We start from the raw sequence: 112,243 nt of genomic DNA, 5'->3' as shown, positions 1-112,243 counted from the left end.
GCCCCGGCGGCCACGGACACCGACGACGGCGCCTCCGGTCCGGAGGCCGGGCGCGCGACGGCGTCGCGCTTCATCTCCGCGCTGCAGCTGGCCTCCCACCTGGCCAACATCGGCGACGCGAAGACGCTGGTGCTGCACCCCGCCACGACGACCCATCAGCAGCTCACCGCCGAGCAGCTCGTGGCCGCGGGCATCCCGGCGGACCTGATCCGCATCTCGGTGGGCATCGAGGACGTCGAGGACATCCTCTGGGACCTGGACCAGGCCCTGACCGACGCCACCGGCCGTACCCGCGACGGCGCCGTCGTCCCCGCAGAGCAGGAGGCCTGAGCCATGAGCACCACCCACCCCGAGCGGACCTGGACCGGCCCCGGCGCCCCCGAGCGCCTGGCGATCCTGCGGCGCACCCGCTCGATCGCGATCGTCGGCGCCTCGGACAAGCCGGCCCGTGCGTCGTACTTCGTGGCCACGTACCTGCTGAGCTCGACCACGTACGACGTCTACTTCGTGAATCCCGTGCTCGCCGCGGCCGGCAAGGAGATCCTCGGCCACCGCGTGTACGCCTCGCTGGACGACCTGCCCGTCATCCCGGACCTCGTGGAGGTGTTCCGCAAGTCCTCCGACGCCCCCGAGGTGGTGGCGGACGCCGCCCGCGTGGGCGCCCGGACCGTGTGGCTGCAGCTGGGCATCTGGAACGAGGACGCCGCGCGTCAGGCCGAGGCCGCGGGCCTGGAGGTCGTGATGGACCGCTGCGTGAAGATCGAGCACGCCCGCTTCCACGGCGGGCTCAACCTCGCCGGCTTCGTCACCGGCGTGATCAGCTCGCGGCGCCAGGAACTGGACCGCTAGGCGGACGACGCCCCGTGTCGGGCGTCGTCCGGCCCTCGTTGCGCACCCGCCCGTCGATGGCGTGGGATGGTCCCATGACCTCCGAGCTCCCCTCCTCGTCCCTCTCCCCCGCCTGGACCGGCCGCACCGACGGCGACACCCCCGAGCACCTGCGCTGGCACCAGGTCGTCCGCCCCGCCGACGGGCGCGGCGAGCCCACGACGACGCAGCGCCACCCCGGTGCCGGTGCTCCGACGTCGGGCGCGCGGTCCACGGCGCTCATCGGCTTCGCCTCGGACGAGGGCGTGCGCCGGAACCACGGCCGCGTGGGCGCCGAGGACGGCCCGGAGGCGCTGCGCGGTGCGCTCGCCTCGCTCGCGTACCTCGAGGGCACGGGCGCGCTCGTGGACGCGGGCGACGTGTCCGTGGACCGCGGCGACGACGACGCCCCGGGCGAGCTCGAGGCGGGCCAGGCCGAGCTGGGCACGGTGGTCAGCGGGCTGCTGAACGCCCACGACCTGGCCGTGGTGCTCGGCGGCGGACACGAGACCGCCTACGCCTCGATCACGGGCCTGACCGGCTCCACGCGCGTGGGCGCGGGCACGCGCGTGGGCATCCTCAACCTGGACGCGCACTTCGACCTGCGCGAGGCGCCGCGGCCCAGCTCCGGCACCCCGTTCCTGCAGGCGCTGCGGGACGCCGAGGGGGCGGAGCATCAGCTCTCCTACGCGGTGGTGGGCATCAGCGAGGCCAACAACACCCGGGCCCTGTTCGACACCGCGCGCGAACGCGGGGTCACGTGGGTGACCGACGAGCAGGCCCAGACCGCCGACGTCACCGGCGTCCGCCGCTGGGTGCGCTCGTTCATCAACGCGGTGGACGTGCTCTACCTGACGATCGACCTGGATGTGCTGCCGGCCGCCGTCGCCCCGGGGGTGAGCGCACCGGCCGGCTTCGGCGTGCCGTACGAGGTGATCCACGCGTGCGCGCTGGAGGCCACCCAGTCCGGGAAGCTGGCCCTGGCCGACGTCGTGGAGCTCAACCCCGCCCTGGACGTGGACGGCCGCACGGCGAAGGCCGCGGCCCGGCTGATCCACACGATCGTCAGCCGTCACCGGACGGACGCGTCGCTGCTGGCCTGAGCGGGCCGGGGGTCCCTTCCGGCGCGGGGGGCCGCGGGCGTCAGCGTCCCTCCGCCCACGGGGCCGGGGGCTCGGCGCTGCCGTGGGCCGCGCGTCGGGCGGCGTAGTCCAGTGCCGAGCGTGCCAGGAAGTCGTGCAGGGCCAGCACCCCGGCCCGGGCTCCTGCCGAGTCCCTCCGGGTCACCGCCTCCAGCGCCGGGACGTAGAACGCCCGGCCGCGTTCGACCTCGTCGGGCAGGCCCTTCGTGGTGGCGAGCCAGAACCGGCGGCACAGCCCCTGGAGCGGGACCAGAGAATCGGCGAGATAGCGGTTGTTCGCGATCGTGCGCAGGAGTTCGTGCGAGCGCCCGACGGCGGCGACGTACGCCGGCAGGTCCTCCACCGTGCGCAGGTGCCGCACGTGGGCTGCGACGGCGGCCAGCTGCTCCTCGTCCGCCCGTGCGCAGGCCAGTCCCACGGCCAGCGCCTCGAGCGACCGCCGCACCTCCAGCCTCTCCAGCTGGTCGTCCACGGAGATCGGGGGCACCTGCAGGCCACGTCCCCCACCGGCCAGGAGCCAGTGGTCTCGGATGAGGCGTTGCACGGCCTCGCGCAGGGGCGTGCGCCCCGTCTCGGCGGCGTCGATGAGGGCCGCCTCGCTGAGGATGGCGCCCGGTGGCAGCTCCCCGGTCTCGATCTTCTGCGTCAGGCGGGCGTAGGCCTCCTCCGACTTGTTCATGGGCCCAGCCTAGGCAGTCATCTTCCCGCACCCCCTTGATATATCCGGAATATGCGGCGTAGCGTGGCCCACATCCTGTTACCGGCATCACATGGAGGACCCGTGAAGTACCGCCCGCAGCACGAGGCCAACCCCCTGCCCTTCTCCCCCTTCAAGAGCTCCACCGTGCCGCGGCCCATCGGCTGGCTGTCCTCCGTGAGCACGGACGGCCGGGAGAACATCGCCCCCTACAGCCAGTGGCAGAACCTCACCTTCGACCCGCCCATGGTGATGTTCTCCGCGAACCAGTACCCGGACGGACGCCGCAAGGACACCGTCCTCAACGCGGAGCAGACCGGCTGGTTCGTGTGGAACATGGCCACCTACGACCTGCGCGAGGCCGTCAACGTCTCCGCCATGGCCCTGGAGCCGGGCGAGAGCGAGTGGGACCGCATCGCGGAGCACGGCGTCACCAAGGTCTACGCGGACAACCACCCCATCCCGATGGTCGCCGAGTCCCCCGTGCGCTTCGAGTGCCGCTACCACTCGACGCACCGCATCAAGGGCGACTCGAACGTCGGCACCATCGACGTGGTCTTCGCCCACGTGGACACCATCCACATCGACGACGACGTCATCACCTCCGACGGCCGCCTCGACATCCCGCGCATCCAGCCGATCGCCCGCCTGGGCTACTTCGACTACACCGTGGTGCGGGAGACCTTCGAGATGCGGGTGCCCGGCGCCGACGGCGATGCCCAGGCCGGCCTCGAGGGGCGGGCATGAGCACCGCGGCCACCGGTGCGGCCCGGCCCGCTCCCGTGCCCGGGGCCCGCCCCCGGAGCCTGAAGGACATGCTGGCCGTGAACTTCGGCAACGCGCTGGAGTGGTACGACTGGAACGTCTACACGATCTTCGCCCCGGTCTTCGCGGCGCAGATCTTCCACGCGGACAACCCCACCTCCGAGCTGCTCGCCACCCTGGCCGTCTTCGCGGTGGGCTTCGTCGCCCGCCCCATCGGCGGCTACGTGTTCGGCGCCTACGCGGACCGGGTGGGCCGCAAGCGCAGCCTCTTCGCGGCGATGATGATCACCGCGCTCGGCAGCCTGATCATCGCCTTCACCCCCACCTACGGCACGGTGGGCGTCCTCGCCTCGGTGATCCTCGTCATCGCCCGTCTGCTGCAGGGCCTGGCGCACGGCGGCGAGATGGGCACCTCCGTGACCTACCTCGTGGAGCGGGCGTCGCAGGGCCGGCGCGGGCTGTTCGGGGCGACGTCGTGGGTGTCCGTGGTGGTGGGCACGATCCTGGCGACACTCGTGGGCCTGGCCGTCAACACGCTGCTCTCCCACGAGCAGGTGGCGTCCTGGGGCTGGCGCGTGGCGTTCGGCATCGGCGGCGTCCTCGGCCTCTACGCGCTGTACCTGCGACGGAGCCTGACGGAGTCGGAGCACTTCACGGCGGCGCAGCAGGTGGTGCCCACCGCCGACGACGCTCCCCGCCGGGAGCCGGGTGCGGTGTGGCGCGGCCTGCTGACGATCTTCCTGGTCTCCGCGGGCGGCTCCCTGATGTTCTACACGTGGCTGATCTACCTGCCCACGCACGCGCAGGTGGCCCATCAGATGGACAAGTCCACCACCCTCTCGGCCTCGCTCGTGGCCCAGGTGATCTTCCTGGTCGCCATCCTCGGGGCGGGCCTGCTGGGCGACCGGGTCGGCCGCCGTCCGCTGGTCATCGCCTTCGGCCTGCTCTTCGTGGTGCTGCCGTTCCCGCTGTTCGGCATGCTGGACGGCACCTTCGCCTCGTTCCTGCTCGTGCAGACCATCGCCCTGCTGGCGGTGGCGCTGCTGTTCGGCGTCAACGGCGCCGTCTGGTCCGAGGCGCTGCCCACGGCGGTGCGCGCCAAGGGCGTGGCCACCATGCTCTCACTGGCCACCGCGATCTTCGGCGGCACGGCGCCGTACCTGATCACGTGGCTGACGGCGCAGGGGTGGACCAGCGCGTTCCCGATCTACCTCATGGTGGTCGGCGGCCTCACCGGCCTGACCGGCCTGTTCATGAAGGAGACGAAGGACGTGGACCTGGCGGCCTGAGCCGGGGCCAACCGACCCGACCCGCAGGCCGCCCCCTCCACACACAGAGTGGTCACGACACGCCGTCTCGTGCAGACGCACGCGGCGTGTCGTGACCACTCTGCGGCGTCGGACCACGCTGTGGCGTCATTGCCCCTCGGCCTCGGCGCCCTCGGACTCCTCGGCCAGGTCCTGCGGCTCGGCATCGGCGGATACGCCCGCGAGCGCCTCCGCCACGGCGGCCAGCACGGACCCGTCGCGCAGGGCCTGCTCGGCGGCGGCCAGCTGCGGGGCCATGTACTGGTCCGGGCCGGGGCCGGGCACGCCGGCCTCGCGGATCACGCGGACGGCGGCACCGGTCGCGGCGGAGGGCTGCAGCGGCGCGCGCAGCTCGATCGCGCGGGCGGCGGCCACGAGCTCGACGGCGAGCACACGGCGGAAGTTCTCCACGGCCGAGCGCAGCTTGCGGGCAGCATGCCAGCCCATGGAGACGTGGTCCTCCTGCATCGCGGAGGACGGGATGGAGTCCACGGACGCGGGCACGGCCAGGCGCTTCATGTCCGAGACGAGCCCGGCCTGCGTGTACTGGGCGATCATCATGCCGGAGTCCACGCCCGGGTCGTCCACGAGGAACGCGGGCAGCCCGTGCGAGCGGGCCGGGTCCAGCATGCGGTCGGTGCGGCGCTCGGACATGCTCGCGACGTCGGCCACCGGGATGGCCAGGAAGTCCAGCACGTACGCCACGGGCGCCCCGTGGAAGTTGCCGTTCGAGCTCACCCGGCCGTCGTCGAGCACCACCGGGTTGTCCACGGTGGCGGCGAGCTCGCGCTCGGCCACGGTGCGCACGTACGCGAGGGTGTCGCGCAGGCCGCCGGCCACCTGCGGGGCGCAGCGCAGCGAGTAGGCGTCCTGCACGCGGGAGTCGCCCTCCTTGTGGCTGGCCACGATCGGCGAGCCCGCCAGGATCTTCAGCATCCGGTCGGCGGAGGTCGCCTGGCCCGGGTGGGGGCGCAGCGGCAGGTGCAGCTCCGGCACGAACACGCGGTCGGTGCCGAGCAGCGCCTCCACGGACATCGCGGCGGTGAGGTCCACGGTGTCGGCGAGCTCCTCGAGGTCGGCCAGCGCCATGATGAGCATGCCGAGCATGCCCTCGGTGCCGTTGACGAGGGCCAGGCCCTCCTTCTCCCGCAGCTCGACCGGCTCGATCCCGGCCTCGGCGAGCGCCTCGCCGGCCGGACGCAGCGCGCCGTCCTCCCCGACGACGTCGCCCTCGCCCATCAGCGCCAGGGCCACGTGGGAGAGCGGGGCGAGGTCGCCGGAGCAGCCCAGCGAGCCGAACTCGCGCACGGCGGGGGTGATGCCCGCGTTGAGCATGGCCACGAAGGTCTCGACCACCACGGGGCGCACGCCCGTGCGGCCGGAGGCCAGCGTGGTGGCCCGCAGGAACATCAGCGCGCGGACGACCTCGCGCTCCACCACGGGGCCCATGCCGGCGGCGTGGGAGCGGATCAGGGACTTCTGCAGCTGCGCGCGGGACTCGAGCGGGATGTGCTTGTCCGCGAGCGCGCCGAAGCCGGTGGACACGCCGTAGGTGGGCGTCTCGGCCTCGGCCAGCGCCTCGACGTGGCGGCGCACCGCGCCGACGGTCTCGAGCACGTCGTCGGCGAGCACCACGCGGGCGTCGTGGCGGGCCACGGCGACGACGTCGTCCAGGGTGGCCCCGGACGTGCCGAGCGTGACGGTGACGGGAGGGGTGGTCATGGTGATGCGTTCTCCTTGCTGTCGGTCGATCAGACGGCCCGGCGGCCCGCGCGCCAGACCGCATGGGTCAGCGGCATGCCGGGGCGGTAGGCCAGGTGGATGGCGGCGGGGGCGTCGAGCACGTGCAGGTCGGCGCGCTTGCCGACCTCGAGGCTGCCGACGCGGTCCTGCGCCCGCAGGCCGATGGCCCCGCCGAGGGTGGCGGCGCGCACGGCCTCGGCGAGGGTCAGGTGCATCTGCAGCACGGCGGTGCCCACGTTGAAGTTCATGGACGTGGTGTAGCTGGTGCCCGGGTTGCAGTTCGAGGCCAGGGAGACCTCGATGCCGGCGTCGAGCAGGCGACGCGCGGGCGCCAGCGGGGCGCGGGTGGACAGATCGCACGCGGGCAGGCAGCCGGCCACGGTGCCGGGAGTGCCGGTGGCCGAGGCGCGGTCCCAGCCGGTCCAGGTGCCGGCGAGGGCCTCGACGTCCGCGTCGGAGAGGTGGTTGACGTGGTCCACGGAGGCGGCGCCGAACTCCACGGCCACGCCCACGCCCGGGCCCTGCTCGATCTGGTTGCCGTGCAGGCGCACGCCCAGTCCCGCCGTCACGCCCGCGGCGAGCACGCGGCGGGTCTGCTCGGCGTCGAAGGCGCCGGTGTCGCAGAACACGTCCACCCAGCCCGCGTGCTCCCGCACGGCCTCGAGCATCGGCCCGACGACGTCGTCGAGGTAGTCCTCCGCGTCCCGGCCCGGGGGCACGAGATGGGCGCCGAGGAAGGTCACCTCGTCCACGAGGCCCTCCTCGCGCAGCCCGGCCAGCAGGCGCGCGTGGCGCGCCTCCTCCTCCACGGTGAGCCCGTAGCCGGTCTTGGTCTCGAGGTAGGTGGTGCCGCCGGCCACCGCGTCGGCCACCCGGCCGCGGACCAGCTCGGCCAGGCGGTCGTCCGAGGCGGCACGGGTGGCGGAGGTGGTCACGCCGATGCCGCCGGCCGCGTAGGACTCGCCGGCCATGCGGGCCTCGAACTCGGCGGAGCGGTCCCCGTCGAACACGAGATGCGTGTGGGAGTCCACCCAGCCGGGCAGCACGGCGCGGCCCTCGACGGACACCCGGTCGTCCGCCTCCGGGGCGTCCGCGGCGGGGCCGATCCAGGCGATGCGCTCGTCCTCGACGACGACGGCCGCGTCCGTGAGCACCCGCCCTTCGGGGTCGACGGTGGTCAGCTCGGCGATGTCGGTGATGAGCGTGGAGCGCATGGGGGCCTCTCTGCGGGACGGACGGGGGTGGGCCGGTGGGGCGGGCCTCAGGTGAGCGCGGCCACCAGGTGGGCCAGCGGCGTGGCCAGCACGATGGTGAGCGCCACGCGCTCGACCCAGATCACCAGGAGGTGCCACATCTTCACGGGGATGTCCGTGGCCAGGATGGCAGGAACCACCGCGGAGAAGAAGATGATCGCGGAGACGCAGACGACGCCGATCACGAACCGGGCGACGAGGTCCTCGTGACCGGCCGCCATCGTGGCCGGGATGAACATCTCGGCGATCGAGGTGGCGGAGGCCGAGGCCAGCAGGCCGGGGTCGGAGTAGCCGAGCGCCCAGAACAGCGGGTAGAAGATCACGCCGATCCACTCGAACACGGGCGTGTACGTGGCCAGGACCAGGGCGATCAGGCCCACGGACATGATGGACGGCAGGATCTGGAGCACCATCACGAGTCCATCCCGGAAGTTGACCCAGATGTTCTTCGGCAGGGACGGGGCCTCGGCGAGGGTCTGCTCGGCGGCGCGACGGGCCACGCGGAAGCGGTCCCGGGTGACGGCCTGCTCGGGCGAGTGGGTGACGCCCGGGTAGCACTCGTCCGGGATGCGGCTCAGCGGCGGGATGCGCACCGTGATGGCGGTGACCGCGAACGTCACCGCGAGGGTGCCGAAGAAGTACCAGAGCCAGATGTCCATCAGGCCCAGCGTCTTGGCCACGATCACCATGAAGGTCGCGGACACCGTGGAGAAGCCGACGGCGATGATCGCCGCCTCGCGGGCCGTGTAGCGGCCGCCGGTGTACATGCGGTTCGTCAGCAGCAGGCCCAGGGCGTAGGAGCCCACGAAGGAGGCGACGGCGTCGACGGCGGCGCGGCCGGGCACGCGCCAGATCGGCCGCATGGCCGGGCGCAGGTAGACGCCCACGAACTCCATGAGGCCGTAGCCGATCACGAGGGCCAGGAAGACGCCGCCGATGGGGACGATCAGGCCCACGGGCACCACGAGCTTGTCCATCAGGAACGGGCCGATGCTCTCGTCCAGGATCCAGCTCGGGCCCACGCCGAACACGACCATCGCCGAGGCGACCAGGCCGAGCACGGCGAGGAAGGCGAAGACCGTCCGGGTGGTGCTGGTGCGCCAGCGGCCCGAGGCGAACGGGTACACGGCGCCGGCGGCGATGATGGCCATGCCCACCCAGCGGTCGGCCGGGCCGAGCAGCCCGCGCACCCAGGTCACCAGGTGGTCCAGCGGGATGGAGCTCGCCCCGTTGATCGTGACGGGCACGAAGAACATGACGATGCCGATCGCCGAGTAGACGATCATGCGCCAGCGCGCCGGCGGGCGGGGCGCGTCGGCCTCGATCGCGGCCATCGCGGTGGTGTCGGTGTGCAGCTCGTGGTCTGCGGGGCGGGACGAGTCCATCGTGGTGTCCTTTCGATCGCGAGCCGGACGGGCGTCCGCCCGTCCGGCTCGCGGCGGTGAAGTCGTCGGACGGCGACGGCGCGGCGGCACCGTCGTCGTCCGACGACGTGACCGGGGTCAGTCCCGGATCGTGGCCTCCATGGGCACACGGACGCCGCGCTCCTTCGCCACCTCGGCGGCGCGGGAGTAGCCGGCGTCGACGTGGCGGATGACGCCCATGCCCGGGTCGTTGGTGAGCAGCGCCTCGAGCTTGGCCGCGGCCAGCTCGGTGCCGTCGGCCACGCCCACCTGGCCGGCGTGGATGGACCGGCCGATGCCGACGCCGCCGCCGTGGTGGATCGACACCCAGGTGGCACCCGAGGAGGTGGCGGTCAGCGCGTTCAGCAGCGGCCAGTCGGCGATCGCGTCGGAGCCGTCCAGCATGGACTCGGTCTCGCGGTACGGGGAGGCCACGGAGCCCGAGTCGAGGTGGTCGCGGCCGATCACGATCGGCGCCTTGACCTTGCCCTCGGCCACGAGCTGGTTGAAGAGCAGGCCGGCCTTGTGGCGCTCGCCGTAGCCCAGCCAGCAGATGCGGGCCGGCAGGCCCTCGAACTCCACGAACTCGGCGGCGCCGTCGAGCCAGCGGTGCAGGTGCTCGTTCTCGGGGAACAGCTCCTTCAGCGCCGCGTCGGTCACGCGGATGTCCTCCGGGTCGCCGGAGAGCGCGGCCCAGCGGAACGGGCCGAGGCCCTCGCAGAACAGCGGGCGGATGTAGGCCGGGACGAAGCCCGGGAACTCGAACGCGCGGGAGTAGCCGGCCTTGCGGGCCTCGTCGCGGATGGAGTTGCCGTAGTCGAACACCTCGGCGCCGATGTCCTGGAAGCCGACCATGGCCTCGACCTGGCGGGCCATGGACTCCTGGGCCTTCTTCGTGAAGGTGTCCGGGTCGGCCTCGGCCTCGGCGTGCCAGTCCTTCTCGTCGATCTCGATCGGCAGGTAGGACAGCGGGTCGTGCGCGGAGGTCTGGTCGGTGACGATGTCGATCTCGACGGTGCCGGCCTTCTGGCGCTCGAGCAGCTCGGGGAACACCTCGGCGGCGTTGCCCACGAGGCCCACGGAGACGGCCTCGCCGTCGCGCTTGGCCTGCATGACGCGCTCGACGGCCCTGTCGATGTCCGTCTCCACCTCGTCCAGGTAGCGCTTGCCCATGCGGCGGCGCAGGCGGTCCTCCGAGACGTCCACGATCAGGCAGACGCCGCCGTTGAGGGTGACGGCCAGCGGCTGGGCGCCGCCCATGCCGCCGCAGCCGCCGGTGAGGGTGAGGGTGCCCTTGAGGGAGCCGTCGTAGCGCTTGCGGCCGATCGCGGCGAAGGTCTCGTAGGTGCCCTGCAGGATGCCCTGGGTGGCGATGTAGATCCACGAGCCGGCGGTCATCTGGCCGTACATCATCAGGCCCTCGGCCTCGAGCTCGCGGAAGGTCTTCCAGTCGGCCCAGTCGCCCACCAGGTTGGAGTTGGCGATCAGCACGCGGGGGGCCCACACGTTGGTCTTGACGACGCCGACCGGCTTGCCGGACTGCACCAGGAGGGTCTCGTCCTCCTCGAGGTCCTTGAGGGTGGCGACGATGGCGTCGTAGGCCTCCCAGGAGCGGGCCGCGCGGCCGGTGCCGCCGTAGACGACGAGGTCCTCGGGACGCTCGGCGACCTCGGGGTCCAGGTTGTTCATGAGCATCCGCAGCGGGGCCTCGGTCTGCCAGGACTTGGCGGAGAGCTCGGTGCCGCGCGGGGCGCGGATGGTGCGGGACGGGTCGTGCTGGGTGAAGCCCTCGGCCATGGCAGTTCCTCTCGACGGGGTGCGTGCGCCGCCGGGACGGGTAGCCCCGGTGATTTCACGGCTCGGCATGCACTTTCCGAACATTGAAACAGTGACTCGGCTCACGCGCAAGCCCGATCCGCGTGTCCCGCACCCGTTACGCTCCCTCTCATGACCACCACCCCCACCGCCTCGACGCGCACCGTGGACCGGGCCCTGGACCTGCTCGCCGCCGTCACCGAGCAGCCCCGGCTGAGCCTGACCGAGGCCGCCCGCGCCACGGAGCTGCCGGCGTCCACGGCGCTGCGCCTGCTGCGCAGCCTCGAGGGATCCGGCTTCGTGGCCCGCGACGACGACGGCGCCTACCGCCCCGGCGTGCGCCTCATCCAGCTCGGGGCGCGGGCCTTCTCCCGAGACTCGCTCGTGCAGCTGGCCCGCGGGCCGATGGACCACGTCGTGGCCGCCACGGGCGAATCCGTCTACCTCTCGGTGACGACCCCTCCGGACTCCGCCGTCTACCTGGCGATCGTGGAGGGCACGCACTCCGTCCGCCACACGAACTGGGTCGGACGCACCGTCCCCCTGGCGGGCACGGCCGTGGGCGACGCCCTGCGCGGCAGCGTGGCCGCGGGGGACTACACGCTGCGCACCCGTTCCGTGGAGAAGGACGTCACCTCGCTGTCCGCCCCCATCAGCGTGGCGGGCACGGTGGTCGGTGCGCTCAGCACGCTCGTGCCGGCCTACCGCTGCACGGACGAGCTGGCGGACCGGTGCGGGGCGGCCCTCGTCGCCGCCACCGGCGAGCTCGCGCACCTGCTCGGGGCGGCCGACACTCCCAGGGAACGCCCAGCCGACTCCCCTGGAAAGCCCAAGGCGAGTTCGTAGGCTGAAGCCACCTCATCGAAGGTGCGAGTGATGACGGAGAAGGCCCCGGGCCCGGCGAGAGCCGGAACCGGGGCCTTTCTCTGCGGCCGGCGCCCGAGGCGCCGGTTGCGGGGATCAGCGGCGGGAGGAGACGACGCCCGCCCAGAGGCCGCCGAGCAGGCCCGCCACCGGCAGCATCCAGAACAGGTGCAGGCCCGCCCCGTAGAGGACGGTGTTGGAGAACACCGCGAACAGGCCCACGGCACCGAGGAAGCCGCCGACCACGCCACCGACCACGTAGCGCACGACGGAGCGGGCAGCCCCGCCCATCAGCAGCACGACCAGGTAGCCGGCCGCGCCCGCCAGGGCGCCGCCCACCAGGCCGAACATGAACGACTGCACCAGCACGACCCAGCCGTGGCCGGTCTCGCCCAGCGCCACGGAGCCGTTCGGATCACCCAGGTCGCCGGTGAGCACGCGCACGACGTTGCCGATGATCACGACGAGCACCGAGACGAGGATGACGCGGTTGGTGAAGCCCCAGCCCTCCACCGGGCCCAGCGGCTCGAGCACCTCCTCCTCCACCACGGCGTGGCGCACGGGGCGGGCCGGGGCGGTGTGGGCGTTCGCGGCGTGGGGCTGGACGGCGTGGCTGCCGTCGGCGTTGATGGTCATCTCTGATCTCCCGTCCCGCCCCGGGCGGGGCGCGTTCCGAGCGCCGGGGCGCCCGTCTGGTTGCACGTCTGACGTGATTTTAGGCTTTTCCCAGCCCGAGGGGGTAATGGTGACCCGTCCGCCGGGCGGGGGGCGGCTCAGAGGACGTCGGTGCGGCGGTTGGCGAGCGAGGGGAGGAACTCCCGGACCTCGTCGATCCGCTCGCGGGTGACCTCCGCGGTCACCACGGCCTCCCGCTCGTCGGCGAGCTCGGCGACGGGCAGCGCCAGCGGGTCCACGATCATCGAGTGGCCCACGGTGCCGTCCGAGCACGTGTCGGCCGCGGCCACCCACACCGTGTTCTCCACCGCGCGGGCCTTGAGCAGGGTGCGCCAGTGGTCCACCTTGTGCTCGCCGGAGAACCACGCCGCGGGGATCACGAGCACGTCCGCGCCCTCCACCGCCAGACGCCGGGACAGCTCGGGGAAGCGCAGGTCGTAGCAGGTGAGCAGGCCCAGGCGGAGCCCGCCGAGCTCGATCGCCGCGACGCCGCCGTCGCCGGGGGTGATCCGGTCCGACTCGCGGTGCGCGAACGCGTCGTAGAGGTGGAGCTTGCGGTACGCGCCCAGCCGGGCGCCGTCCGCGCCCACCGCCAGCAGCGTGTTGTAGGGACGCCGGTCCGGTCCCGGCTCGTAGCCGCCCGCGACGACGGCGATCCCGTGCTCACGCGCCAGCGCCGCCAGGCCCGCGGCGAACGGCTCCCAGGCCGCGGCGACGGCGTCGGGGAACTCCTCCCCCACCTCGCGGGCCCCGAGCATGGCCTCCTCGGGCAGCACCAGGAGGTCCGCCCCCTCGCCCGCGGCGCGGGCGGCGAGGCGGGCCATCACGGCCAGGTTCGCCTCGACGTCGCCCACGGGTCCGAACTGTCCGACGCTGATCCTCATGCCCCCAGGGTAGCCAGGCCCCTGCCGGTGGCCGTCATCCCTGGTCAGCGCCGCGGCCAGCCGCCACGCTGGGGACCGGGCACGACGTCGGCCCGCATCGGCCGCCGTCGTCGTCCGCCCCCGATCCGCGCGGCACCGCGCGGCACGTCGACACCACAGGAGCAGACGCGATGACCACCCAGCAGCCCGACATCCCCGGCACGCCGGGGCCGATCACCCCCGACCTCGAGGAGCACACCGCCCTCACCCACCCGGACCAGCCCGTGGCCGTCCCGGCCCCGGACCAGCGCGGTCCGGCACAGGTCTCCCCCACCGGCCAGGACACCGGCGCCGACCCCGCGACCGCCGCGCAGGGCTGCCCGTACCTGACCACCGCGCACGGTGTGCGCCTGCAGGACTCGGACCACTCGCTCAAGGCCGGCCGCCGCGGCCCCACCCTGCTGCAGGACCACCACCTGCGGGAGAAGCTCAGCCACTTCGACCACGAGCGCATCCCCGAGCGCGTGGTCCACGCCCGCGGCGCCGGCGCCCACGGCGTGTTCCGCGGCTACGGCACCGCCGCGAAGATCAGCCGGGCCGGACTCTTCGCCAAGGACAAGGAGACGGAGGTGTTCGTCCGCTTCTCCACCGTGGCCGGCTCCCGCGGCTCCATGGACCTGGCCCGCGACACCCGCGGCTTCGCCACCAAGTTCTACACGGACGAGGGCACGTGGGACCTGGTGGGCAACAACATCCCCGTGTTCTTCGTGCAGGACGCCATCAAGTTCCCGGACGTGGTGCACTCGGTGAAGCCGCACCCGGACCGCGAGATCCCGCAGGCGCAGTCCGCGCACGACACGTTCTGGGACTTCGTGTCCCTGCACACCGAGGCCCAGCACCACACCCTGTGGAACATGTCCGACCGCGGCATCCCGCGCTCCTACCGCATGATGGAGGGCTTCGGCGTCCACACCTACCGCCTGATCGCGGCGGACGGCTCCACCGTGCTGGTCAAGTTCCACTGGAAGCCGATGCTCGGCGTGCACTCCGTGACCTGGGAGGAGGCGCTGCTCACCAACGGCATGGACCCGGACTTCCACCGGCGTGACCTCGCCGACGCGATCGAGGCCGGCGCCTTCCCCGAGTGGGAGCTCGGCGTGCAGGTGTTCGAGGACAACGAGGAGCAGATGTTCGAGGGCATCGACCTGCTCGACCCCACGAAGCTGGTCCCGGAGGAGCTCGCCCCCGTGCAGCCCCTCGGCCGCATGACGCTGAACGCCAACCCGTCCAACTACTTCGCGGAGACGGAGCAGGTGGCCTTCAACCCGGCCAACCTCGTGCCCGGCATCGACGTCACCAACGACCCGCTCCTGCAGGGCCGCCTCTTCTCCTACCTGGACACGCAGCTCACCCGCCTCGGCGGGCCGAACTGGAACCAGCTGCCGATCAACCGCCCGCACGCCCCGGTCAACGACATGCTGCGTGACGGCTTCCACCAGAGCGCCGTGCATCGCGGCGTGGCGCCGTACCGGCCCAACTCGCTCGACGGCGGCCTGCCGTACGAGACCCCCGCGGACGACCACGCGTTCATCGAGCACCCGGAGCCGCTGCCGGCGTCGGTGAAGGAGCGCGCGCACGCCGCCTCCTTCGACGACCACTTCTCGCAGGCGCGCCTGTTCTTCCTCTCCCTCTCCGAGGTGGAGCGCGAGCACGTGGCGCAGGCGTACACGTTCGAGCTGGGCAAGTGCTACGAGCAGACCATCCGCGAGCGCCAGCTGGCCCACCTCGCCGCGATCGACACGCGACTGGCCCAGCAGGTCGCGGACGGCCTGGGCATCCCCGTCCCCGCGCCGACCGAGACCCCGGCCGACGTGCAGCCCTCCCCCGTGCTGTCCCAGATCGGCGGGGCGTGGCCGCTCGACGGCCGTCAGGTCGGCGTCGTGGTGGGCGAGTCCGTGGACGAGAAGGAGCTGGACGCCCTCGTGCAGGGCATCCACGGTGCGGGCATGGTCCCGCTGGTCATCGCACCGAAGGGCGGCCCCGTGGCCGGGGAGATCGTGGCCCAGCGGACCTACCTGACCGCCGCGTCCATCGAGCTGGATGCCGTGGTCGTGGCCTCGCCGGCGGCCCCCGCCGCAGACGCCGCCCCCAGCCTGGACCAGAAGGCCGGCGCCGCCGACTCCGAGGCGGTGGACCCGCGCGTCGTCAAGGTGCTGCAGGAGATGTGGCGCCACTCGAAGGCGATCCTCGCCCTCGAGCCGGCGGAGGCCGTCCTCGCTGCCGCCCAGGTGTCCGGCAAGGGCGTCGAGTCCGCGGCGGACGGCGCCTCCGCCGTCAGCCGGCTGACGGATCTGCTGCCCGCGCACCGCGTGTGGGAGCGCTTCCCGACCACGGGCCGCCTGGCCGACTGACCCGGCGAACCCCCGGGCGCTTTCGAACGTGAGATAGGCCCTATCTCACGTTCGAAAGCGCCCATTCGCCCTCTTTCACGTTCGAAAGTGCAGGCGGGGGAGGGGCGGTGGGCCGGGTCAGTCCTGGATGAGGTCCCGGACCTGGACCACCTGGTCGCGGCCCGGGCCCACACCGATCGCGGAGATCCGGCACCCGGAGAGCTTCTCGAGGGCCTCTACGTAGCGCTGGGCGTTCAGCGGCAGGTCCGTGAACGCGCGGGCGCCCGAGATGTCCTCGGTCCACCCGTCGAAGAGCTCGTAGACCGGCTTCGCGTGATGGAACTCGGTCTGAGTCATGGGCATGCGGTCGTGGCGCACGCCGTCCACCTCGTAGGCCACGCACACCGGGATCTTCTCGATGCCGGTGAGCACGTCCAGCTTGGTGAGGAAGTAGTCCGTGAAGCCGTTGATCCGCGCGGCGTAGTGCGCCATGACGGCGTCGTACCAGCCGGTGCGCCGCGGGCGGCCGGTGTTCACGCCGAACTCGCCGCCGGTGGTGCGCAGCTGCTCGCCCATCTCGTCGAAGAGCTCCGTGGGGAACGGGCCGGCGCCGACGCGCGTGGTGTAGGCCTTCACGATGCCGATGGTCCGGGAGAAGCGGGTGGGGCCGATGCCCGCGCCCACGGCCGCGCCGCCGGCGGTCGGGTTGGACGAGGTCACGAACGGGTAGGTGCCGTGGTCCACGTCCAGGTAGGTGGCCTGGCCGCCCTCCATGAGCACCACCTTGCCCTCGTCCAGGGCGTCGTTGAGCAGGTTCACGGAGTCCACGACCATGGGGCGCAGGCGGTCCGCGTAGCCCAGGAAGTACTCGGCGATCTCGTCCACGGTCACGGCGCGGCGGTTGTAGAGCTTCACCAGCAGCTCGTTCTTCTGCCGCAGGGCGCCCTCGATCTTCTGGCGCAGGATCGACTCGTCGAAGATGTCCTGCACGCGGATGCCCAGGCGGGCCACCTTGTCCATGTAGGTGGGGCCGATGCCGCGGCCGGTGGTGCCGATCGCGCGCTTGCCCAGGAACCGCTCGGTCACCTTGTCCATGGTCTGGTGGTACGGCGCCACGAGGTGGGCGTTGGCGGAGATCTTCAGGTGCTCGCACGAGTGGCCGCGGGACTCGAGCCCGTCGATCTCCTCGAACAGCGCCTCCAGGTTCACCACCACGCCGTTGCCGATCACCGGCACCGCGTTGGGCGAGAGGATGCCGGCGGGCAGCAGCTTGAGCTCGAACTTCTCCCCGTTGACGACGACGGTGTGCCCGGCGTTGTTGCCGCCGTTCGGCTTGACGACGTAGTCCACTCGCCCGCCCAGCAGGTCGGTGGCCTTGCCCTTGCCCTCGTCGCCCCACTGGGCTCCGACGATCGCGATCGCTGGCATCTGCATCTCTCCTCAGGGCCGCGGGTCGTCCCGGACCGGCCCGTACATGGAAAACGCCCCCTTGCGGTGCGCACGGAGGCCGTACCCCCGAATCCTACCAGCGTGACGGATGCCACCCCCTGGCTACGCTGGCGCCATGAGCACCGCAGCGCCCGGCACCCAGCACTCGGACTTCGCCTCCCCGACCCCCACCCGCAAGGGCCCGAGCGTGGGCACGTGGCGCCCCTGGGCCGTGCTGCCGTGGGCGCTGGCCCTCCTCGCGCTGCCCTTGATCGCGCTCGCCCTGCGCTCCAACTTCGGCGCGAACGGCTGGATGACGGTCATCTACATGGTCTTCGGCGCCCTGCCCCACGAACTCGCCCTCGTGCTCATGGTGGGGAGCCTGTTCCTCCTGCCCCGCGTGAACCCGCAGGATGAGCAGCGGGGCGGCATCCGGCTGGGGCGCCTGCTGCACACGCTGTTGGGCATCTCCTGGGGGTCCTTCGCGCTGGCCGCGATCATCTTCCCCGACGGCGGCGACCACCCGGACTCCGGCGCCACGACCCCGGTGCTCATGGACCTGCTCGGCAAGAGCACCGCGATGGACGTCGGCCTCGTGGGCGGCCTCGCCCTCGTGGCCGTCAGCGCCCTCACCGGTCTCGCGGTGATCGTGGTGTGCGTGGTGCGGCGGATCCGCGCCGTTCGCTGAGCACGCTCCCGACGACGGCGGTCAGCGCGGGTTCAGGCGTTGGCGGGCTCGGCCGTGCCCGCGCCCCGGCGGCGCAGCTCGGGCTTCACGGTGCCCTCGGCGCCCGTGTCGGGGCAGGCGTCCTCCGCAGCTCCGGCCGCACCGGAGCCGCACGGGCCGGCGTCGTCCGTGCCGCCGCAGCAGCCGCCGGCCGGGGCGCCGTCGTCGGCCGCGGCCTGCTGCGCACGCTCCTCGGCGCCGAGCACGGTGAAGCCGGCATCGGCGATCATCTGCAGATCCGCCTCGGCGTCCTGGCCCTCGGAGGTGAGGTAGTCGCCGAGGAAGATCGAGTTGGCCACCTGCAGGCCGACCGGCTGCAGGGAACGCAGGTGCATCTCGCGGCCGCCGGCGATGCGCAGCTCCTTGCCCGGGCACGCCATGCGGACCATGGCCAGGATCCGGAGGCACTCGAGCGGCGTGAGCTGCTGGTGGCCCTGCAGCGGGGTGCCGTCGAAGGGCATGAGGAAGTTGACGGGGATGGAGTCGGAGTCCAGGTCGCGGAGCGCGAGGACGGCCTCGACGAGCTGCTCGTGCGTCTCCCCCATGCCCGCGATCAGGCCGCTGCAGGAGGACAGGCCGGCGGCGCCGGCACGCTGCACGGTGTCCACGCGCTGCTCGTAGGTGTGGGAGGTGCAGATGGACTCGTAGTGGGACTCGGCCGTGTTGAGGTTGTGGTTGTAGGCGTCGACGCCGGCGTCCTTGAGCTTCTCGGCCTGGCCGTCCTTGAGGAAGCCGAGGCACGCGCACACCTCGACGTCCGGGTGCTGGGCCTTGAGGTCGCCGACCATGCCGGCCACGCGGTCGACGTCGCGGTCCGTGGGACCGGTGCCGGAGGCCACCATGCACACGCGCGAGGCGCCGCCGGCGATGCCCAGGCCCGCCTGGCGGACGGCCTCCTCCGGCTTGAGCCACGTGTAGCGCAGGATCTCGGCCTCGGTGCCGAGCCGCTGGGAGCAGTAGGTGCAGTTCTCCGGGCAGAGGCCGGTCTTGAGGCTGACCAGGTAGTTGACCTTGACCGTGCGGCCGAAGTGCTTCTCGCGCAGGCGCGAGGCTGCCGCGACGATGCGGAACGTGTCCGCGTCCGGGGCGTCCAGCACAGCGACGGCCTCCTCAGCGGTAAGCACGTGGCCCGCCTCGATGCGGTCCACGAGGGCCTCGGGGTCGAGGGCGGCGGCGGGGCGGGGGTCGACGGCGGGGGAGTCCTGGGTGGCGGTCATGCGGGCCTCTCCGGTGGGCGGGGCTCGGCCCCGGGTGGGTCTGACTCGAGGGACTCTAACAGTGTTCATTGAACAGTGTTCAGGAGCGGGGGGCCATGACCCCGACGTCAGCGCCCGTGCCGGTCCAGAGGGACCGGCTCGGGCCGAGGCTGCTCCTCGAGCGTCGTCGTCGCCGCGAGGATGCCGTGGGCGGCGGCAGCGAGCACCGCGCCGAGCAGACCGGCCACGACCGCCCGGACGCCGGCGTCGTCGATCGCGTTCAGCACCAGCCCCGGAATGACCGCGGCCCCCATCAGCAGCATCACCCACGCGGTGGAGCCGGCTCCGGCGTCAAACACGTTGCGGCGAGCCTGCTCCGCCTCGACCCGGTGATGCACCCCTCGCAGGGTGAGCATCGCCCCGAGGGCCGTGACGGCCACCAGCGTCAGACCCCACCCCAGTCCCAGATCCTGCCGCAGCCCCGCGAACACACCAGCCGAACCCACCAGGGCAGATGCCACACCGATGCGCCACCGCCACTCACGCTCATTCCCCACCCGGCTCACAGCCCCATGCTGGCACACGGCCCTCGGAGGCGGAGCGGCAGATCATGCGGTCGTGGCCGGCGGGATCACTCCTGCGTAAGGGGCGGATGGAACTCCGAGGCGAGCATCGCGTAGGTGGCGCCATCCACCCAGCCGCGCGTGAGATGCAGAGACTCCTCCTTGAACGTGCCCTCGTGACGCATCCCCACCTTCTCCATGATGCGCAGGCTCGGAGCGTTGTCCGCGAAGGCATGAGCCTCCACGCGCCGCACACCCAGATCGTCGAACGCGAAGCCCAGCAGGGCTCGCGCAAGCTCGGTGCCATAGCCCTGCCCGGCCTGGCGCGGATCGATCGTCCAGCCGAGCTCGGCCTGGGCGTCCCGGGCTTCCTCCCGCGGGCCGCCCTGACTCCACGCGTCCTGCACCGCGACCTTCCCGACACCGACGATGACGTCTCCGGCCCGCACGGTGAGACGGTCCCCCGCCCCGAGGTAGGACTCGCGCAGCGCGTTCTCACTCTCCGGGCGGCCGGAGGTCCACGACCACACCTGCTCACGACGGCAGAAGCTCCACACGGCGGGTGCATCGAGACCCCGGAACGGGGTGAGGGTCAGCCGGCGGGCTCGCAGCGGGAAGCAGACGCCTCGACTCGCGGCGAGCTCCAGGAGAGGGGTGGCCATGACAGACAGGGTACGAACAAAAGTTCTCGAGTCAGCCCCCGGACAGACCAGTGCCCGCACCCTGCGTCGATGTCAGATCCACGCGGCCTCTCAGGGCCCGTTGACCTCGGGCAGATCCCGCCACGGAGTCCCGCACCTGCACTGGCAGATGATCGCTTCGACCATCGTGCGGACATCCGAGAAGGGTCGACCCTGCCGGCCCGTGCGGTCTGGAGCAGCGGGGCGATCAGCTCCGATCGGGCGTCGGAGACGACGTGCAACCGGGACATGGCTCCCCGGATCTCAGCGGGTCCCTGGAGCCGTTCTCAGACACGCCCTAGGCCATCTCCAGCGCCGAGGCCCGCCTCACATCCGAGGAGGTCCTCCACGCTCAGGTGACGCGGCTCAGACACGATGCAACAGTCGATCGAGGGCCTCTCGCCCGGCGGCCCGCTCACGGACGTCGTCGGAGTCCATGAGGTCCAGCGCCACGACTGTTTCAGTGCGAAGCAGGGCGGAGGGATCCACGGGGGCAGGTATGTGGCGGATCACCACTTCCCCCGCCGCCGAGGCGTCGAGGCGGAGCCGCGACTGGAGAGCCTCCAGGTCGCCGAGCAGATAGCCCTCCTCCCGCTGGTTCCCTTCGACAGCGGCGAGCCCGAAGCGGCGGGCGAGATCCGACTGATCCAGGGCGGACACCCCCGAGGGCACGAGAACGTCGGCGAGCTTGGCTCGGGCTCGAGGCGAGGCGTGGAACCGGTGGGGCCGGGCCCTGTTCTCAGCCAGTCGGTGCATCTCGGCAGCGGTGAGCGTTCGCAGCCGGGAGCGCAGACGGGAGATCCGCGGCTGGTCGAGGAAGGCCCGTCCGTTTCCTCCGGCAAGGAGGTCGACGGCGGCCCAGGCGGTCCGCGGAGCCCAGGTGCGGCCGATACCCGGCGCCCTGCGGGCACGACGGGCCAGGGCACGCTCATCGATGAACCAGGATTCTCCGAGGCGGCGGGCCGGCACATCACCGTCCTCGACGAGGCGCCGCACATAGCGGTCGGAGACCTTGAGGCGCTCGGCGGCCTCCCCCACCGTCAGAAGAGTCATGCAAGAAGAGTACCGGAGCCGGACCTGTTCATGCATGCCCGGGGAGCCCTGACTTTGAGACCCTGTCATGCCATGCACCGAGAGCGCGTGGCCCTCTCACCAGAGCCGTACTCCACCAGAGCGGAGACGGAAGGGCCATCGACAGCAGCGCCTGGAAGGGGGCAACACACCCTGGGGCGATCCCTTCGGCCTGGCGCTCCTTGATCCTTCGACGCTCGAACTCAGCGAATGCGGCCTTGATGCCGAGCATGAGTCCGGCTACGGGGGAAGTGCCGGGCCTGGGCACCGTGATCTCACTCGGTCGAGACCCGCACGGTGCATCCCTTGTCGGTGAGGTCGTCCACGCTCGCGTACAGATTCCGGGTGACCCGGCCGAGCCGGGCCACGACGTCGTCGACCACTGGGGGATCGACCGCACCGGCACCCTCGTCAGCGAGCGCCCGACTCTGGACGTGGACCAGGCCCCGCCCGAGACGATCGAGCGCCTAGAGTGATCCACATCACTCCCGCCCCGGTCTTTCACCTCCGAACAGGAGCCCCATGTCCACCACGTCCACACGTCCGCCCACGCCCAGGCCCCCGGGCCGCGCCGCCCGCGAGGGCACGTTCTTCAGCCGCGCCATGCGCCCGCTGAACACGACGATGGAGCGGTTCATCCCGTCCTCGCTCGTGTTCACCATCGTGCTGACGTTCGCGGTGGCAGCCCTGTGCCTGCTGCTCACTCCGGCCGGGCCGGCCGACGTCGTCGTGGGCTGGGGTGACGGCCTGTCCGGACTGCTGGCGTTCATCACGCAGATGGCGCTCGTGCTCATGCTCGGCCACATCCTGGCGAACACCGGTCCGGTGCGCCGCCTGCTCGCCCGGCTCGCCAGCATTCCCCGCACGCCCCTGGCCGCCTACATCTTCGTGTTCGTGGTGGCGGCGGCGGCCTCCCTCATCACGTGGGGCCTGGGCCTGGTGGTCGGTGCGCTGCTGGCCAAGGAGGTCGCGGCGCAGGCCCGTGAGCGCGGGCTGGTCCTGCACTTCCCGATGCTGGTGGCCGCCGGGTTCTCCGGGTTCGTGGTGTGGCACATGGGGTACTCGGGCTCCGGCCCGCTGACGGCCGCCACCCCCGGTTCGTTCCTCACGGAGAGCCTGGACGGCCGGACGGTCCCGGTCTCGGAGACCACCTTCTCCTGGTGGAACATCACCGCCGCCGTGGTGACCGTGCTCGTCGTGGCCCTGGCCCTGTTCCTCGTCGCCCCGCGCGCCGGGGACCGGATCGTGGAGCTGGAGATCGACGCGCGGGACCAGGACGCGGTGTCCGCACCGGAGATCGAGACGCCGGCGGACCGTCTCGACGCCTCCCGTGTCCCCACGCTCCTCGTCGGCGCCATGCTCGTGACCTATCTGGTGATGCACTTCGTCGGCGGCGGCACCCTCACCCTGGACATCGTCAACTGGTCCTTCCTCGCGCTGATCCTGCTGCTGGTGCGCAGCCCGCACGAGCTGATCGGCCTCACCCAGGGGGCCGCGTCCAACGTGGGCGAGATCCTGCTGCAGTTCCCCCTCTACGCGGGCATCCTCGGCATGATGACGACCACCGGCCTGGTGGCGGTGCTCTCGGACGCCTTCGTGGCGATCTCGAACCCGGTGACGTTCGGCCTGCTGGCGTTCCTGGCCGCGGGCCTCGTGAACTTCTTCGTCCCCTCCGGCGGCGGACAGTTCGCCGTGCAGGGCCCGATCATGCTCCAGGCCGGCGACGCGCTCGGCGTGGATCCGGCCATCACCATCATGGCCGTCTCCTACGGCGACCAGTGGACCAACATGATCCAGCCGTTCTGGGCGATCCCCCTTCTGGCGATCGCCGGCCTGAAGATGCGCGACATCCTGGGGTACACCACGGTCGTGCTGCTCGCGTCGGGGCTCGTCTTCGGCGGCACGCTCCTGCTCGTCTCGCTCTGACCCGGCCGGCCGATGCGGGCCAGGACAGACGAAGGGCCCCGGGATCACCGGGGCCCTTCGCCTGTCATCACTCGCACCTTCATCACTCGCACCTCGATGAAGTGGTTCCACCGTACGAACCGAGCATGGGCGCAGCCGTCACGCAGCCTGGCAGTTGCCTGGCAATGGCCGCCTCAGCCCAGGGCACCGCCGGACTCCGCCAGGTAGCACGTGCCGCACAGGGACTCGTAGGTCACCTGGACACCGTCGATCGCCACCTGGTCCCCCTCGAACACGAAGTGCTCGGCGCCCGTGGCCGGGTCAACGACCTTGCGCGTGTTGAACACCGCCTTCCGGCCGCACCGGCAGATGGTCTTCAGCTCCTCGAGGGAGTGCGCCAGCTCCAGCAGCCGCGCGGAGCCCGGGAAGGAGCGGGTGCGGAAGTCGGTGCGCAGTCCGTAGGCGATCACGGGGACGCCGTCGAGCACGGCGATGCGCAGCAGGTCGTCCACCTGCGCCGGCTCGAGGAACTGTGCCTCGTCCACGAGCAGACACGCCACGGGCGGGGCCTCCACGTGCCCCACGAGGGCGTCCGGGTCGTCACCGGTGGCGTGCCGGCGGAACAGCTCCCGCACGTCCGCGCCCGCCGGGACGAGGAAGTCCACGGCGCGGGTCACACCGAGGCGGGAGACGACGTCGCCCTCCCCCTTCACGTCCACCTCCGGCTTGGCCAGCAGCACCCGCTGGCCGCGCTCCTCGTAGTTGAAGGCGGCCTGCAGCAGGCCCGTGGACTTGCCGGAGTTCATGGCCCCGTAGCGGAAGTAGAGCTTGGCCACGGCTCCGCTCAGCCCTGGGCGCGGCCCTGGCCGGCCTCGATCTGCTCTGCGGCCGTGGGGTCCGAGTCCCGCAGGAAGGTGCGGATGCGCTCGACCTCCTCGGACTCCCCGATCCCGGCGGCCGCGCGGCCCAGCGCGTACAGGGCGCGCAGGAAGCCGCGGTTGGGCTCGTGGGCGTACGGCACCGGGCCGGCGCCGCGCCACCCCGCCCGGCGCAGCGCGTCCAGACCCCGGTGGTAGCCGACGCGGGCGTACGCATAGGAGTCCACGGTCCGGCCCTCGGCCCACGCGTCCTCCGCCATGAGCGCCCACACCAGGGAGGACTCGGGCGCCACCGGCACGATGTCCTCGGGCAGGTCACCTGCCTCGAGCCGGGCCAGCACCTCCGGCTCCTCCGGCAGGCGCGTGGCCGGCGGCTCCATCAGGTTCTTGCCGATCAGGGACTCGGACATGGGATGCCTCTTCTCCTCGCGGACGATGCGGTCGCGGCCGAGTCTATCGACGGCGCCGGACGCCGGACGGATCGCCGTCCCCGCGTCCAGGACGGTCCGGTACCGTAGGCGCAGCGTCCGTCCGCAGCCCCACGCTCCCGGGGCCGGGCCGCCGATGCCGTCGAAGGAGCCTCCATGACCCACCCCGCGCCCGCCCGCCGCCGTGCCCCGCTGGCCGTCGGCGTCGCCGCCCTCGCCCTCGCCCTGGCCGGCTGCGGCTCGGCCGGCCAGTCCGGTGAGCCCGCCTCGTCGACCGCCGCGGCGCCCAGCGGATCGGCGGCCTCGGCCGCGGCCGGCTCGGCCACGGAGAGCCCCACCGACCCCGCGTCCGCCGCGGCGTCCCGCGTCCGTGAGGCCCTCGCGTCGGAGTCCGCCGAGGGCACCCCGCGCGCCGAGCCGCGTCAGGCGTTCGAGACCGTCGGCCCGGGCATCAAGGACGGCGCCGCCACCGAGGCCTGGAAGAACACGGCCGCGGTCCGCAACGACACCGTCTCCGTGATGGACTGCACGCGCGACGTCCTGGACCAGCGCACCCTGGACGCCGTCGCCACGCACATCCCGGACAGCTCGAACATCGAGATCGTGCAGCTGTTCGCCTCGCAGGACGAGACCCACGAGTTCCTCACCTGCGTCTACAACGGCTACTTCGAGTACAGCCCCGGCATGCCCCTGGCGCAGGTCCACTACCAGCACAACCTCGACGGCTCCCGCCTGGAGTGGTGCCAGGAGGAGCCCGCCGCCGTGGCGGACGAGTACACGTTCGACCCGAAGACCGGCAAGGGGCTGCTCGCCCTGCTGCGCCCCGGCATGGTCGGCGGCCAGGACGGCGCCCCCCTGCTGCCCCAGCGCACCGCGTGGGCCTGCTCCGAGGACGGCAGCGAGATGGTCTCCGTGACCATGGGCTCCATGGAGGGCTTCGGCGACGCCAACGGCGGCCTCACCCAGGTGAAGAACTCGCCGGTCGCGCAGAGCACCACCCTCGTCACCGAGACCCGCGACCACCTCGCGGACACCGTGCTGAAGGACGCCGGGGACTTCCAGGAGGTCATCAAGCTCAGCTCGCCGTTCTTCCTGAACGCGCAGATGGACGAGGAGACCCTGGCCCAGGCCCGGGAGATCCCCACCGGCCGCGTGCCCGACGAGCTGCTGAACAACCAGTCCACGATCGACCGCCCCGAGGGCGCCCCCGGCCCCGTGGCCCCCGGCCAGCCGCCGCGGCCGTTCCAGGGCGCCGCGCGGGAGGCCGCCGAATCCCAGCGGGCCGCGGAGGCGTCCGCCTCGGCGTCGGCCAGCCCGTCACCGACGAAGTCGACTTCGGCCTCCCCGTCCCCCTCCACGTCCGGGGACTGACACCCGGCACGACGACGGCCGGTCACCTCGTGAGGTGACCGGCCGTCGTCGTGGGGCCCGGCGGATCAGGCCTTCGCCGCGGCGTCGTCCTGACCGGCGAAGTGCCGGCGGTACGCGCCCAGGGTGAGGAACGCCGGGTACTCCGGCGGCAGGGCCGACTCGCAGAACACGCGCACCGCGTCCTCGAACCGGTGGCCCTCGGGCAGCGGGCCGGCGAGGATCCGAGCGTGCTCCTCGCGGATCAGCTGCTCCATCCAGCCGCGGTTGGCGGTCCGCACGCCGCCCTCGGTCAGCTGCACACCGGTGCCGTTGTGTGCCCACTGCCAGATCTGGGACCGGGAGATCTCCGCCGTGGCGGCGTCCTCCATGAGTCCGTGGATCGCGGCGGCGCCGTTCCCCCGCAGCCAGGACTCGATGTAGCGGATCCCGACCTCGATGTTCATCCGCACGCCGGCCTCGGTCACCGAGCCCGTGGTCGCGGCGACGTCGAGCAGGGCGGCCTCGTCCGGCACCACGTCCTCGCGGCGGCGGGTGCGGATCTGGTTCGGGGCCTCGCCGAGCACGGCGTCGAACTCCTCCCGGGCGACCGGCACGAGGTCCGGGTGCGCCACCCACGAGCCGTCGAAGCCGTCGCCGGCCTCGCGGGCCTTGTCCGCGCGCACCTTCTCCAGCGCGGCGGCGTTGGCCTCCTCGTTCCGGCGGTCCGGGATCACGGCAGACATGCCGCCGATCGCCGAGGCGCCGCGCCGGTGGCAGGCCCGGACCAGCTGCTCCGTGTAGGCCCGCATCATCGGCTGGGTCATGGTCACCTCCGAGCGGTCCGGGAGGACGAACTCGGCCCCGCGGTCCCGGAAGTTCTTGATGATGGAGAAGATGTAGTCCCAGCGGCCGGCGTTGAGGCCCGCGGCGTGGTTGCGCAGCTGGTACAGGATCTCCTCCATCTGGAACGCCGCGGTGATCGTCTCGATCAGCACGGTGGCCCGGATGGTGCCCTGGGGGATGCCCAGCTCGTCCTGCGCCGCCACGAACACGCAGTTCCACAGCCGCGCCTCGAGATGGGACTCGAGCTTGGGCAGGTAGAAGTACGGGCCGTGGCCGCGGCGGATCAGCTCGTCGGCGTTGTGGAAGAAGTACAGGCCGAAGTCCACGAGGGCGCCGGCCATCGGCTCGCCGTCCACGCGGATGTGGTCCTCGAGGAGGTGCCAGCCGCGCGGGCGGACGATGATGGTCGGCCGGTCCGTGAGCTCGCGCTCGCGCAGCCGGTACTCCTTGCCCTCGGGGGAGGTGAAGTCGATCTGGTCGCGGATCGCGTCGAACAGGTTGACCTGCCCGTCCAGCATCCGGTCCCAGGACGGCGTCGAGGAGTCCTCGAAGTCGGCGAGCCAGCCCGAGGCGCCCGAGTTGAGGGCGTTGATCGTCATCTTCCGATCCACGGGGCCGGTGATCTCCACGCGGCGGTCCTGCAGGCCGGGGGCCAGCGGCGCCACACGCCAGGAGTCGTCCTCGCGGACCCGGCGGGTGGACCGCAGGTAGTGCGGGTTCCAGCCGTCGGTGATGCGGCGCCGGGTGTACTCCCGCTCCTCGAGCAGCCGCCGGCGGCGGTCCTCGGCCAGCCGGTGCAGGCGGCCGAGGAACGCCAGCGCCTCGTCCGTGAGGATCTCGGCCTGCCGCCCGTCGACCGGCCCGTGGACGGTCACCACGGGGGCGGCGCCCTCGGGGATGACGACGGGGATGGCCTGGGTGCTCACGTCATGCGGCAGGGGCGTGTGCTCCCGAACGTCGTCGGCATGGATCTCGTGCAGGGTGGGGGTCGTGGTCTGCGGGCTCATGGGACTGCCTCCTCGCGGTCTCGGCTGAGCGGATCAGTGGAACTGGCCGGACTCCGTGGAGCCCGCCAGGGCCACCGTGGAGCTGTCCGGGTTGATGGCGGTGGACACGGCGTCGAAGTAGCCGGTGCCGACCTCGCGCTGGTGCTTGGTCGCGGTGTAGCCGCGGGCCTCGTCGGCGAACTCGCGCTCCTGCAGCTCGACGTACGCGGACATCTGGCGCTCGTTGTATCCCTTGGCCAGGTCGAACATCGAGTGGTTCAGGGCGTGGAAGCCGGCCAGCGTGATGAACTGGAAGGTGTAGCCCATGGCGCCCAGCTCGCGCTGGAACTTGGCGATGGTGTCGTCGTCGAGGTTCTTCTTCCAGTTGAAGGACGGCGAGCAGTTGTAGGCCAGCATCTGGTCCGGGAACTCGGCCTTGACGGCCTCGGCGAACTTCCGGGCCAGCTCGAGGTCCGGCGTGCCGGTCTCCATCCAGATCAGGTCCGCGTGGGGGGCGTAGGCCTTGGCGCGGGCGATGCAGGGCTCGACGCCGTTGCGGACCTTGTAGAAGCCCTCCGCGGTGCGCTCACCGGTGATGAACTCGGCGTCGCGCTCGTCCACGTCCGAGGTGATCAGGGTGGCCGCCTCGGCATCGGTGCGGGCGATGATCACGCTGGGCACGTCGGCGACGTCGGCGGCCAGGCGGGCGGCGTTGAGCGTGCGGATGTGCTGGCCGGTGGGGATGAGCACCTTGCCGCCGAGGTGGCCGCACTTCTTCTCGGAGGCCAGCTGGTCCTCCCAGTGCACACCGGAGGCGCCGGCGGTGATCATCGACTTCATGAGCTCGTAGGCGTTGAGCGGGCCGCCGAAGCCGGCCTCGGCGTCGGCCACGATCGGCACGAGCCAGTCCTCGACGCTGCTGACGCCCTCGGCGTGCTCGATCTGGTCCGCGCGCAGCAGGGCGTTGTTGATGCGGCGCACCACCTGCGGCACGGAGTTGGCCGGGTACAGGGACTGGTCCGGGTACGTGTGGCCAGAGAGGTTGGCGTCCGCGGCGACCTGCCAGCCGGAGAGGTAGATGGCGCGCAGCCCGGCCTTGACCTGCTGGACGGCCTGGTTGCCGGTGAGGGCGCCGAGGGCGTTGGTGAACTCACCGCGGGCGTTCTCGTCCTTCAGCTGGGTCCACAGCTTCTCGGCGCCGCGGCGGGCCAGCGTGTGCTCCTCCTGGATGCGGCCGCGGAGACGGACGACGTCCTCGGCGGTGAAGCTGCGCTCGACGCCGGCCCAGCGGGGGTTGTTGTCCCAGTCGTGCTGGAGCTGTTCGGCGGAGGCGGGAGTGGAGTGGTGGGGCTGGGTGGTCATGACGTCCTCCTGAGGATCGGTCCGGTTCGTGAAGGGTTCGGTGCGACGTGTCCGTCGCTGCCGTTGACATCCACCTTGGCCCCGGGCAAGGCCCTCTGGAGCACAAAATCGGTGGAAACTCCGGCCGTTCCTGCCACTGGGTCAGAACGTGACAGTCCTTGCGCCCCCATGTGGCATGGATCACGGCAACGGCCCCCCGCTTGTCAAGAATGTGACTTTCTTTCCGTCACACGTGATCTCCTCCCCGGTTCCGTCTACAGTTCCGCGCATGATGACCCGCCCGCTTCCCGAGGACAGCGCGACCGTGGACACCGTCGCGCTGGGCCGCCGCGTCCGGCACCTGCGCAAGCAGGCCGGCCTCACCCTGGACCAGCTCGCGGAGCGCACGGGAGTGAGCGGCTCCCACCTGTCCCTCGTGGAGAACGCCCGCCGCGAGCCGCGGCTCTCGCTGGTCCAGCGGATCGCGGAGGTCCTGGGCGTGCCGGTCGAGGACCTGCTCACCGGCCGGGCCCCCACCCGGCGGGCCGAACTGGAGATCGAGGTCGAACGGTTCGCGCGCTCGGAGCACTACGCCTCCCTCGGCCTGCCGCCGCTGCGCATCGGGCCCCGCACCCCCACCGAGGTCCTCGAGGTGATCGCGGGGCTGGAGGCCGAGCTGCGCCGTCGCCTGGAGGAGCAGGCCGCCACCCCCGAGGAGGCGCGCCGCGCCAACGCCCAGCTGCGCGCCCGGATGCGCGCGGTGGACAATCACTACCCCGACCTCGAGGCCGAGGCGCATCGGCTGCTCGACGCGATCGGCCACACGGGCGGGCCGCTGGGCCTGCACGCGGTCTCGGAGCTGGCCGAGCACCTCGGCTTCACCCTGCGCTTCGTCCCGGACCTGCCGCACTCCACGCGCTCCGTCACGGACCTCAAGCACGGGCGCATCCACATCAGCGGCTCCCGCTCCTCGGACCACGACCGCCGCACCGTGGTGCTCCAGGCCCTCGCCGCCGCCGTCCTGGGCCACGGCGAGCCGCGGGACTACGAGGACTTCCTCGCCCAGCGTGTGGCGGTGAACTACCTGGCGGGCGCGCTGCTCATGCCGCAGCGGGCGGCGTCGTCGCTGCTGCGGGCCGCCCAGAAGCGCCGGGACCTGTCCGTGGACGACCTGAAGGACGCGTTCGGCGTCTCCTACGAGGCCGCCGCGCACCGGTTCACCAACCTGGCCACCGTGGACCTGGGCATCCGCTGCCACTTCCAGAAGGTCCACGAGACCGGGGTGATCCACAAGGCCTACGAGAACGACGGGATCGTGTTCCCCGCCGACCACACCGGTGCGATCGAGGGCCAGCAGGCGTGCCGGAAGTGGGGCGCACGGCAGGCCTTCTCCCGCAACGACCGGTTCCGCGCCCACACGCAGTACACGGACTCGCCCAACGGGACGTTCTGGTGCACCTCGATGATCGAGAACGGCCCCGACGGGCTGTTCGCCCTCTCCGTGGGCACCCCGTTCGAGCATGCCCGGTACTTCCGCGGCGCGGACACCCGCCACCGGGTCACCTCCACGTGCCCCGATCCGCGCTGCTGCCGCCGCCCCGACCCCGAGCTCGAGGCCGCGTGGGGCGGGCACGTGTGGCCCGCGGCCCGCATGCACGCGCATCTGCTGGCGGCCATGCCCACGCAGACCTTCCCCGGTGTGGACGAGCGTGAGGTCTTCGAGTTCCTCCAGGCCCAGGAGGAGCGGGAGGGCTGAGGACGACGCCGGCCCGCACCCTCACGCGAGGGTGCGGGCCGGCGCGGCGGACGGCGGGGTCAGCCGATGCTCTTGCCGGCCGAGTTCAGCTCGGTGCAGGCCTGGACCACGCGGGCGGCCATGGCCTCCTCGGCCTTGGCGCCCCACACGCGGGGGTCGTACTGCTTCTTGTCGCCGACCTCGCCGTCGACCTTCAGGACGCCGTCGTAGTTCTCGAACATGTGCCCGGCCACCGGGCGGGTGAACGCGTACTGGGTGTCCGTGTCCACGTTCATCTTCACGACGCCGTACTCCACCGAGTCGGCGATCTCCTGGGCGGCGGAGCCGGAGCCGCCGTGGAACACGAGGTCGAACGGGCGCTCCTTGCCGAACTTCTCGCCCACGGCCTGCTGGATCTCCTGCAGGATCTCCGGGCGCAGCTTCACGTTGCCCGGCTTGTAGACGCCGTGCACGTTGCCGAAGGTCAGCGCGGTGAGGTAGCGACCGTGCTCGCCGAGGCCGAGGGCCTCCACCGTGGCGATGCCGTCCGCCACGGTGGTGTAGAGCTTCTCGTTGATCTCGTGGGCCACGCCGTCCTCCTCGCCGCCCACGACGCCGATCTCCACCTCGAGGATCTGCTTGTTGGCGTGGGTGCGGGCGAGCAGCTCGCGGCCGATCCGCAGGTTCTCCTCGAGGGTCTCGGCGGAGCCGTCCCACATGTGGGAGTTGAAGATCGGGTCGCGCCCGGCCTTCACCTCGGCCTCGGAGGCGTCCAGCAGGGGCAGGACGAAGCCCTCGAGCTTGTCCTGGGGGCAGTGGTCCGTGTGCAGGGCGATGTTCACGGAGTACTTCTTGGCGACCTCGCGCGCGAACGCCGCGAAGGCCAGCGAGCCGGCGACCATGTCCTTCACGGAGGAGCCGGAGAAGTAGGCGGCGCCGCCGGTGGAGACCTGGATGATGCCGTCCGAGCCGGCCTCGGCGAAGCCGCGGATGGCGGCGTTCAGGGTCTGGGAGCTGGTGACGTTGATCGCCGGGTAGGCGAAGGCGCCGTTCTTGGCGGCGTCGATCATCTCGGCGTACTTCTCCGGGGATGCGATGGGCATGCTGCAGCTCCTAGGCGTCGTCGACTCGGGCAGGCGGGGGAGCGCGGCGGGCGCGCCGCCCTCGGGCTCATCCTATCCGCGCGGCCGGACCCGCCCCAGGGCCCCGGGCCCGACGGCGACGCCGGCCTGGGCACGGGCCCGTCGCTGGCCTAGGGTGAGCTGCGTCACATTCACATCCGAGAGACCGGAGACCGCCATGGCCCCCGCACGCCGCCCCTCCCGCCCCCTCGCCCTGGCCGCCGCCGTGGCCGTCGTCGCCGGGTTCGGCGCGCCGCACGCTGCCCTGGCCCAGGAGTCCGCCCCGGCCCCGGACGCGCCGGAGGTGAGCTCCGCCGTCGCGGACCTCTCGCAGCCGGCCACGACGGCCGAGGACGCCCGCTGGAACGCGGCCCGGGACGCCCTGGCGGCCGCCTCGGTCGACGACCCCTTCTACCTGCCGCCCGCCGTCGTGCCCGCGACCCCCGGCGCCCTGATCCGCAGCGAGCCCGCCGCCTTCTATCTGGATCCCGTGCGGCTGGTGCAGGTGCCCGCGCACGCCACGCGCATCATGTACGCCTCGCAGGACGCCCAGGGCCGACCCGTCGCCGTGACCGGCACCGTGCTGACCCCCACCGCCCCCTGGACGGGCGGCGGCGAGCGCCCCGTGATCGGCTACGCGGTGGGCACCCAGGGCGCGGCGGACCGCTGCGCCCCCTCGCGCACCCTCTCGACCGGCGCGCAGTACGAAGGCGTCGGGATCACGTCCCTGCTGAGCCGCGGCCACGCCGTGGTGGTCACCGACTACGAGGGCCTGGGCACCCCGGGCACGCACACCTACATGGTCCGGGAGGCCCAGGCGCACGCCGTCCTCGACGCGGTGCGCGCGGCCGCCCAGGTCTCGGGGTCGGGCGTCACCTCGACCGCGCCGGTCGCGCTCGCGGGCTACTCGCAGGGCGGCGGGGCGGCCGCGGCCGCCGCCGAGCTCGCGTCCGACTACGCCCCGGAGCTGGACCTCAAGGGCGCCTACGTGGGCGCCCCGCCGGCCGACCTCGTGCAGGTCGCGGACCGGATCGACGGCGGCCTGTACGCGGCCTTCCTGCTCTACGCGATGGCCGGGCAGCTCGCCGCGTACGACGTGGACCCGGCCACGCACCTCAACGAGACCGGCCTGACGGCCCTCGCCGGCGCGGCCGAGACCTGCGTGGCAGGCAGCCTCGCCTACGCGCACCTCGACTCCGCCACGCTGACCCACACGGGGCAGGACTTCCCTGAGCTCGTCCGCTCCGACGCCGAGCTGGCCGGGATCCTCGCCGAGCAGCGGATCGGCGCACCGGGCCGCCGTCCGGACGTGCCGGTGATGATCGCGCACTCCGTCACGGACGACGTCATCCCGTACCGCACCGGCCGCGACCTGGGCCGCCGCTGGTGCGCGGAAGGGGCACGGGTGCGTTTTGACCCGCTCCTCACCCCGACCCACGTGGGCGGCCACGTGGCCTCGCTGCCGCGGATGGGGGCGTTCCTGGACGCGACCCTCGCCGACCGCTGGACCGCCGACTCGTGCGGGTGGTTCTGAGCCTCGGCTAGCGTCGGGGCCAGGACCGTCCCGCCCACCGAAGGAGCAGTCATGCGCGCCGAGCAGGTCACCGATCCCATCACCTACCACGGCGAGGGCCCCGTCTGGGCCGCCTCGTGGGGCAGCGCCGCCGAGGGCGTGACCGCCGGCGGCGGCCTGCGCTGGGTGGACATGCTCGCCGGGGACGTCCTGTCCCTGCGCGCCGACGGCACGGTGGACCGCACGCACGTCGGGGACGTGGCCGCCGCGCTGCGCCCGCGTGCGGGGGGTGGCGCCGTCGTCGCGGTGGAGCGGGGCTTCGCCCTGATCTCGCCCGAGGGCGAGCTGACGACGCTGCCCGAGCTGTGGGGCGCGGACGCCGGGATCCGGATGAACGAGGGCGGCTGCGACCCGGACGGCCGGTTCCACTGCGGCACCATGGCGTACGCCAAGACCCCCGGCGCCGCGAACCTCTACCGGCTCGCCCCCGGACCCGACGGCGGCGCCGGCGAGGTGGACGTCGTGCTGACCGGCGCGACGACGTCCAACGGCCTGGAGTGGAGCCCGGACGGCACGCGGGCCTACTACAACGACACCCCCACGCGGCAGGTGGCCGTGTTCGACTACTCCCGCGAGGAGGGCCTGACGAACCGGCGCGTGCTCGTGGACGTGCTCGACGGCGAGGGCAAGCCGGACGGACTCACCGTGGACGCCGAGGGCGGCATCTGGGTGGCCGTGATCAGCCACGGGCAGATCCACCGGTACACGCCCGAGGGGACGCTCGACGAGGTGGTCGAGGTGCCCGTGCAGAAGACGACGGCGTGCACGTTCGGCGGCGACGACCTCGGCACCCTCTACATCACCACCTCCTGGGAGAACCTGGAGCGCGGCGAGGACCCGCTGGCCGGGGCCCTGTTCGCCGTCCGCCCGGGGGTGACGGGCCTGCCGGCCCGCCCCTTCGCGGGCTGACGCCGTCACGCCGCACGTCGTCGACGCCACCCTGCGCCGTTCTGCGCCGTCCTGCGCCGTCCTGCGCCACGAGCCAGACGAATCTGCGGTCCAGAGGCTCCTTTCAGCGCGGAATCGTCTGGCTCGCGCCGGACTCAGGGGACGGCCGCGTGCTGCCGGATCCACGCGTGCATCGCGATGCCGGCGGCCACGCCCGCGTTGATCGAGCGGGTGGAGCCGTACTGCGCGATGGACAGCACCGCGCTCGACGCCGCGCGCACCTCCGCCGACAGCCCCGGCCCCTCCTGCCCGAAGACGAGCACGCAGGCACGCGGGAAGTCGAAGGTCTCCACCGGCACCGACTCGGGGAACAGGTCCACGCCGAGCACGGGCAGCCCCTCCCCCGCCGCCCACTCCGTGAACGCCGCCACCGTCTCGTGGTGGCGCACGTGCAGGTAGCGGTCGGTGACCATGGCGCCGCGCCGGTTCCAGCGGCGCCGCCCGATGATGTGCACCCCGGCGGCGTTGAACGCGTTGGCGGTGCGCACGACGGTGCCGATGTTCAGGTCGTGCTGCCAGTTCTCGATGGCCACGTGGAACGGGTGGCGCCGCGCGTCGAGGTCCGCGACGATCGCCTCGAGGCTCCAGTAGCGGTAGTGGTCGAGCACGTTGCGGCGGTCGCCGTGCGCGAGCAGCTCCGGGTCGTAGCGCGGGTCCTCCGGCCACGGGCCGAGCCACGGCCCGACGCCGACCTCGCGGGGCGCGGCGCCGTCCTCGGCCGGCGCGGGCTCGTTCAGCGGCCGGCCTCGGACCGGTCGACGGCGGCCCAGGCGGCCCCGGCGGACACCGCGGCCACGGAGAGCACCGCCGGCCACGCACCGATCTTCTTGGCCAGCGGGTGGGAGGCGCCGAAGCCGCCGAGGTACAGGGCGGCCAGGCCCCCGGTGACGGCCGGCCCCCGCGTGGCCAACCACGTCCGGCCGGCATACAGGCCGGCGGCGGCCAGCACGACACCGCCGAGCGGCCGGATGCCGGTCTCACGGGCGGTCAGGTAGCCGCCGATCAGACCGAATGCGGTGACCGGGGCCGTGGAGACGGCGTGGGCGGGGAGCAGGGTCTTGCCGTCGCGGACGACGGGCGGGGCATGACGCGGAGTCTTCATGGCGCCACCGTAGCGCGCGCATCCTGGAATCCGCCGGGGGCCGCCGTCGGGGAGAATGTCCGGGTGAGCATGATCGACAACGCCGTGTACGTGGACGGGCGGCGCGTCCACGCCCCCTCCACCCTCGAGGACACCTGGGAGGAGTGTGAGCGCACCGGCGGCATGGCCTGGCTGGGCCTGTACCGCCCGGACGTGGCCGAGCTCCAAGCGGTCGCGGAGGAGCTGCGCCTGCACCCGCTCGCCGTCGAGGACGCCCTCGCCGGAGGCGAGCGCGCCAAGCTGGACCGCTACGGCGAGGACTCGTTCATGGTCCTGCACCCGGCCCGCTACGTCGACCGCACCGAGACCGTGGAGTTCGGCGAGCTGAGCGTCTTCACCGGTGAGCACTACGTGGTGACGGTGCGTCACGCGGAGGAGCCGGACCTGGCCGCCGTGCGACGGTCCCTGGAGACGGAGGGCCGCGAGCGCCTCGCGATGGGGCCGTGGCAGGTCACCCTGGAGATCCTGGACCGGGTCGTGGACGACTACTTCCCGGTGGCCGACGGCCTCGAACAGGACATCGCGGAGATCGAGGACCAGGTCTTCGCCGGCGACGGGCACGTCTCCCGGCGCATCTACGAGCTCTCCCGCGAGGTGCTGAACTTCCAGCACGCCATCCGCGCGCTGCCGTCCATCGTGGAGCAGCTCCAGGAGGAGGTGCGCACCCGCCTGCATGAGGACACCCGCCGCCTCGACGCCGACGGCCTGCCCCGGCGCGACGACGCCCACGCCTGGGAGGACGAGGAGCTCAGCGATCAGGCGCGCCTCGAGGTGGAGAACCTGCGCCGCCTGCGCGACGTCCACGACCACGCCGTCCAGATCAACGAGCGCGTGATGACCATGCGCCAGATGCTCAACAACGCCCTCGAGCTGGACTCGACGCTGGCGTCGAAGCGGCTGGCCGAGCAGTCGATCGCCCAGAACGAGCAGGTCAAGCAGATCTCGTCCTGGGCGGCGATCATCTTCGCGCCGCAGCTGGTGGGCTCGGTCTACGGCATGAACTTCGACGGCATGCCCGAGCTGCACTGGGCGTTCGGCTATCCGTTCGCCCTGGGACTCATGCTGGCGGTGGCCCTCACCCTCTTCGTGCTGTTCAAGCGCGCGGACTGGCTCTAGGCGGGCGGCGCGGGGCCGGCCGAGGCTCAGTCGAGGCCGAGCTCGTCCTTGCCGAACGCGTACAGGTACGGCACCCCCGCCTCCTCGGCCACGCGCTCGGCGGCGCCGGTCGCACGGTCCACGATCACGGCCACGGCCTGGACGTCGCCGCCCGCGTTGCGCACGCCCTCGACGGCGGTGAGCGCGGAGCCGCCCGTCGTCGAGGTGTCCTCCAGCACGACGACGCGGCGCCCGTCCACGCCCGGGCCCTCCACCTGCCGGCCCATGCCGTACGACTTCTGCGCCTTGCGCACCACGAACGCGTCGAGCGCGCGGCCCACGGTGCCGGCCTGATGCATCATCGCGGTGGCCACGGGGTCGGCGCCCATGGTCAGGCCGCCCACCGCGTCGAACTCGATCCCGTTCTCCTCGAGCAGGCGCAGCATCACGCGGCCGATCAGTGGGGCGGCCTCGTGGTGCAGGGTGACACGACGCAGGTCCACGTAGTAGTCCGCCTCCTTGCCGGAGGACAGGGTCACCCGGCCGTGCACCACGGCCAGCTCCTGGATGAGCTGCTTGAGCCGCTCGCGGTCCTGCTCGGGCGTGGGGACGGTGGGGGTCTGCGCGTCGGTCATGCCGCCCATGCTAGTGCGAGCCCGGCCACCCCTGCCGATTCCGTCCCGGCCTGGCTAGGCTCGGGTTATGAGCGAGATCCCGCACGACGACGCCCCCGTCCAGCATCCCTCCGGCCTGCCCCTGGCGCACTGGCTCACCCTCACCGAGGGCCTGATCGCGGCGCGCGTGGCCGAGAGCCTCGAGGAGCACGGCCTGACCCGCGTCCAGTGGCAGCTGCTGAACACCCTCACGGTGGCCCCGCAGTCCCGCGCCGAGCTCGAGGCCGGCTTCGAGGAGGAGCAGCGCGGCGCGGTGTCCGGTCAGATCGAGGAGCTGGTCGAGTCCCACTGGGTGACGGTCGAGGGCGACCTCTACACCCTCACCGCCACGGGCCGCACCGCGGGCGCCCGCGTGGGTGAGGCGGTCGAGGCCCTGCGTGCCGAGGCGACGGCGGACGTCCCGCGGGACCAGATCGACGACGCCGTCCGCGTCCTGCGCCGCATCGCCCGCAACCTGGGGCACCCGGACGCGTGAGCCGTCGTCGCCGACCGCCCCTGTCCCCGTGCGCGGGGCCGGTCCTACGCTGACCGGCATGCGTGAACTCCAGCAGCGGATCATCGCCCAGCAGGGCGTCCTCCCCGAGATCGACCCGGCGGCCGAAGTCGAACGGCGCGTGGCCTTCCTCGCCGACTACCTCGCGGCCACGGGCGCGTCCGGCTTCGTCCTGGGCATCTCCGGCGGCGTGGACTCCACGGTGGGCGGCCGGCTGGCCCAGCTCGCCGTCGAGCGTCGCCGCGCCCAGCTCGGCGTCCCGGACGCCGTCGCCCTGGGCGGCCCCGGCACCACCCCGCCGGGTGAGGCGGGGGTGGGCGCCGACGTCGTGCCCTCCCGCGAGAACCCCCGGTTCACCGCCGTGCGCCTGCCCTACAAGGTGCAGCACGACGAGGCGGATGCCCGGGCCGCCATGGACTTCGTGGGCGCGGACCAGGACGTCACCCTGAACATCGCGGAGGCCGTGCAGGGTCTGGCCGCCGCCTTCGCCGAGGCCGTGGGGGAGCCGATCTCGGACTACAACCAGGGCAACGTGAAGGCCCGCATCCGCATGACGGCCCAGTACGCGGTGGCCGGCGCCCACGGGCAGCTGGTGATCGGCACGGACCAGGCGGCGGAGGCCATCACGGGCTTCTACACGAAGTTCGGCGACGGCGGCGCGGACGTCCTGCCGCTGGCTGGCCTGAACAAGCGGCAGGTGCGGGCGCTGGGCCGCGAACTCGGCGCCCCCGAGCCCCTGTGGAACAAGGTGCCCACCGCGGACCTGCTGGACGGCACGCCGGGCCAGACGGACGAGGCCGAACTCGGGATGACGTACGAGGACATCGACGACTACCTCGAGGGCAAGGACGTCCCTACCGAGGTCGCGGAGAAGCTCGAGGGCATCTGGCTCCGCAGCCGCCACAAGCGCACCACGCCGGTGACGATCCACGACGACTGGTGGCGCTGAGGCGCCGATCCCACGGTGTCCGCGCCCTTCGATAGCCTGGCCGGGTGAAGATCGCCACCTGGAACGTCAACTCCCTCCGTGCCCGCGCCGACCGCGTCGAGGCCTTCCTCGAGCGCCATGACATCGACGTCCTGGCCATCCAGGAGACCAAGTGCCGGGACGAGAACTTCCCGTGGGAGCTCTTCGAGCGCGCCGGCTACGAGGTGGTGCACAACGGCACCTCGCAGTGGAACGGCGTGGCCATCGCCTCCCGCGTCGGCCTGAGCGACGTGCAGCGCGGCTTCCCCGGCCAGCCGCACTTCGGCAAGGGCGGCGTGGACCCGCAGGAGGAGTCCCGCGCCATCGGGGCGACCGTGGGCGCGGAGGCGGCCGACGGCGTCGCCCCGGTGCGCCTGTGGAGCCTGTACGTGCCCAACGGGCGCGGCCTGGAGAACGAGCACATGGGCTACAAGCTCGAGTGGCTGCGCGTGCTCCAGGAGCACGCGGCCGCTCGCCTCGCCGAGGACCCGGACACCCGGCTCGCCCTGACCGGCGACTGGAACATCGCTCCGCAGGACGAGGACGTGTGGGACATCGAGCTGTTCCAGCGCGAGGGCTACACGCACGTCTCCCCGGCCGAGCGCGCGGCGTTCCACGCGTTCGAGGACGCCGGGCTGGTGGACGTGGTGCGCCCGCGCCACCCCGGCCCCGGCGTGTACACGTACTGGGACTACACGGGCCTGGCCTTCCCCAAGAAGAAGGGCATGCGCATCGACTTCCAGCTGTGCTCCCCCGCCCTCGCACGGACGGTCACGGACGCCTGGATCGACCGCGAGGAGCGCAAGGGCAAGGGCGCCTCGGACCACGCGCCCGTGGTCGTCGAGCTGGGCTGAGCCACGGATGAGCCCGCGATGACCCACGACGACGGCGGCCCGCCCCCGGGTGTCGCGCGCGGCACCGCGCACCTGCGCGTCTTCCAGCCGCTGGCCACGTTCCCGGACGCGGTCCAGGCGCGGCTGATCGCCGGCGGCCACCGCACCCGTGCCGAGGTCGAGGCCGAGGCGGCCGAACGGGCCCGGCGTCGCCTGGCCCGGCCCGTGGCCGACCCGTTCCCGGAACCCGGTGAGGACGACCTGGTGCGGGTCCTCCAGGACGAGCACCGCTCCGCCTTCTACTGCCCGGACGAGCGGGGCCTGCGCGCCGAGATGGCCGCGGCCATGCTCGAGGAGACGATGCTGCCGCGGCTGCACGAGGCCGCCATCCCGCCGGCGGCGCGCGCCATGAACCGCGGCCGCGCGCTCGTGGCGCTCGAGGACGAGTGGGGCCTCTCCCCCGACCCGGACGCGGCGGGCCAGGACCCGCAGGACGAGGGCGGCGCGCCGGAGCACCACCGCGTGCAGACGCGCACGGCCACGTGGGGTGTGCCGCACGGCTGGCTCACGGTGTTCGACCCCGAGGAGCCGGTGAAGCGCCTCGTGGACGGCGAGCGCACGGCGTACCGGCGCGCCCCGATCGTGGCCGCCCGGGAGCGGGCCGGGCACGCGGCGGCGGTGCTCGCGCGGCACGCCCCGGATGCGGAGCTGATCGGCGAGCTCACGGTGATGGTGGAGTGGCTCGGCGCGTTCCACCCCGACTCGTGGATCGAGCTGGACTACGGCGGCCTCACGCGGCACGTGTGGCCGGACGACTCCGTCTTCGACCTGTGGACGCTCATCGACGCGCTCGAGGAGGGCGACGAGGCGACCGCCGGCGTCGCACAGGAACGACTGAACCGGCGCTGGGCCGCCGTCGGGATGCTGGCCAGGCTGACCTGAGCCGGCCGCCGGCGCACCGGGGTGGGGCCGACCCGGGTGCTCGAGACGCACACCACGCCGCCGACGCCGCCCACGCGGGGCGCGCGCCCCGGCGTCGGGCCTAGGGTGGATCCCATGACCACGCAGCGCCTGAGCACCCCGCCCTCGGAAGCCCGGAACCGGCCCGTCACGCCGTGGTGGGTGGACGCCGTGATCTACCAGGTGTACCCGCGCTCCTTCGCGGACGCGGACGGGGACGGCATGGGCGACCTGCGCGGCGTCACCTCGCGCCTCGACTACCTGGCCCAGCTCGGCGTGGACGCGATCTGGCTCTCGCCCTTCTACCTCTCCCCGCAGCACGACGCCGGCTACGACGTCGCGGACTACCGCGCCGTGGACCCGCGGTTCGGCACGCTCGCGGACGCGGACGCGATGATCGCCGCCGCGCACGAGGCCGGCATCCGCGTGGTCGTGGACCTCGTGCCGAACCACACCTCGTCCGAGCACGCGTGGTTCCAGGCCGCCCTGGCCGCCGGCCCCGGCTCCCCCGAGCGCGCCCGCTACCACTTCGCCGAGGGCCGCGGCGAGCACGGCGAGCTGCCCCCCAACAACTGGGAGTCCACGTTCGGCGGCGGGGCCTGGACCCGCGTGACCGAGGCGGACGGCACCCCGGGCCAGTGGTACCTGCACCTGTTCGACACCACGCAGCCGGACCTGAACTGGGAGAACGAGGAGGTGCGCGAGGAGTTCCGCTCCATCCTGCGGTTCTGGCTGGACCGCGGCGTGGACGGCTTCCGGGTGGACGTGGCCCACGGGCTCATCAAGCAGCCCGGCTACCCGGACGCCGAGCACTCCCGCATGGGCATGGTCACGGACGCGGGCGAGGACGCCGACCCCACGTTCGACCCGGACACCTTCGAGCCGCTCACCCCGTTCATGGACCAGGACCGCGTCCACGAGGTCTACCGGGACTGGCGGCGGGTCCTGGACTCCTACGACCACGAGCCGATGATGGTGGCCGAGGCGTGGGTGGCCCCGCTCTCGCGGATGTTCCGGTACGTCCGCCCCGGCGAGATGCACCAGACCTTCAACTTCACCTACCTCATGGCCGGCTGGGACGCCGCCTCGCTGACCCACGCGATCGACCGGTCCTTCGAGCAGGCCGGCCGGGTCGGCGCCCCGAACACCTGGGTGCTCTCGAACCACGACACGGTGCGCCACGCCTCCCGCTACGGCCTCGCCGACCCGAGCTCCTACCCCGCCGGCATCACGGCCGAGGACGAGCAGCCAGACGAGGCGGTCGGTCGCCGTCGGGCCCGCGCCGCCGCGATGGTGGAGCTGGGCCTGCCCGGCTCCGCGTACATCTACCAGGGCGACGAGCTGGGCCTGCCCGAGCACACCACCCTCGCCGCCGAGCATCGCCAGGACCCGTACTTCTTCCGCACGGACGGCAAGGAGCCCGGCCGCGACGGCTGCCGCATCCCTCTGCCGTGGGCCGCGGACGAGCCGTCCTACGGCTTCTCGACCCCCGCGGACGACGACGGCCCCGCGTCCGCCGCCGAGGGCGTCGCCGCGCCGTGGCTGCCCCAGCCCGCGTCCTTCCGGGCGCTGGCGGCGGACCGGCAGGTCGGCGTCGAGGGCTCCGTGTTCGAGCTGTACCGGCGTCTGCTGCAGATCCGCGGCGAGCTCGACCTGGGCACGGGCACGTTCGCGTGGTCCGAGCACCACGACCCCGCACGCGGGGTGCTGGCGTTCACGGTCACCTCGGGCGGTGGCCGGCACCTGGGCTCGGGCGAGCCGATCCCGGCGCGCACCGTGCTCGTGATGGCGAACCTGTCGACCGATCCCGTCGACCTGCCCGCGGGCCATTCCCGGGCCCTGTTCTCCCTCGAGGAGGCAGAGGCCGTGCAGGACGGGCAGCTCGCGCACGACGCCGCCGCGTGGCTGCTCATGGACTGAGCCGGGCACGCCCCGGGACCCGCCGGGGCGCCACAGATCTTCCGCGAGGAATCAGCGGTGGCCGAGGCCACATCATCCGGCACGGTCGGATGAACTCGACGTAACGTCCACGATGACTCGCATCACACCGGACAAAGTGGCATGAACGCTGTGTCACGAGTCACCATGGCGTGTCCTGATCCACCCCCTTCGAGCGGAGACTTCACGTGAGCACCTCCCCCTCCGGCTCCCGCGTCGCCGAGCCCGACGCGGCCACCACGGACCGCGGGCAGCTGCACCGCGGCCTGAGCCAGCGGCACATCATGTTCATCGCCCTGGGCACGGCGGTGGGCACCGGCCTCTTCTACGGCTCGGCCGGCGGCATCCAGGCCGCCGGGCCGGGCGTGATCCTGTCCTTCCTCGTCGCCGGCGCCGCCGTGTTCCTCGTGATGCGCGCCCTCGGCGAGATGACGCTCCGTGAGCCCGTCTCCGGCTCCTTCGCCGCCTATGCCTCCCGTTATCTCGGCCCCTTCGCCGGCTACGTGACCGGCTGGACCTTCGTCTTCGAGCTGGCCGTCGTGATCATCGCGGACACCGCCGCCATCACCACGTACATGGCGTTCTGGTTCCCGGGGGTCCCGGCCTGGGCCTGGGTCGCGGCCACGATCCTCGTGGTCGGCCTGATCAACTTCACGCACGTCGGCAACTTCGGTGAGGCCGAGTTCTGGCTGACGCTCGTGAAGGTCGGGGCCATCGTGGCGATGATCTTCGGCGGTGTGATCCTGCTCTTCACCGGCGCCTCCACCGCGGACGGCACCCAGGCGAGCCTGGCGAACCTCGTGGACCACGGCGGATTCCTGCCGCACGGCATCCTGGGCGTGCTGACCGCGCTCACCATCGTGACGTTCTCCTTCGGCGGCGTCGAGACCCTCGGCGTGGCCGCGGGCGAGGCCAAGAACCCGGAGAAGGTGCTGCCCAAGGCCATCAACACGGTGCCGATCCGCATCCTGTTGTTCTACGTGCTGACGATGGCGGTCATCATGGCCCTCGTCCCCTGGAACCAGGTGGACGGCAAGGCCAGCCCGTTCGTGCAGATCTTCGAGGGCCTCGGCGTCCCCTTCGCCCCGCACCTGCTGAACTTCGTGGTGCTCACGGCCGCCGTCTCCGCGATCAACGCCTGCATCTACGCGTCCGGTCGCCTGCTCTACGCGATGGCCCATGACGGCCAGGCGCCCCGGGCCTTCACCCACACCAACCGCGGCGGCGTGCCGTGGCTGTCCGTGGCCGTGACGCTGGGCGTGATGGTGCTCGGCGCGGTGCTGATCACCGTGGACCCGAACGCCTTCAGCCTGGTGGCCGGCGTCGCCTCGTTCGCCGTGGTGCTGACCTGGGCCATGATCTTCCTGTCCCACCGCGCCATGCGCAGGCGCGTCGCGGAGCAGGGCGCGGAGCCGTCCCCCTTCCCCATGCCGCTGGGCAACGTCGGCACCTACCTGGGCCTGGCGTTCGTGGCCACCGTGGTGATCACCATGGCTACCATCCCGGATTCGCGCCGCGCGCTCATCATCGGTCTCGTGTGGGTCGCGGTCCTGACCCTCGCCTGGTTCGTCACGGGCACCCGCACGTCGGCCGCGGCCCACAGCCGCACCGGCACCCTGCCGGTGGTCCGCACCCGCCAGTCCCACGAGGACTGACCCCCACGACGACGACGGCCCCTGTCCCGCGCGGGACAGGGGCCGTTCTCGTCGGGGCCGGGAGGGCGCCCGGGGGCGGACGTCAGTGCTCGTGGCGGCGCAGCCGGGGGCGGCGAGGCCCGGCCGAGGCCGGGACGCCGGCGGCCGCATCGGCGATCCGCTGCTGGTGGTCCCGGCTGAGCGAGGCCCACCACTGCGAGGCCGCCACGGGGCCGGCGTCGACCACCTCGTCGTCGTCGGACTCGAGGCCCAGGCGGTCCTTGATGGAGGCCAGCATGGCCTTGCGGCGCACCGCCTCCACCCGCGCCACGGAGTAGCCGAGCGAGCGGAACGTGGCCAGGCAGATCAGCAGCATCAGCACGGAGAACGGCAGGCCGATCGTGATGGCCAGGACCTGGATCGCGGACAGGCCGCCGGCGGCCAGCAGGGCCGCGGCCATGAGCGAGGTGGCGATGGCGAAGAAGATCTTCACCGTGGCCTTCGGGTTCACGTCACCGCCCGTGGCGAGCATGCCCATCACGAGCGAGCCCGAGTCGGCGGAGGTGATGAAGAAGATGCCCGAGAGGATGATGGCGCCGACCACGAGCATCATGCCCGCGGGCAGCTGCTCGAGCACCTGGAACAGCGCGGTGTTCGAGTCGATGGCGCCGTCCGCGCCCACCACGGAGGTGTACCCGGCCGGGCGGGTGGTCTCGAGGAAGATCGCGGTGCCGCCCAGGATGCCGAACCAGACCACGCAGACCAGGGTGGGCACCAGCAGCACGCCGGCGATGAACTCGCGCACGGTGCGACCGCGCGAGATGCGGGCGATGAAGATGCCGACGAACGGCGTCCAGGACATCCACCAGCCCCAGTAGTACGCGCTCCAGCCGGCCTGCCACGCGTCGCCCTCGGCGCCGTAGAACGCGGAGACGTTGAGCGAGTTCGCGAAGAAGTACTGCATGTAGGAGCCGAGGGACTGCACCATCTCCTTGAACAGGAACGCGGTGGGTCCCACGATCGCGATGAACAGCAGCAGGCCGGCGGCCAGGATCAGGTTGGTGTTGGACAGCCACTTCATGCCGCGCTCCACGCCGGAGACCACGGTGTAGAGCACCACGCAGGTGACCGCGCCGATCATGACGTACTCGAGCCAGGGGCTGTCCTCGGGCACGATGCCCAGCGCGCGCAGGCCCGCGGACATCTGGGTGACCCCGAGGCCCAGCGAGGTGGCCACGCCGAAGACGGTGCCGATGAGGGCGATGTTGTCGATCAGGTGGCCCCAGCCGCCGCGCACGCGGCGCTCGCCGATCAGCGGCTCGAAGGCCCAGCGCAGCGCGAGGGGACGGCCACGCCGGTGGATGGCCAGCGCGACCGCCACGCCCACCACCGCGTAGATCGCCCAGGGCTGCAGGCCCCAGTGCAGGAACGTGGTGGCCAGCGCCGACTGGGCGGCCTCCGCCTGGGTGGGGTTGGCGGCCGCCACGTCGGGCCGCGGATCGGTGAAGTGCATGAGCGGCTCGGTCATGCCGAAGAACACGAGGCCGATGCCCATGCCCGCCGCGAAGAGCAGGGAGAACCAGGACAGCGTGGAGAACTCGGGCTTCTCATCGGGCTTGCCCAGGGTGATGTCGCCCTTGCGGGAGAACGCGAGGTAGCCGCAGAACAGCACGAAGAACAGGGCGACGAGCGCGTACCACCACGAGAAGTTCGTGATGATGGCCTGCTGGACCAGGCCGATGCCCACGGTCATCTGCTCGGGGGCGAGCAGCGTGGCCCCCACGAAGGAGAGCACGATGACCGCGGAGGGCCAGAACACCCACGGCAGCAGGACGCGGTCGCGGGCGGCCGCGGCGGAGGTGGCAGGGGCGACGCCGGCGTCGGGGGCGGTCGCCGAGGACGGATGGTTCCCGGGTTGCTCGGGGATCATGGGCTCGGTCGAGGGCGGTGTCGGATCGCTCATCCTCCCGACCCTACGTGGTCCCGCGCGCAGGCCCCCCGCCTGAGACGCGGCCGAGTGGACGGTCTCACCCGGCCGGGTGACCGCGCCCACGGCCCCGGCGCGGGCGCCCCCTGGTGACGCGTGGGCGGCCTCACTAGGGTGTGGGGCACCACGACGACGGCGGCGCCGGACGGGCCCGCCCGTGAGAGGAAGGACCCGCACCATGACCGACGTCCCCTTCGAGGACCGCGAGGACGAACGAGAGCTCGAGACGGACCTGCTCGCCGATCCCAACGCCGCCGGCGACCCCGAGCCGGAGGACGGCCGCGACGGCCAGCCCGTGCGCGGCGGCTCGGACGACCCGCAGCACTGGGCCGGGGAGGGACGTGCCCCGGACTCCCTGCGCAATGCGGAGTCCGCCGCCATGCACATCGAGGAGGACGCCCAGGACCGCACGCGTGCGGACGAGGGCGACGTCGAGATCCTGTGACCGCCCCTCAGCCCCGGTCGGGGACGAGGCCGGTGCGCAGGAGGGTGAGTGCCTCGTCCTGCCCGAGGAGCGGCTGACGCATCTCGGCGCGGAGGAAGTCGAGCATCGCCGCGGCCAGCGCCGGCTCTTCGGAGGCGATCGCGTCCGTCGCGATCGCGGCGTGGAAGTCGAGGGCGAACGCGGCCGTGGCGGTCTCGGCGATGCAGCTGTGGGTGGAGACGCCGCACAGCAGGAGCCGATCCACCCCGCGGCCCCGCAGCTCGGCCGCCAGCCCGGTGCCGTGGAAGGCGGAGTCCCGGGTCTTCACGACCTCGACGGCGTCCGGGGCGGCCGCCGCGACCCCGTCGAGCAGAGCGGCCTGCCGGGTGCCAGGGAAGGCGAAGCCCTCGCCGTCGGCCAGCATGTTCAACGTCCACGTGGAGCGGTCCCGGGCGTGCTCGGTCCGCACCAGGAAGACGGGACGGCCGGCCTCGTGCGCGGTCCGGAGCAGTTCCACGACCGCCGCCGTCAGCTCGGCCTGACGGGCGGCCAGCGCGGGATGCTCGAAGTAGCTGTGCTGGACGTCGATCACCACGAGCGCGGTCTCGCCACCGGTCGCGCGGGCGGAGGAGGAATCGGGCATCGACCCAGTGTGCCCACCGCGTCTCCCCCTGTCAGCGGCCCGTCGCCCCGGACGACGAAGGCCCCCCGCGTCTGCGGGGGGCCTTCTCGAAGTGGTGGCTCCGACCGGCGTCGATCCGGTGACCTTACGATTTTCAGTCGTACGCTCTACCAACTGAGCTACAGAGCCCGGCGACCTTCGTCACCAGGACCATGCGTCACCGGACTCCGTTTCCGAATGCCGGTGATCGGACGATCCGAGCGACCCTGACGGGACTTGAACCCGCGACCTCCGCCGTGACAGGGCGGCGCGCTAACCAACTGCGCTACAGGGCCATGTTCTGTTGTTCTCGCCGCTTTCGCAACGAGTGGAAACTCTAGCAGAGCCTCCGAGCGTCGTGCAAATCCACGCTCCACGTGCCGTTCCGGCTGCCGAGGGCGGCCGTTCTGCGTACCCCCAACGGGATTCGAACCCGTGTCGCCGCCGTGAAAGGGCGGTGTCCTAGGCCTCTAGACGATAGGGGCAGGTCCGATGTCGAGATTCCCGAGGTGGACCCTGGGAGTCTATGGTGGCCGCACACCCTCCGGCAAGTCCGGCCGCCGGCCGGCCGCCCTCCGCACCGCGGAGCCCCGCACCCCCAGGAGCCGCCGTGGACCACCGCCCGTCGCCCGAGCAGCCCGCCGCCACGTGGATGAGCGAGCAGGAGTTCGACGACGCCGTCTCCGCGGCCCTCACCCGCATCCCGGACGAGCTGGCCCGGCTGCTGACGAACGTCGTCGTGGTGGTGGAGGACGAGTACGAGCCGCAGCGCTGGGAGGACCCGGCCACCGAGCTGTTCGGCCTCTACGAGGGCGTGCCGCTGACCGAGCGCGCCGAGTTCGCGTGGCAGATGCCGGACCGGATCGTGGTGTTCCGCGGCCCGCTCACCCGCCACTGCACCTCCCGCGCCGAGCTCGAGGACGAGATCACCGTCACCGTCATGCACGAGGTGGGGCATTTCTTCGGCATCTCCGAGGAGCGGCTCCACGAGCTCGGCTGGGGCTGAGCGACGATCAGGACTCCGGCTGGTCCTGGACCGGGCCGAACGAGGCGCGGCGGCTGAGGCGGACGTCCTCGCGGAACGGGACGACGAGCACCGGGCCCTTCGCGTGGTCCGCGACGCCGCGGCTCGTGGAGCCGACGATCGCACCGGCGAAGCCGCCCAGACCGCGCGTGCCCACCACGGTGAGGCGGGCGGTGGCGGTCTGGTCCACCATCACGTCCACGGGGGTGCCGTCCACGAGCTCGGTGAGGACCTCGAGGCCGGGGAACTCGGAGCTGATCCACGCGGCGCCGGCGTCGAGGCGCTCGCGCAGCTCCCGCTCGCGGGCCTCCTCGTCCAGGCTGACGGCCAGCCATGCGGCGTTCGCGCCCAGGGGCGGGACGGCGCACACGAGCTTCAGCGGGGCCTGGCGGAGGCGGGCCTCCTCAGCGGCCTCGAGAGCGGCGGCACGGCCCTGCTCGGAACCGTCGACGCCCACCACGACGGCGGTCCTGTCCCCCGCGCGGCTGGCCTCGACCCCGGCGGGGATGATGGCGACCGGGCAGTGCGCGTGGCCGGGCAGCGCGGCGGCCACCGAGCCGAGCAGGCGGCCCATGAAGCCGCCGCGGCCGCGCGCGCCCGAGACGAGCAGGGAGGCCTCGGCGGAGAGCTCCACGAGGACGCCGGCCGCGTCCCCGATCTCCACACGCAGCTCCGGACGCACCCCGTCGGCGTCGAGCTTGCCGGCGACCTCCTCCAGGAGGGCCTGCACGCCCTCGCGGAGACGGGAGTCGTCCAGGACGGCGCCGCCGGCGTCCGCGCCGTAACCCCAGTACGCGGGGATCGAGTAGGCGGTGACGAGGGTCAGCGGCTCGCCGCGCAGGCCGGCCTCGCGCTGGGCCCAGCGGGCGGCGGAGACGGACTGGTCGGAGCCGTCCACACCCACCAGGACGCCGAGCGGTGCGTCCTCACGGCGGGTGGCGGCGGGCTGGGTCTGGGCGGACATGGCGACCTCCTCGAGTCGGACTCGACGGGCCCCGGGCGGACCCGGCCGAGTGCCTCCAGTCTACGCCTCGGGGCCCGGGACGAGTCCCGTGATCCCGGGCGCGACGCCCGCGGGGAAGCCGCGTGGATCCTCCGCGAGCCGGGCCGGGAAGGCGTCCATGCGCAGGGCACGGGCCAGGCGGTCGCGGGGGTCGGAGCCGGGCGGGGCGTCCGCGGCGGGGCGGGCCACGGGGGCGTCCGAGGCCGCCACGATGACGTTGCCGCGGCGCCGCCCCTTGAGCATGGGCGGATCCGCGATCACCTCGACGTGCTCGAACGCGGCGACGACGGCGGCCACGTCCGCCCGCACCGACGTCAGGTCCGGCCCGCCGCCCACGTTGAGCACGTACAGCCCGCCGGGGGCGAGGACCCGCGCGGCGGCGCGGGCCGCGTCCAGGCCGGTGAGGCCCGGCGGGGTGATGTGGCGGGCGCCCGTCAGGTCCGTGGGGTCCGGGGCGAAGACGTCGCGGATGATCAGGTCGCGGCTGGCCGGGTGGGCCGTGGCCAGGACCTCGGCGGCGTCGGCCACGCGGATGCGCAGGGCCGGGGCGCGGGGCAGGCCGAAGCGCTCACGCGCGAGGGCGGCCAGGCCGGCGTCGATCTCCACCGCGGTCTGGTGGGAGCCCGGGTACGCGTGGTCCACCCAGCGGGCGAGCGCGCAGCCCGCGCCGCCCAGGTGCAGGGCCCGCAGGGGCGTGGGCTCCGGCCAGTGCGCCCGGACGGCCGCGGCGGCCCAGCGCATGTACTCGAAGGCCATGCGCTCGGGGCGCTCGGGGTCCAGCGGCGAGGACTCGACGCCGTTGACGTAGAGGATGAACGCGCCCGGCTCGAAGGCGTCCTCGCGGATCTCGGCGGTGCCGTGGGTGATCGCGTGGACGCCCGGCTCGATCCCGGCGGGGCCGGCGGCTCCGCCCGCGGCCCGGCCCCGGCCCGCCGACGACCGGCGGCTCACGCCGCACCGCCGTCGTGCGGGAGACGGCGCACCATCAGCTGCTCGTGCAGGCCGGCCCACGGGCCGGTCATCGGCTCCGGCGCCCCCACGGCCGCGAAGCCGTGCTTGGCGTAGAACGCCACGGCCCGCGGATTCTCGGCGAGGACGCGCAGCATCGCGGGACGGTCGTCGACGACGGCGTCCAGCAGGCGCGCTCCCACACCGGTCCCGTACGCCTCGGCCAGGACGTAGAGCACCATGAGCTCCACATCGGGCAGGTCGGCGGGCGATGCGGCCGCGTCGTCCGCACCCGTCCGGCCCGTCTCCGCCGCCGAGCGACGCGGGCCCGCGAGCGCCACGCCGAACAGCCGGCCGCCGCCGTCGGCGACCCAGAGGTCCCGGTCCGATCCGATCAGCGCGGTCCACGCGGACACGTCCTCCGGGATCCGGGCCTCGATCGCGTCCAGGTAGGCGGACGGCAGGAGCGCGCCGTAGGCCTCCCGCCACGACCGCGCCTTGACGCGCAGCAGCGCCTCGACGTCCCCGGGGGCGGCGGGGCGCACGGTCACGGGCTCAGGCACGGGCTGCTCCTCCGGGCCGCCGGCGCGGCGGCCATTTCTCGAACGAAAGCGCCTCGACACGCCGCCGTTTCTCGAACGAAAGCGTCCGGGGGGCAGCGGAGAGGGGGGTCACCCGGCGTCGCCGTCGCGCGGGGCCGGGGCGGCGCGCCGCCCCTCGTCCTCGGCGAGGGCCGACTCGAGGCGCTCGAGCTTGCCGTCCAGCTCGCCGGTGTGGCCGGGGCGGATGTCCGCCTTCAGCACGAGCGAGACGCGGGAGCCGTACGAGGACACGGCGTCCACGGCGGCGCGCACGACCTCCATCACCTCGTCCCACTCCCCCTCGATCTCGGTGAACATCGAGGAGGTGCGGTGCGGCAGGCCGGAGGCGCGCACCACGGCGACGGCGGCCGCGACCGCCCGGTGCACGGACGCGGTGTCCGCGTCGCCGGGCAGGTGGTTGGCGTCGGCGGGTTGGCCGGAGGGGGCGACGGAGAAGGCGACGATCATGGCACCAGTGTGCCCCGCCCCCGCCGCCGGCTCACCCCCCGAGCACCGGCTGCAGGGCCTTGAGCAGCTCGTTCACGCCGATCGCCACGAACACGGCCGCGGTCAGGGCCAGCAGGGTGTTGCGGAACCAGCCGTTGCGGAACTGCCGCGGCACGTCCTTCGTGTTGTTGAGGAACAGCAGGGTCACGGCCAGGAACGGCATGAACAGGGCGCCGAGCGTGCCGTAGAGCAGGATCAGGAAGATCGGCCGGTCCAGGAACAGCAGCGCCATGGGCGGCAGGGTCAGCCACAGCAGGAAGAAGCGGCCGGGCTTCGAGGACAGCGACGGCGCGTCGTCCTGGTCCAGCTCCTCGGCGGGCCGGCGGAAGTTCGTCCAGAAGTCCGCGAACATCAGCGAGACGCCGTGCCACACGCCCAGCAGGGAGGAGAAGGACGCGGCGAAGAATCCGACGAGGAACACCGTGGACCACGCCGAGCCGTAGCGTTCGGCCAGCACGTCGCCGACGTCGAGCAGGCCCTTGTCGCCCGAGGAGATCGCCAGCCCCGCCGAGTGCAGCAGCTCCACGCCCATGACCATGGTGGCGATCACGAAGATGCCCGTGAGGATGTACGAGGTCGCGTTGTCGAACCGCATGACCTTCAGGTACTTCGGGACGTTCCAGCCCTTCTCGCGCAGCCAGTACCCGTAGGCCGCGAGCGTGATGGTCCCGCCGACGCCGCCGGCCAGGCCGAGCACGTAGAACATGACGTCCGGGTCGCCGGAGGGCAGCTGCGGCACGAGACCGGCCAGGATCGCGCCCAGGTTCGGAACGGTCAGCGTCGCCGAGAGCAGCACGGTCACGAACATGACGCCGATCAGCACCGTCATGAGCCACTCGATGAGCCGGTACTTGTCCAGCCAGACCAGCCCCAGGCCGATCAGGCCCGAGGCGATCGCGAACACCTTGCTGTCCACCCCGGGGAACAGCGCCGCGAGCGGCAGGGCGGTGGAGGACATCGCCGTCGCCCCGTACACGATGCCCCAGATGAGGATGTACGGGCCGAAGTACCAGGACGTCCAGGCCCCGAGGGTGCGCCAACCCTGGAAGATCGTCTTGCCGGTGGAGAGGTAGTAGCGGCCCACGCCCTCCACGAGCACGATCTTGAAGATCACGCCCAGCACCACGGCCCACAGCAGCATGTAGCCGTAGCGGGAGCCGGCGGTCAGGGTGGCCACCAGGTCCGCCGCGCCCACGCCCGTGGCGGCCGCCACGATGCCGGGTCCCAGCGAGTTCCACTTCGGCCGGATGGGGGTCTCGTTGAGCTCGGCGTCCGTGAACCCGATGATGTCGGGGTTGTGCACGGGGCGGCCGCGGTCGGCTCTCGTTGCCATGGGAGGGTCCTTAATGCTTGACGGGGCGAGTGCAGTCATGTGTATTACGCGCGTGAGAGACACGCCTCACTCACGTCGATCCGCGTCGGCCGGGACGGGCCCCGACGCCGCGGCCTCGGTACCGTGAACGACGAGCCCCGTCCTCCACCGGAAGGTCCGCCATGCCCCAGGGAATCTTCGTCTCCACCACGTCCACCGGCGCCGGCAAGTCCCTCGTCAGCCTGGGCCTGGCCGACTCGCTGTACCGGCGCTCCGGCACGGTGGGCTACTTCCGCCCCGTGGTGCCCGGCGACGACGTGGAGACCGACCCCATGGTGCTGCTGATGCGCGAGCAGTACGGCCTCTCCCCGGAGCAGGCCCGCGGCGGCCTCACCGCGGCCGAGGCCCGCACCCTCATGGCCGAGGGCCGCGGCGACGAGGTCCAGCAGCGCTGCGTGGAGCAGTACGACGCCATGCGGGCGGCGGGCGGCGTCGTGGTGGTGGAGGGCACCGACCTGATCAGCCCGGACCCGGCCGCCGACCTCGACCTCAACGCCCAGCTCGCCCGCAACCTCGGCACCCCCGTGGTCGCCGTGGTCTCCGGCGCGGACCTGACACCCGAGCAGGCGGCCGACGTCGTGGACCTGGCCCGGCGCACCCTCGACGACGCCGGCGTCGAGCTGCTGGCCGTCATGGTCAACCGCGCGGACCCCCGTGACCTCGACGCCGTCGGCGCGGCCGTGCGCCCCGGCCGCCACGCCTGGCCCGTGTACGTGCTGCCCGAGCTGACCGAGCTCGCGCACCCCTCGGTGGCCGAGGTGGCGGACGCGCTCGGGCTCGAGCAGATGGCCGGGCAGGAGACGCTGGACCGCGACGTCGCCGAGGTCAAGGCCGTCTCCATGGAGGGCGGCAACTTCCTCGAGGTCCTGCGCGAGGGCGCGCTCGTGATCGTCTCCGGCGACCGCTCCGACGCGATCCTGGCCACCGTGGCCTCCTCGCTGACCCCGGACTTCCCCACCCCCTCCGGCATGATCCTCACCAACGGCATCCTCCCGAACCGCCAGCTCCAGCGGCTCTACCTGGGCGCGGCCTTCCCCGTGTTCGTCACCCACGACGACACGTTCACCACCGCCGCGAAGGTCTCCCGGGTGCGCTCCGAGCTCTCCAGCGCCCAGCCCCGCAAGACCGCCGCCGCCCTGGGCACCTGGCACCAGCGCGTGGACGGGGACGAGCTGCTGGCCCGCTTCGACCTGCCACGCACCGACGTCGTCACCCCTCTGCGCTTCCTGCACGAGCTGATCTCCCGCGCCCGCGCGGACCGCCGCCGGATCGTGCTGCCCGAGGGCGAGGATGCCCGCGTGCTGCGCGCCGCCGAGATCCTCCAGCGCCGCGACGTCTGCGACCTCGTGGTGCTCGGCCCGGCCGCCGCCGTGCGGGAGCTGGCCTCCCGCGAGGGCGTGGACCTGAGCGGGATCGAGCTCGTGGACCCCGCCGACTCCCCGGACCTGGAGCGCTACGCGCAGGAGTACGCCCGGCTGCGCGCCCACAAGGGCGTGGACGCCGAGCGCGCCCGCGAGGTCATGCAGGAGGGCGCCTACTTCGGCACGATGATGGTCCACCTGGGCGACGTGGACGGCATGGTCTCCGGCGCCGCCCACACCACCGCCAACACCATCCGCCCCGCGCTGGAGTTCGTGAAGACGAAGCCGGGCGTCTCGATCGTCTCCTCGGTGTTCTTCATGCTGCTGCCGGACCGCGCCCTCGTGTACGGCGACTGCGCCGTGAACCCGGACCCGGACGCGCAGCAGCTCGCGGACATCGCCGTGGCGTCCGCGGCCACCGCCGCCCAGTTCGGGGTGGACCCGCGCGTCGCCATGCTCTCCTACTCCACGGGCGCCTCCGGCTCCGGGCAGTCCGTGGACAAGGTCCGCGCCGCCACGGAGCTCGTGAGGGAGCGCGCCCCCGAGCTGAAGGTGGAGGGCCCGCTGCAGTACGACGCCGCCGTCAACGCCTCCGTCGCGGCCTCGAAGATGCCCGGCTCCGAGGTGGCCGGCCAGGCCACCGTGTTCGTGTTCCCGGACCTGAACACCGGCAACAACACCTACAAGGCCGTCCAGCAGTCCTCCGGGGCGGTCGCCGTCGGGCCCGTGCTGCAGGGCCTGAACAAGCCCGTCAACGACCTCTCCCGCGGCACCACCGTGGAGGACATCGTCAACACCGTCGCCATCACCGCCATCCAGGCCCAGGCCCAGGGCTGACGCCCCGGAAGGAGTCCCCCGTGCTCGTCCTCGTCATCAACTCCGGCTCGTCGTCCCTGAAGTACCAGCTCCGTGAGCTGGCCGACGACGGCACGGACGCCCCGGTGCCCGTCCTCGCCCAGGGCCTGGTGGAGCGCATCGGCGTCCCCGGCTCCGGCGTGCCGGACCACGCCGCCGCCCTCGAGCAGGTGGAGGCCGAGCTGGCCGAGGCGACCGGCGGGCGCACCATCGACGCCGCCGGCCACCGCGTGGTCCACGGCGGCGAGCGGTTCACCGCCCCGGCCCGGGTGACCAACGAGGTGATCCGCGCGATCGAGCGCCTCGCCCCGCTGGCCCCGCTGCACAACCCCGCCGCCGCCCAGGGGCTGCGCGCCATGGCCGAGCGCTGGCCGGACATGCCCCAGGTGGTCGTGTTCGACACCTCGTTCCACCAGACCATGCCCCGCGAGGCCTGGCAGTACGCCCTGCCGGACGAGGTCTACACGGAGCACGGCATCCGCCGCTACGGCTTCCACGGCACGAGCCACGACCTCGTCACCGGCCTCGCCGCGGAGCATCTGGGCATCCCGCGGGGGGAGTTCCGGGCCGTGGTGCTGCACCTGGGCAACGGCGCCTCCGCCACCGCCATCCGCGACGGCGTCTCCGTGGACACCTCCATGGGCTACACCCCGCTGGCCGGCCTGGTGATGGGCACCCGCTCCGGCGACCTGGACCCCTCCGTGGTCACCCACCTCATGCGGAACCACGGCTACGACGCCGAGGAGCTGGACACCCTCATGAACAGGCGCTCCGGCCTGCTGGGCCTGGCCGGGGAGGCGGACATGCGCCAGGTGCTGGAGAACGCCGCCTCCGGGGACGGCCGCGCCCGCAACGCCCTGGACGTGGCCTCCTACCGGCTGGCCAAGTACGTGGGCGGCTACCACGTGGCCGTGGGCGGGGCGCAGGCGATCGTGTTCACCGCCGGGATCGGCGAGAACTCGGCTCCGTTCCGGGCGCGCGTGCTCGACCGGCTCGAGGCGCTCGGGGTGGCCTACGAGGCCGAGGCCAACCGCGCCCGCGTGGCCGGGCCCCACACGATCTCCGCGCCGGAGTCGGCGATCCCGGTGCTCGTGGTCCCCACGGACGAGGAGCAGGCGATCGCCCGCTTGACGTGGGAGCTCGCCCGCTGAGCACCGCGCCCGACCGTCCGACCGACGCCCAGCGACATCACCGCCGGTCCGCCCGGCGGTGATGTCGCTGCGGCTCGGTCGACACGAACGGGGCGCTTCTGCACCCGACCGTCCGGCCCGGTCAGCGCTCAGACGTGCGTCCCGTCCGCCTCCACCGCGATGCCCAGCTCGTTGCCCGGGATCGAGGCGAGCAGGCGGCGGGTGTACGGGTGCCGGGGGTTGGTGAAGACCTCCTCCGAGCTGGCCGCCTCCACCACCTCGCCGTCCTTCATGACGCACACGTAGTCGGAGATGAGCCGCACCACCGCCAGGTCGTGCGAGATGAACAGGTAGCTCAGCCCCAGCTCGTCCTGCAGGCGGCGCAGCAGCGTGAGGATCTGGTCCTGCACGAGCACGTCCAGCGCGGAGACCGGCTCGTCGCACACGATCAGCTCGGGGTTCAGCGCGAGCGCCCGGGCGATCGCCACGCGCTGGCGCTGTCCGCCCGAGAGCTCGGCGGGGTACCGGCGGTGGAAGTGGGAGGGCAGGGCCACCTGGTCCATGAGCTCGAGCACGCGCGCCCGCCGCTGCGTGGCGTTGCCCCGCCGGTACGTCTGCAGCGGCTCCTCGATGATCCGGCCCACCGTGAACGAGGGGTTGAGCGAGGAGAAGGGGTCCTGGAACACGGCCTGCACGCGCTGCCGGAAGTCCTTGAGCCCCTCCCCCTTCAGCGCCAGCACGTCCTTGCCCTCGAAGCTGATCTCGCCCGAGGTCGGCTCGATCAGCTTGAGCAGCATGCGCGCCGTCGTCGTCTTGCCGGAGCCGGACTCGCCGACGATCGAGACGGTCTTGCCGCGCGGGATCTTCAGGGAGACGTCCTTCACGGCGATGAAGTCCTCGTGCCCGCGCACGGGATAGACCTTGGTGAGGTCGCGGATCTCCACCAGCGGGGTGAGGTCCTGCTTCGCCAGGGCCACCGTGGTCAGGGCCGCGGTGTCGTCCTCGGCCAGGGCGGCGGGCACGGGATCGAAGGCCTCGGGCAGCAGGCGGGCCGCCGCCACCGACGGCGCGGCCGCCACGAGCGAGCGGGTGTAGGCGTGCTGCGGGTCCTCGAGGATGGCCCGTGCGTCGCCGGACTCCACCACGCGGCCGCGGTGCATCACCACGAGCTGCTGCGCCCGCTCGGCCGCGAGGCCGAGGTCATGGGTGATCAGCAGCACGGAACTGCCGAGCTCGCGGGTCATCTCGCCGATCTGGTCCAGGATCACCTGCTGCACCGTCACGTCCAGGGCGGAGGTCGGCTCGTCCGCGATCAGCAGCTGCGGCCGGCACGCCAGGCCGATGGCGATCAGCACGCGCTGGCGCAGACCGCCCGAGAGCTCGTGCGGATACTGCTTGGCCCGTCGCGCGGGCTCGGGGATGCCGGCGCGCTCCATCACCTCGACGACGGCGGCCCCCACGTCCTTCTTCGTCGCCATGCCGTGGGTCAGCAGGGTCTCCCCGATCTGCTGACCCACCCGGGTCACGGGGTTGAGGTTGGACATCGGGTCCTGCGGCACCAGCCCGATCCGGCGGCCGCGGATGCGGCGCATCCGCGACTCGGGCAGGCCCACGAGCTCCTCGCCCGCGAAGCGGACGGAGCCTGCCGTGACCCGGCCGTTGCCGGGCAGCAGGCCGATCGCGGCCATCGCGGTGGTGGACTTGCCCGAGCCGGACTCGCCCACGATCGCCAGCGTGCCGCCGGCCGGGAGCGTGAGGGACGCGCCCTCCACGGCCTGCACGGTGCCCTGCTGGGTGGTGAACTCCACGTCCAGGTCGCGGATCTCCAGCAGGGGGGCGCCCGCCGCAGGGACCGCGGGCGCCGCGCCGGGGCCGGGTGCGCCGTCGTCGTGCTTGGGGTCCATGGTCAGCGCCTCCGGGAGGTCGGGTCGAGGGCCTCGCGCAGGGACTCGCCCAGCAGGGTGAAGCCGAGCGCGGTGATGGCGATGCACAGGCCGGGCAGGAACGCGAGCCACGGGTTGATGCCCAGCTCGGCCTGCGCGTAGGTGAGCATGCGGCCCCACTCGGCGGTCTCGGGGCGGCCGCCGCCGAGGCCGAGGAAGGACAGGGCGGCCGCGTCGATCACGGCCGTGGCCAGGGTGAGCGTGGCCTGCACGATCACGGGGCCCAGCGAGTTCGGCAGCACGTGGGACATCGTGATCCGTCCGCGCGAGAGGCCGAGGGTCTGCGCCGCGAGCACGTAGTCCGACCCCTTCTGCGTGAGCATCGAGGACCGCAGCAGCCGCGCGAACACGGGCACCTGCGCCACCCCGATCGCGATCATCACCGCGAACGGGGTCTGTCCGAGGATCGCCGCGATGGACACCGCCAGCAGCAGGTTCGGCACCGAGAGCAGGATGTCCACGACGCGCATCACGACGGAGTCCACCCAGCCGCCGAACGTGCCGGCCAGCAGGCCGAGCAGCATGCCGCCGGCCAGGCCGAACGCCGTCGAGACGACGCCGATGAGCAGCGAGGCCTGCGCGCCCCAGATCAGCTTGGAGAGCACGTCCCCGCCGAAGCGGTCCAGGCCCAGCGGGTAGCCGGCCACCTCGCCGGGGCCGGGCACGTGGGTGGGGCGGATCTCGCGCATGCCGGGTGTGGCCGTGCCCGCGTACGGGGCCAGCACCGGGGCGAGGACGGCCACGAGCACGAAGAGCAGCACGATCACGGCGCCGGCGATCGCCGCCGGGTTGCGGCGCAGCCGCTGGAACGCGGCGCCCCACACGGAGGTGCCGCGGGTGTCCGCGGCGGCCTCGGTGGTCGCCTGGGTGGCCCCGGCCTCGACGGGCGCCAGCGCGTGCTCGACGGCGTGCTCGGTGGGTCCGCCGCCGGGGCTGGGGGGCAGGTTCACGCTCATGAGACACGCACCCTCGGGTCGATGAGGCCGTAGGAGACGTCCACGACCAGGTTGATCAGCGAGTAGAGCAGGGCGATGAAGATGATGAAGCCCTGCAGCACCGGGAAGTCGAGCTGGAAGATCGCCTGCGCGAGGAACCGGCCGATCCCGTTGAACGCGAACACCGTCTCGGTGAGCACCGCCCCGGAGATCAGCAGGCCCAGCTGCAGGCCGAGCGTGGTGCTCACCGGCAGCAGGGCGTTGCGCATGATGAACCGGTTTCGGATCAGGCGCGGGGCCAGGCCCTTGGCGCGGGCCGTGCGCACGAAGTCCGCGTCCTGCACGTCCAGCACGGAGGCACGGGTGATGCGCGCGATGATCGCCAGCGGGATGGTGCCCAGCGCGATGCCGGGCAGCACCAGGTGGGTCAGCGCGTTCAGGGCCGCGTCCCACTCCGCGGTGATGATGCCGTCCCACACGTAGAAGTTCGTGTAGTGGGTGGCGTCGATCCGCGGGTCCTGCCGGCCGTCCGTGGGCAGCCAGCCCAGCTTCACCGCGAACACCCACTTGAGGATGAACGCCAGGAAGAACACGGGCACCACCACGCCGACCAGGGACAGCACGACGGCGACGTCGTCCTGCCACCGGCCCACATGGCGGGCCGCCCAGTAGCCGAGCGGGATGCCGATGGCCACCGCGAACACGATCGCGAAGACCGAGAGCTCCAGCGTGGCCGGGAAGCGGTCCGCGAACTCCTCGACCACGGACCGGTTCGTCATGGTCGAGGTGCCGAAGTCGCCGCGCAGCAGCCGCCCCATGTAGGTGAGGTACTGCTCGAGCAGGGGCTTGTCGAAGCCGTACGCCGCGTTCACGCGGGCCACGGCCTCGGGGGTGGCGCGGTCGCCGAGCAGGGCGGTGGCGGGGCCGCCGGGCAGGCTGCGGACCCACACGAACAGCAGGACGGACAGTCCGAACAGGGTGGGGATCAGCAGCAGCAGGCGCTTGCCGATGAGTCTGAGCACGAGGGGCCTCCATGCCGGCGCGGGGGCCGGGCCGGTCGGTGCGAGGGACGGGCGGTGGCGGGCGGGCCGGCGACGACGGCGCCGGGGCGCGGCGCCGTCGTCGCCGGTGGGGCGGGTCGTCCCCGGCCCGCCGGGCTCACTCGGTCAGGTCGATCTCGTTGAAGACCTCGTCGTTGACCGGGCTCGCCGGGTAGGAGGCCACGCGCTTGTCGAAGGCCAGCGACGGGGCCGGGTGGGCGAGCGGGACCGCCGGGACGATCTCGGAGATCTGCTCGTTGATCTCCTGGTACTTCGGCGTCTGCTCCTCGAGCGTCGGGATCTGGCGGGCCTCCTCGAGGGCGGAGAACAGCTCCTCGTCGGTGAAGCCGAACTCGGGCTTCTCCTGGCCGAAGAACACGCCCACGAAGTTGTCCGTGTCGTTGTAGTCACCGGTCCAGCCGAGCAGGTGGATGCCGTGGTCCGAGGTGCCCTGCACCTGGTCGAGGTAGTCCGGGCTCCACTTGGCCGGCTTCGCGTTCACCGTGATGCCCACCTCGGCCAGCTGGCTCGAGAGGTTGGAGAACGCCTGCTCGGGGGTCGGCATGTACGGGCGCGAGACGCCGGTGGGGTAGTTGAAGTCGATCGTGAAGCCGTCCGGGTAGCCGGCCTCGGCGAGCAGCGCCTTGGCCTTGGCGGGGTCGTGCTCGTACGTGGTGACGTCCTCGCTGTACCCGTTCACGGACTTCGGGATGAACTGGGTGGCGGGCTCCGTGCCCTCGGGGAGGGTCTGCGCGATGAGGGCGTCCTTGTCGATCGCGTGGGCGATCGCCTGGCGCACCCTGACGTCCTGGAGCTCCTCCTTCTCCTGGTTCAGGCCCAGGTAGAGGATGGTGAACGGGTCGCGGGCCACCACGTTGAAGCCGGCCTCGGACAGCGCCGCGGTGTCCGCGGGGGCCACGAGGTCGTAGCCGTCGATGTCCCCGGCCTCGAGCGCCTGACGGCGGGCCACCGGGTCGTCGATCACGCGGAAGGTGATGTCCGTGACCTCGCCGCCCTCGCCCCAGTAGTCCTCGTTGGCGGTGAGCTTGACGTCCTCGCCCACGCTCCAGGACTCGAACTTGTAGGGGCCGGTGCCGGTGGGGTGTGCCCGGGCGTACTCGGACATCTGGGGCGACTCGGCGGTGCCGCCGACCTCGTCCGCCTTGTACTCCTCGAGCGCCTTCGGCGACTGCATGGCGAAGGCCGGCAGGGACAGGGAGGAGATGAAGCCCGCGAACGGCTGCGCCAGCGTGATCTTCACCTCGTGCTCGCCGGTGGCCTCGCACTCCTTGTAGACGGCGTCCTCGGGCTTGTCCGCGAAGCCGCGGAACAGCTTGCCGTAGTAGTACGAGAGGGTCTCCGACTGCTGGATGCCCGTGAAGTTGTACCAGCGGTCGAAGTTGGCGCACACGGCCTCCCCGTTGAACGGCTCGCCGTCGTGGAAGGTCACGCCCTCCTTCAGCTGGAACGTGTGGGTCAGGCCGTCCTCCGAGGACTCCCAGGACTCGGCCAGCAGCGGCGCGGGGTCCGCGGTGCCCGGCTTCGTGCCCACGAGGCCCTCGAAGATCTGACGGGAGACCCGGAACGTCTCGCCATCGCTCGCGAACGCCGGATCGAGGCTCTTGGGGTCGGAGGAGGCGGCGAAGATGAACGAGCCGTCCACTTGGGCGGCGTCGCCCCCGCCCGAGCCGCCGGAGCCGCCGCCGTCGCGCTGGCTCTGGGCGCAGCCGGTGACGAGCAGGGCGCCGGCCGCGGTGAGCGCGGCGGCGGACAGGAGTCGGTGACGCAGACGGGTGGCCATGGGGGCTCCTCCGGGAGAGGTCTCAGCCGAGACGCGGGTGCGAGGGGACCGCGCCGTCGGGTGTGACCTCGGGCACGCTCCTGGACGTGACTATAGCCACAAGCGCGGGCAGGAACGCAACGCAGGCCGCGTCTGCGCGTGCGGCACGGCGCCCTCAGGCCCCGGTGGGCACCCGCTCGCGACGCGCGGCGGCCCGCTCGCGGACCCAGCGCAGCACGTCCTCCGGACGGTTGGTGGTGAGCTCCTGCACCCCCTGGGCGAGGAGGAAATCGGCGTCCTCGCGCTCGTCGACGGTCCACACCCGCAGCCGCCGCCCCGCCGCCAGCCACGCCTTCACGTCCGCCAGGTGCTCCCGCACGTAGGCCACGGAGGGCCCCGCCATCCCGGCCCGGCCGCGCCAGACGAGCGCCTCGGACCCCGCCAGCGACTGACGCGCCGCCGCACGCACCGCCGCCCGGCTCAGCGGCCCCCGCGCGAGCCGGGTCGGCAGCTCCGTCGGCATGAGGTCCATCAGGGGGCAGAGGGGGTCCGTGCCGGCCAGCGGCGCCACGTGGCGCAGCGCGTCCGGATGGAAGCTCATGAGGGACACCTGCACCTGACCCAGTCGGCCGGTCTCCGGGTCCCAACCGGCCCGCAGCAGCTCCCGCAGCACCCGCTCCTCGAGCTCATGCCCGAACGGGGAGGGGTGCTTGAGCTCCACGGCCAGGCGCAGCGGCCGGTCCGCGGCCGCCGCGATCGCCAGGAGGTCGGCCAGGGTGAGCACCTGCTCCCCCGCGCCGCCGTACACGGCGGGCGGCGCCGTCGTCGTGGTGGGCTCGGCCCCCGGGCGCCGGGCGTGCCACGAGACGACGTCGAGGCCGCGCAGACGCTCGAGCGTGTGGTCCGCGACGGCGCCGCGCCCGTCCGAGGTGCGGTCCACGGTGGGGTCGTGCCAGCAGACGACCTCGCGGTCCCGCGTGAGCTGGACGTCGCATTCGAGACCGTCCGCGCCCACGGCGAGGGCGTGGAGCATGGCGGCGCGGGTGTGCTCGGGGAAGGCGGCGGAGGCACCGCGGTGGGCGATCACGAGGGCGGACACGCCGCCAGGCTAGGGAGCGCCTGTGCCGGCCACGTCACCGCAGGGTGCCCGGCTGGTTAACTGGTGGGGACCATTCGGTGCACGCGATCAGGAGCCTGCCGTGTCCTTCTCCCCCGACCCCGCCCAGCAGCTGCTCAGCGCCGGCGCCCTCGAACGCGCGGCGGGCCTGCGGCGCATGAAGGCCGTCGCCCTGGGCCTGCTCATCCTGCTGGCCGTGGTGTTCGTGGTCGCGTTCCCGTTGCAGGACGCCCACCCGGTGTGGGGCTACGTGCGCGCCGCCGCGGAGGGCGGCATGGTCGGCGCGCTGGCGGACTGGTTCGCGGTCACGGCGCTGTTCCGCCACCCGATGGGGGTGCCCGTGCCGCACACCGCCCTGATCCCGCGGAAGAAGGACCAGCTCGGCGCCGCGCTGACCGAGTTCGTGCAGGAGAACTTCCTGGACTCGGAGGTCGCCCACGAGAAGGTCGACGGATTGAAGGTGGCCGAGGCCGCCGGCGGCTGGCTGCGCCGTGAGGAGAACGCGGCCCGCACCGCCCGGGAGATCGCGACGGCGGCCCGGGGCGCCATGGCCGCGGCTGACGACGACGCCGTCCAGGAGCTGCTGCGCCAGCTGATGGAACGCCACATGGTGGCCCCGGACTGGTCCCCCACGCTCGCGGGCGTGCTGGAGGACGTGGTGGCCGGCCGGCACCACGAGCGCGTGGTGGACCTCGTGGTCGCCCACACCGGGGACTGGGTGGCCGCCCACCCCGAGCTGTTCGTCGAGACGGTGCGCCGCCGCTCCCCCGAGTGGAGCCCGGACCTCGTGGACCGCCTCCTCGCCGAGCGACTGCACGCCGAGACCCTCAGATACCTCGCCGGCATCCGCCGCGACCGGCAGCACGAGGCCCGCCGCGCCGTCGACGACTGGCTCGACCGCCTCGCCGACGAGATGCGGAACGAGCCGGCCACCCGCGCCTCGGTGGAACGGTTCAAGCGGAACCTGTTCGCGGACGAACGGCTGCGCGCGTGGGCCGGGCGGGCCTGGGTCTCCCTGCGGGACTCGCTCCTGGATGCGCTCGAGGACCCGTCCTCCGACCTGCATCGCGCGCTCGTGGCCGCCCTGCGCGACCTCGGCGCCCGCCTGCAGGAGGACCCCGAGCTGCGCGACCGCGTGGACGGCCACGCCCGCCGCGCCGCGGCGTATGCGCTGAGCTCCTACGGCCCGGCGCTCACCGGGGTGATCGAGGAGACGGTCGCCCGCTGGGACGGCGAGCAGACCGCGCGCACCCTCGAGCTGTTCGTGGGCAAGGACCTGCAGTTCATCCGCATCAACGGCTCGATCGTCGGTGCGCTCGCGGGCCTGGCGATCCACGGGGTGGCCACGCTGTTCCTCTGAGCCGCCGCCCCTACCCCGCACTTTCGAACGTGAAATGGGGCGAATGGGCGCTTTCGAGCGTGAGATAGGCCCTCTCTCACGTTCGAAAGCGCGGGGACGGGGGCGATGGACGCGCGGGGGCGAGGCCGTCAGGCGGCCGGCTTGTCCTTCTCGTCCTTGCCGCCGGGCAGGGCGCGACGGATCGCGCCGAAGACGCCGCCGTAGTCCTTGGTGCCCTCCGACTCCCCCGCGGCGCGCCCCTGTGCGGCGCCCTCGCGGATCTCGCCGGGGATCACCATCGGCAGGGGGCCGAAGAGCTCCGCGGCGTTCTCCATCACGGCCTTGCCCATGGCGCGGTTGCCCACGCCGCCGATCACGGCGCCCACGCCGAACGGCACGGCGCGGCCCACGAAGCCGGCACCCTGCCGCAGGAGCATCTTGCGCATGAACGTCCTCTTGAGGCGATCCACCACGAACGCGCTGATGCCGGTGCCCGATGCGGTGCCCGCGAGCGCGTTGAGGCTGGACTGCGGGTCGTAGGGACGGCCGGCCTTGGCGGCGGCCTCGCGGAGCAGCTCCTTGGCGTCGTCGCCGAGCATGAGGCCCATGACGAGGGCCTGGGCGCGCTGCGGGTCCTGCGTGGTGATGCCGTGCAGCTCGGCGAGGGACTGCGCGTAGAGGGCGGTGGCCTCCATGAAGCCGGCGACCGCGGCACCGGACAGGCCGAGCGCGGCCACGGTGCCGATGCCCGGGACGATCGCGGTGCCGCCCACGGCGGCACCGGCCCCCGTGACGGTGGTCAGGTACTGCTGCCCGAGCCGCTCGGCGAGACGCTCCGGGCTCTCCCCCGGGTGCTTCGCCGCCATGCGCTGGATGTTCTTCAGGACCAGGGGGCGCTGGACCGCCAACACCGTGGAGAGGGCCTTCTCGAAGCCCTCCGTGGGCTCGCCGTTCTCATCGAGTGCCGACTTCAGCCCGAAGTCCTTCACCTTCCCGGACGCGTACCGGCCGATCGTCGAGTTCTTTGCCATGCGCGCCACAGTATCGGCGCGCGACCCCCGCGGTCAGGACCCGGGCGTCGCCGCGCGCAGGGAGTGCTCGAGGAAGATGCGCACGTCACGGACCTCGTCGGGGCCGGTCCCGTGCAAGATCCCGGGGTAGGTGCGCACGGTCAGGCGGGTGTGCTCCTCGGCCCACGCGCGGGTGTGGGCGACGGCGTCCGGATGGATCACGGGATCCTCGGCGTCCCGGCCCCAGAAGAACGGGCGCGGGCCCGGTCCCTCGGCCGGGGAGTCGAGCATGGCCAGCAGCTCGTTGTCGACGGCGAAGCCGCTCAGGCCCACACCGCAGGTGAACGCCTCGGGGCGCAGACGCAGGACCGTCGTCGCCATGGCCATGCCCTGGGAGAAGCCGAGCACCGAGACCGTGCGGAAGCCGGCCGCCACGACCTCCTCGGCGGAGAGCACGTCGAACACGCGGTGGGCGGCGGCGAGCACCTGGGCGAAGTCGGACTGCAGCAGCAGGTCGAGCAGGAACCAGCCGTGCGCGCCGGGGTCGCCCGGGCCTTCGGAGGCCGTCTCGTCGATCTCGAAGCCGCCGCGCACCGCCAGGCCGGTGCACCGCTCCGGGAGCATCGGGAAGTGGCGGCGCGCCGCGCGGACCTCGTTGGAGCCGTAGCCGTGGAACACGAGCACCAGGTCCGTGCCCGCGCGCTCCGCCGGCGGGCGCGACCACACCACGCTGTGGCCGGAGCTGATCGTCTCGGTGACTGGTGCGGGCGTGGGGCTCATGGCTCCATCCTAGGGAGAGGCCCCTGACCGGGCGTCATGCCTGGTCAGGGGCCGCTCTCCGGTGGGCCCTGCGGGGATCGAACCCGCGACCGGCGGATTAAAAGTCCGATGCTCTGCCAGCTGAGCTAAAGGCCCCCACCCGCGGCCGACGACGACGGCGCGCGGCCGACGACGGCGACCCTCACGGGTGCCCTCCGATGGTAGCCCAGGCGTCCGGGGCACTACCGTGGACGGGGCCGCCGCCTCCGGCGACCACATCCCCACCCCGATGCGCCCTCGAAGGGAGCCCGCCCATGGCACGTCACCGCCTGCCCGCCGGCCGCGGCGCCAGCTCGAGCGCCTCGGGCGTGCTGCGCCCCCACCGGCCCCGCCTCTCGGAACCGCAGGAGCTCACGCACTTCGCCGGCGGCGAAGACCCGCAGGAAGTGGCCGCGGCGGCCTCGCGCCTGGCCCACGCCCTCGTGGCCGGCGGCCGCGCGGAGGAGGACCCGGCCATCGTCGAGCGGCTGGTCGGGCTGGTCCGCGAGCTGGGCGTCGAGACGCTCGCCGAGCTGTGGGCGGACGCCCCGCCCGTCTCGCTCGCCGGCGCCCTGTGGCGCCTGTACGCGCTCCAGGAGGCGACGACCCGCGACGGCGAGCGCTGGGCCGCCTGGTACCGCGCCGGGCATGCCGCCTACGCCTCGCGCGTCGTGGCGGGCGCCGTCGAGCCGCCGGGGCCGGCCGAGCTGCGCCGCCTCACGGACACGATCCTCACGGGCGCCTACCGCTCCGAGATCGACGTCGCGTTCGAGCGCGCCGCGGCCTACGCCCGCGTCGTGGCTCTGGGCCAGGTCGAGCACGCCGAGGGCTCCGAGGCCGCCGCCCCGGACCGCGCCGCCGCCCTCACCCGCCGGGCCGCGCGCCTGGTCAGCACCGCCGACGCCCTGGAGGCGGCGGGTCGAGCGTTTCGGGACGGATCGCTAGACTGATGGGGACGGCGCCGGGCCGCTGGTAACCCCGGGCTCCAACACATAGCCGCTGCGAGCGGCCTTCCGCCGAGAGGCGTTCCCGGTCCGGCGTCGTCGTCGACCCCTTCGCCACCCGTCGACGAGAGAGCGACCGCTGCCCATGTCCCCCCGCATGCCCTGGCTCGTCACGCGCGACACCCCGGCGCTGCGCCACATGGCGGACCTCGCCGAGGCCCTGCACCGGGCGGTGCACCTGGTGGCCCAGGTCGCGGGGACCCGCGGACCCGAGGCGGACCGTGCCGCCCGTGAGCTCGAGGAGCTCGACTCGTCCTCGAGCGCCACCCTCATGGCCTTCCTCACCGCGCTGCGCAGCGCCTACGTGACTCCGCTGCCCCGTCAGGACCTCTACCGGCTGGCCAGCGGCGTGCACGCGGCCACCCGGCGCGTCGTGTCGGCGGGCGTGCTGATCCAACGGGCCGACCTCGAGGAGCTGCCGACGCACGCCCTCGACGTCCTCGAGACCGTGGGTCGTCAGGCCGAGCTGCTCGCCCGCGGCGCCGCCGAGATGCGCGACCTCGACGCCCTGGAGGCCACGTGGATGCAGCTGCTGCGCGCCTCCCGCCGCACGGAGCGGATCATGGTCGAGTGGCTCGCCGATCTCGGCATGGACCTGCTGCAGCGCGACTACAACCGCCAGCGCGAGGTCGCCTGGGCGCTGCACGCGGCGCTCGAGGCCCTCTCCCGCGTGAACATGGACCTGGGCATGGTGCTCGTCCGTGAGTCCTGAGCCGGTGGAGGCGCCGTGACCGCGGGGCTCGCCGTCGTCCTCGTGCTGCTGTGCGCCGTCGGCGCGCTGATGGGGTTCCGTGACGCCCCCAACGCCGCGGCGCTGCCTGTCCGGTACCGGGCGCTGACACCGCGCGGGGCCCTCCTCCTGACCGGAGCGGTCAACACCGTGGGCGCGCTGCTGGGCATCGGGCTCATCACGCTGAGCGTGCACTACTTCACCTCGCCCGCGGTGCGCAGCGAGATCGGCCCCCTGGCCGTGGGCGTGTCCTGCGCGGTGACCCTCGTGTGGGGTCTGCTGCTGTGGTGGCGGCGCCTGCCCGGCTCCAGCACGCACGCGCTGATCTCCGCGCTGGCGGGCAGCCACCTCGCCGTGCGCCTGAGCCTGCACATCGACGTCGCCCACACCATCTTCGACCTCGTCCGCGCCGAGGTGCTGCTCAGCCTGCTGCTCTCGCCCCTGATCGCGTGGGCGCTCGCCCGCCTGCTCACCGCGCCCGCCACGCGGCTCGCCACCCGCGGCACCACGGTCAACGTCCAGCACCGGGCCCGCGTCGCGTTGGGCATCTCCGCCAGCGCCATGGCCATGGGCCACGGCCTGCAGGCCGGTCAGCGCATGGGGGTGCTGTGGGCCGCCGTGCTGGTGGGGTCCGGGTCCGTCCTGGCGCCGGACGCCCTGACGGCCGAGTTCGTGGGGGGCGCGTTCCTGTTCGCCCTCGCGGTCGGGCTCGGCACGCTAGGCGGCGCCTGGCGGATCGCCTGGACCCTCACCGAGCGTCTCGTGCGCCTCGACCCCCTGCGGGCGTCCGTGGCCGCCGTCATCCCCGCGGGCCTGCTGTTCGTCGGATCCCTGGTGTTCCACCTGCCCCTGTCCTCCACCCACACGGCGACGGCGGCCATCGTGGGCGCCGGCCAGACGCAGACCTACGCGTCCGTGCGCTGGCCCACCGTGCTGCGCGTGGTCGGCTGGTGGCTGCTCACGCCGGTGGCCTGCGCCCTCCTCGGCCTCCTCGGCACGCTGGCCCTCCTCCCGCTGGCCTGAGGCCGCGCCCGACGACGACGCCCGGCCCCGCAGACGCCGCGACCCCGCCCGGCGTGCGGCCGGACGGGGTCGGGGACGGAGCGCGGGGCGGCTCAGCCGAAACGGCCGGAGACGTAGTCCTCGGTCTGCTGGCTCGAGGGGTTGTTGAAGATGACGTTGGTGTCGTCGTACTCGATCAGCTTGCCGGGCTTGCCGACGCCCTGGATGTTGAAGAACGCGGTCTTGTCCGCCACGCGCGCGGCCTGCTGCATGTTGTGCGTGACGATGATGACCGTGTACTCCTCCTTGAGCTCGTTGATCAGGTCCTCGACGGCGAGGGTGGAGATCGGGTCGAGCGCGGAGCAGGGCTCGTCCATGAGGATCACGTCGGGCTGCACCGCGATGGAGCGGGCGATGCACAGACGCTGCTGCTGACCGCCGGAGAGGCCGGAGCCGGGCTTGTCGAGGCGGTCCTTGACCTCGTTCCACAGGTTGGCGCCGCGCAGGGACTTCTCCACGAGCTCGTCCGCACGGGACTTGTTCAGGCGGGTGCCGTTGAGCTTGTAGCCGGCCAGCACGTTGTCGCGGATGGACATCGTGGGGAACGGGTTCGGGCGCTGGAAGACCATGCCGATCTGGGAACGGACGCGGACCGGGTCCACACCGGGCCCGTAGATGTCCTCGCCGTCGAGCAGGAGCTGGCCGTCCACGGTGGCGCCGGGGAGCACCTCGTGCATGCGGTTGATGCTGCGCAGGAAGGTGGTCTTGCCGCAGCCGGAGGGGCCGATGAAGGCAGTGACGGAGCGGGGGGCGATGTCGATGTTGACGCCCTCGACGGCCTTGAACTTGCCGTAGAAGACATCGACGTCGACGGCCTGGATGCGCTTGGACATGAGTGGTTCTGTTCCTTCGTGGAAGTCTCTGGGGGGGTGCGACGGGGTCGGGGCCGGCCGCCCGGGGGATTCCGGGCGGCCGGGCCTCACCGGCCCTTCTTGGGGGCGAACGCCTTGGCGATGAACCGTGCCGCCAGGTTGAGCAGCATGACGATGGTGACGAGCAGCAGGGCGGCTGCCCAGGCGCGGGCGGTCGAGGGGTCCGCCGCCGTAGGCGAGGTCGGGGCGACCAGCTGGCGGTAGATGTACACCGGCAGCGCGGTCATCCAGTTGTCGAACGGGTTCCAGTTGATGCTGGTGGCGAAGCCGGCCGTCACGAGGATCGGCGCGGTCTCGCCCGCCACGCGGGCGATGGCCAGGGTGACGCCGGAGGCGATGCCGGAGATCGCGGTGGGCAGGACCACCTTGGCGATGGTCTGCCACTTGCGCACGCCGAGGGCGTAGGCGCCCTCGCGCAGCTCGTTGGGCACCACACGGAGCATCTCCTCCGTGGATCGCACGACCACGGGGATCATGAGCACCGAGAGCGCGATCGCGGCCGTGAGACCCATCTGCACGGACTGCAGTGCGGTGGACTTGCTGCCGGTGACCAGGGTCAGGACCCACGTGATCGCGGCGTAGGCGAAGAGGCCGGCCACGATCGAGGGGATGCCGGTCATGACGTCCACGAAGAACACGATGGCGCGGGAGAACCAGCCGCCGCGGCTGTACTCCACCAGGTAGATGGAGGTGAGCATGCCGATCGGCACGGAGATCAGGGTCGCGATGATCGTGATCACGACGGTGCCGATCAGGGCGTGGCCGAAACCGCCCGCGAGCCCGCCGGCGGGCTTGCCGTCCTCCACCCACGCCGAGTCGTCGATGCCGGTGATGCCCTTCATGTCGTACGCCATGATCTGCGGGTTGGCGATCAGGGTCGGCAGACCGGCGGAGAGGACCGACCACAGCACGGAGACCAGCGGCACCAGGGCCACGAGGAACGCCAGCCACACGAGGTTGCGGCACAGGCCGTCTGCGGCGCGGCGCCGGTTCTCCATCACGCGGGTGGCCACGTAGAGCCCCGCGATGTAGAGGATGGCGGCGATGATCACGAAACCGACGACGTTGAAGGCGCCGCTGAGCAGCACGGTCAGGCCGGCGGCGACGACGGCCGCGGCAGCTGCGACGGCCATCCAGGTCCAGCCGGGCTTCTGACCCTCGGTCAGGGAGTGACGCCGCGGCGTCACGCTGTCCTCGGTGGCCCGGGGAGAAGTCGAGACAGTGCTCATGTCAGTTGGCTCCCGAGAATTCCTTGTGCTTGTTCACGATCGCGCGGGCGATCATGTTCACCGCCAGGGTGATGATGAAGAGCATGAGACCGGCAGCGATCAGCTCGTGCAGGCGCATGTTGAACGCCTCGGGGAAGTTGAGCGCGATCTCCGACGGGATCGTCTGGTTCCTGCCGGACTCCACGAGCGACCAGGAGAAGACGCCGCCGGAGAGCACCATGGTGACCGCCATGGTCTCGCCGAGCGCGCGGCCGAGGCCGAGCATGATCGAGGAGACGATGCCGGCCCGGGCGAACGGGAACACGGTCATCTTGATCATCTCCCAGCGCGTGGCGCCGAGGCCGAGCGCGGCCTCCTCGTGGAGCTTCGGGGTCTGGGTGAAGATCTCACGGCAGAGCGCGGTGATGATCGGCAGAACCATCACGGCCAGCACGACGCCCGAGGTCAGCAGGGTGCGGCCCGTGGTGGTGGCCGAGCCGCCGAAGAACGGGATGAAGCCCAGGTTCTCGTTGAGCCAGCCGTAGATCGGCACCATCAGCGGAGCGAGCGTCAGCCAGCCCCACACGCCGTAGACCACGGAGGGGATCGCGGCCAGCAGATCGATCACGAAGCCCACCGACTGCGCGATGCGCGGGGGCGCATAGTGCGAGATGAACAGGGCGACACCGATCGCGACCGGGGTGGCGATGAGCAGAGCGATGATCGACACCATCACGGTGCCGGCCATGAGCGGCCACACGTACTGGAAGAAGGAGTCCGCAGACACGAGCTCCGCGCCCGGCTGCAGGGCAGGCCATGCCTCCGTCAGGAGGAAGACCGCCACGAAGGCGAGCACGAGCAGGATCAGGACGGCGGCCGCAAGGGCCCCGCCGGAGAGGAGCTTGTCTCCGGCGGCTCCGCGGCGGGGGCCGCGCAGGCTGGACGGCTTCGGTGCCGCCTCGTTGGTGGTTGAGGACACAGTGCCTTCCCTCAGATCGACGTGCGTGGTGATGGACGGGCCGCGACGAACGAGAGCCCTGACGCGGCTTCAGCCGCCGGGCCCGTGGGGCCCGGCGGCCGAAGCGGCGGTGGGTCAGCCGACAAGAAGCGACATCAGCCCTTGACCGAGATGGCCTCGATGCGCTCCATGGCCTTCTTGCGGGTGTCCTCGGAGATCGGGGCGTTGCCCGCGGACTCCTCGGCGGTCTTCTGACCGTCCTCGGACACGACGTACTCGGCGAAGGCCTTGACCTGGTCCACGGTCTCCTGCGACTCGTACTGGTTGCAGTAGATGTGGTAGGAGACCAACACGACGGGGTACACGCCGGACTCGTCGGTGGCGCGGTCGAGCTCGATCGAGCCGTCCTCCTTGGCCTCGGACTTCTCGACGGTCGCGGCCGCGGCCTCGGCGGAGTACTTCACGTACTCCTCGCCGACCTTCACGGACACGGTGCCCAGCTCGCCCACGGCGGAGGCGTCGGCGTAGGTGATGGCGCCCTCGGTCTGGGAGGCCAGGCCCACGACACCCTTGGTGCCCTGGGCCGACTCGGCGGTGATGTCGGACGGCCAGGTCTCGACCTCGTCGTAGGACCAGGCATCGCCGGCGGCCTCGGTGAGGTAGGCGGTGAAGTTCTCGGTGGTGCCCGAGTCGTCGGAACGGTGCACGACGGTGATCGGGGTGTCGGGCAGCTCGACGCCCTCGTTCTGCGCGGCGATGGCCTCGTCGTTCCAGTTCTTGATCTCGCCGGAGAACACCTTGGCGATGGTCTCGGCGTCCATCTTGACCTCATCGACGCCCGGCAGGTTGTAGGCCACGGCGATCGGGGAGATGTAGGCCGGCACGTGGAACGCACCCTCGTCGCCGCAGTTCTCCTTGGCGGACTCAGCCTCCTCCTCCTTGAGGGCGGCGTCGGAGCCGGCGAAGGAGGTGGCGCCGGCGAGGAACTTCTCACGACCGGCACCGGAGCCGTCCGGGGAGTACTGCACGGTCAGGTTCGGAGCGATCTCGGTGACACCCTGGGTCCAGGCGGTCATGGCCGCCTCCTGCGAGGAGGCGCCGGCGCCGACCAGGTTGCCCTGGACCTCGGAGGTGGTGCCCTGCTCGCCGCCGGCGGAGCCGGAGGCATGCTCGCCGCCGGCGGAGCCGGAGGCATCGGAGCCGCCGTTGCCGCTGTCCGCGGAGGAGCAGGCGGTCAGGGCGATGGCGGCCACGGACAGGAGGGCGGCGGAGCGGCCGAAGCGGTGAGCCTTCACGAAGAGCCTCTTTCAATCGGATGACGACGGTGAGGGCAGAGCGTCCGGCTGGCCCGGTTCTGCACCGCACCCGACCGTACGGTCCAGAGGTGAATCGAGTGCTCGGCCGGGGTGAACAGATGGTGAACGGGAGCGGCATTCGCAGGAATGATCTGTGCCGTGGGCCACAATGCTTGGTTGAGCCTCGCACGGCGGGGGCACCGCGGCGTCGGACTAGGCTGGCCGCATGACGGACCGCTTCGCCACCGCCACGGGCACGGTGCCGATGGTCGACCCCCAGACCCGCGGGGAACGTCTCGGCCGCTTCCTGCGTCGGCGCGCCCGTGCGGGCTGGTCCCGCGTCCGCTCCTCCGTGGGCCAGGCCGCCCTCGTCGCTGTCTGCGCGGTGGGCGCCTACTGGTTCGCGGAGGCCGTCCTGGGCCACCAGCAGCCCCTGTTCGCCTCCACCGCCCTACTGATCGCCCTCGGCTTCCAACGGGAGCCGAAGCTGCGCAAGGTGGCCGAGGTCGCCGTCGGCTGCACCGTCGGCATCCTGATCGGGGACCTGCTCATGGTCGGGCTCGGCCGCGGCCTGTGGCAGGCCTCGGTGGTCCTGTTCGTGTCCGTGATGGTGGCCCGGTTCCTGGACTCCGGCGCCACGTTCACGATGCAGATGTCCCTGCAGTCCGTCCTCGTGGTCCTCCTGCCCACCGGCACGGGAGGGCCGTTCGTCCGCAGCCAGGACGCGATCGTGGGCGGCGTCCTGGCCCTGCTCGTCACGTTCCTCTCGCCCCAGGACGTGCGCCGTCCCGCGGTGCGTCAGCTGGGTGGACTCTACGACTCGATCGCCACGGTGCTGCGCGACCTCTCCCGGGCCCTGCGGGAGAACGACTCCCGCACCGCCTGGATGGCGCTCGTGGCCAGCCGCGGCACGCACACCACGCTGGAGGCGCTGCGCAAGGAGCTGCGCGTCACGCATGAGCAGACCGTGTTCAACCCGCTGCACCGCTCCTCGCGCTCCTTCGTGGAGGACGCGGTGAACGCGGCGGACCGCTCGGACCTGGCGGTGCGCTCCCTGCGGATCGTGGCCCGGCGGGTGGTCTCGGTCCTGGACGAGGGTGTGTTCGACGACGACGACCGCGAGCGCCTGGCAGCCTGGTTCGACGACGCCGCGGACGCCGTCGAGATCCTGCACCGCTCCCTCGTGGAGCCGCAGGCCGAGGGCCGCCATCGCTCGCTGTCCGTGGCGCGGGACGCCCTGGGGGCGTCCGCGTCCGCGCTGGACCCGCACCAGCTGGGCGGCGGGTCCGTGCACGGCGAGGCGCTCGTGATGCTGCTGCGGCCCATGATGGTGGACCTCATCGAGGCCACGGGCGCCGAGCACGACGAGGCGCGCGGCTACCTGCCCCGCGTCTGAGCCCGACGGCGGCGCACGGCCCCGGCGGCCGACGTCGGACCGCGCGCGGTGCCGGCTAACGCGTCCGCCTCGGCTCCTAGAGTGGGCGCATGGCCACCAAGACCGCCCCGAAGCGTGCCCCCGGATACCGCTGCACCGAGTGCGGCTGGACCACCGTGAAGTGGGTCGGCCGCTGCGGGGAGTGCCAGTCGTGGGGCACGGTCGAGGAGATCGGCCTGACGTCCACCACCGGCCGCACGCGCGCGGCCACGGTCGCGGAGGTCGCGCCGCGCATCGCGGACGTGGACGCCACGCTGGCCTCGTTCCGCTCCACGGGGGTGCGCGAGCTGGACCGTGTGCTCGGCGGCGGCCTCGTGCCGGGCGCGGTGATCCTGCTGGCCGGCGAGCCGGGCATCGGCAAGTCCACGCTGCTGCTGGACGTGGCCGCCCAGACGGCCCGCGGCGCGGGCGGCGGCGGTCCGCGCTCGGTGCTGTACCTGACGGGCGAGGAGTCGGCGGCGCAGGTGCGCTCCCGCGCAGACCGGATCGGGGCGATCGCGGACACCCTGCGTCTGACGGCGGAGACGGACCTGGGCCGGGCACTGGGGCAGATCGAGCGGACGGACCCGGAGCTGGTGATCGTGGACTCCGTGCAGACCCTGCAGTCCACCGAGGTGGACGGGATCGCCGGGGGCGTCAGCCAGGTGCGCGAGGTGGCGGCCAGCCTCATCCGCACGGCCAAGGAGAAGGGGATCACCACGGTCCTGGTGGGCCACGTGACGAAGGACGGGACCATCGCCGGCCCGCGGCTGCTCGAGCACCTCGTGGACGTGGTCTGCCAGTTCGAGGGGGACCGCCACTCACGGCTGCGCCTGGTGCGTGCGGTGAAGAACCGCTTCGGGCCCACGGACGAGGTCGGCTGCTTCGACCTGCGGGAGGACGGCATCGAGTCCCTGGACGACCCCTCCGGTCTGTTCCTCTCGGGCGTCTCGGAGCCGGTCGAGGGCACGTGCGTGACGGTGACGCTCGAGGGCCGGCGCCCGCTCGTGGCCGAGGTGCAGTCCCTGCTCACCCCGTCCGCCGGCGGCAGCCCGCGCCGCACCGTCTCCGGCGTGGACGCGGCGCGCGTGAACATGCTCCTGGCCGTGCTCCAGCGCCGGGCCCGTTTCGCCCTCGCCCAGGACGACTGCTACGTGGCCACCGTGGGCGGCGTGCGACTCTCGGAGCCCGCCTCGGACCTGGCCGTGGCCGTCGCCGTGGCCTCGGCGAAGCTCTCGGCCCCCGTCCCGCAGGGGATGATCGCGGTCGGCGAGCTCGGGCTTGCCGGGGAGGTGCGCCCCGTGCCCGGCATCGGGCGACGGGTGCGTGAGGCTGCGCGGCTGGGCTTCACCCGCGCGCTGGTCCCCCGCTCCCCCGAGCCGCTCGGGGAGGTCCCGGCGGGCTTCACGGTGGCGGAGGTCGGCTCGATCGGCGAGGCCCTCGCCACGATCCCCACGTGGACCGGCGGCGGCCCGGCCGCGCGTCCGGAGGTCGGCCCCGGCCGCTGACGACGCGCCCGGCTCAGCGGGACGGCGACGGCGACGGGTCGGTGGTCGTGGCCGGTGCCGCGGACGGCGAAGCCGACGCCGATGCTGAGGCGGACGCCGAGGCTGAGGCCGACGCCGGAGCTGAGGCGGACGCCGACGGGGAGGCGCTGCCGCTCGAGGAGGGGGTGGCCGAGGAGGGGGTGGCCGAGGAGCCGCCGTCCTGGGCCCCCGGGGCGAGCTCCTCGAGGATCTTCAGCGCGACGGGGCGGGAGGTGACGTCGCCGAGGCTGACCGTCAGCAGATGGGGTCCGGGCTCCGCGAGAGCGCCGAGTCGGCCGCAGTCCTGGCTCGAGGCACGGCCGGACCAGCGGTACACGGCGGTGAGCTCCTCGTGCGGGTACAGCACCCGCTGGGCCTCCGCGGGGTCCGCCTGGCAGATGCGGGTGGAGAAGACGTCGTCGCCCTCGGCCGTGCGGATCCTGAACTCCTGTCGGGCCGTGCCCACATCCGTGCGGCACGGGGTCGAGGAGAGGTTCGTGATGCCCAGGCGCAGCTCGGCCTCCTCGCCCCGCTGGTACTCGGACCGGTCCGCGGAGGCGGTGATCCGCAGGTCCGAGGGCCGGCACTCGGCCGCGTCCTCGAGGGCCACGGTGGGCGAGGCGGAGCCGGACTCGGCGTCCGTCGCCGGGGCGGGCGACGGGGAGTGCACCGGCGTCGGGGCGGCGGAGGGGTCGGCGTCCTCGGAGGAGAAGGCGCCGATCCCGGCGCGGACGAGCGCCACGACGGCCCACCCCACCAGGAGCAGGAGCACGAGGGCGAGCAGGGCGGCCACGAGCCGCCGGCGGCGGTAGACGGCGGGGGACGGCTTCGACCCGGGGGAAGTCGGACGAGACGGCATGCGATCCAGGGTAGGCGGCGGCGCACCCTACAGTGGACGCCATGCCCGCGCCCGCCCCCCTCGTCCCGCCCACGGTGGACGTGCCGCGCCTGCACGACGCGGTGCTGGGCTGGTTCGCCGTCCACGCCCGGGACCTTCCCTGGCGCAGCCCGGACTGCTCCCCGTGGGGCGTGCTCGTCTCGGAGATCATGCTCCAGCAGACACCGGTCGTGAGGGTGCTGCCCCGCTGGCGGGAGTGGCTGGAGCGCTGGCCCACCCCCGCGGACCTGGCCGCCGCCCCCACCGCAGACGTGCTCACGGCCTGGGACCGGCTCGGCTACCCGCGCCGGGCCCTGCGCCTCCAGGAGGCCGCCCGGGCCGTCGTCGAGCGCCACGACGGCCGGGTGCCGGCCGACCCCGCCGACCTGCGCGCCCTGCCCGGCATCGGCGAGTACACGGCCGCGGCGGTCGCGAGCTTCGCGTTCGGCATCCCCGAGACCGTCGTGGACACCAACGTGCGCCGGGTGATCGCGCGCGCGGTCGCGGGTGAGGCCCTGCCCGGCAGGTCGCTGACCCGCGCCGAGATGCGCCGCGCCCAGGCCCTCATGCCCGAGGACCCCACCCGCGCCAACGCGTGGAACGCGGCCGTCATGGAGCTCGGGGCCCTCGTCTGCACCGCCCGCTCCCCCGCCTGCGAGCGCTGCCCCCTGGCGGAGACGTGCGCGTGGGTCGCAGCGGGCTCCCCGCCGCCGGTGGAGGTGCCGCGCGGCCAGGCCTGGGCCGGCACGGACCGTCAGGTGCGCGGGGCCGTGATGGCCGCCGTCCGCGAGCACGGGCGCGTGGCCGAGGCGGAGGTGCCCGCCGTCGTCGTGGCCGGGGGGCGGCTCGGGTCGCACCGCCCCGACGACGCGCAGTGGGCGCGGTGCGTCGCCGGGCTCGTGTCGGACGGGCTGCTGGCCCGGGACGACGACGGCGGCCTCACCTTCCCGGACTGACCTCGCCGGGGCACGGGGCGGCCCGCGGTGCGGCGGATCAGAGGCGGCGGATCATCCGCGTGTTGCCGAGCGTGTTCGGCTTGACCCGGGCGAGGTCCAGGAACTCGGCGACACCCTCGTCCGTGGAGCGCAGCAGTTCCGCGTAGACCTCCGGGTCCACGACGGACTGGTCCGCCATCACCTCGAAACCGTGCCGGCGGAAGAACTCGACCTCGAAGGTCAGGCAGAAGACCCGCTCGACGCCCACGGCCCGCGCACGGTCCAGCAGCTCCTCGATGACCAGGTGCCCGACGCCGGCCCCCCGGTGGGCCTGCGAGACGGCGAGGGTGCGGACCTCGGCGATGTCCTGCCACATCACGTGGAGGGCGCCGAAGCCGGCCAGGGTCCCGTCCGCCTCCTCGGCGACCACGAACTCCTGGATGGCCTCGTAGTAGGCCACAGCCTCCTTCTGGAGCAGCACGCGCTCCCGCGCCAGCGGCTCCACGAGCGCCTGGATGACCGGGACGTCCTGGGTCCGCGCCGAGCGGAGGGTGAGGGGGCGGTCGGCAGGCATGGGGTCCAGTCTAGGCACGGACATCCCGACCCCGGACAGACGGGAGCCCCCGTCCCGGCGGACCGGGCGGGGGTTCCCGCGGCGTCGACGGCAGGCTCAGGCCTGCTGCTCGCCCTCGTCCCCGGACAGGAACTTCTCCTGCGCGCCGTCGACACCCTTGTTCACGGTGTCGCCGTGCTCGCCGAGCTTGTCGCCGTGCTTCTCCTGAGCGTTGTCCACGGCCTCGTCGATCTTGTCCGAGTGCTGGTTTGCGAGGTTGTTCAGGTCACCGATACCCATGGGCGGCCTCCTTCTTCTCGGGGCTGCTCCGCAGCCGTCCCGGCGAGCGCCGGGTCGAGGCGGAGACAGGACCACCGTCGAGCGGTCACAGACCACAGTGGCACCGATCCCGCCGCGAGGGAACCCCTCTCGTGCCTGCGGGGAGGCGGGCCGGTTCAGCGGTCCGTGGAGAGGCCGTCCTTAATGCCAGCGGCGGTGTCGCGGACCTCGGCCTCGGCGTCCCCGCGGGGGCACGACGACGGCCCGCCGCGCCCTCCCCGAGGGGAGGGGCGACGGGCCGTGGGCACCGGACACGCGGTCCGGCGTCGTGGGTCAGGCCCCGCAGGTCACACGGAGCGGTCGGCGTCCACCGGATCGCCGGCACCGGACTCGAGCTCGGCCAGCTCCGCGCCCTCCAGGGCCTCCCGGCCGCCGGAGAACGCGAACGTCAGCTCGGCGCCCTCCCCCTCGCCCGTGGCGTCCACGGTGATGAGGGAGCCGGCCGGGATCTCGCCGAAGAGGATCTTCTCCGAGAGCTGGTCCTCCACCATCTGCTGGATGGTGCGGCGCAGCGGGCGGGCGCCCATGGCCGGATCGTAGCCGCGGTCCGCGAGCAGGTCCTTGGCGGACTGGGTGAGCTCGATGGACAGGTCCTGCTCCGCCAGGCGCTTGCCGAGGCGGGAGACGAACAGGTCCACGATCTCCACGATCTCGTGCTTCTGCAGCTGCGGGAACACGATCACGTCGTCCACACGGTTGAGGAACTCGGGGCGGAAGTGCTGACGCAGCTCCTCCTTGACCTTGCCCTTCATCCGCTCGTACCCGGTGGTGGTGTCCGTGGCCGACTGGAAGCCGGTCATGACGCCCTTGGAGATGTCCCGGGTGCCGAGGTTCGTGGTCATGATGATCACGGTGTTCTTGAAGTCCACCACGCGGCCCTGCGAGTCGGTCAGGCGACCGTCCTCGAGGATCTGCAGCAGGGAGTTGAAGAGGTCCTGATGGGCCTTCTCCACCTCGTCGAACAGCACCACGGAGAACGGACGGCGGCGGACCTTCTCGGTGAGCTGGCCGCCCTCCTCGTAGCCCACGTAGCCGGGAGGGGCGCCGAACAGACGCGAGACGGTGTGCTTCTCCTGGAACTCGGACATGTCGAGCGTGATGAGCGCGTCCTCGTCCCCGAAGAGGAACTCCGCGAGGGACTTGGCCAGCTCCGTCTTGCCGACGCCGGTGGGGCCGGCGAAGATGAACGACCCCGAGGGGCGGTTCGGGTCCTTCAGGCCCGCGCGGGTGCGGCGGATGGCGCGGGACAGGGACTTGATGGCCTCGTCCTGGCCGATCACGCGGCGGTGGAGCTCGTCCTCCATGTTGCGCAGGCGGTCCGTCTCCTCCTCGGTGAGCTTGAACACCGGGATGCCGGTGGACTTGGAGAGCACCTCGGCGATGAGGTCCTCGTCCACCGTGGCGACGTCGGCGTCCGCGCCGGTGCGCCACGCCTGCTCCTTCTCGCGGCGCTCGTCCCCGAGCTGCTGCTCCTGGTCCCGCAGGCGGGCGGCGCCCTCGAAGTCCTGGCCGTCGATGGCGGCCTCCTTCTGGGTGCGCACCTCCGCGATCCGGGACTCGTAGGCCTTGATCTCCGGCGGCACGGTCATGCGACGGATGCGCAGACGCGCGCCGGCCTCGTCGATCAGGTCGATGGCCTTGTCCGGCAGGTGCCGGTCGGAGACGTAGCGGTCCGCCAGGCCGGCGGCGGCCTTGAGCGCGCCGTCCGTGATGGAGACCTTGTGGTGCGCCTCGTAGCGGTCCCGCAGGCCGCGCAGGATCTCCGTGGCGTCCTCGACGGACGGCTCGGCGACCTGGATCGGCTGGAAGCGGCGCTCGAGCGCGGCGTCCTTCTCGATGTGCTTGCGGTACTCGTCCAGCGTGGTGGCGCCGATGGTCTGCAGCTCACCGCGGGCCAGCATCGGCTTGAGGATGCTGGCGGCGTCGATCGCGCCCTCGGCCGCACCCGCCCCGACGAGGGTGTGGATCTCGTCGATGAACAGGATGATGTCCCCGCGCGTGCGGATCTCCTTGAGCACCTTCTTCAGGCGCTCCTCGAAGTCGCCGCGGTAGCGGGAGCCGGCCACGAGGGACCCGAGGTCCAGCGAGTAGAGCTGCTTGTCCCTGAGCGTCTCCGGGACGTCGCCGCGGTCGATCGCCTGGGCCAGGCCCTCGACGACGGCGGTCTTGCCGACGCCGGGCTCGCCGATGAGCACGGGGTTGTTCTTGGTGCGGCGGGAGAGCACCTGCATGACGCGCTCCATCTCACCCGCACGCCCGATGACGGGATCCAGCTTGCCGTCGTGCGCGGCCGCGGTGAGGTTGCGTCCGAACTGGTCCAGCACCACGGAGCCGGCGTTCTGGCCGGCCTCGCCGCCCTGGCCCACCCCGGCGCCGGCGGTCTCCTTGCCGCCCTGGGCACCGCCCTGGTAGCCGGAGAGCAGCTGGATGACCGTCTGACGGACGCGGTTCAGGTCCGCGCCGAGCTGCACGAGCACCTGGGCGGCCACGCCCTCGCCCTCGCGGATCAGGCCGAGCAGGATGTGCTCGGTGCCGATGTAGTTGTGGCCGAGCTGCAGCGCCTCGCGCAGGGACAGCTCGAGCACCTTCTTGGCGCGCGGCGTGAAGGGGATGTGGCCGGGCGGGTTCTGCTGGCCCTGGCCGATGTCCTCCTGCACCTTCTCTCGCACGGCGCCCAGGGAGATGTCCATGGACTCCAGTGCCTTGGCTGCGACGCCCTCACCCTCGTGGATCAGACCGAGCAGGATGTGCTCGGTACCGATGTAGCTGTGGTTGAGCATGCGCGCCTCTTCCTGGGCGAGCACGACCACCCGCCGGGCGCGGTCGGTGAATCTCTCGAACATGGGCACACTCCTTGCGTACGGTCGTGGTCGACACTACGCACCCGGACCGCATGCCGCGCGGCTGTTCGCCAGCGGGAGAAGCGGCCCGGCCGTCGTCGGGAGGGGCCGGAACGAGCCCCGGGGACGCCGATTCCTCGACGCACCCGGGCGGGGCGCTCACTTGCGCTTCGCGTTGCGGTAGGCCTCCACCACGTCGCGGTGCAGACGGCCCCGGCTCGAGACCTCGTAGCCGTTCTCGGCCGCCCACTTGCGGATCTGGGCGGCCTCGACCTTGGGCGACGGCGGCGCCACGGCGCGGCCCTTCTTCATGTAGGGCTTCAGGAACTCACGGAGTTCCGCGGCGTGCTCCTTCGACAGGTCGATCTCGTAATTGCGACCGTCCAATGCGAAGTTCACGGTCTCATCTGCAGGCGAACCGTCAAGATCATCCACGAGGACCACTTCTACCTTCTGTGCCAACGGTGATTCCCACTTTCTTCTCTCGTGCGCGTGTCCCTGGGTTCCGGTCTTCGCTCTCGGGCTTCTTTCCCGCGTGCTCACGATTCCGGCCGTGCACTTGTGGTGATTCAAGAATACCGCAACAAAGCCGGGCAGAAGGATTCTTCAACGCCGGGGAAGGAATCTCAGCGGGCGTGGTCCTCCGGATCGGCCTCCGGCCGGCCCTCGGCTCGGCGTCGGGCCGCCCACTCACGGGCCTCGGCCTCCTCACGGGCCGCCCGCGCGTCCGCGCCCGAGAGCCGGCGGGCCTGACTCTCGCGCTCACCCGTGTCCGAACGCAGCAGGGAGCGCATCACCAGCCAGAAGATGAGCCCGAGGCCGATCGAGGGGGCGAGGACGGAGAAGTAGTCCCAGAAGTCGGCCATGTCAGGCCTCCGGCTTGAGCAGCGGGAAGAGGATGGTCTCGCGGATGCCGGCGTCCGTGAACAGCATCACCAGGCGGTCGATGCCCAGGCCGATGCCGCCCATGGGCGGGGCGCCGTACTCGAGGGCGCGCAGGAAGTCCTCGTCCAGCTGCATGGCCTCGTCGTCGCCGGCGGCCGCCATCGCCGACTGGGCGGTCAGGCGCTCGCGCTGGATGACGGGGTCGATCAGCTCGGAGAACGCGGTGCCGCGCTCCATGCCGCCGATGATCAGGTCCCACGCCTCGATGACCCGGTCCTCCGAGCGGTGCGGGCGCGCGAGCGGCTGGGCGGCCGGCGGGTAGTCGTACACGAACGTGGGGTTCATCAGGGTGGGCTCCACGATCTCACCGAACAGCTCGATCACGAGCTTCTCCGCGTCCCACGCGGGGTCCACCTTGACCTCGTGCTCCGCGGCGATCGCCCGCAGCGTCTCGGCGTCCGTGTCCGGGGTGATCTCGCGGCCCACGGCCTCGGACAGCCCCGGGTACACGGCGACCCAGGCCCACTCGCCGTCGAGGTCGATGACGCCCTTCGCGGTCTCGAGCCGACGCCCGGCGCCCACCGCGTCCGCGGCGTTGAGGATGATCTCCTGCATGCGCTCGGCCATGACGTGCATGTCCGCCCACGCCTCATAGGACTCGAGGGTGGTGAACTCGGGCGAGTGGGTCGAGTCCACGCCCTCGTTGCGGAACACGCGGCCGATCTCGAACACGCGGTCGATGCCGCCGACGACGGCGCGCTTGAGGTACAGCTCGGTGGCGATGCGCAGGGTCATCGGCTGGTCGAACGCGTTGAGGTGCGTCTCGAAGGGACGTGCGAGGGCGCCGCCGTGGACCAGCTGGAGCATCGGGGTCTCCACCTCCACGTAGCCGTGGCCCTCGAGGGTGCGCCGCACCGCCGAGGTGACCTTGGCCCGGGTGTAGACCATGCGGCGGGCCTCCTCGCGCACGATCAGGTCCGCGTAGCGCTGGCGGACGCGGGTCTCCTCGTTCAGGTCCGCGTGCAGCACGGGCAGGGGGCGCAGCGCCTTGGAGGCCATCTCCCACGCCGAGGCCATGATGGACAGCTCGCCGCGGCGCGAGACGATCACCTCGCCGGTGACGGAGAGGAAGTCGCCCAGGTCCACGACCTTCTTCCACTCGGCCAGGGACTCCTCACCGACGGCGGCCAGGGACACCATGACCTGGAGGCGGACGGCCTCCCCGTCCGCACCGGACTCCTGCAGGGTGGCGAAGCAGAGCTTGCCGGTGTTGCGGAGGAAGACGACGCGCCCGGTCACCGACACGGTCTCGCCCGAGGTCCAGTCGGGCTCGTGGCCGTCGAACCGCTCACGCACCTCGGCCAGCGCGTGGGTGCGCGGCACCTGCACGGGGTAGGCCTCGCGGCCCGAGGCGAGCAGCTGCTCACGCTTGGCGGCGCGGACGGCCTGCTGATCGTGGTGGTCGACGGCGGCGGAGGCGGAGTTCTCGGTGGTCACGGTTCCCGAGTCTACCGACGGCGCCCCGCCGGTCAGCCGCGCACCTCGGGGTTGACGAGGGCCGGGACCTCCGCGCCCGTGGCCATGGCGATCGCGTTGCGCGCGGCCAGCTCGGCCATCGCGGCGCGGGTGTCCCGGGTGGCGGAGCCCAGATGCGGCAGGAGCATCACGTTCTCCAGCTCGGCCAGGCCCGGGGCGAGGGCGGGCTCGTCCTCGTAGACGTCCAGACCGGCGCCGAAGAGCCGCCCCTCGCGCAGGGCGGTGACGAGGGCCGCCTCGTCCACCACGGGGCCGCGGGCCGTGTTGACGAGGACGGCGTCGTCCTTCATCTTCGCGATCACGTCTGCATCCACGAGGTGGTGGGTGTCGTCCGTCAGGGGCACGTGGAGGGACAGGACGTCCGCGACCTCGACGAGCTCCTCCCAGCGGACCTGACGGACGCGCCCAGCGAGGTCGCCGAGCTCCTCGGCCGCGACCTCCCGGTGCGCGGGCGGCCGCGGCGCGAACACGACGTCCATGCCGAAGGCGAGCGCGCGCTCGGCCACCGCTTTGCCGATCCGCCCGAAACCGGCCAGGCCCAGGGTCGCGCCGCGCACGTCCCGGCCCACGAGCAGGTCCGGCGCCCAGCCGTGGAAGCGCCCCTCGCGCACCATCCGCTCACCCTCGTGGGCGCGGCGGGTCACACCGAGGATCAGGAGCATCGCGATGTCCGCGGTGGCGTCCGTGAGCACGTCCGGGGTGTTGCCGACGGCGATCCCCCGCCGCGTCGCGGCGGCCACGTCCACGTTGTTGTAGCCGACCGCGTAGTTGGCGATGCCCCTGATCCGCGCGTCGGCGAGCACGCCGGCGGTGAACTTCTGGTCCAGGGCCGAGACGACGACGTCGTAGTCCCCCGAGGCCACCAGCCGCGCGAGCGCGGCGTCCCCTCCGACGTCGGCGCCGTCCACCACCTCTCCGGCCGCGCGCAGCATCCCGAGCCCGGGCTCGGGGAGGCGGGTCATGAGCAGGAAACGGGGGGTCACGGCGGGGCCTCACTCTCGGATCGGGGCGGGGAGGACGGGGCGTCGTCCGGCGTGACCAGGCTAACCGCGGAGGGCGGGTGCGGCCCGGGCCGACGCCCCTTATGATTGACTCTCGTCAATCATTGACTCATGTCAATCATCGCGCCGCCCCTCCCGCCGAAGGACCCCATGACCCCGACCTCCCCCGCCCCCGAGGCCGTCGCTCCGGCCAGCGCCCCCTCGCTCGAGCGCGCCGCCGCCGACGCCGCGCGCCACCGCTCCGTGCTCCAGGCCCTGACCGGCCTCCTGCTGGGCATGTTCGTCTCGATGATCGCCAACACGGTGGTCTCGACGTCCCTGCCGGTGATCATCAGCGACGTCGGCGGCGACCAGTCGTCCTACACGTGGGTGGTCACCGCCTCCCTGCTCGCCACCGCCATCTCGACGCCCGTGTGGGGCAAGCTGGCCGACCTCATGAACCGCAAGCTGCTGTTCCAGGTGGCCATCGTGATCTTCACCCTCGCCACCGCGGCGGCCGGCTTCACCCACGACCCGGACTTCCTGATCGCGTGCCGCACGGTCCAGGGGCTGGGCGGCGGCGGCCTGGTGGCCCTCAGCCAGGTGATCATGGCGGACATCATCAGCCCCCGCGAGCGCGGCCGGTACATGGGCCTGTTCGGCGCCGTCATGGCCGTGGCCACCGTGGGAGGCCCCCTGGCCGGCGGCGTGATCACCGACCTGTGGGGCTGGCGGTGGAACTTCTTCGTGTCCCTGCCGTTCGCCGTCGCGGCCCTCGTGATGGTCCAGCGCACGCTGCACCTGCCGCCCCGCGAGCGCGGCCGGGTCCGCGTGGACGTGGTGGGCACGGCGCTGCTCGCCGCGGCCACCTCGCTGCTGCTGATCTGGGTCACCAACGGCGGCACCCAGTTCGAGTGGGCCAGCACGACGACGGCGTGGATGCTCGGCGGCGTCCTCGTGGCGACGGTGCTGTTCATCGTCGTGGAGCTGCGGGTGGCCGAGCCGCTGATCCCGCTGACGCTGTTCCGCGACCGCACGTTCACCCTCGCCACCGTGGCCTCGATCGCCACGGGCCTGGCCATGTTCGGCTCGTCCGTCTACCTGGCGCAGTACATGCAGCTGGCCCGCGGCGCCACGCCCACCGAGGCCGGCCTCATGACCATCCCCATGATCATCGGCCTGCTGGTCTCCTCCACCTGGGTCGGGCGGATCATCACCCGCACGGGCGAGTGGAAGGGCTGGGTCGTGTTCGGCGCGGTCCTGCTCATCGCGGGCACGGGCCTGCTGGGGTCGCTGCACTACGACACCCCGTTCGCGCTCGTCTCCCTGTACATGCTGCTGCTCGGCGCCGGCGTCGGCATGACCATGCAGAACCTCGTGCTGGTCGTGCAGAACACCACCGACCCGCGGCAGATGGGCGTGGCCAGCTCGGGCGTCACCTTCTTCCGCACGCTCGGCGGCAGCGTCGGCGTCACGGCGATGGGCGCCGTCGTGGCGAACGTGGTCTCCCACCGGGTCGAGGAGCGCCGCGCGGACATCGCGGCCACGCTCCAGGGCCTGGGTCCCGACGGCGCCGAGTGGGCCCAGCGCCTGGGCTCGGGGGCGCTGCCCCGCGTCGCCGAGATGCCCGACTCGCTGCGGGTGATCTTCGAGGACGTCTACGCGCAGGGCATCGCCCTCGCCTTCCTCGTGGCCGTGCCCCTCGCAATCGTCGCGCTGATCGCGATCCTGTTCCTGCCGAACATCCCGCTGGGTCGCATGACCACCTCCGAGCGCCTCCACGCCACCCGCGCCGACCTGGCCACCCACTCCACGGCCGAGGCCATGCAGACGCTGCCCGCGACCGGTCCGATCCCCGTGGTGACCGCGGCGCAGGGGCAGCATCCCGCCGAGGACCCGGAGGAGTCCCGGGCGGTGGCGGCCGAGCGCCCGGCGACGGCGTCGCCGGTGGCCGGCCGGCCCGTCGTCCCCGCGGCGCTGGCCGTGGCGGGGACGGCCCTGCTGGCGGCCGTCGTCACCGCGCTGGTCCGGGCCCGCCGTGGCTGACGGCGCCCCGGACCCGGGCAGAGGCGGCGACGACGCGGGCTTCGAGGCCGCCGTCCAGGGGCTCGAGCAGGCGTTCTCGCGTCTGGTCCTGCAGCACCGCCAGGTGATGGTCCGCTACGCGGCGGCCCTCAGCCCGGCCCTGTCCGTCGGGGCGATGAAGGCGTTCATGATGCTGGCCAACGAGGGGACCATGACGCCCTCGGCCGTGGCCGAGGGCCTGCTGGTGGACCGCGCCCAGGTCTCCCGCATGGTCCGCGACCTCGAGGCCGCCGGGCTGATCACCCGAGAGCCGGACCCGCGGGACCGCCGCTCCGCCCTCCTGAGCGCCAGCCCCGAGGGGCTCGCCCGCCTCGACGCGGTGCGCGGCGGCCCGGCGGGTCGCGGGCTGCGCGACGACCTGGCGCGCTGGGACCGCGAGGACATCCGGACGCTGACGCGCCTGCTGGACCGGCTGGCCGCCGAGCGTCAGACCCGGATGCAGGGCCCCGCCGAGTCCGAGTGAGCCGCCGGCCGGACCCGCGGGCCCGGCCGGCGGGCGGGATCACCAGATGGTGACGCGCTCCTCCGGGGCCAGCCACATGGGATCCCCCTCGCGCGTGCCGAACGCCTCGTGGAAGGCGTCGATGTTCTTGACCACCTGGTTGCAGCGGAACTCGTTGGGCGAGTGCGGGTCCGAGGCGATGCGGGTGACCATGGCCTCCGGTCGCGTGAGCTGACGCCACACGGTGGCCCAGGCGGTGAAGAACTCGCGGTCCCCCGCCGCGGCGTCGAGGGAGGCGCCGTCGCCCTCGTCCCGCCAGATCTCCAAGGCGCGGTGGGCGATGCCCAGGCCGCCGAGGTCGCCGATGTTCTCCCCCAGGGTGAACTCGCCGTTGACGCGGTGGTCCGGGGCCTCGGCCGGGGAGAGCGCGTTGTACTGGGCCACCAGCCGGGAGGTGCGCTCGGTGAACGCCGCGCGGTCCTCCTCGGTCCACCAGTCCTCGAGCCGACCGGCGCCGTCGTACCGCGAGCCCTGGTCGTCGAAGCCGTGGCCGATCTCGTGGCCGATCACGGCGCCGATCGCCCCCAGGTTCGCGGCCATCGAGGCCTCGGGGTCGAAGAACGGGGGCTGCAAAATGGCGGCCGGGAAGACGATCGCGTTCTCGAGCGGGGAGTAGTACGCGTTCACCGTCTGCGGCGTGATGTGCCACTCCTCCGGGTCCGGCCCGTCCGCGATCTTGCGCAGGTCCCGCTCCCACTCGAGCTCCGAGGAGGAGCGGGCGTTGCCCAGCAGGTCGCCGGCGTGGACCTCGAGGGCGGAGTAGTCCAGCCACTTCGAGGGGTAGCCCACCATGGGGCGGAACATCGCCAGCTTCTCGAGCGCCCGCTGACGGGTCTCCTCGCCCATCCACTCGAGCTCCTCGATGGACCGGCGATAGGCCTCCTGGAGCAGGCCCACGAGCTCGTCCATCGCGGCCACGTGGCCCTGCGGGAAATGGCGGGCCACGTAGAGCTGCGCCACGTCCTCGCCGGCCGCCCCGTTGACGAACGCGACCGCGCGCTTCCAGCGGGGGCGGACCTCCTCGGTGCCGGCCAGGCGGCGGCCGTAGAAGGAGAAGTTCTCCTGCACGAACGCGTCCGGCAGGAAGCCGGCGAAGGAGCGCAGCACCTGCAGGATCAGCCAGTGACGCCAGTCCTCGAGGTCGGCGGCCTCGGGTCCCTCGAGCAGCCCCTGCACACCGGAGAGGAAGTCCGGCTGCCACACCACGACCTCCGCGGCGCGCTCGCCGGCGGCGTCCACGCCCTCGAGCCACGCGTCGGCCAGGGGGAAGAGCTCCGTCAGCCGGTCGTGGGTCATGGGGTTGTAGCGGGCCACGGCGTCCCGGCTGCGGACCAGGTCCCAGTGCAGGGCGGCGATGCGCTTCTCCAGCTCCACCACCCGGACGCCCAGCGCGGCGGCCTCGTCCCGGTCCGCGCCGATCCCGGCCAGCGCCAGCAGACGGCCGGTGTGCTCGGTGTACTGCTCGAGGATCTCGGCGTAGGCCTCGTCCCGGTAGTAGGACTCGTCCGGCAGGCCCAGGCCGCCCTGGAGCAGGTGCAGGAGCATGCGGTCCGGGTTCCCGGCGTCGTTGAGGGCGCCGGTGTTGATGAGGCCGGAGACGCCCTGGCGCTGCAGTCGCCCGGACAGGGCGAGCAGCTCCGCGGGGGTGGACACGGTGGCCACCGCCGCCAGGTCCGAGGCGATCGGCTCGAGGCCGCGGGCCTCCACGGTCTCGTCGTCCATGAACGAGGCGTACAGCGCGGCGATCCGGCGCTTGAGCTCCGGATGCTCCGTGCCCTCCGCGTCCTCCTCGTCCAGCGGGGCGAGCGGGACGTCCCGGTGCGCGCCGGCCGCGGCCGTGGCCTGCACGCGCGCCTGGGCGGGGTCGAAGCCCGTGCCGACCTCGCGCACGGCGTCCTCGCACAGGTGCCGGACGGCGAGCTCGGCCGCGTCCCGCAGCTCGAGGAACGCGCCGTAGGCGCCCTGGTCCGCGGGGATCTCGTGGGTGTCCAGCCACCCGGCGTTGACGTGGCGGTACAGGTCCTCGCGCGGCGACGGGACTTCGGGCTCGGCGGTGGCGGTCACGGCGGATCCTCCTGGACGTGGGGGTGGACGGTCTCGCACGGCACTCTAGCCGTGACACCGGACACGACGACGGGCACCGCACCCTGGCCGGGTGCGTGCCCGTCGTCGAGGGGACGGCCAGCCCGGAGGCCGCCGTCGGGAGGCGGGGGTCAGCCGACCTCGGCGGCCAGCTTCGCGAGCGACTCCTCCATCTGCTCCTCGGACACCATCGGGAAGAGGTTCTTCGCCAGCAGCTCCGGGTCGGTCACGGCGGTCCAGTCGTAGGTGAGGGACACGACCGTGCTGCCGGAGCCGTTGTCCTCGAGCCGGTAGACCCACTGCCAACCCTTGGGCTCGGTGCCGGCGGGGGCGGTCTTCCAGCCGACCAGCTTGTTCGGGTCGTAGGCGACCACGTGATTGTCGGTCTGGTAGTCGCCACCCATGTGCTCCGCGTGCATGTTCATGGTGAACACGTCGCCGACCTTCTGGATGCGCTGGGTCTTGTCGTCGGACTGCACCATGCCCGAGCCGTCGAACTTCGCGTGGTTCGCGGGCAGGGTCAGGAAGTCGAACACGTCCTTGGCGGACGCGTCGATGGTCCGGGTGACGGTCTGCTGGGTCTCGCCGTGGGCGGTCTTGTTCATCTCGGTCATGGGATCAACCTAGGCACGGGGCCGGGGCGGTCGACAAGGTCTGGGGGTCAGTCCGGCACGTTGCGGCCACGCCGGAACGCGGACACGCTGCGGTGGCCGGCCACGCTGAACCGCCACGGGAAGCGCACGGAGCCGCCCTCCCCCGAGACGCCGACGCGCGGGCCCGTCACGACCTCGATCGGCGGCTCGGCCGGATCGCGGGGCGCGGGCGGGGCCAGGAGGAAGCGGGCGGGCGCGGCCGGCGCGGCGAGGCGGGCCGAGGTGCCACCGTCGTCGGCCACCTCCGGCGGCGCGGCGACGATCTCCACGGGCGCGTGGCCCATCTCCAGGGTGATGCCGAGGCCCTGGCCGAGGTTGCCCGGGCCGGAGAGCAGCTTGGGGCCGGTGTCCCGGCCACGGCGGGCCACCGCGAGGTCCCCTCCCGCGAGCACCTCGGCCGCACGCAGCAGCACACCGCCGGCCTCCCCCTCGGGGTGGCCGACCAGGTTCAGGCAGCGGTGGATGCCGTAGTTCAGGTACACGTACGTGCGCCGCGGCGGCCCGAACAGCGCGGCATTGCGCTCGGTGCGACCGCGGAACGAGTGGGCGCCGGGGTCCGCGCCCGCGTTCCCGTACGCCTCGGTCTCGGTCAGCCGCACGGTGACGGCGCCGTCCGGGGCGACGACGGTCAGCCGGCACCCCAGCAGCGTCGCGGCGAGCGTGGGCGAGGGGCTGTCGAAGGCGGCGGCGAGACGCTCCGGGGTCACGGCAGGGGCCCCGCGGCGGGCAGCACCATGGTGTCGATCAGCCGGACGGGCGGCACGTGCGCGGCCACGAGGGCGAGGGCCTCGCGGCGCAGCGGCTGGCACAGCAGCTCCGGACCGAGCTCGGCGAAGGTGTCCCGGTCCACCACCACGAGGTGGTCCAGCTCGACGCCCGGCTCGTCCTCGACCATCCGGCGCGCGGCCTGGACGTCGACGGGTTCACCGGACGCCGCGGCGTCGGCCAGGGAGCGCAGGGCGCGGCTGAGGACGAGCGCGTGCTCCAGGCCCGCGGCGTCCAGGCGGGTGTTGCGGCTGGAGAGCGCGAGGCCCTCGGGCGAGCGGACGATGGGCACGGCGCGGACGTCGACGTCGATGTCGAGGTCCGTGGCCAGGCGGCGCAGGACGGTGAGCTGCTGCGCGTCCTTCTGGCCGAAGTAGCTGCGCAGGACCGGCGCCGCCGGGCGCACGATGTTCCACAGCTTCGCCACGACGGTGGCCACGCCGTCGAAGTGGCCCGGGCGGGAGGCGCCCTCGAGGACCTCCCCCATGCGGCCGGCGGAGACGGTGACGATCGGCGCGTCCGGGTAACCCGGGTACATCTCCTGCACGTCCGGGGCGAACACGACGTCGGCGCCCGCCGCCGCCAGCAGGTCCAGGTCCGCGTCGAGGGTGCGCGGGTAGTGCTCCAGGTCGGCCGGATCGCCGAACTGGAGCGGGTTCACGAAGATGCTGACCGCGACGACGTCGTTCTCGGCGCGGGCCCGCCGCACCAGGGCCGCGTGGCCGCCGTGGAGGGCGCCCATCGTGGGGATCAGGCCGACGGTGACGGGCTCGGCGTCGCCGTCGTCCGTGGCGTGGGCGACGAGCTCACGGAGAGCGGAGCGCATCTCGGCGACGGTCCGGGCCAGACGCGGGCGCGCGGAGACGCCGTCGGCCTCGGCCGTCACGGGAGCGGGGAGGGCGTCCTCGAGGGTCAGGCCGGTGCCGGCGGGGACGGGGCGCTGGTCGGGGACGCGGTCGAGAGGGGTCACCCTCCGAGTCTAGGCACGGGGCCTCGGGGAGGACTTCCGCCTCACCACGCGCATCTGGTCCAAGGCCTGAGCCGCGGGCCGGATTCGGCCCCACCACGCGCGACGCCGGCCAGTCCCGTCAACGGGACCGGCCGGCGTCGTGCTCGGGTCGGGCTCAGGCGTCCTTCGCGGTGTCCTTCACCTGGCGGGCGGCGTCCTGGGACTCCGCCTTGAGGTCCTGCGCCGTGTCCGTGCCCTGCTCCTTGAGGTGGGAAGCGGCCTCGGCAGCCGACTCCTTCACGCTCCCGGCGGCCTCGCGGGCGGCGGGCTCGAGGTCCTCGCGCAGCTGCTGGGCGGCCTGCTTGGCCTCGTCCACCAGCGGGGCGGCCTGCTCCTTGAGGCCCTCCGCGGCGCGCTGCTCCACGCGTGAGGCGGGGATCAGCGAGCTGAGCAGCAGGCCGGCGCCGAAGGCGATCAGCCCGGCGGCCAGCGGGTTGCCCGCGGTGCGGCCGCGCAGCTGAGCCGGGGCCTGCTGCAGGGCGAGCTGGGCGTCGTCGGCCCACTCGGACACGCGGTCGCCGGCATCGCCCAGGCGGTCCTGGGCCTGGCCGGCAGCGTCGTACGCGGAGGCCCGGGCGTCGTCGATCACCCCGTGGGCGCGATCGCCCAGCGAGGGCTCGTGGCGGTGCTGCTCCGGGGAGCCCATGATGTTCTCCTTCGCGTGGATGAAGCCGTCCTTGATGCGGTTGGTCTGCCGGGACACGGCCTTCGTGGGGCTCACCTTCTCGGCGAGGGCGTCCACGTCCTGGCCGAGCTCGCGGCGCGTACGCTCGATGTCGGCGCGGATCTCATCGGGGTTGTTGCTCGTGGTCATCGCGTCTCCTTCGCGGGGTTCAGGGTCTCGGGGATCTCCTGAAGCGTCTCCTGGGTCTGCGGCAGACCCTTGATCTTCTCGATGTCCTTCTTGCCCTGCACGGCCAGCACGGCCGCCACGACGCCCCACAGCACGGCCACGATCAGCGCGGCCCAGCCGATCGGCAGGAACACGTCGAGCAGGTGCATCAGGGCGAGGGACAGGAACATCAGCAGGAAGAAGCCGCCGACGGCGGCGCCGGCCAGCAGCCCCGCCCCCTTGCCGGCCTTCTTCGCGGACTCGGTGGCCTCGGCCTTGGCCAGGGCGATCTCCTGGCTGACCAGCGTCGACAGCTTGGCCGACAGGCTCTGGAACATCTCGCCGAGGCTCTCGTGCTCGGCGCGGAACTCCGCCTGCGTGGGCGGCGGGGTGTGCGCGCCGGAGTGCGGCGTCGCGTCGCGGAACGGCTCGTGGGCGGTGCTCATGCGTCACCCCCGGGCCGGGTCTGGTCGAACGGCCGCTCGGCGGTCAGGCCCTGCTGGACCGGTGCCTGCGTGCCGTACGGGACGTCCCCGACGCCGGCCGCGCGGCGGGGCCCGGCGCCGTCCGCGACGCGGCCGTCGGCCTGGGAGAGCGAATCGCTCGAGTAGGCCGGGGCCTGCGAGTCCAGGTGGTGCGGAGTCACGTCCGCGTGCACCGCGTCCGGACCGGTCTCGTGACGGCGCGGCGAGGTGGAGGCGGTGGAGTCGGGCTGGGCGGCGTCGCGGATGCCGCGCGTCAGTCGACCGGCCACCAGCCCGGCGCCCAGGGCGAGGGCCAGGAACGTGCCCGGACGGCGAGCGGCGAAGCCGCGCACGTCCTGCAGCAGGTCCTGCGGGGAAGCGGTCTCCAGGCGCTGGGTCAGGGCCTCGGCACGGTCCGCCACCGAGGCGACGCCCTGGCGCACCAAATCGGTCTGCGGCTGCTCACCGGAGACCACGCGGTGCAGGTCGTCGGTGTAGCTGCGCACCTGGCCCGCGAGCCGCTCCTGCTGGGTCTGCACCTGCGCGCCGACCTGCTCCTGGGCGGAGCCGACCAGCGACTGCACCTGGTCAGCGGCCTCGTCCTTCACCTGGCCGGCCTCGTGCTTGGCGGTGGCCGCGAGGTCCTGGGCCTTGTCCTTGGCGTCGTGGGCCACGGCCTTCGCCTGGCCCTGGGCCTCGCCCGCGGCCTGCTGGGCCTTGCCCTTCGCCTGGTCCTTGGCGTCACGGCCCTCGGCTGAGGAGCCGTGGGCGTTCTTCGGCGTGTTCGTCGTCATGCTGTGCCTTCCTTCGTCCGGGTCGGCGTCCCTCATGGCCGGCCCTTCTGGCCGTCCACGTCACCGGGTCCACCGGTCTTGAGCGCCAAGGTAAGCACCGCAGGGACCCTGCCGGAAGACCTCGGGTCCGCCGGGATCGTCTCCGGTCGGGACGGGGTCAGCGCACCTTCAGGCCCCGCTGGGCGGTCTTGCCGACGCCCCGGCCCGGGTGCTCCTTCTTGCCCTGCATCCAGACGTCCACGGCCTGCACGCCGAGGTCGGGGTGGTCGGTGAAGAAGCCGTCGATGCCGGCGTCGAGGAACGGCTGGATCATGCCGACCATGTCGCCCTGTGCGTTCCGGTCCGTGGAGGAGCGGAACTCCGTGTAGAGGAACTGGTTCTCGGCGCGGAAGGTGTACGGCACCACCTCGAGGCCCGCGCGGTGGGCGAGGGAGACGAACGCGGTCTCCTCGCCCATCGAGCCGTCCTTCTCCTTGGTGATGATCTGCGCGAAGGCCGGGCCGAGCGTGTCGACGCCGGCCGCGCGGATCTCGCGCATGCCCGCGGCGGTCTCGTAGAAGTCGTAGTCGCGGAGTTCGTCGCCGGCGGCCACGGAGTCATAGGGTGCGCCGGTGACGCTGGAGAGGAACACCGTCTCGGCCTTGAGGCCGAGGTTCTCGTTGAGATCGCGCAGGTTGGCGAGTTCGAAGGACTGCACGGTGGCGGGGGCGTTGCGCTTGTTCAGGCCGTGCTCGTCGAGCAGCTCGACGACGCGCTCCTCCATGGACAGGCCGATGGAGTCGAAGTAGGTGGGGTGCTTGATCTCGGGGATGACGCCGATCTCGCGGCCGTGCCGGGCCGAGAGGCGCTCCCGCAGCTCGAGCACCTCCTCGAAGGTGGGCACCTGGTACCGGCCGTCGTAGGACGCGGACTCGGGGCGGACCTGCGGCAGGCGCTCCTTGGCGCGCAGGGTCTTGAGCTCGGCGAGGGTGAAGTCCTCGGTGAACCAGCCGGTGAGGGCCACGCCGTCGACGACCTTGGTGGTCCTGCGGTCCGCGAACTCGGGTCGCTGGGCGACGTCCGTGGTGCCGTCGATCAGGTTCTCGTGGCGGACCACGAGCACGCCGTCCTTGGTGGAGACCAGGTCCGGCTCGATCACATCCGCGCCCTGGGCGGCGGCCAGCTCGTAGGCGGCCAGGGTGTGCTCGGGGCGGTAGCCGGAGGCACCACGATGACCCACGACGTCGGGACGCACCACGGGCTTGCCCGTGACGGACTGCGCGGCGGCCGGGGTCTCCGTTGCGGCGGGGGCGGCGACGGCCGGGGCGGCCAGCGGGGCGCTGACGGCGACGGCGGCGGCGAGGGCCACGAGGCCGCGGGCGGCGTGACGACGGACGGAGGTCATGGAACGGTCCTTTCCGGGAGGGGGATGACCGCTCCAGTGGGCCAGATCCGGGTGTCGGCCGGGTGGCCCCCCTCCGGCCACAGCCGGCCCGTCCGGTGAACAGCCGGTGACGGGCGGCTGATCGGAGAGGTTCAGCCGCCCGTCACGATGCGCGGCACCGGGCCCGGCGACTCAGCCCGCCGTCGACGACGGCCGCGTCAGTCCCAGCGTCTCCGGGGCCGTCGGGGCGCTGTCGCCGAGGACGTGCTCGCCCAGGAAGCCGAGGACGACCTCGTACCAGACCTTCGCGTGCTGCGGGGCGAGGATCCAGTGGTTCTCGTGGGGGAAGTAGAGGAACCGGTGGTCGGTGGTGCCGTCCGCGGCGGCCGGCCGCCCGGACTTCGCCAGCAGGTCCGACCACAGGCGCAGCCCCTCGCCGATCGGCACGCGGTAGTCCTTATCGCCGTGGATGACGAGCATCGGGGAGACGATCTCGCCCACGAACCGGTGCGGAGAGTTCTCCTGCTGCATCTGCTCGTCCATCTCGCGGGCCCAGTAGAACGCGGCGTCCGTCGTCGGGCCGAAGCCGTCCAGCGCCCACAGCGAGGCGTGCGTGACCACGCACCGGAACCGGTCGGTGTGCCCGGCCACCCAGTTCGCCATGTAGCCGCCGAACGAGCCGCCCATGGCGGCGGTGCGGTCGCCGTCGACGTCCTCACGCGCCACGACGGCGTCCGTGAGCGCCATCAGGTCCGTGTAGGGCGCCTGGCCCCAGCGGCCCCAGCCGCGTTCGATGAAGTCCTGGCCGTAGCCCGTGGACAGCGCCGGGTCCGGCAGCAGCACCGCGTAGCCGCGCGCCGCCATGATCCACGGGGTCCAGCGCCAGCTCCACGCGTTCCACGAGCCCAGGGGCCCGCCGTGGATCCACAGCAGCAGCGGGTGACCGCCGGCCGGCGCCTCCCCCTCGGGGAGCACGAGCCAGCCGCGCACGTGCGTGCCGTCCTCGGCGACGGTCTCCACGTCCTCGAGGGTGCCCGGGATCGCGGGGCGCTCCACGGGGTTCGGCAGGCGCGTGGTCTCGCCCGTGGCCAGGTCGATCCGCGCCACCTCCGGCGGGAACAGGTAGGAGGAGCGGACGCCGTAGGCCGTGGCCCCGTCCGGGGAGAGCACGATGTCGGTCCACGCCTCGTCCTCCCGGGTCACCTGCGCGACGGCGCCGGTGGCCACCTCGATGCGGAACACCGGGCGGCGACCCTCCGAGTCCGCGAGCGCGATCACCGCGGAGTCGTCCGGCAGCCACGCGACGACGTCGGCCCAGCGGTCCCAGCCGTGGGCCAGGGGCGTGGTCTGGCCCGTGGCCGTGTCCATCACGTACAGGCGCGGGTGCACGGCGGAGTGCGGGGTGGAGTCAGGGGTGCGGACGACGACGGCGCGCGTGCCGTCATGGCTGACGGGGCCGACGGCCACGTCCTCACCGGGGACGTCGTGCAGGACGTGGTGCTCGCCCGTGGCCAGGTCCACGCGCACCACCGTGCCCTCCCGCACGTTGCCGCGGGCCTCGGCGGTGGCGGCCGTGGTGAGCAGGAACGAGCCGTCCGGGGCCACCTGCGCGCCGATCCCGAACGCGTGGGAGCGCGGGAATCCGGAGACGTGGCGCAGGTGGTGCGCCACGTCGTCGGCCTCGGGAGCCAGGCCGGAGGCGGCGGGGCCGGGCTCGGCGGCGTCGGCGTCCGTGGCGGGCTCGGCGGCGTCGGCGTCCGTGGCGGGCTCGCCCTGCGGGTCCGGGCCGGGCTCGAGGACGAAGAGCTCGGGGCGGGCGGGGCCGAGGTCGTGGTCCCAGAAGCGGATGGGGTAGCCGGTGTGCAGGATGGCGTCCACGCCGGCGTCCTTGCGGGTCTGCGCGAGGGCTGCGTGCTCGGCCTCGGTGGTCGCACCGAGCAGTCGGTCCGCCGTGACGACCACGCGGTCCGCCGCGGAGGCGCACGTGACCGCGGCGACGCCGCCCGGGCGGGAGAGCACCACGCGCGCCTCGCCGCCCCGGGGCGGCAGGGCCCACAGGGCGCTGCGCTTCTCGGCCTCGGCGTCGGCGGGGTCGGGACGGGCGGAGGTGAAGAAGAGGGTGCCGTCCGCGGCGAACTGTGCGCCGGCCTCGCCCTCGCGGGAGCGGGTCAGGCGGTGGGCGGGGCGCTTGCCCGCGGGGTCGACCTCCCAGAGGGCGGTGGCGTAGCCGGTGCCCTTCGCGTCCCGGGTGGCGAGGGTGGTCACCAGGCGGGCGCCGTCCGGGCTGAGGGTGAGACCGGCGACGCGCGGCAGCGCGGTGAAGGCGTCGAGGTCGTGGAAGGGGGTGGCGGGGGCGGCCGGGGTGTCCGGGGTGGAGGTCATGCGTTCGTTTCTATCGGCCCGCACGTGATCCGGGCAACACGGAGGGCGGCGGGGTGGTGGCCTCGACGGCGGGCCGCCCCGGTGCCCGCCGCGCCTCAGGCGCCGGGCCGCGTGCCGGCGTCGGCCCGGATCTGCTGGAGCTGCTCGCCGAGCCAGTCGACGTACCCGCCCATCCACTCCCCCGTGGCCTGGTGGTTCCAGCTCTGGCCGACCACCGGCTGCGGGAAGACGACGGCGTCCGAGAGGGTGTCCCGCAGCGCGAGGGCGGGCCCCTCCTCGTCCGCGACCGTCACCCACTGCATGCCGTGGCGAGCGCCCAGGTGCTCGCCGAGCAGCACCGCGACGACGTCCAGCAGCACCGCCAGCTCCTCGGGGTCCAACTCGTCGGCCTCCGCCTGCGAGCGGGCCAGCACGGCGTCGTAGTACGCGGCGACCGCGTCCAGGTCCAGGTGGTCCACGCCCTCCTGCGCGGCGAAGTCGCGACGGACGCGCACCCACTCCCGCTCGGGCTCGGTCAGGGGGCTCATCTCGGGCTGGTCGGTCATGGCCTCCATCCTGCCAGGCGCGTCGGGCGCCGTCGTCGCCGGAACAGACGGTGCCAGCCGCGCTTTCGTTCGGGAAACGGCGGCGTGTCGCAGCGCTTTCGTTCGGGAAACGGCGAGGAACCGGGGGGACACACCGCCGGAGGCCTCCGACCCTCCAGCGGGACCACTCGTGGACGCACCCGATGCCGCCCCGCCGGCGACGAGCCGAGCGTGCGGGCCGTCGTCGTCCGCCGCCCCCGCCCGGACTTGAGACACTGGCCCCATGCGCATCATGACCGTCTGCCTGGGGAACATCTGCCGCTCGCCCGCCGCCGAGGCCGTGCTGAACCGCAAGCTCGCGGAGGCCGGTCTCGACGACGTCGAGGTCACCTCCGCCGGCACGTCCGACGAGCACGTGGGCGCCCGGCCGCATCACCTCACCCGCGAGGTCGGCGGGGAACTGGGCTACGAGTTCCCGACGGTGGGGGTGCAGCTGTCCGCCGACCTCGTGGACGACGCCGACCTGATCCTGGTGATGGACGAGGCCAACCTCGCCGACGCGCGGCGGCTCGCGACCACGGACGAGCAGCGGGACCGGATCCACCTGATGGGCGAGTTCGCGTCGGATGCGGACCGCGCCGGGGTGCGCGAGGTCCCCGATCCGTACGGGTATCCGCGGCCGCAGTTCGAGGAGATGTACCGGCAGATCGAGGACGCGGCAGACGGCGTCGTCGCCGCGATCCGCGACGGGCGCCTCTGACGGCCGGGGCGCGGTCCCGGGGTCTCGTCCCAGCGACGCGAACGCCGCCGGACCCGCCGTTTCCCGAACGAAAACGGCTCGGGGCCCGCCGTTTCCCGAACGAAAACGGCCCGGGACCCGCCGTTTCCCGAACGAAAGCGGGGGCGGCGGGGGTCGATCAGTCGTCGTGGGGGTCGTCGGAGTCGTCGAGGACCTCGCGCAGCCGCGCCGCCGTGTCCGCGCGCAGGGTGCCGCGGGTCTCGGCGCGGTCGGTCGTCGCGCGGGCGAGGGTCTCCCACACGGCCCGCACGTCCGGGGGCAGTCCCCCGGCCTCGAGCTCCCCGAGGGTCTCACGGTGGGTCCGCAGCGTGTCGACGTCACCGCGGGCCACGGGGCCGGTGAGGGCGCCGTCGCCGTCCGTGAGCGCGTTCTCCAGCGCGGCGGTCATCAGTGAGCGCAGCACCCGCTCCGGGTCGGCCACCCCGATCGTCTCCAGGATCTGGCGGGCCTGCGCCGTCAGCGTCACCAGGTGGTTCGACCCGTGGGACAGCGCCAGGTGGTAGGCCGCCCGGTCGGCCTCCTTCACGACCACGGGCTCGCCGCCCATCTCCACCACGAGCGCCTGGGCCACGGGCAGCACCACGGGGTCCGCGGTCACGCCGAACACGCAGTCCTGCAGCCGCGCGACGTCGAGGCTCAGCCCCGTGAACGTCATGGCCGGGTGGATCGCCAGGGGGATCGCCCCGTGCGCGCGCACCGGCTCCATCACCCCCACCCCGTAGCGGCCAGAGGTGTGCACGAGCAGGTGGCCGGTCTGCACGTGCCCCGCGGCGGCCAGGCCGGCCACGAGCTCGCCCAGCGCGTCGTCCGGGACGGCGAAGACGACCATCTCGGAGCGGCGCAGGATCTCGGGGATCTCCAGGACGGGCACGCCCGGCAGGAGCATCTCCGCGCGGTCCCGCGAGGCCTCGGAGACGGCGTGCACGCCCGTGATCGTGTGGCCCGCAGCCCGCAGCGCCGAGCCCAGCACGGCCCCCACTCGACCCGCGCTCACCACACCGACGCCCAGCCGCCCGGGCCGCTGCGCCGGGTCGTGCGGGTCCAGGCTCAGGTCGAATCCACCAGTCATCGCTCCTCCTCGCCGCGCACGGCGGGGACGTCTGCCCCGCTCTCCTCCCCGACGACGGCGCCGCCGACGACGCCGGCCCGGGCCAGTTCGCGGCGGCCCACCTCGGTGGCCGCGACCTCGCGCGTGCGCTGCTCGAAGCGGGCCAGCTCCTCGGGCCGCATCCACTGGTCGCGGTCGGTGAGGCGACGCGAGACGGCGGCGTGCCGGGCCTCCCGGGCGTACAGGTCCACGGCCACGTCCTCGTCGAGGTCGCGGACCACGGCGTTCGCCCCCGCGACCCACACGCGCACCGTGGCCAGACCCAGGCGTCGCTGCACCGGGCCCTGCGCCAGCTCGGCCGCCTGCATGCGCTCGTGCTGGAGGGTCTGCAGCCGGCGGTTCAACCAGCCGCTGCGCACCACCAGCAGGGACCGCGTCGTCGTGAAGCCGGTCCGCCGCCAGGCGAACCAGTTGAACCACCACCTGCCGCGCCGCGGCACGTGCTGGAAGCCGCCCTCCGTGCCGGTGCCGTGCACGCCGAGGTGCATGAGCCCGGCGGGGGTCAGCCCCTGCGCGGCGCGCGGATCGCCGTCCAGGCCCGGGTCCGGGGCCACGACCGTGAGGACGCGGAGCACGTCCTCCCACGGGCCGACGGGCAGCGCGTCGTCCCGGGCGCCGTCGGACTCCTGCCCGTAGCCGGCCACCGCCACGTTCACCCGATACCAGCCGAAGGGCCGCCAGAACAGGGGCTGGGAGACGGTCACCCCCTGCACCCGCCCCGGCGGGACGGTCTGGTGGGTGGTCTCGGTGAGCCCGTGCCGCAGTCGCAGCCCGTCGGTGGAGCGGCGCACCTGGAAACCCCAGCCGGCGTTCAGCCGGGACCACGCGACGCCGGCCACGGAGAACAGGGCGGGCAGGGACGCGGCCGCGCCGATCCCGGTCAGGGTCTCCCCCTCGTCCAGCACCGCCTCGGGCAGCAGCGCGACCACGAGGGCGAGGCCGCCCAGCCAGATCAGGGACCCGGCCAGCACCCCCAGCACGCCTCCCGAGAGCAGGACGGAGCCGAGGAGCCGCCCCGCGGGCACCTGCAGCATGAGTTCGCCGGCGTCCGCGTCCGCGGCGTCGGCGTCGGGGAGGCCGGGCTCGGCCGCCCGCTCCGGGGCGGACGCGTCCGCCCCGGCTCCCCCGAGCATCCCCGACGCGCGGTCCAGGATCTCCCGGCGCACCGCTTCGGCCTCGGCGCGGCGCAGGAAGGACAGCTCGAGCGCGGACTCGCCGCCGTCGGCCGCCTCGACCTTCACCGTGGCCAGCCCGAGCAGCCGGGCCACGAGGGGGTGCTGCAGGTCCACCGCCTGGATGCGGTCGTAGCGCATCTGCCGGCGGCTGCGGAAGAGCCAGCCCTGGCGCAGCTCGATCCGGTCCTCCCCGCAGCGGAACCGGGTGAACCACCAGGAGAAGAAGAACACGAGGCTGATCAGCAGGGTGACCCCCAGCAGGATGCCGCCGGCCACGAGCAGGCTGCCGTCGCCGCCGCCCGGGGCGTCCTCCCCGCTGAGCCGGCCCGCCGCGAAGTCCTCCACCGCGTTACGACCCACGAAGAACAGGATCAGCAGCAGGAAGGTCCAGCCCCGCACCCAGGGCGAGGCGGGGCGGACGCGGACCCAGCCGGCGTCGTCGGCGGGGGGCGGGGCGGCCGCGCTCACAGGCCCGCCAGCCGCGCCTGGCCGCGCGCCATGAGGACTTCGCGCAGCTCCTCGGCCCTCTCGCGGGGCACGCCCTCCAGGGTGACGTCCCCGCCCGCGGCGGCGGTCTTCAGGGTGAGGGTCTGCAGCCCGACCCGGCGCAGCAGCGGACCGTCCGACACGTCCACGTACTGCAGGCGGCCGTACGGCACCGCGTGCACGCTGCGGAACAGGATGCCCTCGCGCCACAGGACGTCGTCCTCGCGCTCGGCCCAGCCCATCGCGCGCACGCGCCGCGGGATCAGGATCAGGTCCACGATCCAGGACACGACGACGACGGCCGGCAGCCCCCACGCGACCCACGCGGCCATCCCCGCCCACGGGCCGGTGAGCTTGAGGATCAGCGGCACGGAGAACGCGGCGAGCCAGATCAGGTGGCCGATGGACGTGGCGATGAGCTTCACCGTGGTCAGCCGCGGCGAGGCCGGCGTGAAGGCCACGCCGCTCAGGTCAATGCCGGGCACGGGCATACCCTCCTTCCGTCTCGGGACGGGCCGGTCGGCCGCGGCCCGGGGACCCATCCTGCCCACGGCCGCCCTCGGGCGCATCCTCCTCAGGGGGGATCCGGCACCACCGTTCGACGATCAGCCCCACCACCAGCAGGACGAGACCGCCGGCGGCCTGCAGGGCGGCCTCCCGCACGGTCGGCGCCCCGACGCCGGCCCGCAGCAGCACCTGCACCGCCACACCGGCGTGCCAGCCGCCGAGGGCCGCTCCCGCGAAGCCGGAGGCCTGGCCGAGCACGAGCGTGCGGGCCGCGGCGAGCGGGTCCATCCGCGCGGCGGCGGGCTTCTCCCGGTCGCGGCGCACCCGCCAGCCCAGCGCGAGGCACAGCACGGAGACCGCGGCCACGGTGATCAGGCCGCCGCGGCCCACCACGGGCGCCGGCCAGCCCAGGGACGGCGAGGCGAGCCCGGCCAGCCAGCCGAGCACGGCGGCCGCCAGCACCACGAGCAGGGTCCACCCGGAGCGCAGCGCGATCACGTGGCCTCCCTCCCGAGGGCGTTCGGGCGTGCCGGGCGGAGCGGGGCGACGTCGTCGGAGCCGGCCAGCAGCCGGTGCCGCTCGGGTTCCTGGCGGCGCACCCCGGGGGCGTCCGCGGCGACGGCGGCGAGGTCGGCGACGGGCATGCCGTCGAGCGTGGCGTCCGCGTCGAGCCACAGCCACGGCAGCAGCACGAAGGCCCGCTCGGCCGCGCGGGGATGCGGCAGGGTGAGGTCCGGGTGGTCGCTGCGCACGTCCCCGTAGGCGATCACGTCCACGTCCAGGGTGCGCGCGCCCCAGCGGACCTCACGCCGCCGATGGTGGTCCTGCTCGAGCCGGTGCGCCACCGCGAGCAGCTCCCACGGCGCGAGGTCCGTGCGCAGGGTGACCACCTGGTTGAGGTAGTCGGGCTGCCCCGGCGGCCCGCCCACGGGCGCGGTGACGGCCCGGGGCGAGGCCCGGACGTCCGTGATGTGCGGCAGCGCGGACAGGGCGGCGACGGCGGCGTCGAGCGTCTGCGCGGGCTCGCGCAGGTTGGCGCCGAGGGCCAGCACGGCCGCGACGGGCGCGTCCGGGCGGGCGCCCAGCGCGGGGACGGGCGCGGGGCCCTCGGCCGGGTGCGACCAGTCGACGGTGCTCACGCGAGGCCCTCCCGGGTGCGGTGCACGGTGACGGCGGCGTCCGCGAAGTCGTGCGGGATGGGCGCCTGCGGCTTGTGCACGGTGACCTCGACGGCGGCCACCACGGGCTGCTCGGCGAGGACGGCGCGGGCGATCCGGTCGGCGAGGGTCTCGATCAGGTCCACCGGCTCCCCGGTGACCAGGCGGACCACCGTGTCCGCGACCTCGGCGTAGTTGGCGGTGCGGGCGAGGTCGTCGCCGGCCGCGGCGGGGCCGGCGTCGAGGTGGAGGACGACGTCCGTGACGAACGGCTGCCCGTCCCGGCGCTCGTGGTCGAAGACCCCGTGGTGCCCGACGGCGGACAGCCCGGCCAGGCGGATGCGGTCCCGGGCGCTCACGGCAGCACGTCCTCGGAGACGGGCTCACCCGGGGCATGCGCCCCGACCCAGGCGGCGGCGGTGCGGACGGCGTCGGCGCTGGCGCGCACGTCGTGCACGCGCACGCCCCACGCGCCCTGGGCGGCGGCGAGGGCGGAGATGGCCGCGGTGGCGGCGTCGCGCGCGGCGGGCGGGGCCGGGGTGCCGTCGTCGTCCGCCAGCAGCGTGCCCAGGAACCGCTTGCGCGAGGCGGCGACGAGCACCGGGTGGCCCATGGCGCGGAGCCACTCGAGGCCGCGCAGCAGCTCCCAGTTCTGCTCGCCGGCCTTCGCGAAGCCCAGGCCCGGGTCGACGATCAGCTGCGCGGGCTCGACGCCCGCGGCGAGGAAGCGGCCGGCCACGTCCCGCAGCTCGCACACGACGTCCGGGACGGTGTCCTCGTAGACGGCCAGCCCGTCCATGGTCTGCGGGTTCCCGCGGTTGTGCATGAGGATGTACGGCGCGCCCGACGTGGCGATCAGCGCCGGCATATCCGGCTCGTGGGCGAGGCCGGAGACGTCGTTGACGATCACCGGCCCCAGCGCCAGGGCAGCCCGGGCGGTGGCGGTGTGGCGCGTGTCCACGGAGAGGACGACGTCCTCGGCCAGCAGCGCCTCGATCACGGGCAGGATGCGCTCCTGCTCCTCGGCCGGCGGCACGGCGCGGGCCCCGGGGCGGGTGGACTCCCCGCCCACGTCCACGATGTCCGCGCCGTCCGCGACCATGCGCCGGGCGTGCTCGACGGCCGCGCGGACGGTGGCGTGCTCCCCGCCGTCCGAGAACGAGTCAGGGGTGACGTTGAGGATGCCCATGACCAGGGTCCGGTCCGCGGGCAGCCGCCCCAGCAGGGCGCGGTTCGCCTCCCGCGCCGCCGCGTCGATGCTCTCGTCCACGTGTCCTCCTCCGCCGTCGGTGGTCCTCAGCCGTGCATGATGAGGCTCATCGCCTCCGAGCGCGTGGACGGATCCCGCAGCTGGCCGCGCACCGCCGAGGTGACGGTCTTCGCGCCCGGCTTGCGCACGCCGCGCATGGACATGCACATGTGCTCGGCCTCCACCACCACGATCGCCCCGCGCGGGGCCAGGTGCTCCATGAGCGCCTCCACCACCTGCGTGGTCAGCCGCTCCTGCACCTGCGGACGCCGCGCGTACAGCTCCACGAGACGGGCCAGCTTGGACAGCCCCGTCACGCGGCCCTCGGCGGAGGGGATGTAGCCGATGTGTGCGGTGCCGTGGAACGGCACCAGGTGGTGCTCGCAGGTCGAGTAGAACGGGATGTCCTTCACCAGCACGAGCTCCTCGTGCGCGATGTCGAACGTGGTGCCGAGCACCTGGTCCGGGCTCTGGTGCAGGCCCGCGAAGAACTCTGCGTACGCCTTGGCCACCCGCGCCGGGGTGTCCGCCAGGCCCTCGCGGTCCGGGTCCTCACCGATCGCCAGCAGGATCTCCCGCACCGCCGCCTCGATGCGCGGCCGGTCGACCGCGGTGGAGTCCGGGTCGAACGTGCCGGGGACGGCGTCGTCGGGGGTGTGGGCTGTCATGCGGGCCTCCTGCGCGGTCAAAAGGTCGGTCCCTCGCCGGGGCCCGGCGTGTTGCTCGGACCGCCGTGCGGCGACAGGCCGGGGCCGGCCGCGTCCCCGCCCAGCGACGACGGCGGCGCACCCTCCGGACGCACCGGCACCGTGGTGCCCTCGACGCCGACGGGGGTCTGCTCCCCGCCGTCGTGGCGCGAGCGGCGCTCGGAGGGGGAGAGGACGGGCGGGATGTCCTGCGGGAGCCGGTCGTCCGAGGCCAGCCACACGCCGCGCTCGGGCCGCTTGCGGACGTCCGCGAAGATGGCGGCGATGGCCTCCTGGGTGAGCGTCTCCTTCTCGAGCAGCTCGTAGGCCAGCCGGTCCAGGACGTCCCGGTTCTCCGTGAGCACCCAGTGGGCCTCGGCGTGGGCCTGGTCCAGCAGGGTGCGGACCTCGGCGTCCACCAGGTACGCGAGCTCCTCGGAGTACTCGCGGGAGGAGCCGCCGGGGGCACCGCCCACGAAGGGCTCGGAGCTGCCGCCGCCGAGCTTGACGGCGCCCACCTTGGCGGACATGCCGTACTCGGTGACCATCTTGCGGGCCGTGTCCGTGGCCTTCTGGATGTCGTTCGCGGCGCCCGTGGACGGGTCCTTGAACACGATCTCCTCCGCCACGCGTCCGCCCATCGCGTACGCGAGCTGGTCCAGGAGCTCGTTGCGGGTGACGGAGTACTTGTCGTCCTCCGGGACCACCATCGTGTAGCCCAGGGCGCGGCCGCGGGGCAGGATCGTGATCTTGGTGACCGGGGCGGAGTTGCGCAGCCCGGCCGCGACGAGCGCGTGGCCGCCCTCGTGGTAGGCGGTGACCTTGCGCTCGTGCTCGTTCATCAGGCGGGTGCGCTTCTGCGGGCCGGCCATCACGCGGTCCACGGCCTCGTCCAGGGCGTGGTTGTCGATCACGTTGTTGTTCGAGCGCGCCGTGAGCAGCGCGGCCTCGTTGATCACGTTGGCCAGGTCCGCGCCCGTGTAGCCGGGGGTGCGCTTGGCCAGGGAGCGCAGGTCCACGTCCAGGGCGATCGGCTTGCCCTGCGCGTGCACCTCGAGGATCCTGGCGCGGCCCTCGAGGTCCGGGGCGTCCACGGGGATCTGGCGGTCGAAGCGGCCCGGGCGCAGCAGCGCCGGGTCCAGGACGTCCGGGCGGTTGGTCGCGGCGATCATGATGACGTTCGTGGAGGCGTCGAAGCCGTCCATCTCCACGAGCATCTGGTTCAGGGTCTGCTCGCGCTCGTCGTTGCCGCCGCCGATGCCTGCGCCGCGGTGCCGGCCGACGGCGTCGATCTCGTCCACGAAGATGATGGCGGGGGCGTTGGACTTGGCCTGCTCGAAGAGGTCGCGCACGCGCGAGGCGCCGACACCCACGAACATCTCCACGAAGTCCGAGCCGGAGATCGAGTAGAACGGCACGCCGGCCTCACCGGCCACGGCCTTGGCCAGGAGGGTCTTGCCCGTGCCGGGCGGGCCGTAGAGCAGCACGCCCTTGGGGATCTTGGCGCCCACCGCGCGGAAGCGGTCCGGCACGGTGAGGAACTCCTTGATCTCCTGGAGCTCCTCCACCGCCTCGTCCGCGCCCGCGACGTCCTTGAACAGCACGTCCGGGTTGTCCTTGTTGATCAGCTTGGCGCGGGACTTGCCGAACTGCATGACCTTGCCACCGCCGCCCTGCATGCGGGACATCAGGAACCAGAACAGCAGTGCGATGAGCAGGAACGGAACCATGAAGCCGAGCAGCGAGAGGAACCAGTTGCTCCGCACCGGCTCGTCCGTGTAGCCGTCCAGGGCCGAGTCGTCCACCGCGGTGACCACGTCCGTGGCGCGCGCGGTGGCGAAGTAGAAGTAGACCTCCTTGCCGAGGTCCCGGTCGTCCTGCTTGTAGGGCTCACGCAGGGTGAGGTCCACGCGCTGGTCCCCGTCCACCACGCGGGCCTGCGCGGCCTTGTCGTCCTTCAGCAGGGCCATGCCCACGTTGGTGTCCACCATGGTGCGGCCGCTCTGTGACGTGGTCAGCGGGATCGCGACGGCGAGGACCAGCAGGCCCAGCAGGATCCAGACGTAGGGCTTGTTGAACAGCTTCTTCACGGTCCGAGTGTCTCCTGGTCTGCCGCGGGGGCCGGGCTCCCCGGGGCGGCCGCCGTGCAGCCGGGGCCGGCGCAGGGCCGACGTCGCGCCCGGGTCAAGCCTCCACGGTACCGGCCCCGCCCGGGTGTCCGCTGACTGTTCGCGTCAGGTGGACAGGGCGCGGGCGGTCAGCCGGCGCCGACGTCGGCCAGCACCGTCCTGGCACCCACCGGGAATGCGAGGGGTCGGAATGGCGCGTGGATCGCACCTCAGAGCGACCGCTCGCGTGACAGGTCGCCGGCGCTGCGGCCACGCCCCTGCGTCCCCGCCTGCACAGACCCCCGCGCACCCGAACTCCTCCCCAGGCCGACGGCGGCCCAGGACGCCGCCCGCCCCACCGCGCCAGGCTGGCACCATGCGTCGCCCCACCCCGCTTCCCGCGTCCTTGCTGGACGGCCCCTTCACCGCCGCGCAGGCGAGGGCCGCCGGCATCGACCACAACCGGCTGCGTCGCTCCGACGTCGAACGCCTCGCCCGGGGCCTCTACCGCCGGCGTGAGGCCGCCCCGGCCGCCGTCGAGCGCCCCGCGGCCGGCTCCTCCCCCTACCGGTGGAGCACCCCGCTCTCGGCCACCCAACACGAGCTCCTGCTGCGACTCGCCCGGCACCGCGCCACCACGGTGGTGTCGCACCAGACCGCGGCCCGCGCCCGGGAGATCTGGCTGCCGGAGCGACTGGACGCGGGGGACGAGGTCCACGTGAGCCGCCCGCGGGACCGTGGCCGCCTCGCCCTCCCCGGCGTCACCTCCCACCGGACGGCGCTCCCGCCCGCGGACGTGGAGCGCGTGCGGATCGGCGGTCTGGCCTGGTACGTCACCGCCCCGCCCCGTCTCTGGGTCGACCTCGCGGCCCTGCTCGACGACGACGAGCTCGTCATCCTCGGCGACCATCTCGTCCGCCGGGCGGAACTGTCCGGCGGTCCCGACGCTGCCGAGCGGACCCGGGCGGCCCTGACCCAGGCGGCCGAGACCAGCCCGTCCGCGCACAACCGGCGACGACGGCTCCGCACCGCCGCCACGCTGGTCCGGGTGGGGGCGCACTCGCCGAAGGAGACGCGGCTCCGGCTCGCGCTGACGGCCGCCGGGCTCCCCGAGCCCGCACTGCAGCTCGAGGTCTGGGACCCGGAGTTCTCCCTGCACCACCCCGCGACGGCGGACCTGGGCTATCCGCAGGCGAGAGTGGCCCTGCACTACGACGGCGGCCACCACGGCGCGGATCGCCAGATCGACCGCGACGTGCAGCGCAACGCGGCCTTCGAGCGACGGGGCTACCGGAACATCACCGTGTCCTCCTCCGACGCTCGCCGCGGATTCACGCGCGTGATCGTGGAGGTGCGCCGTCACCTCGGGGACGCCGGCGGCCTGTCACGCAAGGAGTCGGAATGGGGCGGAGATCCGGCATCAGAGCGACACCACGCGTGACAGGTCGGCCACGCCGGGCCACGCCGGGCCCCCGGTCAGCTGTACACGTGCGGGGCGAGCGTGCCCACGAAGTCCAGGTTGCGGTACTTCTCCGCGTAGTCCAGGCCGTAGCCCACCACGAACTCGTTGGGGATGTCCCGCCCGACGTACTTCACGTCGATGTCCACCTTCATGGCCTCCGGCTTGCGCAGCAGGGTGCAGATCTCGACCGAGGCCGGGCCGCGGGACTCCAGGTTGGCCTTGAGCCAGGACAGGGTCAGGCCGGAGTCGATGATGTCCTCGACGATCAGGACGTGCCGGCCCGTGAGGTCCGCGTCGAGGTCCTTGAGGATGCGCACCACGCCGGAGGACTTGGTGCCGGAGCCGTAGGAGGAGACCGCCATGAAGTCCAGCTCCACGTGGGAGTGCAGGGCGCGGGTGAGGTCGGCGACCACCATCACGGCGCCCTTGAGCACGGCGACGATGAGCAGGTCCTTGTCCGCGTAGTCGCGGTCGATCTGGCGGGCCAGGTCCGTGATCGTGTCCTGCACGTCCTCGCGGGACATGAGGACGTGGGTGAGATCGTTCTGGACATCCTGTGCGTCCATGCGCCGCTCCTGGTGAGTGCTCGTGCGGGAATGCCGGGCCGGGCCGCAGTCAGGGACCGGGCAGGCAGGGGATGAGGTCCAGTCTGGCACACGCCCGATGCGCGGCCACCCCGCCGGGCAGCTCCACCGGACCGGCCGACGTGCCCCCCGCGCGGGCGCCCGTCACGAGGGCGTCCACCGCGAGGATCCGTTCGCGGGGCGGGGCCTGCCCTCCCGCGGCGCGGGCGGCGCGCGCGATCACGCGGTGGCGCACGGCGGCGGGCAGCGCGGCCAGGGCGTCCAGGTCCAGGGAGACGACGCGCGGGTCCCCGGCGGGCGGGTCGACGCGCAGCCGGGTGACCTCGTCGCCGGCCCATACGTCGAGGGCCGCGGCGTCCTCGGCCGCGATGGCCGCGGTGCGCACCAGCCCGGCCCGCACGCCGGGGCCGAGGCCGGCGTCGGGGTCCTCGAGCGCGGGCAGCACACGGGTGCGGACCCGCGAGCGCAGCAGCGCGGGATCGCGGTTGTGCGGGTCCTCGAACCAGGTCAGCCCGGCCCAGCGGCAGATCGTCTCGGTGTCCGCTCGGGTCAGGCCCAGCAGGGGGCGGACGACGGCGGCCCCGCCCGGCAGCGTCCCGCGCGCCGGGATCCCCGCGAGGGACCGCGTGCCGGAGCCGCGTGCGAGCCCGAGGAGGACCTGCTCCGCCTGGTCGTCGGCGGTGTGGGCGGTGAGGACGACGGCGGCGCCCCCCTGCCCCGCGTCCCGGGCGGCGGCGGCGAGGGCCTCCCGGCGGGCACGCCGGGCGTCGGCTTCGGGGCCGTCGCCGGTGCGGGCCACCTCGACCCGCGTGACGGTGACCGGGGCCAGACCGAGGATGCGGGCGACGTCGGCGGCGGCCGCCGCCACGGCGTTGCTGCCCGACTGCAGCCCGTGGTCCACCACGGCCGCGCCGATCGGGCCGAGCCGCGCACCGTCCCGGGTGCCCACGAGGACGGCGCAGGCCACGGCGAGCGCGAGGGAGTCGGCGCCGCCGGAGAGGGCGACGAGCCCGCGGGGGCGATTCCCCGCCCGGCCCGGCCCGGCATCCGCGCGACAGGACCCGTCGCCCGCCAGGGCCTCCCGCACCGCCGCGACGGCCCGGTGCAGGGGCTCGGGCCAGCGGGTGCGCGGCGGCCATGCGCCGACCGCGGGCACGCCGCCGGACCTGCCCGCCGGCGTCGGCCCCGGGTCCCGCGCCTCAGGCCTGGGCACGGATGCGCGCCACCCACGTCTCGGGGGCGTGGAGCTCGGCCTCGCTCGGCAGCAGCTCGGGGGCGTCCCAGACCACGTTGAACCCGGCCATGCCGAGCTCGGCCACGGCGGCGGCCACGAACCTCTGGCCGTCGCGGTACTGGCCCATCTTGGCGTCCATGCCCAGCAGGCGGCGGAGCATGCGATCCAGGGGCGAGCGGCGGTCGCCGCGCTCGTCGAAGCGGCGGCGGATGGTCTTGACGGAGGACACGACGGAGGAGTCGACGGCGTCCATCACCACGTTCGCGTGCCCCTCGAGCAGGGACATCACGGCCGTCAGCCGGGACAGGCGCTCCCGGTCCTCCTCGTCCTGGATCGCACCGAGCAGACCCGGCGCGGGGCGGGCCGGGGCCACGTCCTGCGCGTCGTGTCCGTCCCGCGTCCCGATCCGGCCGGCGTCGGCCTCCCGACCCAGCGGGTTCGCCGCCGCGAGCGCGGTGCGCAGGCGCTCGGGCAGGGACTCGGCCTTGTCGAACAGGCCGACGGTGAGCGCCGTGATCTCGGCCCGCAGGTGCTCGCGCAGCCAGGGCGCGGCCGCGAACTGCACGCGGTGGGTCTGCTCGTGCAGGCACACCCAGAGGCGGAAGTCCGCCGGGTCGACGTTGATCTCCGCGCGCACCTGCGCCACGTTCGGGGCCACGAGCAGCAGGCGTCCGCCGGCGGGGCCGCCCGCCGTCCCCCCGGGGCCGGGCAGCGCGATGAACGGGTCGTACTGGCCGAGGATCCTCCCGGACATCCAGGCGAGGATCCCGCCCATCTCCAGGGCGGTGGCGTGCCGGGTGACGCGGGTGGTGGCGGCGGCGTGCTCGCGGGGCCGGGTGTCCCGCATATGCGCGAACGTGGGGTCCAGCAGGGTGGCGAAGGACTGGGTGGCGGCGCGCGACCAGGTGGGGCGGTCCACCACGAGCACCTGCGAGTCGCGCAGGTCCCGTGCCGCCTCGAGCCCGGTCAGGCGGTGGACGTGCGGCACGGCGGCCTCCGCGGCGGCGCGCAGGCCCTCTGCCTCGCGCGTCGCCTCCCGCGGCGTGAACCGGGGGCCGGCGGCGGCGAGGGACCGTGCGGTCCGTGCTGCGAAGGCCCAGTCCACCGGGTGG

General features: G+C 73.1%; 103 protein-coding genes, 4 tRNA genes and 1 pseudogene (2 of these 108 only partly in view). 35 read left to right on the top strand and 73 right to left on the bottom strand.

Annotation, left to right across the window (positions count from 1 at the left end):
* The 3 genes from ACUW6W_RS06470 to hutG all read left to right on the top strand — a co-directional run.
* Positions 1–330 carry the final stretch of an O-acetylhomoserine aminocarboxypropyltransferase/cysteine synthase family protein gene (locus ACUW6W_RS06470; protein WP_230277942.1) on the top strand. Its footprint begins 1,041 nt before the window's first position, so the window shows 330 of its 1,371 coding nt (coding positions 1,042–1,371); its start codon lies off the left edge, out of view; it ends in the stop codon at positions 328–330.
* A gap of 3 nt (positions 331–333) precedes the next feature.
* The gene (locus ACUW6W_RS06465) at positions 334–849 is read left to right on the top strand and encodes a CoA-binding protein (protein ID WP_230277943.1); all 516 of its coding nucleotides are present in this window, start codon (positions 334–336) and stop codon (positions 847–849) included.
* A gap of 74 nt (positions 850–923) precedes the next feature.
* Entirely contained in the window at positions 924–1,970 is a 1,047-nt protein-coding gene (hutG, locus tag ACUW6W_RS06460) for a formimidoylglutamase (protein ID WP_041104441.1), read from the top strand.
* A gap of 40 nt (positions 1,971–2,010) precedes the next feature.
* Here the strand turns inward: hutG and ACUW6W_RS06455 are convergent, their stop codons facing one another.
* The gene (locus ACUW6W_RS06455; RefSeq protein ID WP_041104439.1) at positions 2,011–2,688 is read right to left on the bottom strand and encodes a GntR family transcriptional regulator; all 678 of its coding nucleotides are present in this window, start codon (positions 2,686–2,688) and stop codon (positions 2,011–2,013) included.
* A 102-nt stretch (positions 2,689–2,790) separates the two neighbouring features.
* On the opposite strand from ACUW6W_RS06455, the gene ACUW6W_RS06450 reads away from it, so the two are divergent.
* Together ACUW6W_RS06450 and ACUW6W_RS06445 are read left to right on the top strand one after the other, a co-directional pair.
* Positions 2,791–3,453 (top strand): flavin reductase family protein, encoded by a 663-nt coding sequence (locus ACUW6W_RS06450; protein ID WP_230277944.1) that lies wholly within the window; start codon positions 2,791–2,793, stop codon positions 3,451–3,453.
* Positions 3,450–4,760, top strand: coding sequence for an MFS transporter (locus tag ACUW6W_RS06445; protein WP_230277945.1), 1,311 nt, complete (start codon positions 3,450–3,452; stop codon positions 4,758–4,760). The genes ACUW6W_RS06450 and ACUW6W_RS06445 overlap by 4 nt, the downstream gene beginning before the upstream one ends.
* A gap of 126 nt (positions 4,761–4,886) precedes the next feature.
* On the opposite strand, the gene hutH is transcribed toward ACUW6W_RS06445, so the two are convergent.
* From hutH to hutU, 4 genes are all read right to left on the bottom strand, one after another.
* A complete protein-coding gene (hutH, locus tag ACUW6W_RS06440; protein WP_230277946.1) occupies positions 4,887–6,500 on the bottom strand; it encodes a histidine ammonia-lyase in 1,614 nt (537 codons plus the stop codon).
* A gap of 29 nt (positions 6,501–6,529) precedes the next feature.
* Entirely contained in the window at positions 6,530–7,735 is a 1,206-nt protein-coding gene (gene hutI / locus ACUW6W_RS06435; RefSeq protein WP_221844542.1) for an imidazolonepropionase, read from the bottom strand.
* A 47-nt stretch (positions 7,736–7,782) separates the two neighbouring features.
* The gene (locus ACUW6W_RS06430; RefSeq protein ID WP_098093788.1) at positions 7,783–9,159 is read right to left on the bottom strand and encodes a YjiH family protein; all 1,377 of its coding nucleotides are present in this window, start codon (positions 9,157–9,159) and stop codon (positions 7,783–7,785) included.
* A gap of 117 nt (positions 9,160–9,276) precedes the next feature.
* The gene (gene hutU / locus ACUW6W_RS06425) at positions 9,277–10,974 is read right to left on the bottom strand and encodes a urocanate hydratase (RefSeq protein WP_454179978.1); all 1,698 of its coding nucleotides are present in this window, start codon (positions 10,972–10,974) and stop codon (positions 9,277–9,279) included.
* A gap of 150 nt (positions 10,975–11,124) precedes the next feature.
* Between hutU and ACUW6W_RS06420 the strand changes: the two genes are divergently transcribed.
* Entirely contained in the window at positions 11,125–11,838 is a 714-nt protein-coding gene (locus tag ACUW6W_RS06420) for an IclR family transcriptional regulator (RefSeq protein ID WP_041104426.1), read from the top strand.
* A 114-nt stretch (positions 11,839–11,952) separates the two neighbouring features.
* Here ACUW6W_RS06420 and ACUW6W_RS06415 read toward each other — a convergent pair whose 3' ends face one another.
* A complete protein-coding gene (locus tag ACUW6W_RS06415) occupies positions 11,953–12,492 on the bottom strand; it encodes a hypothetical protein (protein ID WP_036315779.1) in 540 nt (179 codons plus the stop codon).
* Positions 12,493–12,629: 137 nt separating this feature from the next.
* Positions 12,630–13,415 (bottom strand): carbon-nitrogen hydrolase family protein, encoded by a 786-nt coding sequence (locus ACUW6W_RS06410; RefSeq protein ID WP_098093794.1) that lies wholly within the window; start codon positions 13,413–13,415, stop codon positions 12,630–12,632.
* Positions 13,416–13,585: 170 nt separating this feature from the next.
* On the opposite strand from ACUW6W_RS06410, the gene ACUW6W_RS06405 reads away from it, so the two are divergent.
* Entirely contained in the window at positions 13,586–15,805 is a 2,220-nt protein-coding gene (locus ACUW6W_RS06405) for a catalase (RefSeq protein WP_122054888.1), read from the top strand.
* Positions 15,806–15,922: 117 nt separating this feature from the next.
* Here ACUW6W_RS06405 and ACUW6W_RS06400 read toward each other — a convergent pair whose 3' ends face one another.
* Positions 15,923–17,212: an adenylosuccinate synthase gene (locus ACUW6W_RS06400; protein ID WP_098094805.1), complete on the bottom strand. Its 1,290-nt coding sequence runs from the start codon at positions 17,210–17,212 to the stop codon at positions 15,923–15,925.
* Positions 17,213–17,348: 136 nt separating this feature from the next.
* Here ACUW6W_RS06400 and ACUW6W_RS06395 point away from each other — a divergent pair, with 136 nt between their 5' ends.
* Positions 17,349–17,900 carry a hypothetical protein gene (locus tag ACUW6W_RS06395; RefSeq protein WP_122054886.1) on the top strand — a complete coding sequence of 184 codons (552 nt, stop codon included), beginning with the start codon at positions 17,349–17,351 and terminating at the stop codon, positions 17,898–17,900.
* 32 nt (positions 17,901–17,932) lie between these two features.
* On the opposite strand, the gene bioB is transcribed toward ACUW6W_RS06395, so the two are convergent.
* The 5 genes and pseudogenes from bioB to ACUW6W_RS06370 form a co-directional block, all read right to left on the bottom strand.
* Positions 17,933–19,156: a biotin synthase BioB gene (gene bioB, locus ACUW6W_RS06390; protein WP_230277947.1), complete on the bottom strand. Its 1,224-nt coding sequence runs from the start codon at positions 19,154–19,156 to the stop codon at positions 17,933–17,935.
* Between the two features lie 107 nt (positions 19,157–19,263).
* On the bottom strand, positions 19,264–19,656 hold the full coding sequence (locus ACUW6W_RS06385; protein ID WP_060973405.1) for a hypothetical protein: 393 nt from the start codon (positions 19,654–19,656) through the stop codon (positions 19,264–19,266).
* Positions 19,657–19,766: 110 nt separating this feature from the next.
* Positions 19,767–20,360, bottom strand: coding sequence for a GNAT family N-acetyltransferase (locus ACUW6W_RS06380; protein WP_205810640.1), 594 nt, complete (start codon positions 20,358–20,360; stop codon positions 19,767–19,769).
* 93 nt (positions 20,361–20,453) lie between these two features.
* A pseudogene (locus ACUW6W_RS06375) lies at positions 20,454–20,629 on the bottom strand (transposase); the annotation flags it as partial.
* 115 nt (positions 20,630–20,744) lie between these two features.
* Positions 20,745–21,431 (bottom strand): helix-turn-helix domain-containing protein, encoded by a 687-nt coding sequence (locus ACUW6W_RS06370; protein WP_020626743.1) that lies wholly within the window; start codon positions 21,429–21,431, stop codon positions 20,745–20,747.
* Between the two features lie 621 nt (positions 21,432–22,052).
* On the opposite strand from ACUW6W_RS06370, the gene ACUW6W_RS06365 reads away from it, so the two are divergent.
* Complete coding sequence (locus ACUW6W_RS06365) at positions 22,053–23,375, top strand: short-chain fatty acid transporter (protein ID WP_060973406.1); 1,323 nt, start codon at positions 22,053–22,055, stop codon at positions 23,373–23,375.
* Between the two features lie 173 nt (positions 23,376–23,548).
* Here ACUW6W_RS06365 and ACUW6W_RS06360 read toward each other — a convergent pair whose 3' ends face one another.
* Complete coding sequence (locus tag ACUW6W_RS06360) at positions 23,549–24,190, bottom strand: thymidine kinase (protein ID WP_010079593.1); 642 nt, start codon at positions 24,188–24,190, stop codon at positions 23,549–23,551.
* Positions 24,191–24,198: 8 nt separating this feature from the next.
* Entirely contained in the window at positions 24,199–24,642 is a 444-nt protein-coding gene (locus tag ACUW6W_RS06355) for a DUF3151 domain-containing protein (RefSeq protein WP_012750707.1), read from the bottom strand.
* Between the two features lie 174 nt (positions 24,643–24,816).
* Here ACUW6W_RS06355 and ACUW6W_RS06350 point away from each other — a divergent pair, with 174 nt between their 5' ends.
* Entirely contained in the window at positions 24,817–26,031 is a 1,215-nt protein-coding gene (locus ACUW6W_RS06350) for a hypothetical protein (RefSeq protein ID WP_230277948.1), read from the top strand.
* Positions 26,032–26,096: 65 nt separating this feature from the next.
* Here ACUW6W_RS06350 and aceB read toward each other — a convergent pair whose 3' ends face one another.
* Both aceB and aceA read right to left on the bottom strand, forming a co-directional pair.
* Complete coding sequence (gene aceB / locus ACUW6W_RS06345) at positions 26,097–27,860, bottom strand: malate synthase A (protein ID WP_080772563.1); 1,764 nt, start codon at positions 27,858–27,860, stop codon at positions 26,097–26,099.
* Positions 27,861–27,893: 33 nt separating this feature from the next.
* Positions 27,894–29,201 carry an isocitrate lyase gene (gene aceA / locus ACUW6W_RS06340; RefSeq protein ID WP_012750705.1) on the bottom strand — a complete coding sequence of 436 codons (1,308 nt, stop codon included), beginning with the start codon at positions 29,199–29,201 and terminating at the stop codon, positions 27,894–27,896.
* A 268-nt stretch (positions 29,202–29,469) separates the two neighbouring features.
* Here aceA and ACUW6W_RS06335 point away from each other — a divergent pair, with 268 nt between their 5' ends.
* A complete protein-coding gene (locus tag ACUW6W_RS06335) occupies positions 29,470–30,936 on the top strand; it encodes a helix-turn-helix domain-containing protein (RefSeq protein WP_044658650.1) in 1,467 nt (488 codons plus the stop codon).
* Positions 30,937–30,995: 59 nt separating this feature from the next.
* Here ACUW6W_RS06335 and fbaA read toward each other — a convergent pair whose 3' ends face one another.
* Positions 30,996–32,018: a class II fructose-bisphosphate aldolase gene (gene fbaA, locus ACUW6W_RS06330; RefSeq protein WP_041103616.1), complete on the bottom strand. Its 1,023-nt coding sequence runs from the start codon at positions 32,016–32,018 to the stop codon at positions 30,996–30,998.
* A gap of 196 nt (positions 32,019–32,214) precedes the next feature.
* Here fbaA and ACUW6W_RS06325 point away from each other — a divergent pair, with 196 nt between their 5' ends.
* Together ACUW6W_RS06325 and ACUW6W_RS06320 are read left to right on the top strand one after the other, a co-directional pair.
* Positions 32,215–33,570: a lipase family protein gene (locus tag ACUW6W_RS06325; RefSeq protein ID WP_041103615.1), complete on the top strand. Its 1,356-nt coding sequence runs from the start codon at positions 32,215–32,217 to the stop codon at positions 33,568–33,570.
* Positions 33,571–33,621: 51 nt separating this feature from the next.
* Positions 33,622–34,518 carry an SMP-30/gluconolactonase/LRE family protein gene (locus ACUW6W_RS06320; RefSeq protein WP_041103614.1) on the top strand — a complete coding sequence of 299 codons (897 nt, stop codon included), beginning with the start codon at positions 33,622–33,624 and terminating at the stop codon, positions 34,516–34,518.
* A 134-nt stretch (positions 34,519–34,652) separates the two neighbouring features.
* On the opposite strand, the gene ACUW6W_RS06315 is transcribed toward ACUW6W_RS06320, so the two are convergent.
* Entirely contained in the window at positions 34,653–35,294 is a 642-nt protein-coding gene (locus ACUW6W_RS06315) for a TrmH family RNA methyltransferase (protein ID WP_223247569.1), read from the bottom strand.
* Positions 35,291–35,659 (bottom strand): hypothetical protein, encoded by a 369-nt coding sequence (locus tag ACUW6W_RS06310; protein ID WP_036316791.1) that lies wholly within the window; start codon positions 35,657–35,659, stop codon positions 35,291–35,293. The genes ACUW6W_RS06315 and ACUW6W_RS06310 overlap by 4 nt, the downstream gene beginning before the upstream one ends.
* A gap of 69 nt (positions 35,660–35,728) precedes the next feature.
* Here ACUW6W_RS06310 and ACUW6W_RS06305 point away from each other — a divergent pair, with 69 nt between their 5' ends.
* Positions 35,729–36,814, top strand: a complete 1,086-nt coding sequence (locus ACUW6W_RS06305) for a magnesium and cobalt transport protein CorA (protein WP_036316798.1) — start codon at positions 35,729–35,731, stop codon at positions 36,812–36,814.
* A 26-nt stretch (positions 36,815–36,840) separates the two neighbouring features.
* On the opposite strand, the gene pyrE is transcribed toward ACUW6W_RS06305, so the two are convergent.
* Positions 36,841–37,437, bottom strand: a complete 597-nt coding sequence (pyrE, locus tag ACUW6W_RS06300) for an orotate phosphoribosyltransferase (protein WP_036316789.1) — start codon at positions 37,435–37,437, stop codon at positions 36,841–36,843.
* 58 nt (positions 37,438–37,495) lie between these two features.
* Here pyrE and ACUW6W_RS06295 point away from each other — a divergent pair, with 58 nt between their 5' ends.
* The 6 genes from ACUW6W_RS06295 to ACUW6W_RS06270 all read left to right on the top strand — a co-directional run bounded on the left by ACUW6W_RS06295 (position 37,496) and on the right by ACUW6W_RS06270 (position 44,313).
* Positions 37,496–37,942: a MarR family winged helix-turn-helix transcriptional regulator gene (locus ACUW6W_RS06295; RefSeq protein WP_036316787.1), complete on the top strand. Its 447-nt coding sequence runs from the start codon at positions 37,496–37,498 to the stop codon at positions 37,940–37,942.
* Between the two features lie 58 nt (positions 37,943–38,000).
* Entirely contained in the window at positions 38,001–38,909 is a 909-nt protein-coding gene (gene nadE / locus ACUW6W_RS06290; protein WP_036316784.1) for an ammonia-dependent NAD(+) synthetase, read from the top strand.
* A gap of 44 nt (positions 38,910–38,953) precedes the next feature.
* Positions 38,954–39,781, top strand: coding sequence for an exodeoxyribonuclease III (locus tag ACUW6W_RS06285; protein ID WP_036316782.1), 828 nt, complete (start codon positions 38,954–38,956; stop codon positions 39,779–39,781).
* A gap of 18 nt (positions 39,782–39,799) precedes the next feature.
* Positions 39,800–40,702 carry a hypothetical protein gene (locus tag ACUW6W_RS06280; RefSeq protein WP_036383519.1) on the top strand — a complete coding sequence of 301 codons (903 nt, stop codon included), beginning with the start codon at positions 39,800–39,802 and terminating at the stop codon, positions 40,700–40,702.
* 114 nt (positions 40,703–40,816) lie between these two features.
* Entirely contained in the window at positions 40,817–42,640 is a 1,824-nt protein-coding gene (locus tag ACUW6W_RS06275) for a glycoside hydrolase family 13 protein (protein ID WP_323662800.1), read from the top strand.
* 206 nt (positions 42,641–42,846) lie between these two features.
* On the top strand, positions 42,847–44,313 hold the full coding sequence (locus tag ACUW6W_RS06270) for an amino acid permease (RefSeq protein ID WP_216881682.1): 1,467 nt from the start codon (positions 42,847–42,849) through the stop codon (positions 44,311–44,313).
* Positions 44,314–44,395: 82 nt separating this feature from the next.
* Here ACUW6W_RS06270 and ACUW6W_RS06265 read toward each other — a convergent pair whose 3' ends face one another.
* On the bottom strand, positions 44,396–46,255 hold the full coding sequence (locus ACUW6W_RS06265; protein WP_044658648.1) for a BCCT family transporter: 1,860 nt from the start codon (positions 46,253–46,255) through the stop codon (positions 44,396–44,398).
* Between the two features lie 202 nt (positions 46,256–46,457).
* Here ACUW6W_RS06265 and ACUW6W_RS06260 point away from each other — a divergent pair, with 202 nt between their 5' ends.
* On the top strand, positions 46,458–46,724 hold the full coding sequence (locus tag ACUW6W_RS06260) for a hypothetical protein (protein ID WP_002856131.1): 267 nt from the start codon (positions 46,458–46,460) through the stop codon (positions 46,722–46,724).
* 7 nt (positions 46,725–46,731) lie between these two features.
* On the opposite strand, the gene ACUW6W_RS06255 is transcribed toward ACUW6W_RS06260, so the two are convergent.
* The 4 genes from ACUW6W_RS06255 to ACUW6W_RS06240 all read right to left on the bottom strand — a co-directional run bounded on the left by ACUW6W_RS06255 (position 46,732) and on the right by ACUW6W_RS06240 (position 47,849).
* Positions 46,732–47,346 carry a cysteine hydrolase family protein gene (locus ACUW6W_RS06255; protein ID WP_044658647.1) on the bottom strand — a complete coding sequence of 205 codons (615 nt, stop codon included), beginning with the start codon at positions 47,344–47,346 and terminating at the stop codon, positions 46,732–46,734.
* Between the two features lie 92 nt (positions 47,347–47,438).
* Positions 47,439–47,514: transfer RNA gene (locus ACUW6W_RS06250), tRNA-Phe, on the bottom strand.
* 72 nt (positions 47,515–47,586) lie between these two features.
* Positions 47,587–47,660 (bottom strand) — tRNA-Asp (locus ACUW6W_RS06245).
* Between the two features lie 116 nt (positions 47,661–47,776).
* A tRNA-Glu gene (locus ACUW6W_RS06240) sits at positions 47,777–47,849 on the bottom strand.
* A gap of 125 nt (positions 47,850–47,974) precedes the next feature.
* On the opposite strand from ACUW6W_RS06240, the gene ACUW6W_RS06235 reads away from it, so the two are divergent.
* Entirely contained in the window at positions 47,975–48,370 is a 396-nt protein-coding gene (locus tag ACUW6W_RS06235) for a metallopeptidase family protein (RefSeq protein WP_002856128.1), read from the top strand.
* Between the two features lie 7 nt (positions 48,371–48,377).
* On the opposite strand, the gene ACUW6W_RS06230 is transcribed toward ACUW6W_RS06235, so the two are convergent.
* The 5 genes from ACUW6W_RS06230 to ACUW6W_RS06210 form a co-directional block, all read right to left on the bottom strand.
* Positions 48,378–49,352, bottom strand: a complete 975-nt coding sequence (locus tag ACUW6W_RS06230) for a universal stress protein (RefSeq protein WP_044658646.1) — start codon at positions 49,350–49,352, stop codon at positions 48,378–48,380.
* A gap of 60 nt (positions 49,353–49,412) precedes the next feature.
* Positions 49,413–50,342, bottom strand: a complete 930-nt coding sequence (locus ACUW6W_RS06225; RefSeq protein WP_454179973.1) for a spermidine synthase — start codon at positions 50,340–50,342, stop codon at positions 49,413–49,415.
* Positions 50,339–50,902 (bottom strand): N-acetyltransferase family protein, encoded by a 564-nt coding sequence (locus tag ACUW6W_RS06220; protein ID WP_454179971.1) that lies wholly within the window; start codon positions 50,900–50,902, stop codon positions 50,339–50,341. The genes ACUW6W_RS06225 and ACUW6W_RS06220 overlap by 4 nt, the downstream gene beginning before the upstream one ends.
* Positions 50,903–51,010: 108 nt before the next feature.
* A complete protein-coding gene (locus ACUW6W_RS06215; RefSeq protein ID WP_454179969.1) occupies positions 51,011–51,388 on the bottom strand; it encodes a thiamine-binding protein in 378 nt (125 codons plus the stop codon).
* A gap of 31 nt (positions 51,389–51,419) precedes the next feature.
* The gene (locus tag ACUW6W_RS06210) at positions 51,420–52,760 is read right to left on the bottom strand and encodes an Nramp family divalent metal transporter (RefSeq protein ID WP_454179968.1); all 1,341 of its coding nucleotides are present in this window, start codon (positions 52,758–52,760) and stop codon (positions 51,420–51,422) included.
* 161 nt (positions 52,761–52,921) lie between these two features.
* Here ACUW6W_RS06210 and pta point away from each other — a divergent pair, with 161 nt between their 5' ends.
* Entirely contained in the window at positions 52,922–54,997 is a 2,076-nt protein-coding gene (gene pta, locus ACUW6W_RS06205; RefSeq protein ID WP_020625363.1) for a phosphate acetyltransferase, read from the top strand.
* 20 nt (positions 54,998–55,017) lie between these two features.
* A complete protein-coding gene (locus tag ACUW6W_RS06200; RefSeq protein WP_061867612.1) occupies positions 55,018–56,166 on the top strand; it encodes an acetate/propionate family kinase in 1,149 nt (382 codons plus the stop codon).
* A 128-nt stretch (positions 56,167–56,294) separates the two neighbouring features.
* On the opposite strand, the gene ACUW6W_RS06195 is transcribed toward ACUW6W_RS06200, so the two are convergent.
* The 5 genes from ACUW6W_RS06195 to ACUW6W_RS06175 form a co-directional block, all read right to left on the bottom strand.
* The gene (locus tag ACUW6W_RS06195) at positions 56,295–58,049 is read right to left on the bottom strand and encodes a dipeptide ABC transporter ATP-binding protein (RefSeq protein WP_454179967.1); all 1,755 of its coding nucleotides are present in this window, start codon (positions 58,047–58,049) and stop codon (positions 56,295–56,297) included.
* Positions 58,050–58,051: 2 nt separating this feature from the next.
* Positions 58,052–59,044, bottom strand: a complete 993-nt coding sequence (locus ACUW6W_RS06190; protein ID WP_036341535.1) for an ABC transporter permease — start codon at positions 59,042–59,044, stop codon at positions 58,052–58,054.
* Complete coding sequence (locus ACUW6W_RS06185) at positions 59,041–60,045, bottom strand: ABC transporter permease (RefSeq protein ID WP_069941074.1); 1,005 nt, start codon at positions 60,043–60,045, stop codon at positions 59,041–59,043. The genes ACUW6W_RS06190 and ACUW6W_RS06185 overlap by 4 nt, the downstream gene beginning before the upstream one ends.
* A 136-nt stretch (positions 60,046–60,181) precedes the next feature.
* Positions 60,182–61,864, bottom strand: a complete 1,683-nt coding sequence (locus ACUW6W_RS06180) for an ABC transporter substrate-binding protein (RefSeq protein ID WP_134377017.1) — start codon at positions 61,862–61,864, stop codon at positions 60,182–60,184.
* A gap of 154 nt (positions 61,865–62,018) precedes the next feature.
* Positions 62,019–62,942 (bottom strand): glycerophosphodiester phosphodiesterase family protein, encoded by a 924-nt coding sequence (locus tag ACUW6W_RS06175; RefSeq protein WP_144819809.1) that lies wholly within the window; start codon positions 62,940–62,942, stop codon positions 62,019–62,021.
* Positions 62,943–63,042: 100 nt separating this feature from the next.
* Between ACUW6W_RS06175 and ACUW6W_RS06170 the strand changes: the two genes are divergently transcribed.
* Positions 63,043–64,320, top strand: a complete 1,278-nt coding sequence (locus ACUW6W_RS06170) for a DUF445 domain-containing protein (RefSeq protein ID WP_454179966.1) — start codon at positions 63,043–63,045, stop codon at positions 64,318–64,320.
* 128 nt (positions 64,321–64,448) lie between these two features.
* Here the strand turns inward: ACUW6W_RS06170 and ACUW6W_RS06165 are convergent, their stop codons facing one another.
* The 3 genes from ACUW6W_RS06165 to ACUW6W_RS06155 form a co-directional block, all read right to left on the bottom strand.
* The gene (locus tag ACUW6W_RS06165) at positions 64,449–65,330 is read right to left on the bottom strand and encodes a hypothetical protein (RefSeq protein WP_122054879.1); all 882 of its coding nucleotides are present in this window, start codon (positions 65,328–65,330) and stop codon (positions 64,449–64,451) included.
* A 33-nt stretch (positions 65,331–65,363) separates the two neighbouring features.
* Positions 65,364–66,089, bottom strand: a complete 726-nt coding sequence (locus ACUW6W_RS06160; RefSeq protein ID WP_036383543.1) for an alpha/beta hydrolase — start codon at positions 66,087–66,089, stop codon at positions 65,364–65,366.
* A gap of 62 nt (positions 66,090–66,151) precedes the next feature.
* A tRNA-Lys gene (locus ACUW6W_RS06155) sits at positions 66,152–66,224 on the bottom strand.
* A gap of 158 nt (positions 66,225–66,382) precedes the next feature.
* On the opposite strand from ACUW6W_RS06155, the gene ACUW6W_RS06150 reads away from it, so the two are divergent.
* The 3 genes from ACUW6W_RS06150 to ACUW6W_RS06140 all read left to right on the top strand — a co-directional run bounded on the left by ACUW6W_RS06150 (position 66,383) and on the right by ACUW6W_RS06140 (position 68,864).
* Complete coding sequence (locus tag ACUW6W_RS06150; RefSeq protein WP_041103592.1) at positions 66,383–67,057, top strand: hypothetical protein; 675 nt, start codon at positions 66,383–66,385, stop codon at positions 67,055–67,057.
* A gap of 139 nt (positions 67,058–67,196) precedes the next feature.
* The gene (locus tag ACUW6W_RS06145) at positions 67,197–67,823 is read left to right on the top strand and encodes a hypothetical protein (protein WP_098471078.1); all 627 of its coding nucleotides are present in this window, start codon (positions 67,197–67,199) and stop codon (positions 67,821–67,823) included.
* 15 nt (positions 67,824–67,838) lie between these two features.
* Positions 67,839–68,864 carry an inorganic phosphate transporter gene (locus ACUW6W_RS06140; RefSeq protein ID WP_041103591.1) on the top strand — a complete coding sequence of 342 codons (1,026 nt, stop codon included), beginning with the start codon at positions 67,839–67,841 and terminating at the stop codon, positions 68,862–68,864.
* 92 nt (positions 68,865–68,956) lie between these two features.
* Here ACUW6W_RS06140 and pstB read toward each other — a convergent pair whose 3' ends face one another.
* The 4 genes from pstB to pstS form a co-directional block, all read right to left on the bottom strand.
* Positions 68,957–69,736, bottom strand: a complete 780-nt coding sequence (pstB, locus tag ACUW6W_RS06135) for a phosphate ABC transporter ATP-binding protein PstB (RefSeq protein ID WP_041103590.1) — start codon at positions 69,734–69,736, stop codon at positions 68,957–68,959.
* A gap of 86 nt (positions 69,737–69,822) precedes the next feature.
* Entirely contained in the window at positions 69,823–71,004 is a 1,182-nt protein-coding gene (gene pstA, locus ACUW6W_RS06130; RefSeq protein ID WP_036384203.1) for a phosphate ABC transporter permease PstA, read from the bottom strand.
* 1 nt (position 71,005) lies between these two features.
* The gene (gene pstC / locus ACUW6W_RS06125) at positions 71,006–71,962 is read right to left on the bottom strand and encodes a phosphate ABC transporter permease subunit PstC (RefSeq protein WP_044658633.1); all 957 of its coding nucleotides are present in this window, start codon (positions 71,960–71,962) and stop codon (positions 71,006–71,008) included.
* A gap of 134 nt (positions 71,963–72,096) precedes the next feature.
* On the bottom strand, positions 72,097–73,236 hold the full coding sequence (gene pstS / locus ACUW6W_RS06120; protein ID WP_020624566.1) for a phosphate ABC transporter substrate-binding protein PstS: 1,140 nt from the start codon (positions 73,234–73,236) through the stop codon (positions 72,097–72,099).
* A 226-nt stretch (positions 73,237–73,462) separates the two neighbouring features.
* Between pstS and ACUW6W_RS06115 the strand changes: the two genes are divergently transcribed.
* Both ACUW6W_RS06115 and radA read left to right on the top strand, forming a co-directional pair.
* Positions 73,463–74,632, top strand: coding sequence for an FUSC family protein (locus ACUW6W_RS06115; RefSeq protein ID WP_069941088.1), 1,170 nt, complete (start codon positions 73,463–73,465; stop codon positions 74,630–74,632).
* 89 nt (positions 74,633–74,721) lie between these two features.
* On the top strand, positions 74,722–76,158 hold the full coding sequence (radA, locus tag ACUW6W_RS06110) for a DNA repair protein RadA (RefSeq protein WP_206452209.1): 1,437 nt from the start codon (positions 74,722–74,724) through the stop codon (positions 76,156–76,158).
* A gap of 13 nt (positions 76,159–76,171) precedes the next feature.
* Here radA and ACUW6W_RS06105 read toward each other — a convergent pair whose 3' ends face one another.
* Complete coding sequence (locus ACUW6W_RS06105; RefSeq protein ID WP_454179963.1) at positions 76,172–77,035, bottom strand: hypothetical protein; 864 nt, start codon at positions 77,033–77,035, stop codon at positions 76,172–76,174.
* A 41-nt stretch (positions 77,036–77,076) separates the two neighbouring features.
* Here ACUW6W_RS06105 and ACUW6W_RS06100 point away from each other — a divergent pair, with 41 nt between their 5' ends.
* On the top strand, positions 77,077–78,009 hold the full coding sequence (locus tag ACUW6W_RS06100) for an A/G-specific adenine glycosylase (protein WP_454179961.1): 933 nt from the start codon (positions 77,077–77,079) through the stop codon (positions 78,007–78,009).
* A 37-nt stretch (positions 78,010–78,046) separates the two neighbouring features.
* Here the strand turns inward: ACUW6W_RS06100 and ACUW6W_RS06095 are convergent, their stop codons facing one another.
* The 7 genes from ACUW6W_RS06095 to ACUW6W_RS06065 all read right to left on the bottom strand — a co-directional run bounded on the left by ACUW6W_RS06095 (position 78,047) and on the right by ACUW6W_RS06065 (position 85,124).
* Entirely contained in the window at positions 78,047–78,562 is a 516-nt protein-coding gene (locus tag ACUW6W_RS06095; protein ID WP_454179960.1) for an amino-acid N-acetyltransferase, read from the bottom strand.
* Between the two features lie 96 nt (positions 78,563–78,658).
* Positions 78,659–78,841: an Rv0909 family putative TA system antitoxin gene (locus ACUW6W_RS06090; protein WP_061867596.1), complete on the bottom strand. Its 183-nt coding sequence runs from the start codon at positions 78,839–78,841 to the stop codon at positions 78,659–78,661.
* A gap of 326 nt (positions 78,842–79,167) precedes the next feature.
* Positions 79,168–81,723 carry an ATP-dependent Clp protease ATP-binding subunit gene (locus tag ACUW6W_RS06085; protein WP_454179958.1) on the bottom strand — a complete coding sequence of 852 codons (2,556 nt, stop codon included), beginning with the start codon at positions 81,721–81,723 and terminating at the stop codon, positions 79,168–79,170.
* Between the two features lie 156 nt (positions 81,724–81,879).
* Positions 81,880–82,182, bottom strand: a complete 303-nt coding sequence (locus tag ACUW6W_RS06080; RefSeq protein ID WP_036314827.1) for a histone-like nucleoid-structuring protein Lsr2 — start codon at positions 82,180–82,182, stop codon at positions 81,880–81,882.
* Positions 82,183–82,346: 164 nt separating this feature from the next.
* Complete coding sequence (locus ACUW6W_RS06075) at positions 82,347–82,586, bottom strand: hypothetical protein (protein WP_454179956.1); 240 nt, start codon at positions 82,584–82,586, stop codon at positions 82,347–82,349.
* Position 82,587: 1 nt separating this feature from the next.
* The gene (gene lysS / locus ACUW6W_RS06070) at positions 82,588–84,102 is read right to left on the bottom strand and encodes a lysine--tRNA ligase (protein WP_144819851.1); all 1,515 of its coding nucleotides are present in this window, start codon (positions 84,100–84,102) and stop codon (positions 82,588–82,590) included.
* Between the two features lie 32 nt (positions 84,103–84,134).
* On the bottom strand, positions 84,135–85,124 hold the full coding sequence (locus tag ACUW6W_RS06065) for a 2-hydroxyacid dehydrogenase (RefSeq protein WP_192593927.1): 990 nt from the start codon (positions 85,122–85,124) through the stop codon (positions 84,135–84,137).
* Positions 85,125–85,292: 168 nt separating this feature from the next.
* On the opposite strand from ACUW6W_RS06065, the gene ACUW6W_RS06060 reads away from it, so the two are divergent.
* Together ACUW6W_RS06060 and ACUW6W_RS06055 are read left to right on the top strand one after the other, a co-directional pair.
* The gene (locus ACUW6W_RS06060; protein WP_454179954.1) at positions 85,293–87,167 is read left to right on the top strand and encodes an MDR family MFS transporter; all 1,875 of its coding nucleotides are present in this window, start codon (positions 85,293–85,295) and stop codon (positions 87,165–87,167) included.
* On the top strand, positions 87,160–87,669 hold the full coding sequence (locus ACUW6W_RS06055) for a MarR family winged helix-turn-helix transcriptional regulator (RefSeq protein WP_363736334.1): 510 nt from the start codon (positions 87,160–87,162) through the stop codon (positions 87,667–87,669). Before ACUW6W_RS06060 ends, ACUW6W_RS06055 begins: the two co-directional genes overlap by 8 nt.
* 39 nt (positions 87,670–87,708) lie before the next feature.
* On the opposite strand, the gene ACUW6W_RS06050 is transcribed toward ACUW6W_RS06055, so the two are convergent.
* The 10 genes from ACUW6W_RS06050 to ACUW6W_RS06005 all read right to left on the bottom strand — a co-directional run bounded on the left by ACUW6W_RS06050 (position 87,709) and on the right by ACUW6W_RS06005 (position 98,597).
* On the bottom strand, positions 87,709–89,772 hold the full coding sequence (locus ACUW6W_RS06050) for a M13 family metallopeptidase (protein ID WP_095347114.1): 2,064 nt from the start codon (positions 89,770–89,772) through the stop codon (positions 87,709–87,711).
* A 149-nt stretch (positions 89,773–89,921) separates the two neighbouring features.
* Entirely contained in the window at positions 89,922–90,404 is a 483-nt protein-coding gene (locus ACUW6W_RS06045) for an SRPBCC family protein (protein ID WP_036380856.1), read from the bottom strand.
* A gap of 47 nt (positions 90,405–90,451) precedes the next feature.
* Positions 90,452–91,150 (bottom strand): DNA-3-methyladenine glycosylase, encoded by a 699-nt coding sequence (locus tag ACUW6W_RS06040; RefSeq protein WP_136939885.1) that lies wholly within the window; start codon positions 91,148–91,150, stop codon positions 90,452–90,454.
* The gene (gene panC / locus ACUW6W_RS06035; RefSeq protein WP_036338460.1) at positions 91,147–92,178 is read right to left on the bottom strand and encodes a pantoate--beta-alanine ligase; all 1,032 of its coding nucleotides are present in this window, start codon (positions 92,176–92,178) and stop codon (positions 91,147–91,149) included. The genes ACUW6W_RS06040 and panC overlap by 4 nt, the downstream gene beginning before the upstream one ends.
* 154 nt (positions 92,179–92,332) lie before the next feature.
* Positions 92,333–93,031, bottom strand: coding sequence for a DUF3618 domain-containing protein (locus ACUW6W_RS06030; RefSeq protein WP_036338457.1), 699 nt, complete (start codon positions 93,029–93,031; stop codon positions 92,333–92,335).
* Positions 93,028–93,495: a phage holin family protein gene (locus tag ACUW6W_RS06025; RefSeq protein ID WP_036314802.1), complete on the bottom strand. Its 468-nt coding sequence runs from the start codon at positions 93,493–93,495 to the stop codon at positions 93,028–93,030. The genes ACUW6W_RS06030 and ACUW6W_RS06025 overlap by 4 nt, the downstream gene beginning before the upstream one ends.
* Complete coding sequence (locus tag ACUW6W_RS06020) at positions 93,492–94,307, bottom strand: CsbD family protein (protein ID WP_363736336.1); 816 nt, start codon at positions 94,305–94,307, stop codon at positions 93,492–93,494. The genes ACUW6W_RS06025 and ACUW6W_RS06020 overlap by 4 nt, the downstream gene beginning before the upstream one ends.
* A 157-nt stretch (positions 94,308–94,464) precedes the next feature.
* Positions 94,465–95,691 (bottom strand): glycerophosphodiester phosphodiesterase, encoded by a 1,227-nt coding sequence (locus ACUW6W_RS06015; protein ID WP_044659881.1) that lies wholly within the window; start codon positions 95,689–95,691, stop codon positions 94,465–94,467.
* Between the two features lie 171 nt (positions 95,692–95,862).
* Entirely contained in the window at positions 95,863–98,052 is a 2,190-nt protein-coding gene (locus ACUW6W_RS06010; RefSeq protein WP_454179950.1) for an alpha/beta fold hydrolase, read from the bottom strand.
* 95 nt (positions 98,053–98,147) lie between these two features.
* Positions 98,148–98,597: a DUF3806 domain-containing protein gene (locus ACUW6W_RS06005; protein WP_063189136.1), complete on the bottom strand. Its 450-nt coding sequence runs from the start codon at positions 98,595–98,597 to the stop codon at positions 98,148–98,150.
* A 262-nt stretch (positions 98,598–98,859) separates the two neighbouring features.
* Here ACUW6W_RS06005 and ACUW6W_RS06000 point away from each other — a divergent pair, with 262 nt between their 5' ends.
* Complete coding sequence (locus ACUW6W_RS06000; RefSeq protein WP_020625299.1) at positions 98,860–99,336, top strand: low molecular weight protein-tyrosine-phosphatase; 477 nt, start codon at positions 98,860–98,862, stop codon at positions 99,334–99,336.
* A 157-nt stretch (positions 99,337–99,493) separates the two neighbouring features.
* On the opposite strand, the gene ACUW6W_RS05995 is transcribed toward ACUW6W_RS06000, so the two are convergent.
* The 9 genes from ACUW6W_RS05995 to ftsH are packed head-to-tail and all read right to left on the bottom strand — an operon-like array spanning position 99,494 to position 107,833.
* Positions 99,494–100,444 carry a Rossmann-like and DUF2520 domain-containing protein gene (locus ACUW6W_RS05995; protein ID WP_363736341.1) on the bottom strand — a complete coding sequence of 317 codons (951 nt, stop codon included), beginning with the start codon at positions 100,442–100,444 and terminating at the stop codon, positions 99,494–99,496.
* Entirely contained in the window at positions 100,441–102,126 is a 1,686-nt protein-coding gene (locus ACUW6W_RS05990) for a PH domain-containing protein (RefSeq protein ID WP_454179947.1), read from the bottom strand. Before ACUW6W_RS05990 ends, ACUW6W_RS05995 begins: the two co-directional genes overlap by 4 nt.
* Positions 102,123–102,635 carry a PH domain-containing protein gene (locus ACUW6W_RS05985; RefSeq protein WP_454179945.1) on the bottom strand — a complete coding sequence of 171 codons (513 nt, stop codon included), beginning with the start codon at positions 102,633–102,635 and terminating at the stop codon, positions 102,123–102,125. Before ACUW6W_RS05985 ends, ACUW6W_RS05990 begins: the two co-directional genes overlap by 4 nt.
* Positions 102,616–103,149, bottom strand: coding sequence for a DUF3180 domain-containing protein (locus tag ACUW6W_RS05980; RefSeq protein WP_216881739.1), 534 nt, complete (start codon positions 103,147–103,149; stop codon positions 102,616–102,618). Before ACUW6W_RS05980 ends, ACUW6W_RS05985 begins: the two co-directional genes overlap by 20 nt.
* On the bottom strand, positions 103,146–103,790 hold the full coding sequence (gene folK, locus ACUW6W_RS05975; protein ID WP_145951313.1) for a 2-amino-4-hydroxy-6-hydroxymethyldihydropteridine diphosphokinase: 645 nt from the start codon (positions 103,788–103,790) through the stop codon (positions 103,146–103,148). The genes ACUW6W_RS05980 and folK overlap by 4 nt, the downstream gene beginning before the upstream one ends.
* A complete protein-coding gene (folB, locus tag ACUW6W_RS05970; RefSeq protein ID WP_216886308.1) occupies positions 103,787–104,167 on the bottom strand; it encodes a dihydroneopterin aldolase in 381 nt (126 codons plus the stop codon). The genes folK and folB overlap by 4 nt, the downstream gene beginning before the upstream one ends.
* On the bottom strand, positions 104,164–105,078 hold the full coding sequence (folP, locus tag ACUW6W_RS05965; RefSeq protein WP_095353930.1) for a dihydropteroate synthase: 915 nt from the start codon (positions 105,076–105,078) through the stop codon (positions 104,164–104,166). Before folP ends, folB begins: the two co-directional genes overlap by 4 nt.
* A 26-nt stretch (positions 105,079–105,104) precedes the next feature.
* Complete coding sequence (gene folE / locus ACUW6W_RS05960) at positions 105,105–105,725, bottom strand: GTP cyclohydrolase I FolE (protein ID WP_020625291.1); 621 nt, start codon at positions 105,723–105,725, stop codon at positions 105,105–105,107.
* Positions 105,726–105,742: 17 nt separating this feature from the next.
* On the bottom strand, positions 105,743–107,833 hold the full coding sequence (ftsH, locus tag ACUW6W_RS05955; protein ID WP_454179942.1) for an ATP-dependent zinc metalloprotease FtsH: 2,091 nt from the start codon (positions 107,831–107,833) through the stop codon (positions 105,743–105,745).
* A gap of 394 nt (positions 107,834–108,227) precedes the next feature.
* Between ftsH and ACUW6W_RS05950 the strand changes: the two genes are divergently transcribed.
* Complete coding sequence (locus tag ACUW6W_RS05950) at positions 108,228–109,292, top strand: type IV toxin-antitoxin system AbiEi family antitoxin domain-containing protein (RefSeq protein ID WP_036316222.1); 1,065 nt, start codon at positions 108,228–108,230, stop codon at positions 109,290–109,292.
* 35 nt (positions 109,293–109,327) lie between these two features.
* Here the strand turns inward: ACUW6W_RS05950 and hpt are convergent, their stop codons facing one another.
* The 3 genes in view from hpt to ACUW6W_RS05935 are tightly spaced (at most 49 nt apart) and all read right to left on the bottom strand, a layout consistent with a single transcriptional unit that may run on beyond the window.
* Complete coding sequence (gene hpt, locus ACUW6W_RS05945; RefSeq protein ID WP_002858265.1) at positions 109,328–109,879, bottom strand: hypoxanthine phosphoribosyltransferase; 552 nt, start codon at positions 109,877–109,879, stop codon at positions 109,328–109,330.
* A 49-nt stretch (positions 109,880–109,928) separates the two neighbouring features.
* Entirely contained in the window at positions 109,929–111,053 is a 1,125-nt protein-coding gene (gene tilS / locus ACUW6W_RS05940) for a tRNA lysidine(34) synthetase TilS (protein ID WP_454179940.1), read from the bottom strand.
* Positions 111,054–111,096: 43 nt separating this feature from the next.
* Positions 111,097–112,243, bottom strand: partial view of a zinc-dependent metalloprotease gene (locus ACUW6W_RS05935; protein WP_454179938.1) — the 3' portion only. Its footprint extends 86 nt past the window's final position; only the last 1,147 of its 1,233 coding nucleotides appear in the window; the start codon falls outside the window, past its right edge — the gene reads right to left on this strand; its stop codon occupies positions 111,097–111,099.

This window comes from Micrococcus sp. 093350064-1 (assembly GCF_053627955.1).
Note: the sequence above shows the minus strand (reverse complement) of the source record. Positions and strands in the feature narration are given on the sequence as shown.

Excerpts from the sequence above, each read along its gene's own strand:
- ACUW6W_RS06465 (WP_230277943.1), top strand. The coding sequence starts at position 334 with ATGAGCACCACCCACCCCGAGCGGACCTGGACCGGCCCCGGCGCCCCC.
- hutG (WP_041104441.1), top strand. The coding sequence starts at position 924 with ATGACCTCCGAGCTCCCCTCCTCGTCCCTCTCCCCCGCCTGGACCGGC.
- ACUW6W_RS06455 (WP_041104439.1), bottom strand. The coding sequence starts at position 2,688 with ATGAACAAGTCGGAGGAGGCCTACGCCCGCCTGACGCAGAAGATCGAG.
- ACUW6W_RS06445 (WP_230277945.1), top strand. The coding sequence starts at position 3,450 with ATGAGCACCGCGGCCACCGGTGCGGCCCGGCCCGCTCCCGTGCCCGGG.
- hutH (WP_230277946.1), bottom strand. The coding sequence starts at position 6,500 with ATGACCACCCCTCCCGTCACCGTCACGCTCGGCACGTCCGGGGCCACC.
- hutI (WP_221844542.1), bottom strand. The coding sequence starts at position 7,735 with ATGCGCTCCACGCTCATCACCGACATCGCCGAGCTGACCACCGTCGAC.
- ACUW6W_RS06430 (WP_098093788.1), bottom strand. The coding sequence starts at position 9,159 with ATGGACTCGTCCCGCCCCGCAGACCACGAGCTGCACACCGACACCACC.
- hutU (WP_454179978.1), bottom strand. The coding sequence starts at position 10,974 with ATGGCCGAGGGCTTCACCCAGCACGACCCGTCCCGCACCATCCGCGCC.
- ACUW6W_RS06420 (WP_041104426.1), top strand. The coding sequence starts at position 11,125 with ATGACCACCACCCCCACCGCCTCGACGCGCACCGTGGACCGGGCCCTG.
- ACUW6W_RS06415 (WP_036315779.1), bottom strand. The coding sequence starts at position 12,492 with ATGACCATCAACGCCGACGGCAGCCACGCCGTCCAGCCCCACGCCGCG.
- ACUW6W_RS06410 (WP_098093794.1), bottom strand. The coding sequence starts at position 13,415 with ATGAGGATCAGCGTCGGACAGTTCGGACCCGTGGGCGACGTCGAGGCG.
- ACUW6W_RS06405 (WP_122054888.1), top strand. The coding sequence starts at position 13,586 with ATGACCACCCAGCAGCCCGACATCCCCGGCACGCCGGGGCCGATCACC.
- ACUW6W_RS06400 (WP_098094805.1), bottom strand. The coding sequence starts at position 17,212 with ATGCCAGCGATCGCGATCGTCGGAGCCCAGTGGGGCGACGAGGGCAAG.
- ACUW6W_RS06395 (WP_122054886.1), top strand. The coding sequence starts at position 17,349 with ATGAGCACCGCAGCGCCCGGCACCCAGCACTCGGACTTCGCCTCCCCG.
- bioB (WP_230277947.1), bottom strand. The coding sequence starts at position 19,156 with ATGACCGCCACCCAGGACTCCCCCGCCGTCGACCCCCGCCCCGCCGCC.
- ACUW6W_RS06380 (WP_205810640.1), bottom strand. The coding sequence starts at position 20,360 with ATGGCCACCCCTCTCCTGGAGCTCGCCGCGAGTCGAGGCGTCTGCTTC.
- ACUW6W_RS06370 (WP_020626743.1), bottom strand. The coding sequence starts at position 21,431 with ATGACTCTTCTGACGGTGGGGGAGGCCGCCGAGCGCCTCAAGGTCTCC.
- ACUW6W_RS06365 (WP_060973406.1), top strand. The coding sequence starts at position 22,053 with ATGCGCCCGCTGAACACGACGATGGAGCGGTTCATCCCGTCCTCGCTC.
- ACUW6W_RS06355 (WP_012750707.1), bottom strand. The coding sequence starts at position 24,642 with ATGTCCGAGTCCCTGATCGGCAAGAACCTGATGGAGCCGCCGGCCACG.
- ACUW6W_RS06350 (WP_230277948.1), top strand. The coding sequence starts at position 24,817 with ATGACCCACCCCGCGCCCGCCCGCCGCCGTGCCCCGCTGGCCGTCGGC.
- aceB (WP_080772563.1), bottom strand. The coding sequence starts at position 27,860 with ATGAGCCCGCAGACCACGACCCCCACCCTGCACGAGATCCATGCCGAC.
- aceA (WP_012750705.1), bottom strand. The coding sequence starts at position 29,201 with ATGACCACCCAGCCCCACCACTCCACTCCCGCCTCCGCCGAACAGCTC.
- ACUW6W_RS06335 (WP_044658650.1), top strand. The coding sequence starts at position 29,470 with ATGATGACCCGCCCGCTTCCCGAGGACAGCGCGACCGTGGACACCGTC.
- fbaA (WP_041103616.1), bottom strand. The coding sequence starts at position 32,018 with ATGCCCATCGCATCCCCGGAGAAGTACGCCGAGATGATCGACGCCGCC.
- ACUW6W_RS06325 (WP_041103615.1), top strand. The coding sequence starts at position 32,215 with ATGGCCCCCGCACGCCGCCCCTCCCGCCCCCTCGCCCTGGCCGCCGCC.
- ACUW6W_RS06320 (WP_041103614.1), top strand. The coding sequence starts at position 33,622 with ATGCGCGCCGAGCAGGTCACCGATCCCATCACCTACCACGGCGAGGGC.
- ACUW6W_RS06310 (WP_036316791.1), bottom strand. The coding sequence starts at position 35,659 with ATGAAGACTCCGCGTCATGCCCCGCCCGTCGTCCGCGACGGCAAGACC.
- ACUW6W_RS06305 (WP_036316798.1), top strand. The coding sequence starts at position 35,729 with ATGATCGACAACGCCGTGTACGTGGACGGGCGGCGCGTCCACGCCCCC.
- pyrE (WP_036316789.1), bottom strand. The coding sequence starts at position 37,437 with ATGGGCGGCATGACCGACGCGCAGACCCCCACCGTCCCCACGCCCGAG.
- ACUW6W_RS06295 (WP_036316787.1), top strand. The coding sequence starts at position 37,496 with ATGAGCGAGATCCCGCACGACGACGCCCCCGTCCAGCATCCCTCCGGC.
- nadE (WP_036316784.1), top strand. The coding sequence starts at position 38,001 with ATGCGTGAACTCCAGCAGCGGATCATCGCCCAGCAGGGCGTCCTCCCC.
- ACUW6W_RS06280 (WP_036383519.1), top strand. The coding sequence starts at position 39,800 with ATGACCCACGACGACGGCGGCCCGCCCCCGGGTGTCGCGCGCGGCACC.
- ACUW6W_RS06275 (WP_323662800.1), top strand. The coding sequence starts at position 40,817 with ATGACCACGCAGCGCCTGAGCACCCCGCCCTCGGAAGCCCGGAACCGG.
- ACUW6W_RS06265 (WP_044658648.1), bottom strand. The coding sequence starts at position 46,255 with ATGAGCGATCCGACACCGCCCTCGACCGAGCCCATGATCCCCGAGCAA.
- ACUW6W_RS06260 (WP_002856131.1), top strand. The coding sequence starts at position 46,458 with ATGACCGACGTCCCCTTCGAGGACCGCGAGGACGAACGAGAGCTCGAG.
- ACUW6W_RS06255 (WP_044658647.1), bottom strand. The coding sequence starts at position 47,346 with ATGCCCGATTCCTCCTCCGCCCGCGCGACCGGTGGCGAGACCGCGCTC.
- ACUW6W_RS06230 (WP_044658646.1), bottom strand. The coding sequence starts at position 49,352 with ATGTCCGCCCAGACCCAGCCCGCCGCCACCCGCCGTGAGGACGCACCG.
- ACUW6W_RS06215 (WP_454179969.1), bottom strand. The coding sequence starts at position 51,388 with ATGATCGTCGCCTTCTCCGTCGCCCCCTCCGGCCAACCCGCCGACGCC.
- ACUW6W_RS06210 (WP_454179968.1), bottom strand. The coding sequence starts at position 52,760 with ATGGCAACGAGAGCCGACCGCGGCCGCCCCGTGCACAACCCCGACATC.
- pta (WP_020625363.1), top strand. The coding sequence starts at position 52,922 with ATGCCCCAGGGAATCTTCGTCTCCACCACGTCCACCGGCGCCGGCAAG.
- ACUW6W_RS06195 (WP_454179967.1), bottom strand. The coding sequence starts at position 58,049 with ATGGACCCCAAGCACGACGACGGCGCACCCGGCCCCGGCGCGGCGCCC.
- ACUW6W_RS06190 (WP_036341535.1), bottom strand. The coding sequence starts at position 59,044 with ATGAGCGTGAACCTGCCCCCCAGCCCCGGCGGCGGACCCACCGAGCAC.
- ACUW6W_RS06180 (WP_134377017.1), bottom strand. The coding sequence starts at position 61,864 with ATGGCCACCCGTCTGCGTCACCGACTCCTGTCCGCCGCCGCGCTCACC.
- ACUW6W_RS06165 (WP_122054879.1), bottom strand. The coding sequence starts at position 65,330 with ATGGCAAAGAACTCGACGATCGGCCGGTACGCGTCCGGGAAGGTGAAG.
- ACUW6W_RS06160 (WP_036383543.1), bottom strand. The coding sequence starts at position 66,089 with ATGAGCCCCACGCCCGCACCAGTCACCGAGACGATCAGCTCCGGCCAC.
- ACUW6W_RS06150 (WP_041103592.1), top strand. The coding sequence starts at position 66,383 with ATGGCACGTCACCGCCTGCCCGCCGGCCGCGGCGCCAGCTCGAGCGCC.
- ACUW6W_RS06145 (WP_098471078.1), top strand. The coding sequence starts at position 67,197 with ATGTCCCCCCGCATGCCCTGGCTCGTCACGCGCGACACCCCGGCGCTG.
- pstB (WP_041103590.1), bottom strand. The coding sequence starts at position 69,736 with ATGTCCAAGCGCATCCAGGCCGTCGACGTCGATGTCTTCTACGGCAAG.
- pstA (WP_036384203.1), bottom strand. The coding sequence starts at position 71,004 with ATGAGCACTGTCTCGACTTCTCCCCGGGCCACCGAGGACAGCGTGACG.
- ACUW6W_RS06115 (WP_069941088.1), top strand. The coding sequence starts at position 73,463 with ATGACGGACCGCTTCGCCACCGCCACGGGCACGGTGCCGATGGTCGAC.
- radA (WP_206452209.1), top strand. The coding sequence starts at position 74,722 with ATGGCCACCAAGACCGCCCCGAAGCGTGCCCCCGGATACCGCTGCACC.
- ACUW6W_RS06105 (WP_454179963.1), bottom strand. The coding sequence starts at position 77,035 with ATGCCGTCTCGTCCGACTTCCCCCGGGTCGAAGCCGTCCCCCGCCGTC.
- ACUW6W_RS06100 (WP_454179961.1), top strand. The coding sequence starts at position 77,077 with ATGCCCGCGCCCGCCCCCCTCGTCCCGCCCACGGTGGACGTGCCGCGC.
- ACUW6W_RS06095 (WP_454179960.1), bottom strand. The coding sequence starts at position 78,562 with ATGCCTGCCGACCGCCCCCTCACCCTCCGCTCGGCGCGGACCCAGGAC.
- ACUW6W_RS06090 (WP_061867596.1), bottom strand. The coding sequence starts at position 78,841 with ATGGGTATCGGTGACCTGAACAACCTCGCAAACCAGCACTCGGACAAG.
- ACUW6W_RS06085 (WP_454179958.1), bottom strand. The coding sequence starts at position 81,723 with ATGTTCGAGAGATTCACCGACCGCGCCCGGCGGGTGGTCGTGCTCGCC.
- ACUW6W_RS06075 (WP_454179956.1), bottom strand. The coding sequence starts at position 82,586 with ATGGCCGACTTCTGGGACTACTTCTCCGTCCTCGCCCCCTCGATCGGC.
- ACUW6W_RS06060 (WP_454179954.1), top strand. The coding sequence starts at position 85,293 with ATGACCCCGACCTCCCCCGCCCCCGAGGCCGTCGCTCCGGCCAGCGCC.
- ACUW6W_RS06045 (WP_036380856.1), bottom strand. The coding sequence starts at position 90,404 with ATGACCGAGATGAACAAGACCGCCCACGGCGAGACCCAGCAGACCGTC.
- ACUW6W_RS06030 (WP_036338457.1), bottom strand. The coding sequence starts at position 93,031 with ATGACCACGAGCAACAACCCCGATGAGATCCGCGCCGACATCGAGCGT.
- ACUW6W_RS06025 (WP_036314802.1), bottom strand. The coding sequence starts at position 93,495 with ATGAGCACCGCCCACGAGCCGTTCCGCGACGCGACGCCGCACTCCGGC.
- ACUW6W_RS06020 (WP_363736336.1), bottom strand. The coding sequence starts at position 94,307 with ATGACGACGAACACGCCGAAGAACGCCCACGGCTCCTCAGCCGAGGGC.
- ACUW6W_RS06015 (WP_044659881.1), bottom strand. The coding sequence starts at position 95,691 with ATGACCTCCGTCCGTCGTCACGCCGCCCGCGGCCTCGTGGCCCTCGCC.
- ACUW6W_RS06010 (WP_454179950.1), bottom strand. The coding sequence starts at position 98,052 with ATGACCTCCACCCCGGACACCCCGGCCGCCCCCGCCACCCCCTTCCAC.
- ACUW6W_RS06005 (WP_063189136.1), bottom strand. The coding sequence starts at position 98,597 with ATGACCGACCAGCCCGAGATGAGCCCCCTGACCGAGCCCGAGCGGGAG.
- ACUW6W_RS06000 (WP_020625299.1), top strand. The coding sequence starts at position 98,860 with ATGCGCATCATGACCGTCTGCCTGGGGAACATCTGCCGCTCGCCCGCC.
- ACUW6W_RS05995 (WP_363736341.1), bottom strand. The coding sequence starts at position 100,444 with ATGACTGGTGGATTCGACCTGAGCCTGGACCCGCACGACCCGGCGCAG.
- ACUW6W_RS05985 (WP_454179945.1), bottom strand. The coding sequence starts at position 102,635 with ATGCCCGTGCCCGGCATTGACCTGAGCGGCGTGGCCTTCACGCCGGCC.
- folE (WP_020625291.1), bottom strand. The coding sequence starts at position 105,725 with ATGACAGCCCACACCCCCGACGACGCCGTCCCCGGCACGTTCGACCCG.
- ACUW6W_RS05950 (WP_036316222.1), top strand. The coding sequence starts at position 108,228 with ATGCGTCGCCCCACCCCGCTTCCCGCGTCCTTGCTGGACGGCCCCTTC.
- hpt (WP_002858265.1), bottom strand. The coding sequence starts at position 109,879 with ATGGACGCACAGGATGTCCAGAACGATCTCACCCACGTCCTCATGTCC.